The organism is Mesorhizobium sp. M0771 (assembly GCF_040320155.1).
GTDB lineage: Bacteria > Pseudomonadota > Alphaproteobacteria > Rhizobiales > Rhizobiaceae > Mesorhizobium.
The window spans coordinates 57,318-168,603 of the sequence record NZ_JAMYPC010000010.1 but is presented as its reverse complement, the minus strand read 5'-3'; the positions used below and the strand labels follow the sequence as shown (position 1 = coordinate 168,603).

The window sequence follows — 111,286 nt, the reverse complement described above, 5'->3', positions numbered from 1 at the left end:
CTCTATTCCTTCGACTTCGCCGAAATCGCCGGCCGGCAGCATCATGGCGACTGGGACAGTGCGGGCGTGCTGCTGGCGGATGCGGCGCGCAAGCTGGAGGCGGGCGGCGCAGAGGGGCTTTTGATCTGCACCAACACCATGCACAAGCTCGCCGACCGGGTGCAGGCGGCGGTGTCGATCCCGCTTATCCACATTGCCGACGCCACGGCCGTCGCGGTCAAGGGCGCCGGCGTCAAGCGGCCGGCGCTGCTGGCGACCCGCTTCACCATGGAGCAGGATTTCTACAAGGGCCGACTGACGGAGAAATACGGGCTGCAGCCCGTGGTGCCGGACCAGGCCGGGCGCGACATGGTGCACCAGGTAATCTACGACGAGCTCTGCCGCGGCATCGTCAGCGCGGCATCGAAGGCGGCCTATATCGACGAGGTCGCCCGTCTACGACGCGATGAGAAGATCGATGGCGTCATCATGGGCTGCACCGAGATCACCATGTTGATTGGCGAGCGCGATTTCGACATTCCGGTGTTCGACACCACGCGCATCCATGCCGAGGCGGCGGTCGCATTCATGCTGCCCTGAAGGGCCAAAACAGAGATCAGGGCTGGGCGGCCACGGCGACATTGCCGCTGCCGACCACTTTCAGCTTCCATCGATCTGCTTCCGTGCCGGCCAGATTGAGGTGCCTGGTCAGGAAATAAAGGCGATCGGTGTCGGGGCCTTTGGCTGTGCAAAACCGGTCCTGCAGATAGGAGTGAGGCGTCGCCTGATAATACAGGTTGGCCACGATGCTGGCCGGACGCGCGCGCGGCCTAAACAGCCTTCCGCTCCTTCACGAATTGCGTGCCAAAACTGCCGCGCGCTTGACTTCTTTTTGCAGCGACATTCAATACATCCGGCATTGCTGTGAGGGGATGAAAGCAAGATGGAATTTGCGTTTCCGTGGCCGACCAGCCAGGGCGAATGGCTGGCTTGGTCCAGCGCCGTCGTCACCTTGGCGCTCGGTCTGCTGTTTTTCCTCGCGCCAGGGCTGGCATTTCGGATTCTGCGGCTGCAGGTCCGGCCCGAAAGGGCAGCGGCAATCGCGGAAGGGCGCGGCCGGATGTCGGGCTTCTATCTCGGCGTCAGCCTGTGCTGCATTCTGTTGGCGCAGCCGTGGCTCTATATGGCACTCGGCTTTTCCTGGCTGTTCACCGCTTTTGGCCGTTTGCTGTCGATGATGTCGGACGGCGCCAACACGCCTTTCAACTGGGCGTCGATCGTCGTCGAACTCGTCCTGGCCGCGTTGCCGCTTGCCTTCGTCTTCGGCTTTCTGCCCTGAATCGGCAGCCAATCCAAAGGCTTCAGTTGAACTCTGCGGCCGGATGCGACAATAGTGCCCGAAAAGCATGCGGGACGACGCATTGCGGTCTTAAAATGCCTGTGCTAGACGGCAATCGACTTTCGGCCGGGGATAGCGGAAGCCGCGCCTCCGTGCTTGGAAAAACTTAGTAAGGTCAAAGATTTAGCCAGAGTTTTTGCTCGCGCCAACAATCTGCGGCCCCTCAGACAAGAGAAAAGACGGTCCGTGGCTCAATCGTCATCGCCAATCTCAGGTGTCGCAGAACGCTACGCGGGTTCGCTGTTCGAACTTGCGCTGCAGTCGAATTCGGTGGCCAAGGTCGAGGCCGACCTCAACAGTTTCGCCAAGATGCTGGATGACAGCGCCGACCTGACGCGCCTCATCAACAGCCCGGTGTTCTCCAGCGAGGACCAGGCCAAGGCAATCGCGTCGATCGCCGACAAAGCCGGCATCACCGGCCTGACCGGCAATTTTCTGCGCGTCGTCGCCCGCAACCGCCGGCTCTTCGCGGTGCCCGGCATGATCAAGGCTTTTCGCAAGATCGCCGCCGAACAGCGCGGTGAGACATCAGCCGAGGTCACTTCGGCGCATGAACTGACGGCTGCCCAGCAGACCGAACTCAAGGCCGCGCTGAAAGGCGTCGCCGGCAAGGACGTGGTCATCACTGTTACCGTCGATCCGTCGCTGCTCGGCGGGCTGGTGGTCAAGATGGGCTCGCGCCAGATCGATACGTCGCTCAAAACCAAACTCAATTCGCTCAAGCTTGCACTGAAAGAGGTCGGCTGATGGACATCCGCGCCGCGGAAATTTCCGCAATTCTCAAAGACCAGATCAAGAATTTCGGCAAGGAGGCCGAGGTCTCCGAAGTCGGCCAGGTGCTGTCCGTCGGTGACGGTATCGCTCGCGTCTACGGCCTCGACAATGTCCAGGCCGGCGAAATGGTCGAGTTCCCCGGCGGCATCCGCGGCATGGCGCTCAACCTCGAAGCCGACAATGTCGGCGTCGTCATCTTCGGCGCCGACCGCGACATCAAGGAAGGCGACATCGTCAAGCGCACCGGCGCCATCGTCGATACGCCTGTCGGCATGGGCCTGCTCGGCCGCGTCGTCGACGCGCTCGGCAATCCGATCGACGGCAAGGGCCCGATCAAGGCGACCGAACGCAAGCGCGTCGACGTCAAGGCGCCAGGCATCATCCCGCGCAAGTCGGTCAACGAGCCGATGTCGACCGGCCTCAAGGCCATCGATGCGCTGATCCCCGTTGGCCGCGGCCAGCGCGAGCTGGTCATCGGCGATCGCCAGACCGGCAAGACCGCGATCATCCTCGACACGATGCTCAACCAGAAGGCCGTGCACGACAACGGGCCGGAAAAGGAAAAGCTCTACTGCGTCTACGTCGCCATCGGGCAGAAGCGCTCGACGGTCGCGCAGTTCGTGAAGGTTCTTGAAGAGCGCGGCGCCCTTGAATATTCGATCATCGTCGCCGCCACAGCTTCCGATCCGGCGCCGATGCAGTTCCTGGCGCCGTTCACCGGCGCCACCATGGGCGAATATTTCCGCGACAACGGCATGCATGCGCTGATCAGCTATGACGATCTGTCGAAGCAGGCCGTCGCCTATCGCCAGATGTCGCTCTTGCTGCGCCGCCCGCCGGGCCGCGAAGCCTATCCGGGCGACGTGTTCTACCTGCATTCGCGCCTGCTCGAGCGCGCCGCCAAGCTCAACGACGATCTGGGCGGCGGTTCGCTGACCGCGCTGCCGATCATCGAGACGCAGGCCAACGACGTGTCGGCCTACATCCCGACCAACGTGATCTCGATCACCGACGGCCAGATCTTCCTCGAAACCAACCTGTTCTTCCAGGGCATCCGTCCGGCGGTCAACGTCGGCCTGTCGGTGTCGCGCGTCGGTTCGTCGGCGCAAATCAAGGCGATGAAGCAGGTCGCCGGCTCGATCAAGGGCGAGCTCGCGCAGTACCGCGAAATGGCTGCGTTCGCGCAGTTCGGCTCCGATCTCGACGCCGCCACGCAGCGCCTGCTCAACCGCGGCTCGCGCCTGACCGAACTGTTGAAGCAGCCGCAGTTCTCGCCGCTCAAGGTCGAGGAGCAGGTCACGGTGATCTTCGCCGGCGTCAACGGCTATCTCGACAAGCTGGCGCTGAACCAGGTCGGCAAGTTCGAGCACGGCCTGCTCAGCCATATGCGCTCGGCCGGCAAGGACGTGCTGGACGGCATCCGCAAGGAAAAGGCGCTGTCGGACGATCTGCGCGCCAAGCTGAAGGCCGAGATCGACGCCTTCGCCAAGACCTTCGCTTGAGAAGAAGCCGGACGCTCGGGATCAGGTTTGAAGCATGCCTTCATTAAAAGACCTTCGTAACCGTATCGCCTCGGTCAAGGCGACGCAGAAGATCACCAAGGCGATGCAGATGGTCGCCGCGGCGAAGCTGCGTCGCGCGCAGGAAGCAGCGGAGGCGGCGCGTCCCTATTCCGAGCGGATGGGTGCGGTGCTGGCCAATATCACGCAGGCGATCGGCGGCGGCGGCGATGCCCCGGCGCTGATGACCGGCACCGGCAAGGACGATGTGCATCTGCTCGTCGTCTGCACGGCCGAGCGCGGCCTGTGCGGCGGCTTCAACTCGCAGATCGCACGTCTGGCCCGCGACCATATCCGCCGGCTTCTGGCCGACGGCAAGCAGGTCAAGATCATCTGCGTCGGCAAGAAGGGTTTCGACATTCTGCGCCGAGACTATGCCTCGCTGATTATCGACCGCGTCGACCTACGCGATGTCAAGAAGCTCGGCTTCGTCAATGCCGATGCGATCGCCCGTAAGATCATCCATCTGTTCGGCGAAGGCGGCTTCGATATCTGCACGCTGTTTTATTCGCAGTTCAAGTCGGTGATCAGCCAGATTCCGACCGCGCAGCAGATCATTCCTGCCGGCGTGGCTTCGGCTCCCGCCGAAGCGACCGCCGGTGGCAATGCCGTCTACGAATACGAGCCGGAGCCGGGCGAGATCCTCACCGACCTCATTCCGCGCAACATCTCGGTCCAGGTCTTCCGCGCGCTGCTCGAAAACGCAGCCGGCGAGATGGGCGCCAAAATGAGCGCCATGGACAATGCAACGCGCAATGCCGGCGACATGATCAACAAACTGTCGATCACCTATAACCGCCAGCGGCAGGCGCAGATCACCAAGGAACTGATCGAAATCATTTCGGGCGCCGAAGCGCTCTAGGCGCGACCGCCAGGAGGTCATCGACCTTCTGATGGAGCGTGAGAAACAAAGGACGAGAAGGGTAAAGACGATGGCGAAAGCAGCGACCCCCGCGAAGACGGCCCCCAAAGCGGCCGCAAAGGCTCCGGCAGCAGCGGCGAAGGCCGCTCCGGCCAAGAAGGCGGCCGCGCCCGCCAAGGCCGCGGCCCCGGCAGCGAAGACGACGAGCGTTGCCGTCAAGAGGACCGGCGCCATCGGCAAGGTTCGCCAGGTCATCGGCGCCGTCGTCGACGTGCAGTTCGGCGATCATCTGCCGGCCATTTTGAACGCCATCGAAACCTCCAATGTCGGCAACCGCCTGGTGCTCGAAGTTGCCCAGCATCTGGGCGAAAACACCGTGCGCTGCATCGCCATGGATTCCACCGAAGGCCTGGTTCGCGGCCAGGACGTCTATGACACCGGCGCGCCGATCACCGTTCCGGTCGGCCCGGGCATGCTCGGCCGCATCATCAACGTCATCGGCGAGCCGGTCGACGAAGAAGGCCCGGTCGACGGCATCGAGATGCGCGCCATCCACCAGCCGGCGCCTACCTATGTCGAACAGTCGACGGAAGCGCAGATCCTGATCACCGGCATCAAGGTGCTCGACCTTCTGGCGCCCTACGCCCGCGGAGGCAAGATCGGCCTGTTCGGCGGCGCCGGCGTCGGCAAGACGGTTCTGATCCAGGAGCTGATCAACAACGTCGCCAAGGCGCATGGCGGCTTCTCGGTCTTCGCCGGCGTCGGCGAGCGCACCCGCGAGGGCAACGATCTTTATCACGAGTTCATCGAGTCCGGCGTCAACAAGAAGGGCGGCGGCGAAGGCTCCAAGGCGGCACTGGTCTATGGCCAGATGAACGAGCCGCCGGGCGCGCGTGCCCGCGTCGGCCTGACCGGCCTGACGGTCGCCGAATATTTCCGCGACCAGGGCCAGGACGTGCTGTTCTTCGTCGACAACATCTTCCGCTTCACGCAGGCCGGTTCTGAAGTGTCGGCGCTGCTCGGCCGTATTCCTTCGGCCGTGGGTTACCAGCCAACGCTGGCCACCGACATGGGTGCGCTGCAGGAACGCATCACCACAACGACCAAGGGTTCGATCACTTCGGTGCAGGCGATCTACGTGCCGGCCGACGATTTGACCGACCCGGCGCCTGCGACCTCGTTCGCCCACCTGGACGCGACGACCGTGCTCAACCGCGCGATCTCGGAAAAGGGCATCTACCCCGCCGTCGATCCGCTCGACTCGACCTCGCGCATGCTCGATCCGCTGGTCGTCGGCGAGGAGCACTATGCCGTCGCCCGCCAGGTGCAGTCGATCCTCCAGCGCTACAAGTCGCTGCAGGACATTATCGCCATCCTTGGCATGGATGAGCTGTCGGAAGAGGACAAGCAGACGGTGGCCCGCGCCCGCAAGATCGAGCGCTTCCTGTCGCAGCCGTTCTTCGTCGCCGAAGTGTTTACGGGTGCGCCGGGCAAGCTGGTCGACCTCGCCGACACAATCAAGGGCTTCAAGGGCCTCTGCAACGGCGACTACGATCACCTGCCGGAAGCCGCCTTCTACATGGTCGGCGGCATCGACGAAGCGGTCGAGAAGGCTCAGCGCCTGGCGGCTGAAGCAGCGTAATCAAGGCAATAGGGAGTAGTCAGTAGTCAGTAGTGAATAGCGGCCGGGTGATCAGGACAGCTGTCCTCTCCCTACTCCCTACTCACTATTCCCTACTCACTAAATTGACATGGCTGAAGCTTTCAAGTTCGAACTGGTCTCGCCGGAGCGCCTCCTGGTTTCCGAGCAGGTCGAGTCCGTCGTCATTCCAGGCGCCGAAGGTGAAATGACAGTCATGGCGCACCATGCGCCAGTCATGACCACGATCAAGCCGGGCGTCGTCACGCTGAAGACCGCCGGCGGCAAGGAAGAACGCTATGTGGTGTTCGGCGGCTTTGCCGACATCGTCCCTGCCGGCTGCACGCTGCTCGCCGAATCGGCGGTCGCCGTCGGCGATATCGACCGCGCCGATCTCGCCCGCCGCATCCAGGAAGCCAAGGAAGACGCCGCCGACGCCAAGGACGACCAGAGCCGCAGCAAGGCGGAGCAGTTCCTTAGCCAGCTTACCACGCTCGAAGGCGCGCTGCTGCCGGCGTAAGCCGCAGAATGACTTGAAGAAAAGGCCGGGCTCAGCCCGGCTTTTTTGTTGCGGCCGCCATCCTGGATCGTCTCGCATAGGCGCAGGGCCTTGGCGGGATTTCAGGGCGGGCAGCCAGCATGATCAGATCGGGTGGCGGCATGCCGGCTGCCAGTCAGGGCGAGATGAGCTTGTATTAGGCGATGGCGCCGGCGGAACCGCGATTTGGCTGCGGCGGTACAGTCGGATCGGGGCTTGCCCCTGCTTTCTGGTTGTTCGACAGTCCGGCTGTCTATCGATTTGGGGTGGCCGATGACGGAACAGACAACGCAACCGGAAGCGGCCTCGCGATCCCGGTGGACGACGGCGCTGATCGCGGCCTTTGGCGGTCCGTTCGGCGGGTTCCTTTGGATCGGCGCCGGCCGGCCGGCGGTTGCCAGCCTGGTGGTGATCAGCGCCATAAGCATTGCGCTGACATATGTGGGATTCCCGGTTCTGCCGGGGGTCGATCTCGCCTGGCTGGTGGATCTCTCCAGTTTAGGTCTCATGGTCCTGTGGGTAGCGCTCGTCGTGCCTTTCGCGTCACGATACAGACCGAACCGGTGGTATTCACACGGCCTTTCGGTGCTGCTGTTGGCCGTGCTGACCTCCTACGGAGCCGCGTTAGCGATCCGCACATTCCTCTTCCAGCCGTTTTCGACCCCGGCAGGCAGCATGACACCAACGCTGGAACTCGGCGACTATTTCTTCGTCTCGAAGTTTGCCTATGGTTACAGCCGCTACAGTGTTCCTCTTGGGCTGCTGCCCTTCGAAGGCCGGATCTTTGCCGCCGAGCCGAAGCGCGGAGATATTGTGGTGTTCAAATTTCCAGCGGATCCGAGCATCGACTACGTCAAGCGGGTCGTTGGACTGCCGGGCGACAAAATCCAGATGGTCGACGGAATCCTTCGCATCAATGGTGTGGCGGTCAAACTCGAGGATGTTGGTCCGTACAGCTCCGAGGACTCTCCCCAAAGCGCCAGACTGCAACGTGAAACCCTCCCCAACGGCGTTTCCTATTCCGTCATCAGTCTTACGGACAATTCAATAACCGACAACACGCGGGTGTTCGACGTGCCCGAAGGCCACTATTTCGTGCTTGGCGACAACAGGGATAATTCCTCCGATAGCCGGCTCAGTGTCGGCTTCGTTCCTGCCGAAAACCTGGTCGGTAAGGCAGTGCGACTGTTCTGGAATTCGCAAGGCACGGAGTATTCGTCGCGGCAGAGGCTGGACGCTCCGGCGGGACAATAGGCTTGAAATGGGCGGTTCCGGACCAGCTTCAGCCTACGTTTGTCGGCTCCGGTATGCCGAGCGCTGAGAGCGCAAGCACGATCCCGCCTTGCAGGATATGCTCGCGATGAGCGGCGACCAGTTCGATCAGCGTCTGCCGCTCGGGCTTGCCGCTGGCGAAGCCGGCCCAGTCGAACACCGCCGCTACTCGTTCCAGCATCCGTCGTTCGTCGAGCGCCGCCAGCGGCGCGTCGAGCGGATCGGTAAAGTGGGCTTCCGGCAGGTCCTTGCCGCGCGCCTCGCAGGCGGCGATCCAGGCGGCGATCACCAGCGTCAGATGCTCCGGGACCAGGCCGGCCTGGATGCACTCGATGGCGGTAGCGACAATGCGCTGCGGCAATTTCTGGCTGCCGTCATTGGCGATCTGCGCGGTGCGGTGGGCCAGCGCGGTGTTGGAGAAACGTTCGGCAAGTTCGGCCGTATAGGCTGACGTGTCGAGCCCGGCATCCCCAGGCAATGTCGGGATGGCCTCGGCCCAGAGCCGGTCGACGAACGCGCGGATCGCGGGATCCGCGAAGGCGCGGTCGACGGTGACGTGGCCGCTGAGCAGGCCGATATAGGCGATGCCCGAATGGGCGCCGTTGAGCAGCCGAAGCTTCATGTCCTCGAATGGCCGGACATCCTCGACCATGGTGACGCCGAATTTCTCCCAGGCCGGGCGGCCGGCTGGAAACCTGTTTTCGATCACCCATTGCCGGAACGGTTCGGTCATCACCGGCCAGGCGTCCTCGAGGCCGAGTTCGACCGCGATGCGCGCCCGGTCGGCATCGGTGGTTGCCGGCACGATGCGGTCGACCATGCTCGATGGGAATGCAACGTCATCGGCTATATGACCGGCGAGGGCAGCGTCGCCTGAAGCAGCAGCGCCGGCATCGCGCAGTTTTGCAAACCCGACCAGCAGCCGGTGCAGCGTGGCGCCATTGGCCGGCAGGTTGTCGCAGCAAAGCACGGTGAAGGGCGGCGTGCCGGCGGCCCGGCGTCGCACCAGCGCTTCCGCCAGGAATCCATGCGCTGTCCTGGGAGATCCGGGATTGCCCAGATCGTGGACGATATCGGGATGGTTTTCGTCGAGGCTGCCGTCGGCGGCCCTGAGATAGGCCTTTTCGGTGATGGTCAGGGTGACGATGCGGGTGCGCGGGTCGGTCAGCGCGGCCAGCACCGCGCCGGGGTCTTCCGGCGCGACCAGCATCGACTGGATCGAGCCGATAATGTGCAGCGCTTCGCCATCGCTGCCGCGCACCGCCAGCGTGTAGAGCCCGTCCTGTGGCGTCAGCGCATCGCGCGTGTCGGGGCTGCGCAGCGAGACGCCGACAATGCCCCAGCCGGTCTCGCCGGCCGCTAGGCAGTCATCGACATAGGCGGCCTGATGGGCACGGTGGAAGGCTCCAACGCCGAGATGGACGATGCCTGGGGCGACACTGGCGCGATCATAGGGGGGGACCGCGACCGAGGCCGGCAAGGATTGCACTGTTGCGTTGGAAAGGCGTCTGCTGGTCATGGCGCGGCTTGTCGCTGGATGGTGTGCGGGGCGGGATCTGCTAGCGGCGTAACATCCGCTCTTCCGCCGCACAATGACCTGACGCCGGTTAAAAGTCATCATACAACAATCCAGTTTTTGTATGTTGACATTATTTCTTTCCAATCCTACCGATATCGCCCCTGGGAGGAACGACGTGGCGGGAATGACCGATCCGGATCTGCTTTTTGCCGCCGAAGGGCGCGCGCTGTCGATCGCGCGCGATCTCCATGCCGGCATCAAGGACCTGCCGATCATCAGCCCGCACGGCCACACCGATCCGCGTTGGTATGCGCTCAACGAGCCATTCCCCGATCCCGCGCAATTGCTGGTGGTGCCCGACCACTACATTTTCCGTATGCTGTTCAGCCAGGGCGTGCGGCTGGAAGATCTCGGCGTCCCGACCCTCGACGGCTCGCCGGTCGAGACCGATCCCAGGGCGATCTGGCGGCGCTTCGCCGAGCACTATTACCTCTTCCGCGGCACGCCGACGCGGTTGTGGCTCGACCATGTGCTCGAGCATCTGTTCGGCATCGAAGAGCCGCTCAACGCCAGCACCGCTAGCCGCCATTACGACACCATCGCGGCGCTTTTGCAGCGCGACGATTATCGCCCACGCGCGCTGTTCGAGCGCTTCAACATCGAGGTCATCGCGACGACCGAGGGCGCACTCGACGATCTCCAATGGCACAAGACGATCCGCGACAGCGGCTGGCAGGGCCGCGTCGTCACTGCCTACAGGCCGGATGCCGTCGTCGATCCCGACTTCGAAGGATTTTCTGCCAATCTCGATCGCCTGGGCGAGATCGCCGGCTGCGACACCGGCACATGGGCCGGCTATCTCGACGCGCATCGCCAGCGCCGCGCCTTCTTCAAAAGCTTCGGCGCAACCTCGTCGGACCACGGCCATCCGACGGCCGAGACCGCCAATCTTTCCGATGCGGCGGCGGAAGAGCTGTTCAACCGCATCCGCCGCGGCTCGGACGACGAGCGCGAGCGCAAGCTGTTTCGCGCCCAGATGCTGACCGAAATGGCCAAGATGAGCCGCGACGACGGGCTGGTCATGCAGATCCATCCCGGCTCCTGGCGCAACCACTCGCCTGGTGTTTTCCAAAAATTCGGCCGCGACAAAGGCTTCGATATTCCGACCCGCACCGACTATGCCGCGGCGCTCAAACCCTTGCTCGACTGCGTCGGGCTGGAGCGCGACCTCTCCATCATCCTGTTCACGCTCGACGAGACCAGCTACGCGCGCGAACTGGCGCCGCTGGCCGGCGTCTATCCGGCGTTGAAGCTCGGGCCGGCCTGGTGGTTCCACGACAGTCCGGAAGGCATGCGCCGGTTCCGCGAGATGACCACCGAGACCGCCGGCTTCTACAACACCGTCGGCTTCAACGACGACACCCGTGCCTTTCCGTCGATTCCCGCCCGTCACGATGTGGCGCGCCGGGTTGACTGCGCCTTTCTCGCCCGTCTCGTCGCCGAGCACCGGCTGCGTGAGGACGAGGCGCATGAGCTGGCGCGGGAGCTTGCCTACACGCTTGCCAAGAAGGCGTACCGGCTGTGAGCCGGGCGCGTGGAATTTTAAAAGGGAGGAAGACAGTCATGTTGCATTTTTCAAAACTGATGGCAGCCACATTCGCCTTCGGCTCGCTGATGATCGGCGTTGCCGGCGCCCAGACCGTACTGCGCTCGGCCGACACCCATCCGGACGGGTATCCGACCGTCGAGGCGGTCAAATATCTCGGCGAGCTCATCAAGGAGCGCACCGCCGGCCGCTATTCGGTCGAGGTCTATCATTCGGCGCAGCTCGGCGAGGAAAAAGACACGATCGAGCAGACGCAGACCGGTGTCATCGATCTGAACCGCGTCTCGATGGGTCCGTTCAACGGCATCGTGCCGGAAACCGCGGTGCCGTCGCTGCCCTACATGTTCCGTTCGGTCGAGCACATGCGCCATGTCATGGACGGGCCGATCGGCGACGAGATCCTCAAGGCCTTCGAGACGCATGATCTGGTCGGCCTTGCCTTCTACGATTCCGGCGCCCGTTCCTTCTACAACACCAAGAAGGACATCACCTCGATCGCCGATCTGAAAGGCATGAAGTTCCGCGTCATCCAGTCCGACGTGTTCGTCGACATGGTCAACGCGCTTGGCGCAAACGCCACGCCGATGGCCTATGGCGAGGTCTATTCGGCGCTCGAAACCGGCGTCATCGACGGCGCCGAGAACAACTGGCCCAGCTTCGAATCCGCCAAGCACTACGAAGTCGCCAAGCACTATACCGTCGACCAGCACCAGATCGTGCCGGAAGTGCTGGTGATGTCGAAATCGAGCTGGGACAGACTGACGCCGGAAGACCAGGCGATCGTCAAGCAGGCGGCCAAGGATAGCGTCGTCAAGATGCGCGAATTGTGGGACGCGCAGGAGAAGAAGTCGCGAGAGATCGTCGAGAAGGCCGGCGTCAAGGTCAGCGAGATCGACAAGCAGCCGCTGATCGATGCGATGAAGCCGGTCTACGACAAGTATCTGAAGACGCCGGAGCTCAAGGACCTCGCGACGCGCATCCAGGCGACCAAGTGATTTTCTGGCGGGGCGGCATGGCGCCGCCCCGCCAATCGCTTTTAGGGGACGGAAAGACCGGGAGGATCGGATGACTGCGGGAACGGCCAGGAGCGGAGCGCCACCGCGCTTCAGCGCGGTGCTTTCGAAGATTTGCGACGGTGCGCTCTATCTCGCGGGCATCGGGATGGTCGCCATGACCGCGCTTGTTGCCTACCAGGTGTTTTCCCGCTTCGTGCTCAACGCGTCACCGAGCTGGACCGAAGTCACCGCCATCATGCTGATGAACTGGTTCATCTTCCTGGGCGCTGCCGTCGGCGTGCGCGAGAATTACCATATGGGCTTCGACGTGCTGCTCTATATCCTGCCCAAGGGCAGCAAATGGGCGCTGCGCACCCTGTCCGACCTGATCGCGTTCGGCTTCGGCTTCGGCATGGTCTGGTACGGCTGCAAGCTGGTCGGGCTGACCTGGCACACTGTCATCCCGGCGCTCGAACTTCCCGGCGGTTTCGACTATCTGCCGCTGGTTGCCGGCGGCTTTCTGATCTGCCTGTTCTCGGCCGAACGCATCGCGCTGCGCTGGTCCGGCGCCGACATCGACAAGGATATCAATCTCGAAGAAGTGCCGGAAATGCCGGCCGTGCAGGAGGCCTAGATGGAACTCTGGATCCTGTTTGGCGTCTTCACGCTTTTGATGTTTGCCGGCACGCCGATCGCCTTTTGCCTGGGTGCGGCGTCCTTCGCCACCGTGCTTTATCTCGGCCTGCCGCCCCTGGTGGTGTTCCAGCAATTGAAGTCGGGCATGTCGGCGTTCTCGCTGATGGCGATCCCGTTCTTCATCTTTGCCGGCGACCTGATGGTGCGCGGCGGCATCGCGCAGCGCATCGTTTCCTTTGCCGGCTCGCTGGTCGGTCATGTCCGCGGTGGGCTCGGTCAGGTCAACATCATCGCCGCGACGTTGTTCGGCGGCATTTCCGGCTCGGCGGTGGCGGAAGCCGCTGCCGTCGGCGGGCTGATGATCCCGCAGATGAAAGCGCGCGGCTACGGAGCCGACTATGCCGTCAACGTCACCTCGATGGCGGCGCTGATCGCGCTGCTTCTGCCGCCGTCGCAGAACATGATCATCTATTCGATCGCCGGCGGCGGCAAGATTTCGATCGCCGACCTGTTCACCGCCGGTATCCTGCCGGGTCTGCTGTTCGCCGCTTCGCTGATGGTCACCGCCTATTTCGTCGCCCGCAGCCGCGGCTACCCGGTCGAGGCTTTTCCCGGCTTCTCGCGTGTCGGCCAGCTGGCGGTCATCGCCATCCCCGGACTTCTGCTCATCGGGATCATCTTCGGCGGCGTTCGCTCGGGCATTTTCACGGCGACGGAAAGCTCCTGCATCGCCATCATCTACGCTTTGCTGGTCACCGTCTTCGTCTACCGGTCGATGGCCTGGGGCGATTTCGTCCATGCCACAAAGGGCGCGGTGCGCACGACCTCAATGGTGCTGCTGATCATCGGCACGGCGGCCTCGTTCAGCTGGCTGATGGCCTATCTCAAAGTGCCGGTGTTGCTGATCGCAGGCATGAACGCCATCTCCACCGATCCGCTGGTGGTGCTGCTTCTGCTCAACGTCTTGATGCTGCTGCTCGGCACCTTCATGGACATGGGGCCGATGATCATCATCTGCACGCCGATCTTCCTGCCGCTGGTCACCCATTACGGCGTCGACCCCGTGCATTTCGGCGTCATCACCATCCTCAATCTCGGCATTGGCCTCAACACGCCACCGGTCGGCACGGTGCAGTTCGTCGCCTGTGCCGTCGGCAAGATTACGGTCTGGGAAGCGATGCGCTCGATCTGGCCGTTCTATGGCGCGGGCATCGTGGTTCTGGGGCTGGTGACCTATATTCCGGCGATTTCGCTCCGGTTGCCGAGCGTGTTCAAATAGGCGTCTTCAAACAGGGGTGCGATATGGCATCGGATAGCGCTGTTGATCTCAGGGTCGAGAGAAAACCCAAACTGTCGGAGACCGTCGTTGCGGCGATCCGCAAGCAGTTGCAGGCGGGCGAGATCCTGCCCGGCCACAAATTGCCGACCGAGGGCCAGCTGACCGAGACCTTCGGCGTCAGCCGCACCGTCATCCGCGAAGCGCTGGCCAAGCTCGCCGCCGACGGGCTGGTCGAGGCGCGCCAGGGCGCAGGCGTGTTCGTCACCGAGCACATCTCAACGATGTTCGGCGCGCTCGCCGCCGACATGGGCAGCAAGGATTCCATCGCGCTCAATGTGCTCGAAGTGCGCCTGGCCGTCGAAATCGAATCGGCCGGGCTCGCCGCCATTCGCCGCAACGCCGCGCAGGAAGCAGCGATCCAGGAAGCGTTCTTCGAATTCGAACGGCTGCTTCTCAACAGCGAGCCGACCGGTCCGGCCGATCTCGCCTTCCACCGGGCAATCGCCAGCGCCACCAACAACCCGTTCTATGTCGAGATGCTCGATGTGCTCGGACGCCGCGCCATTCCCTGCGACGTGACCTCGCCCTGGTCGACGGAACTTGTGCAATCCGACAGCTATCAGCGCGGGCTGCAGCGCGAGCATCTGGTGATCCTGAATGCGATCACGTCAGGCGACGCCGAAGCCGCGCGCGAGGCGATGCGCACCCATCTCACCGCCAGCCAGCAGCGCTACCGCGAGCGCCTGCACGCCCGCCAGGTCTTTTATGCCGACTCGGTCAGGGCGACGGCATCCGAATAACCATTTCAGCCGGAGCAGTAATGTCTCAAAGTCACCCGCATACCGATTTCACCTCGCGTTTCGCCATCGACCCGGTTGCCGCGGCTTCTATGGGCACCGACGAACTGCGGCACAACTTCCATATTGACGACCTGTTCCAGCCGGGACGCGTCAGCCTGACCTATGCCCATTATGACCGCATGATCGTCGGCGGCGCCGTGCCGGAAGGGACAGCGCTGCCGCTGGAAGCGATCAAGCCAACGGGGACCAGGAATTTTCTCGACCGCCGCGAGCTGATCATCGTCAACATCGGCAGCGCCGGCTCGGTGACGGCAGATGGCGACACCCACCAGTTGCAGGCGCGCGACATGCTCTATCTAGGCATGGGCAGCACCGACGTGGCGTTCGCGTCGGCCGACAAGGCAGCGCCGGCCAAATTCTATCTGCTCAGCGCCCCGGCGCATCACGCCTATCCGAACCGGCTGATCCGCATCGGCGACGCCAAGCGGCTCGACCTCGGCAGCAAGGAAACCTGCAATGAGCGCTCGATCTTCCAGTTCATCCATGCCGATGGCGTCAAGACCTGCCAGCTGGTCGTCGGCATGACGCAGCTGGCGCCGGGCTCGGTGTGGAACACCATGCCTTGCCATGTGCATGACCGGCGCATGGAGGCCTATCTCTATTTCGACCTGCCGGAGACGGCGCGCGTCTTCCATTTCATGGGCGAGCCGGACGAAACCCGCCACATCGTCATGGCCAATGAGGAGGCAGTGCTGTCGCCCGGCTGGTCGATCCATTCAGGGGCAGGCACCTCGAATTATTCCTTCATCTGGGCGATGGCCGGCGACAATGTCGACTACACCGATGTCGACCCGGTGCCGCTGGGCGAACTGCGTTGAGCGGCCCTTCCTCCTTCAGCCTGGCCGGCAAGCGCGTCCTGGTCACCGGCGCAAACACCGGCATCGGCCAGGGCATCGCGGTCTCGATCGCGCGCGCCGGCGGCACCGTCATCGGTGTCGGCCGCTCGGCGATGGACGACACGGAAAGACAAGTCGCGGAAGCCGGCGGCCAGTTCGAGACTGTGCGGTGCGATCTCGCCGATCATGTTGCCGCCAAGGCCATGCTCGACCAGGTGTGGGAGAAGACCGGCCCGATCGACGGGCTGGTCAACAATGCCGGCATCATCCGCCGCGCCGATGCGGTCGATTTCTCGGAAACCGACTGGGACGACGTCGTCGACGTCAATCTGAAGACGCTGTTCTTTCTCAGCCAGGGTTTTGCCAGGCGCGTGCTGACCGACCCGAGGCGGCGCGGCAAGATCGTCAACATCGCCTCGGTGCTGAGTTTCCAGGGCGGCATCCGCGTCGCGTCCTATACCGCGTCGAAACATGGCGCGCTCGGCATAACCCGGCTGCTTGCCTGCGAATGGGCGGCAAAAGGCATCAACGTCAACGCCATTGCGCCCGGCTATATCGAAACCAACAACACCGAGGCGTTGCGCGCCGATCCCGACCGCAGTGCTGCCATCCTGGCGCGCATTCCGGCGGGACGTTGGGGCGGGCCGGAAGACATAGGCGATGCCGCCGTGTTCCTGCTGGCGCCAGCGTCCGACTATATGCATGGCGCGGTGGTTCCCGTGGACGGCGGCTGGCTGGCGCGATGAGGAGATGGTCATGATTGAAGCCAAGATTTTCGCACAGCCCGGCGAGAGCGCCTGGACGCCGACGCCGGACGGCAACAGACGCCGCGTTCTCGTCTCCACCGATGAGCTGATGATGGTCGAGTTCGGCTTCGACAAGGGCGGCGTCGGCGCACTGCATTCGCACCCGCATGTCCAGGCCAGCTATGTCGCCGAAGGTCGCTTCGAGGTGACCATCGACGGCCGCACCGCGACCATCGAGACCGGCGGCAGCTTCATCGTGCCGTCCAATCTGGTGCACGGCGTCAAGGCGCTGGAGGCCGGGCGCCTGGTCGACAGCTTTACCCCGCACCGCGCCGATTTCCTGGCCTGAACCTTTTTCGGCAATTCAAGAAACAGGAAACCCGCGCCTCCTGGGGAGGCGCGGGCTGTTGCCTGTGCGCTCGTGGCGCAGCGGTACTCGAAACATCGCCGCAGGGTTGGACGGTGCCGCAACATGGTGAAGATAGGTTTAACGATGCCAATCAGGTCGATCGCCGGTGGGGTGTTGCTGCTGCTTGTTGTGGTCACGCAGGGGCTGCGCTAATCGTTCTGGCCACGCCGCTGCTTCGGGCGGCCGATCGCAAAAACATCAGTGATGCAGATATCGACGACAAGCGTGCCGACGCACGATCCCAAACGGCGCGTCCTCAAGGACGTGTTCGGCTTCGACGATTTCCGTCCCGGACAGGCCGCGGTGATGGAGGCGCTGCTTGGCGGCCGCCATGTGCTGGCCGTCATGCCAACGGGTGCCGGCAAATCGCTGTGCTACCAGGTTCCGGCGCTGGTCAAGGGTGGGCTGACCATTGTCGTTTCGCCGCTGGTGGCGCTGATGCAGGATCAGGTCGCGGCACTGCGCCTCGCCGGCGTCGCCGCCGATACGATCAATTCCTCGATCGACCGTGATGCCAATGTCGCGGCATGGCGCCGCGTCGCGTCGGGCCAGACGCGGCTGCTCTACCTCGCGCCGGAACGGCTGATGACCGAGCGGATGCTGGATGCGCTTGCCAGGCTCGATGTCAGCCTGATCGCCATCGACGAGGCGCATTGCATTTCGCAGTGGGGGCCGGCGTTCCGGCGCGAATATGAAGACCTGTCGCAGCTGCGTGGCATCTTTCCCGACGTACCGATCATTGCGGTGACGGCGACGGCGGACGAGACGACGCGGGCAGACATCGAGAGACGGCTGTTTGGCGGGCGTGTCGAAACGCAGGTGCTTGGCTTCGACCGGCCCAACATCAAGCTTGCCATCGAGCCCAAGCAGGACAGCAAGCGGCAGTTGCTCAACTTCATCGAGCGCCATCAGGGGCGCAGCGGCATCGTCTACTGCCTGTCGCGCAAGAAGACCGAAGAGATGGCGGCATTCCTCGAAAAGAACGGCGTGACCGCGCTCGCCTATCACGCCGGGATGAGCAAGGAGGCGCGTGATGCCAACCAGAACGCCTTCATGACCCTGTCGGGCGTCGTCATGGTGGCGACCATCGCCTTCGGCATGGGGATCGACAAGCCTGATGTCGCCTATGTCTTCCACACCGACCTGCCGGGCAGCCTCGAAGCCTATTACCAGGAAATCGGCCGCGCCGGTCGCGACGGCCGGGCGGCGGAGGCGCATATGCTTTACGGCCTTGGCGACATCCGCATGCGCCGCATGTTCATCGACGACGAGGACGCCGCTGTCGAACACAAGCGCCGCTCGCATGGCCGGCTCGATACGCTGATCGGCTATTGCGAGACGGCCGAGTGCCGCCGCCAGGTGCTGCTCGGTTATTTCGGTGAAGAGGCGGTCCCTTGCGGCAATTGCGACAATTGCCTGGAACAGGCGCCGCGCGCCGACGGCACCGCCGAGGCGCGCCTCATCCTGGCGGCGGTGGCGCAGAGCGGCGAGCGCTTCGGCGCCGGCCATGTCATCGACATCCTGATCGGCCACGAGACTGAAAAGATCGCGGCAAGGGGGCATCACAGGCTGGCAGCCTTCGGCAATGGCGCCGCGCACAAGAAGGATTTTTGGCAATCTATGATTCGCCAGCTGGTCGCGAACGGTTTCCTGATGCCGGACCCGGCCGGCCATGGCGGGTTGGCCATCGCGGACAAGGGCCACGCACTCGGCCGGGGCGAGGTGCCGTTCCAGTATCGGGTCGAGATGCGCACGCGCGCCGCGCGCCGCGCGGCTCGTGCCGGGCAGAGCCCCCAGAGCGAAAATGTAGATGCGTCGCTGCTCGCGACGCTGAAGACGCTGCGGCTGCGTCTGGCCAAGGAACGCCAGGTGCCGGCCTATGTGGTGTTTTCGGATCGTACACTGATCGACATGGCCGAGCGTCGTCCGCAAGACCTCGACGATTTTGCCGGGGTCAACGGCGTAGGTGCGGCCAAGCTCAAGGAGTTCGGCGCGATTTTTGTCAGCGCCATTGCCGCGCACCTTTCCGAGACGCCAGGCTGAAAGGGGTTTTGCTGGACCAAAGCCCGATCCGGCATCAGTACGCCTTCAACTTGCCCGCCCGCTTATCCTTTCATTTTGGCGCTACCCTGCCGTAGGGGAATGGCCTTCCAAATTGTATGGAACCGTGACGACAACACACATTCCTGAATCTATGCGGTCGATTCTTCGGATGTAGCCGTGACTATGGAAACCCGCTGTTGCGCGCGGATGGCGGTTTTCTCGGCCTTGGAGACGCTACGTTGGCAGCCGCTATCCCTGACCCGAATGGTATGATTCAGACCATCTTTGTTGTTGAAAACCCGCTTTCGACGGGAGTATAAAACTCGAGGTTACCATTGCTTTTCGTATAGAGGCTGTGGTGGAAACGTGGGTCCAATCCGCAAAGCATTGCCTTGCGTGGAAGTGGTCGAAGCCGGCGGCGAATGGTCCGTTCCTGTGGCCAAGGAAGACCAGGAAATTACCCGATCATTCGTGATTGAACCGTTTGCGCTGTCCTATGCTGAGGGCCAGCGGATACGCCTGCTTCTCGACAAAGTTCGTTCGTCTGTAGAGAGGCTAAGCCCGATGAAAGACCGGTGGGAACCTGACCACCAGTTCATTGAAAGCGCCCGCCGTAGCCAGCTCCGAGCGGAGAGCCAACTGGACTCCCTGCAATCGACCATCGCCGAAACGCGACGCGTCCTAGAGGCTTCACGGAAGCTCTTGGAAAAGATTGCCGAGCGGGAACACCATACCCAGCCATAGGGAATGGCCGGTGCAGGTTGGGCATGCTTGTGGGGCTTCACCGCACCGGCCACTGCGGGAAGATATGAGGCCCCCCGCGCCGCCTAAGATATAGGCATATTAGCAATCGCGCAATTAACCCTATTGCGCTACCCAGCCGTAGAGGCAAGGAAATCGGAGAAGTTGGTGCCGGTTAACCGCCAGCACGCGAGCAAGTCATTCTGAAAGCATGAAAAACGCGATTTTGCTCGTGCCAATTGAGCGTCTGAAATCTAGTTCCTGCTGCCGATTATCCCTAAGTTAACTGAAATACTTATATTCCCGAAGGGTTGCGAATCAGTCGATTGTCAAGCGCATGCCATGGAGCAAGCAAGGGATCGATCTGAGCAGAAGGGCCGCAGCGGTCGAAGCGCGCTGGGAAATCCGAGCGGCTTCGGCAATTGTCCGCTCTGGCTCGCCCGCTACAACTCGACTCGCGCAGTGTGGACGGGCGCTTCAGCCTTTAAGGGCAAGGTGATCAAGGCGATCGGATCGCCGCCTCAGGCGGCTTCGCGTTCGGCCTGCGCAGTCAGGTCCGGCTCCCGGCGGCTGTACTGCCGCGGCGAACAGCCCATGACGCGCTTGAATGCCGTGCTGAAGGCGCTTTCGGATTCGTAGCCGAGCGCCAGCGCGATGACGGAAACCGGATCGCCGGAATGCATCAGCCTGTCGCCGGCCAGCATCATGCGCCAGCGCGTCAGATAATCCAGGGGTGAGGCCCCGACCGTCTGCTTGAATCTGAGCGCAAAAGTCGATCGCGACATGCCCGCGCGCTCCGCCAGTTGCTGCAATGTCCAGCCATGCGCCGGGTCCTCGTGCATGGCGCCGATCGCCGCGCCGATCTGCCTGTCGGTAAGTGCGAACAGCCAGCCGACATTGCCTTGCGCGGTCATATGCAGGCGCAAGGCCTCGATCAGGATCATGTGGGCGAGGTGCTCGACGATGAGAAAGCCGCCGGGACGCCGCTGGCGCAATTCCTGCATCATCCGCTCCACCGGCCAGCGAAGCGCCGAATGGTCGCTCTCGCCGCGGATGTGGACGATGGGCGGCAGCATCCGCAAGAGGATGCCGGCATGGTCGCCGGACAGCGTGAAGCGACTGCTGACCAGGAGGAAATCGCCGCCGCCATTATGGACGGTGATGCCGCCGGTCCGCGCCGGTGAAAAGATCGTTCGCGCATCGACCGTCGGCAGGCCGAGATCGCTGGCAAGGCGGAAAGGCCGGCCGCGCGGCAACAGGAAGCAGTCGCCCACGTCCAGCCGCACCGCGTCAGGGACGCCCTCGACCGACAGCCAGCACCGGCCGGACACCACGGCGCCGCATTTGATGGCGGCCTGCTGGTCAGGAAACTGGATCGCCCAGTCGCCACCGGTTTCCAGCCCAGCCGACAGGTAATTGCGCGGCTTCAGTAGCGACAGCACGTCTGACAGCGGATCCATGAGCGTTCTCGGACGATTGCGAAGATATCTCGGATTTTACAGTATAGATCGTATGATCTCAAACTTCTATCTCCTTCGCAACGGGCTGCCTTTACGGCGTTCGACAAAAACCAAGGAGAAATGATCATGCGTGTGTTCGTTACGGGCGCCACCGGTTTTGTCGGTTCGGCGGTTGTGCGGGAATTGCTCGGGGCGGGCCATCAGGTGCTTGGCCTCGCACGGTCGGGAGCAGGTGCGAAGTCGATCGTGGCAGCGGGTGCCGAGGTGCATCGCGGCGATATCGAGGATTTCGACAGCCTGCGCAGCGGCGCTGCCCAATCGGATGGCGTCATCCACACGGCCTTCAACCACGACTTTTCGAGATTCGCCGCCAGTTGCGCAGTTGACCAGCGCGCCATCGAAACGCTCGGCGCGGCGCTCGAGGGTTCCGAGCGGCCGCTGCTTGTCACCTCCGGCCTCGCCGGTTTTGCGCAGGGAAGGCCGGCAACCGAAGACGACAAACCCGCGCCGCCGTCGGCCTCCATGCCGCGCGCTTCGGAGGCAACGGCCGTGGCGTTCGCAGCGCGCGGGGTGCGCGCATCGACGGTGCGGCTGGCGCCGACGGTCCATGGCGAGGGCGATCACGGTTTCGTGCCGATGCTGATTGCCATTGCGCGTGAAAAGGGCGTCTCGGCCTATGTTGGCGACGGCGCAAATCGCTGGGCGGCGGTGCACCGGTTCGACGCCGCCACCCTGTACAGGCTGGCGCTGGAGAAGGGGGCGGGCGGCGTCAGCTATCATGCGGTTGCCGAACAGGGCGTGGCGAGCAAAGAGATCGCCGAGATCATCGGCCGCCGGCTCGGCCTGCCGGTCGTTTCCATAGGCCCCGAGGACGCGGCTGCGCATTTCGGCTTTCTCGGGCATTTCATCGGCAGGGACTTGTCGGCGTCAAGTGAGCAGACCCGCACTGCGCTGGGATGGCAGCCGACCGGGCCGGGGCTCATCGCCGATCTCGATCGTGCCCGCTATTTCGAGGCCTGATCAGGCCGGCCAGTCGCGTTGCATTGCACGACCGACAGCCTGGCGATCAGCGGCAGTGCCAGCAAAACGGCCAGACGCAGCCCGCCGAGCGGGCAGCACCGTCGTGCTGCTGGAACCGCCGCCACATCTGTATGGCGGCAAGCAGAACGAACACGGCGTAGGCCGCCCGCAGCCCGGACGACCTGCTCGCCCGTCGCCGGAAAGCCGGCGAAGGCATGGCCTCGTCATGGCAGACCTACCTTGTTACGGGGATGCGCGCGCGATTCCCGCGCCTAGTTAGAGATCGCCCTTCCTCACCTTGCCGTAAACGATATTCCGGTTCGAGCCATAGTAGACTTTCGCGTCGAAAGGACTCCCGCCGAGGGCGGCATTGATGATGTCCCACATATCGTCGGCCGAACGTAGGATGAGCGGCCAATCCATGAAAGTCTCCATGTAACCATCCGTCGTTATCTCGTCGCTGAAATTGGCAAACAGGAATTCGCCACCGGGCTTGACGAGTTCCATGGCTCTTTGAAGCAGGCGGACGCCGATGGCACGCGGCAGGTAATCGTAAAGCCCCGATGCGTAGACGAGATCGAATGTGCCAAGGGCGTAGGCGCGGCGCAGGATGCCGCGTACGGAACCCTGGACTGCCTCGACTGCCGTGCCGGCAAAGTCGTGGTTCACCGTGGCTACGCTGACGGGGTCCTGATCCAGGCCGATCCAACGTTGCAGTTTATGCCTGGCCAACGCATCGGAGCGTTCGGCTTCCCTGAGGTGGCCGCAGGCAATCGCCAGCACCTCAGCCTTTTCCACACTGCTGGCCGTCTCGTCCACGGTCCTGGCCAGAATATCCCGCCGCTCGCGCCCCGCCACCGAACTGGCAGCTTCACTGGTGTACGCATAAATTTGCCGACCAAGTAAGGTCGACGAGGCCACGATCTCGTCGGCGATCGGATGCTTGTAGTAAATATCCAGCAGGCCTGCATCGCCTGAATACCCGCGCGGTTTTTCGACCGACCACCGCGTGAACGGGTCTTGGAGCAAATATTCCGCGACCCGATGCTGCTGAGCCAAAGGAACGAGTTTCTGCCAGACCGCGGGAGCAACCTGCCGGCGGAGCTTGTGGAGTCGCCCCGCCAAACGATGGACGACGGGGGCGGCCGGTTTGTTTCGCGCAAAGGCTTGATGAGCAAGGTCCAGTATCAGGGCGAGCTGGGCCGTGCTGTCCCTCAACTCGTCGGAGTCAGCCGCCTCTTCGGAGGTCGCAACATGTTTCTTCATCAGCCTGGTGGTGACCAGGCTGTATTGGTCGAGCTGCAGTTTTGGCTTGATAGGCATGCCGTTTACTCTCCGGTTTACCGCCCCGGTCCCCGGCCAGCAGCATAGGTGCGCAGCCAACCAATGCTAACAATTTTAATAAAATTTTAGTAAAATTTTAATCGACGGAACGGCCATCAATCCTGCAAACTGGCTAAATCCGAACGGCCCGTTTACCCTCGGTTAGCGACATCTGACTTTTCCTGCGGACAGGGGCGTCTTCATTCCCCGACCGCAGGCGACGTCGGCTGTTGCATTCGCTACTGCAGATCGCGGAGGAGCGTTGCGATGCAACTGAGCGAGGACGTTGCCCAGAAGGTGGCGGCAGCGATTGGACGTCCGCGGTGGCATTCCGCCGATCCGGAACTGCTGGCACTGTTCCTGCAGAAGGATGCCGATGAGAATCGCAGTCTTGTGCGATGGGGTATTGCGGCTGCTGTATTCAGCTATGTGGCCTATGGCCTTTTCGATTGGTTTCTCTTTCCGGATGTCGCCGGCCGGCTTGTTTTGACGCGCGTTACGCTAGGGATCACTTCCCTGGCGCTTGTCGAATTTGTCGCCCGACGGGGCTTTGCCCTTGCCACCTTGCACCTTGTAGCAGCGCTGGCGATTGTCTCCGGTGCCCTTGGGTGGCTCGTCTCCGCTGTTGGAACAGAGCATCAGGATGCCCTCTCCCATTTCATGGTTTTTGGCACAGTGTTCATCCTGGGTGCGAATCTGTTCTTCAACTTCCGTTTTTGGCTTTCAGCCCTTGCCTCCGCGACGGTCGCCGCAAGCTTTGTGTACGCCGCGATGTTCTCCCTTCAGGCCGACATCGCCGGCCGCATCGTGCTGTCGGCCTATTTCGTGAACTGCCTCGTCTTGTCGCTTTATCTTTCGTGGCGGCTGAGCCTGGAGCGTTACCAGACCTTCCTGCACGCGCTTCGGGCACAATTCCAGGAGCAGGCTGCTATCAAGAAGGGGCAAAAGCTAACCGAAATCGCCGACACCGATCCGCTCACGGGAATGAAGAACCGCAGGGCGATCATTCGAGAATTCTCGGAGCTGCGCGAAGACTGGGCCGCGGACGACGACGAGATAGGGCTCATTCTGATCGACGTCGACTACTTCAAAAGGTTCAATGACGGACTTGGTCATCAGGCCGGCGACGATTGCCTGATCAAACTCGCCCATGTCCTCTCCGAGATGGCGGCTGCCAACAACGCCATCGCGGCCCGCTATGGCGGAGAAGAATTCGTCATTCTCTGTAAGGTCACCGGGCGGGCTCACCTTCATGAGATAACGAAGAAATTCTGTCGCGCTGTAGAGGATTTGGATATCTACCACCCTGATCGGGGCGACAAGCTCAACATCGTAACGATCAGTGCCGGGGCGTCGTTGACGCGCGCCGATCAGAGCATAGAGCTTAGAATCCTGCTGCAGGAAGCTGACCGCGCGCTCTACGCGTCCAAGTTTGCCGGTCGGGCTACGTTCACGATTTACGACCCGCATGCCACCAGCCAGGATCGCTCCGGCGAAAATCTTTCAGAACTGCTGAAGGTGGCAGTTTCCAACCAGCTCGTTTCTGTCGCCTACCAGCCAATTCGCGAGCTGGCGTCGGGACGCGTGCTGGGCCACGAGAGTCTGATGCGGGTATGCGACTTCGACGGCACCATGATCAGTCCGTCCGTATTCATACCCGTTGCCGAGCAGACCGGAGCGATCGTGGAACTGGGTACGTGGCTGATCGATCGAGCCTGCGGTGACATGGCGGAATACGGATTGGGCTCGGTCGTGACGGTGAACGTCTCCGTTCTTCAGCTCAAGGCTCCCAACTTTTCACTCCGGATCACCGAGATTCTTGGCAGGCACGGCCTTGCGCCCCAGAAACTGGCCATCGAAATCACCGAAGGCAGTGACATCTTTCTGGAGGCGCAAGCGGTAAGAAACGTGGAGCGGTTGCGAAAACTCGGCGTTCAGATCTGGCTGGACGACTTCGGAACGGGATTTGCCGGCTTGACATGGCTCCGCCGCTTCAAATTCGACGTGGTCAAGATCGATCGCAGCTTCCTCCACGATTGCCAGACGTCTCGCGGCTTGAGCCTGTTGCGGGACATGGTCGGGCTGCTTCGCAACCTCGGCCATGTCGTGCTCGCCGAGGGCGTCGAAACGGAGGAGCAGTACATATTGCTGCAGCGCCTGGGGGTAAATTTGATGCAGGGCTTCCTCACCGGGCATCCAGTCCCGATCGAAGAGGTTAACCAAATAAGGCAAGGCCTTGTTGCCTAGCGGCAGCCTCTACGCTGGAGCTTCGGAGGGCATCCTGCTTCGTTCCGGTCCCCCCTACGCTACTTCGTAGCTTCGGGCGACACTCCTACGCCCAGATGCGGTTCCGGGTGGCCTGCCACCCGAAGCCCGCAGGGCGTAGGGTGGCGGAGAGGGAGGGATTCGAACCCCCGATGGGCTTGCACCCATGCCGCATTTCGAGTGCGGTGCATTCGACCACTCTGCCACCTCTCCGCGGTCATGGTCGGCCGTTGCCGGCGCGGCGCACTAGATAACGGCTGGGCGGGCAGGTTACAAGGCCAAATCCGCGGGGGAATTCAGCTTCCTGTGCGGGCTCTGTCTGGAGGGCTGCGCCGCGGCCACGTCGGCAGATAGGCCAACCGGTCTCGACCGGAGAGATCGGGGGCGGCAAGGAGGCGGCGTGGCCAAGGATTCCGCCCGTTTGCCTTGACTCGTACCGAACCTTCGGTTAGGGGAAGCGCGCAATCGGCGTGGAGGGTTCTTCCACGCCGCTTGTTTTTCGAACCCGCAGACTGACAAAAAGACGGCCGAACCGCGTGACGCGGCTCATCGAGGCCGACCGAACAGCGAAAGGCAAAAAATGTTCGCAGTCATTAAAACGGGCGGTAAGCAGTATCGCGTTGCCGCCAACGATCTCCTGAAGATCGAGAAGCTCGAAGCCAATGTCGGCGATATCGTCGAAATCGGCAGCGTCCTCGCCCATGGCGAAGGCGAAAATGTCACCTTCGGCGCCCCGTTCGTCGATGGCGCTCTGGTCACGGCGGAAGTCGTCGAGCAGGGCAAGAACCGCACCGTCATCGCTTTCAAGAAGCGCCGCCGGCAGAATTCGCGCCGCAAGATCGGCCACCGCCAGCTTCTGACCACCGTGCGGATCGCCGAGATCCTGCTGGGTGGCGCCAAGCCTTCCAAGAAGGCCGCAGCCAAGGTGGAAGCCAAGGAAGTCAAGGCTGACGTAGCGCCCGAGGCGAAGGCCGAGGCCGCGCCGAAGGAAGCCAAGGCGAAGAAGGAAGCCAAAGCCGAGGCTGCTCCGAAGGATGAAGCCAAGACGGAGACCGCCGTCGCCGCGCCGCTGTTCAAGGCGCCGAAGGGCGAGCCGGACGATTTGGCCGTGATCAAGGGCATCGGCCCGGTTGCCGCCGGCCAGCTGCACGAGCAGGGCATCACCACCTTCGCCCAGCTTGCCAAGCTGTCGGACAAGGACGTGGCCAAGATCGACGCGCACATGCCCTTCAGCACCGACCAGATCAACGACTGGCGCGAGCAGGCCAAGGAACTGGCGAAGAAGTAAAACGAACCGGCGACAAGGTCGCCGGATCGGACTTGAAACGGAACGCGAACGCGTTCATAAGACCATTCAAGCGCCCCAGGGCGCATCGGAGTTAGTTAGATGGCACACAAGAAAGCTGGCGGCTCGTCGCGCAACGGTCGCGACTCGCATTCCAAGCGTCTGGGCGTGAAGAAGTTCGGCGGCGAAGCCGTCATCCCGGGCAACATCATCATCCGTCAACGCGGCACCACCTGGCATCCCGGCGTCAATGTCGGCATGGGCACGGACCACACCCTTTTTGCGCTCGAGACCGGCGCAGTCACCTTCAACAAAAAAGCCAACGGCCGAACCTACGTATCGGTCAACCCGATTACCAAAGCCGCGGAGTAGCCGGTTCCGCACTATAAAACCGGCGCCCATCTCGGGAACCGGTGTCTGGCCAAACCAGTGAATGGAGCCAGGAAAAGGATCAGGGGAGATGGGTTTTCCATCTCCCCTTTTTCTTGCCTGGAGGACGTCGAATGGTTGCCGAAGCGGAAGACACCGAAGACGAAAGTTACGCGATAGATTGCCCGGTGCTGGCCACGGAGCGGCTGGTGATGCGCGCCCCGTGTGAAGCCGACATCGCGCAACTGGTCGAGCTTGCCGACAACCGTCATGTCGCCGAGATGCTGGCCCGCATGCCGCACCCCTATGGCGAGGCCGAGGCACGCGCCTTCCTGGCCATGACCCGGTCGCGCCGGGCCGGCATCGCCTACGCCCTGACGCTCGCCGGCACCGACATTTTCGTCGGCTGCGCCGGCCTCAACATGACCGATCGCGGGCTGGAACTCGGCTACTGGATCGGCGAGCCCTATTGGAAGCGCGGCTATGCGACGGAGGCCGCGCACGCGTTGGTCGACCTCGCCTTCCAACGGACGTCGATCCAGGTGCTGCAGGCTTCGACGCGGGTGATCAATCCGGCCTCGCGCCGGGTCATCCACAAATGCGGCTTCCAGTATGCCGGCCAGGGCATGCTGAACTCGATCGTCGCCGGCCAGGTGCCGGTCGAGCGGTACCGGCTGGACAGAAAGACCTGGATCAGCCTGCGCAACTGGGTCCACTTCTGATGGTTTGTTCCGATCAAGCCGATGGCCGATTATAGCAACCATATCGAAGCAGTCACGATTGCGCCGATGACGCCGCGCGATGTCGAGAGTTTTCACCAGGCGCTCGACATCGTTGCGCGTGAGCGGAAGTACCTGTCTTTCCTGGAAGCGCCGCCGCTCGATCAAACCCGAACATTCATAGTGGACCGCATCGGGAGAGGCGACCCAGGGTTCGTGGCGGTTGTTCGTGGCGAGGTTGTCGGTTGGTGCGATATCTCACGGCATGACCGGCAGATACATGCTCATCGCGGCACCCTTGGAATGGGAATTGTGCCGGACTATCGAGGACGTGGTCTGGGACTGCGGCTTATCAATGCCGCCTTGACGGAAGCACGCAACATCGGCTTCGTCCGCATCGAGCTTTCCGTGCATTCCGACAATGCCCGCGCCATCTCCCTCTACTACAAGGTCGGGTTTGTCACCGAGGGTGTGCAGCGTGACGCGGTCGCAAAAACGCCGGCAGATGAACAATCGCCGGTCAGCCCATCTCGACCCAAATCGGGAGATGGTCCGAGCCGACCGCTTCACGGTCGACCCACAGGCGCTTCAGCGATCCGGCGAGCGAGGCCGAGGTGAAGATGTAGTCGATGCGTTTGTGGCGGCTTGTGTCTTCGGGTCGCGTGGGATCGACCCAGGTGACGACGTCTGGTGTGTTCAGGCGCTGGGCGACGTCGACGGCGAGATCGGCGGTCAGCGGCATGCCGAATTCATGGTCCGGGCGGCCGACGAGTTCGACATATTCGGGCGAGCCGGGCAGCATGTTGAAGTCGCCCATGACTATGAAGGCTTCGGGATAGGGCAGGTCCGGCAGGCCGATCTCGGGAATGCCGGAGAGACCGCCGCCCTCGAAGGCATAGTTCAACAGGCGCTGGCGCAGGAACCGGATCTGGCTGGCGCGCTCAACCGGACTGCGATGGTCAAGATGCGTGGAATAGAAGCGGATGAAGCCGAGCGGGGTCTCGACCAGCGCCTCGAGTGCGCCGCGCTGGAAGTTCATCGCCTCAAGGCTGCGGCTGCGCGGCAAAAGCAGATTGCGCGACAGATGGATCGGCGTCTTCGACAGCACCATGTTGCCGAGCTGGAAAGTGGTGGTGATGGCGCGGCCGGCCTCTAGGCGCGAGCCGACATTGACCTCGAAATTGCTGCCGTAGGCGGCAAAATATTCGGGCAGCGCCTCGCCGATCTCGGCGACCATGTCGCGGTTGCCGTTCCTCGGATTGTTGCGGGTCACTTCCTGCAGCGCGATCACGTCGGCGCCGCGAACCGCCGCGGTGATGCGGCCGAGATCGTAGCGGCCATCCAGACCGATACCGTACTGGATGTTGTAGCTTACAACCTTCATTCCCGCGCCCCTCAAGCTCCGTCCGCGAACACTGCTACCGCGTCCCCGGCAAAAGGGCATCCGGCGCTTTAGTCGCAAAACGGCCTCGCCCTTGGCCGCGCCTTGGTTTAGAGCAAGGCGCAAGATCTAAAGCAAAGCCGCAAGGCCAACAGAAACTGCGTAGTCCAATGAAATTTCTCGATCAAGCCAAGGTTTATATCCGCTCCGGCGACGGTGGCGCCGGCTCTGTGTCGTTCCGGCGCGAAAAATTCATCGAGTTCGGCGGCCCGGATGGCGGCGACGGTGGCCGCGGCGGCGATGTCTGGCTGGAAGCGGTCAATGGGCTGAACACGCTGATCGACTATCGCTACCAGCAGCACTTCAAGGCCAAGACCGGTGTCCACGGTATGGGCCGCAACATGACCGGCGCCAAGGGCGCTGATGTGACGCTCAAGGTGCCGGCCGGAACCCAGGTGTTTGCCGAGGACAATGAGACGCTGATCTGCGACCTGACCGTGGTCGGCCAGCGCTTCTTGCTGGCCAAGGGCGGCAATGGCGGTTTCGGCAACCAGCATTTCAAGACCTCGACCAACCAGGCGCCTCGCCGCGCCAATCCCGGCCAGCCCGGCGAAGAGATGAATGTCTGGCTGCGGCTGAAGCTGATTGCCGACGCCGGCCTGGTCGGGCTGCCCAATGCAGGCAAGTCGACTTTTCTGGCAACCGTCACCGCGGCCAAGCCGAAGATCGCAGACTACCCCTTCACCACGCTGCATCCCGGCCTCGGCGTTGCCCGCATCGATGCGCGCGAATTCGTCATCGCCGACATTCCGGGCCTCATCGAGGGCGCGCATGAGGGTGTCGGCATCGGCGACCGCTTCCTCGGCCATGTCGAGCGCACGCGTGTACTTCTACACCTGGTCTCGGCGCAGGAGGAAAACCCGGGCAAAGCCTACAAGACCGTGCGCGCCGAGCTCGACGCCTATGGCAATGGGCTGATCGAGAAGGTCGAAATCGTCGCGCTCAGCCAGGTGGATATCCTTGACGCCGATGAGCGCAAGAAGAAGGTTGCGTCCCTCAAACGCGCTGCCGGCCGCGCGCCGATGCTGCTGTCGGCGGCCACCGGCGAGGGCGTCGAAGCGGTGCTGCGCGCGCTGATGGCGGTTGTCGGCGAAGCGCGCGACAGGGCTGCCGCTCCCGTCGAGACCCGCTGGGACCGATAGCGATGACGGCGCAGTCGCTGACAAAATACCGGCGCATCACGGTCAAGATCGGTTCGGCCTTGCTGGTCGACCGCACCAGCGGCCTGAAGCGCGACTGGCTGGCTTCGCTTGCCGAGGATATTGCGGTGCTGGCCAATGGCGGCGCCGAGATCCTGGTCGTGTCGTCCGGCGCCATTGCGCTCGGCCGCACCATTCTCGGTCTCGGAAAACGGGCGCTGAAGCTCGAGGAGAGCCAGGCGGCGGCCGCCGTCGGGCAAATTGCGCTCGCCGGCGCATGGTCGGATGCGCTGGGCAAGGGTGCGCTGAAATCGGGCCAGATCCTGCTGACGCTCGGCGACACCGAGGAGCGCCGACGCTATCTGAATGCCCGCGCAACGATCTCGACGCTGCTCAAGATGAAGGCGGTGCCGGTCATCAATGAGAACGACACGGTGGCGACCTCCGAAATCCGCTATGGCGACAATGACCGGCTGGCGGCACGCGTGGCGACCATGATGGGCGCCGACCTGCTGGTGCTGCTCTCCGACATTGACGGGCTCTATACGGCGCCGCCGGCGCGCGATCCCGATGCAAAATTCATTCCGGTGGTCGACCGCATCACGCCCGATATCGAGGCGATGGCGGGGGCGGCCGCATCCGAACTGTCGCGCGGCGGCATGCGCACCAAGCTCGATGCCGGCAAGATCGCCACCGCCGCCGGCACCGCCATGATCATCACCTCGGGCACCAGGCTGTCGCCACTGATGGCGATCGAGCGTGGCGAGCGCGCCACCTTCTTCAGGCCGAGCGCCAATCCGGTGAAAGGCTACAAGACCTGGATCGCCGGCCAGCTCGAACCGGCCGGGCGGCTCACCGTCGACGCCGGCGCCATCGGTGCGCTGCTGTCCGGCAAATCGCTGCTGCCGGCCGGCGTCAGGCTGGTCAGCGGCAATTTCTCGCGCGGCGACACGGTGGCCATCCTGTCGCCGGAAGGGCGCGAGATCGCGCGCGGGCTGGTTGCCTATGATGCCGCCGATGCCGTAAGGATCGCAGGCCTGAAGACCGCCGAGATCGAAACCGTGCTCGGCTACGAGGCGCGCTCGGCGATGATCCACCGCGACGATCTGGTGGTGAGCGATCCGGGTGACCAGATACGGGCTGCCGGCCAGGTATGGGCCGGGGGCGAGGTAAGCGGAGGATGAGACATGCTGAAACTGCATGAACAATCCGGGGATGACACCGTCGCGCTGATGGCTGATATCGGCCGCCGCGCCCGCGCGGCCGCCCGACCGTTGGCGATTGCGACCGCCGCCGCCAAGAATGCCGCACTCGTCGCCATGGCCGACGCGATCATTTCGCGTGAGCAGGACATTCTCGACGCCAACGCCATCGATGTCTCGAATGGCCACGAATCGGGATTGTCCGGCTCGTTCATGGACCGGCTGAAGCTCGATCCGGCGCGCACCCGTGCCATGGCGGATGGCATCCGTGAAATCGCCGAGCTCAGGGACCCGGTCGGCGATGTGATCGCGGCCTGGGATCGCCCCAACGGCCTGCAGATCGAGCGCGTGCGCACGCCGCTCGGCGTTGTCGGCGTCATTTATGAAAGCCGGCCGAATGTGACGGCGGATGCCGGCGCACTCTGCCTCAAGGCCGGCAATCCGGTGATCCTGCGCGGCGGCTCGGACTCGCTCAATTCATCCGCCGCCATCCATGCCTGCCTGGTCGAGGGGTTGAAGGCCGCCGGCCTGCCCGAAGACGCCATCCAGTTGGTGCCGACCGCTGACCGCGCCGCCGTCGGTGAGATGCTGAAAGGGCTTTCCGGCAATCTCGACGTCATCATTCCGCGGGGCGGCAAGAGCCTGGTCGGGCGCGTCCAGAGCGAGGCGCGGGTGCCGGTCTTTGCCCATCTTGAAGGCATCTGCCATCTCTACATCGACCGCTCGGCCGATCTCGACATGGCGGTCAGGATCGCCGTCAACGCCAAGATGCGGCGCACCGGTGTCTGTGGCGCTGCAGAGACTTTGCTGGTCGACCGCGCGGTGGCCTCCACGCATCTGGTGCCGATCCTCGACGCGCTACGCGCCGCCGGCTGCGAGATCCATGCCGATCAGGAAGTGATGAAGCTGTTCTTCGACGCCAAGCCGGCGACCGATGCCGACTGGGTGACCGAATATCTCGACGCCGTCATCGCGGTAAAACTGGTCGACGGGATTGCCGGCGCCATCGACCATATCGAGACGTTCTCCTCACACCACACAGAGGCGATCATCGCCGAGGATACCAAAGCGGTCGAGCGGTTCTTCAACGAGATCGACTCGGCGATCCTTTTGCACAATGCCTCGACGCAGTTCGCAGATGGCGGCGAATTCGGCATGGGAGCCGAGATCGGCATCGCCACCGGCAAGATGCATGCGCGCGGTCCGGTCGGCGTCGAACAGCTGACCTCGTTCAAATACCGCGTGCGCGGGTCGGGACAGGTGAGGCCTTGAGCGCTGGCCTTACCCTCCCCCTTGTGGGGAGGGTGGCGAGCGCAGCGAGCCGGGTGGGGGTACGACGCTGAATTCTGCAATCCCCCCACCCCGCTCCGCTTCGCGGATCGACCCTCCCTACAAGGGGGAGGGTGGCGCGCCTCTTTCCTCGCACTACCTCCGTATGCCGCATGCCGAGAAAGGCCTCGCCGTCGGCCTGTTCGGCGGATCGTTCAACCCGCCGCATGCCGGCCATGCGCTGGTGGCGGAAATTGCCTTGCGGCGCCTCGCGCTCGACCAGCTCTGGTGGATGGTCACTCCAGGCAATCCGCTGAAGAGCACGAGGGAATTGGCGCCGCTGAGCGACCGGCTGCTGCAGTCGGAGCAGATCGCCAAGAACCCGAAGATCAAGGTCACCGCCTTCGAGGCGGCGCATCATATTCGCTTCACCGCCGACACGCTGGCGCTGGTCAAGGCACGCAATCCCGGCGTCGACTTCGTCTGGATCATGGGCGCCGACTCACTCCGCGATTTCCACCGTTGGCAGCGCTGGCGCCAGATCGTCATGACCTTCCCGATCGCCGTCATCGACCGCCCGGGCGCGACGCTGTCCTTCCTGTCCTCGGTCGTGGCCAAGACCTTCGACTATGCCCGCGTCGACGAGGGTGACGCGCCCCGGCTCGCGCGCATGAAGGCGCCGGCCTGGACCTTCATCCACGGCCCACGCTCATCGCTGTCATCGAGTGCTATTCGCCAGCAAGCCAAGGGGTAACTCCGTAAGACCAGATCGCCGATGTCGCTTTTACGGCGGCCTTTCGCGATTGGCTGGGCGATGCTGCGCTGGATATGGCCACTTCAGTGAACCAGACCGACATCGACCCCAATCATGGCGCCCCGCCGGCGCCCGTGATCGCCATTGCCAGCGTAATCGTGTCGATGGCGCTGATCGCGGTCGGCAACGGGTTGATGTTCGCCTATATCCCGGTCCGGCTTGGCGTCGAGCGCTTCGATCCGACCTGGGCCGGGCTGATCATCACCGGCCTGTCTGCCGGCGGACTTGCCGGCTGTATCCTGACCGGGCCGCTGGTGCGCCGCGTCGGGCACGCCCGCGCCTTCATGGTGCTGTCGGCGCTGATAGCGCTGTCGAATGCTGCCATTGGCGCCGGCACCTACCCGCTGCTGTGGATCGCGGCGCGCGCGCTTTACGGTTTTGCAATATGCGGCCTGTTCATCGTCGCCCAGAGCTGGCTCAACGATGCCGTCGCAAACGCCATTCGCGGCCGGGTGATGGCGGTGTTTTACGTCGCCTATGTCGCCGGACTTGGCGTCGGCTATGCCCTGCTGGCGGCGGTCGACATCGCGACGGCGCAGGCGCCGCTGATCGGCATTGCCTTCACCGCGGTGTCGATCCTGCCGGTCGGCATGACGCGGTTGGCTCAACCGCCGCCACCTCGCGCAGCCTCCGTGGCGCTTGGCCGCGCCTGGCGGATCTCGCCGGTCGGCGTGGCCGGCATGCTGGCCGTCGGCGGCCTGTCGATGGCGATCGCCGGGTTCGCACCGATCCATGCCACGGCCAAGGGCTACAGCCAGGCCGATGTGGCGCTGCTTTTGTCGGCCATGCCCGTCGGCACGCTGATCCTGCAGATCCCGCTCGGCTGGATTTCGGATCGTACCGATCGCCGTTACGTGCTGGCCGGCGCTGCGGCACTGGCCATCGTTGCCGGTATTCTGGCTATCGGCTTTGACGGTGGCGCTCTGGCGGTGCTGGTGGTGATCTATGTGATCTGGGACGGCGCTTCGGAATCGATCTATTCGCTGGCCAGCGCACACGCCGCCGATCGCGCCGGCAAGGACGACATGGTGGCGCTGTCGAGTTCGTTGCTGTTTGCCTGGTCGCTGTCGGGGTTCATCGTGCCGGGTATCGTGACGGCCCTGTCGGCTGTCTATGGCACGCAGGCCTTCATTTATGTGGCCATCGTCATCGCCACCGTCTTCTGCCTGTTCGTGCTGTGGCGAGTGGCCACCACGCGCGCCGTCCCCGCTACGGAGACCAGCAGTTTCGCGCCGATGTCGGCGCAGGCGCCGCTGCCGGTGGAGCTCGCCTACGCCCCGGAAGATCAGCGCTGAACGGTTTCACAGCTCCTACTGCCTGGTGGCGGCAGTTTCCTGTCGAGCCTCCGGCGGAGGTGCGGGAACCGAAATGGCTTCGGCGTCGAACGCCTGCTTGACGCGTTTGGTGAGATCGATCTGGGTGGCGAAGAAATCCGCCGCCGTGGTCCAATAGCGCAAGGTGATGGCGACGCTGGCATCGCCCACGGTGGCAACGAAGGCGATCGGCGCCGGCTCTCGCTTGACGCGGCGCTCGCTGCCGGCAACGCCCAGCATGGTTTTCTGCGCCAAGTCGATGTCGTTCCAGGAGCCGATGCTCAGCGTGATATCGCCGCGGCGCACACCATTACGGGTAAAATTGCGCACCGGCTGGTTCCATAGCGTCGAATTGGGCGCCAGCACATAGACGCCGTCTGTCGTGCGGAGCTTGGTGGCGAACAGGCCGATTTCCTCGACGGTGCCGGAAATGGCGCCGACCTCGACATATTCGCCGATGCGGAATGGCCTGAGCGCCAGAAGCATGATGCCTGCGGCGATGTTCTGCAGCGTGCCTTGCAGCGCCAGGCCGATTGCCAGCCCGATGGCGCCGATGGCGGCGATGATCGAGGCCGTCTGAACGCCGAACTGGCCGAGCACCATGATGGCGACCAGGATCAGGATGGCGTAGCGCACGATCTTCGAGAAGAAATGTCGCAGCGTCGCGTCGAAACCATGGATATGGCCGAGGCCGGCTGAGATCGATCGTTCTGCGAGCCCGGCGACGAGATAGCCGACGACCAGCAGGATGATGGCGCCGATGGCGGAGAAGGAATAGGAAACGATCAGTGTGCTGAGTTGCGCAAGGCCAGCCTGCACGGTGAGCAGCGTGTTCTGGGGGTCGATTGGCATCAGGAAAATCCGTTTGGGGGGTGTGTCGATAACCCCTGCCGCGGCCATGGGTTCCGATTTTTCTCAAGGCTCCGGAACCGGAAGTCGTGCACTGCGTTCGCGCTGGCAGGGCCTCCCGTCTTGAAACTGCAAGGGAACTCTGCCTATCTATGGGGTGTCACCTGATTTCGTGGGTGATTTGGTTGTTCTTGCTTCGAAAGGAAATACACTGAGAACAGCATTGCGGAAGAAGGCTGACGTCATGCCTTCGCCGGCCAGGATCAGCGTAGATGACGCCGTGTCCCGTGCCATCAAGACAGTCCTTGCCAGTCTGGAAGACTCCAAGGCCGAAAATATTGTCTCAATCGACATTCAGCGGAAATCGAGCCTCGGCGACTATATGGTCATCGCGTCGGGCCGGTCACACCGTCATGTCTCGGCTGTCGCCGACCACCTCCTCAAGGCGCTCAAGGATGCCGGTCTCGGCACGGCGCGCGTCGAGGGGCTGTCCGGCGCCGACTGGGTCCTGATCGATTCAGGCGACATCATCGTCCATGTCTTCCGCCCAGAAGTCCGCGAATTCTACAATCTTGAAAAGATGTGGCAGGCGCCGGACCTCGAGGAAGAGACCTTGCACTGAGCTCCGTCTCATGTCGTAACCATCCTGGGTGCGACATGGATTGAAAGCTCGCCGAGGCAGGGATGAAGATAGCAGTTCATGCCGTGGGCCGGATGAAGGCCGGCCCCGAGAGAGAACTCGCCGACCGCTATTTCGAGCGTTTCGCCAAGAGCGGCCCGGCGATCGGGTTCGAATTCTCTGGTGTCGCCGAGATCGCCGAGGGACGAGCCCAGAACGCCAATGAGCGCCGCCGCGAGGAAGGCCAGAAGCTGCAGGCACAGCTGCAGCCGGGCACGGCGCTGTTCCTGCTCGACGAACGCGGCAAAAACCTGTCCTCAGACGATTTCGCCAGCCGTATCGGCCAGCTGCGCGATGGCGGACGCAAGGCGTTGGTCATCGCCATTGGCGGCGCCGACGGGCACGACCAGTCGGTTCGCGATCAGGCTGAGCTGATGGTCTCGTTCGGCGCGGCGACCTGGCCGCACCAACTGGTGCGTGTCATGCTGGGCGAGCAGCTCTATCGGGCGGCAACGATTCTTTCGGGACATCCCTACCACCGTTCGTAAATCAGTGGGTCGAGGGTCAATCGTCCGGATTTCCGCCCCAATGCGCGGCTGTTTTGTGCTAGGCTTCGGTTCGATCATGGTTGATGGTTCGTTAACGAAGCCACGCATAGAGTCGGGCTTCAATGGCTGACAACGGGAAATCACGAACGGGCTTCCGGCACGCGCGCTGCGGCATCGCTGCGGCGGTGGTTTTGCTGTCGCTCGGGCTTGCACGGGCCGAAAATACGCTGGACGTGGCGCCCGACCCCGATCTGAGCCGTGCCGAATATGAGAAGGTGTCGGCCGAGATCACGCTGTCGTCCGAACGGCTGGCCAAGCTCGCCGCCGACATTGCTTCGGTCAAGAAGGACCATGCCTCGATCACCGCGGCGCTTATCCAGTCGGCTATGACCGAGCAGAAGCTCGGCCAGGACATCGAGGATATCGGCGCCAGGCTCGAAGGACTGAAGGGCGAGGAACAGAAGATCCGTGTCTCGCTGGCGGCGCGGCGCGACGTGCTGGCCGAGGTGCTGGGCGCGCTGCAGCGCATGGGGCTCAATCCGCCGCCGGCGATCCTGGTCAAGCCGGAAGACGCGCTGTCGTCGGTGCGCAGCGCCATCCTGCTCGGCGCAGTGGTGCCGGAACTGCGCCAGCAGACCGACAAATTGCTGGCCGACCTCAGGGAACAGACCCGGGTGACGGCCTCGATCGAGGCCGAGCGGACGCGGCTGACGGCGGCGGTCGGCGAGCAGACGGCGGAAAAGAAACGCCTCTCCATGCTGCTCGAAGCCAAGCAGAAGCTCGAGGCGGACACCTGGACGGCGATGGCCGCTGAAAAGCAGCGGTCCCAGGCGCTTGCGGCCAAGGCCGGCAGCCTGAAAGAGCTGATCGCTTCGCTTGAAGCCGACAAGAGCCGCAAGGCGGCGGATGCCGTCAAGGCAGGCGAACAGAAAGCGGCCGACAGCGATAAGCCGGACGCCGATAACGCCGATGCAGGCACAACCGCGTCGACGGAGCTGGCTTCGCTGCCCGTGCCGGAAGGCAACCGCCTCACCGCCGCTGCGCCGTTTTCGGCACTTCAGGGACAAGTCTCGCTGCCGGTCACCGGCAAGATCAAGCTGCGTTTCGGGGCCGATGACGGTAACGGCGCGGTGATGCTTGGCGACATGGTTGCGACACAATCGGGAGCCATCGTCACGGCACCGGCGGACGGAAATGTGCTTTATGCGGGGCCTTTTCGCTCCTATGGTCAACTCTTGATCCTCAATGCGGGAGACGGCTATCATGTCGTCCTGGCGGGGATGAGCAGAATCAGCGTCGCGTCTGGCCAGTCGGTGCTCGCAGGAGAGCCGGTCGGCGCGATGGGAGAGGCCCGGGTGGCAAGCACCTCGGCCTCGAAGAATGGAAATGCCACGCCGGAACTCTACGTCGAGTTCCGCAAGGATGGAAAACCCGTCGATCCGACCCCATGGTGGGCGGACCGCTTCTCTGGAAGGACGTGAAATGATGCGGAAACTGTCGCTTCTTATTGCCGGTGCGCTGATGGGCGCGTCAGCGATGAGCCTGGTCTATGGCGCGCCCGGCTCGACGGCGAACGCTGCAGGCTCCGAGACCTACAAGCAACTGGCGATCTTCGGCGACATCTTCGAGCGCGTGCGGGCGCAGTATGTGACGCCGCCGGACGACAAGTCGCTGGTCGAAAACGCCATCAACGGCATGCTCACCTCGCTCGACCCGCACTCCTCCTACATGAACGCCGAGCAGGCGCAGGACATGCGCGTGCAGACCAAGGGTGAGTTCGGCGGCCTCGGCATCGAGGTCACCATGGAGAACGACCTGGTCAAGGTGATCACGCCGATCGACGACACCCCGGCTGCCAAGGCAGGCGTGCTGGCCGGCGACTATATCGCCAAGATCGACGGCCAAGAGGTTCGCGGCCTGACGCTCAACGATGCAGTCGAAAAGATGCGCGGCCTGGTCAACACGCCGATCAAGCTGACCATCCTGCGCCAGGGCGCCGACAAGCCGATCGAGCTGACGGTGGTGCGCGATATCATCAAGGTCAAGGCGGTCAAGTTCCGGGTCGAGAACGACATCGGCTACATGAAGATCACCTCCTTCACCGAAAAGACCTATGACGACCTCGAGAATGCCATCGACACCATCAAGAAGCAGGTGCCGAACGACAAGCTCAAGGGCTATGTGCTCGATCTGCGCCTCAACCCGGGCGGCCTGCTCGACCAGGCGGTGAGCGTGTCCGACGCCTTCCTCGACCGTGGCGAGATCGTCTCGACCCGCGGCCGCGACCCGAAGGACGTCACACGCTTCGACGCCAAGGCAGGCGACGACATCGGCGCCAAGCCGCTGATCGTGCTCGTCAATGGCGGTTCGGCCAGCGCCTCCGAGATCGTCGCCGGCGCGCTGCAGGACCTGCGCCGCGCCACAGTGGTCGGCACGCAGTCGTTCGGCAAGGGCTCGGTGCAGACCATCATCCCGCTTGGCGAGAACGGCGCGCTGCGCCTGACGACGGCGCTCTATTACACGCCGTCCGGCAAGTCGATCCAGGGCAAGGGTATCACACCCGATATCAAGGTCGACCAGCCGCTGCCGCCCGAACTGCAGGGCAGGGACCTGACGCGCGGCGAATCGGACCTCAAGGGCCATATCAAGGGCGCCGACGAGAGCGATACCGGCTCGGGCTCGGCTGCCTATGTGCCGCCGGATCCGAAGGACGATCTGCAGCTGATCTATGCCGAACAGCTGCTGCGCGGCCAGAAGACCGATCCGGCATTCCCGCCGAATCCGGAAAAGGCAGTGCTCAACCAGTAAAATCGACTGGTAGCTCTGGCTGCCCAATCGAAGCGGTGCAATGCTGCCGGGACCGTGAGGTTCCGGCAGTTTGATTCGGGGGCAGCTGGGCGCTGCGCCTCAAAAGGCGCAGGGGACGCGCCTTCAGTTTTGGATCTGCGCATGGCGAAAAGATTTCGCTGATCACGCGCCCGGGGATGCGGCTTGGCTGACGTCGGCAAGGACATCGAACGCCCGCTCGGACAGACCGTCCGACCGCGTGCTGCGTCGCGCGGGATCAGCGCTGGCGCCGTCGCGGCGACGCTGGTCGTGCTGGCCGCGGTCGGCATCTCCGGCGCGATCGCGCTGCGCGAGAAGCCGTTCCGCAAACCGGAAGCAATCGCGGTCTCGACGCCAAAGGTGACGGCGGCGGCCGAGCCCGCGGCCGCAGCGCCCACTGCTCAAGCGACGGCGGCAGCGCCGAAGGCGGAAACGCCCAAGGCCAGCGGTCCGCAGATCATCCATGTGCAAACCCAGGAGGGTGACGGCCCGCCCAATGCAGCCATTGTCATCCACGACCCGTCGACGATCGGCCAGAACCTGAAGATCGCGCATGTCCCCGACAGGGCGCTGATCGAGGCCAGCGACACCGGCCCACTCCCGGTTCGCGCCGCTGACGGCCGGCGGCCGTTCGATGTCTATGCGCGGCCGTGGTCGGGTTCGCGCGGCGCTCGCGTGGCAATCGTCATCGGCGGGCTTGCCGTGTCGCAGACCGGCACGCAGGCGGCGATCGCCAAGCTGCCGGCCGAAGTGACGCTGGCTTTTGCGCCGCAAGGCAACAGCATTGGCCGGTGGATGCAGGCGGCACGGCAGAGCGGGCATGAGGTGGTCATGCAGGTGCCGCTCGAACCGTTCGACTATCCCAATGTCAATCCCGGCCGCAACACGCTGACAGTGGCGGCAAGCCAGGACGACAATCTGAAGAATCTGCGCTGGGCGCTGTCGCGGACCACCAACTATACCGGCGTCATGAACTATATGGGGGCGCGCTTTTCGGCCGACGCGACAGCGATGGGGCCGTTCATGGCCGAGCTTGGCAAGCGCGGCCTTGCCTATATCGATGACGGCTCGTCCGCACGGAGCTTGGCGTCCGATCTCGCCTTGAAGGACGGTGTGCCGTTCGTCGCCGGCGATACGGCAATCGACGCCGTGCAGGACCGCGGCGCCATCCTGAAAAAGCTCGACGCGCTGGAAGCGACCGCGCGTGCGAAAGGCTCCGCCGTCGGCATCGGCTCGGCTTTCGACCTCACCGTCGACACCGTGGCGTTCTGGGCGGTCGAAGCGAAAAAGCGCGGCATCGAGATCGTGCCGATCTCGGCGGTGGCCATCGACCCGGAAAAGGGCTGACCGGCGCTTGTGGCGATTTTCAACGATGCCGAGAAAAGAGCTCTCTCTGGGCCTGATTGATTGAACCATCATCCCAGTCGACCTCGCGCTTTGATTGCGGGATGTGTCTCCGCCGATATTCGTTGTTGTAGAACAGGGTGCCGTGGATTCCGAGCACATCGCGTTTCAGGATGGGACGACCCCAAAGCGGCGCCAGCACGCGACCTGCCTCGTCTTCACCAAGCCGCTCAAATAAATCTTCGGCCAGTTCCATGTCTCTTCCATCCGGGAAGATGGCGGCGTACTCCTCCTCTGTTGCCTCGAACACGCTGAAGGTTGCGTTCAAGGCGCCGTCGATGATTTGAATATTTTTCATGGAATTACTCTGCCATTCGACCGCAACGGCGGCAACGGGGCCGGGTGGCAGTGACTGGAACGAACCCACGTTTTCCGCTTCCGGGGCAAGCCTACTTTGAGTACGCTCCGCTCCGGTTCTCGAAATCATTCGCCACTGCCTCGCCGGAGCGAATCTCAGAACGGCTTTAAACTCCGATGGCTAAAAAGATCGATCCCGAGACGCTGCCATACCGCCCCTGTGTCGGGCTGATGATCCTCAATGGCGACGGGCTGGTCTGGGTCGGGCACCGCATCGCCGAACCGGACAGCGAATTTGCCGGGACCACGCAGCTCTGGCAGATGCCGCAAGGCGGCATCGACGAGGGCGAGGAGCCGCTGCAGGCGGCCGGGCGCGAGCTCTATGAAGAGACCGGCATGCGCTCGGTCACGCTGCTGGCCGAGGCGCCGCATTGGATCAACTACGACCTGCCGCCCGATCTGGTCGGCATCGCCCTCAAGGGCCGCTATCGCGGCCAGACGCAGAAATGGTTCGCCTACCGCTTTCACGGCGAGACCAGAGAGATCCAGATCAATCCGCCGCCGGGCGGCCACACCGCCGAATTCGATGAATGGGCATGGCGGCCGATGCAGGACCTGCCCGATCTGATAGTGCCGTTCAAACGCAAGGTCTATGAGGATGTGGTGGCGGCGTTCCGTCATCTTGCCTAGCTGGATGTGACGGTTCGCACGGCACCTGATTCGTGCTTTATTGATCGGGACACCCGCAGCCACGAGACCCATATGAACGACGCCGGGCAATGGCCTCTTAGCGCAGCGTCTGGGCTGCCCCTCACCCGCCTGCCGGCTTTCGTCACTCGAAAAGCCAAGCAGTTGGCTTTTCGTCCGCTTTACGCCGACCGCTCCTCAACTCCCCGTATAGGGCCGGGGAGAAATATCCGGCAGGACAATGAGGGGCAGCGCCGACTTCAGCGGGTCTGCGATGCATAAAGCCAAAGATACGATCAGCGAAGCGGCGGCCGGCGCCATTCTCACCATCGATCTCGGCGCTATCCGAGAGAATTACCGGCGGCTCAAGGCAAAGCTCGGCGGCGTGCGTTGCGCCGGCGTCGTCAAGGCCGACGGTTACGGGCTCGGCGCGCGGCAAGTGGCGGCGGCACTGGTTGCCGAAGGCTGCGACAGCTTCTTTGTCGCGCATCTCACCGAGGGTGTCGCGCTGCGCGACGCACTCGGACCGAAGCTGGAAATCCATGTGCTGAACGGGCTGCCGCCGGGCTCGGAACCCGAAGCGGTGGCTGCCGACCTTGTTCCCGTCATCAACAGTGGCGGACAATTGAAGGCGTGGAGCAAAGCCGGCCAGAAGGCCGGCCGCAAGCTCAAGGCCGCCATCCAGGTCGACAGCGGCATGTCGCGGCTGGGCATGGCGCCGGCAGAGGTCGAGGCGCTTACGGCCGATGCTTTCGCCGGCGTCGATGTCGTTCTCGTCATGAGCCATCTGGCCCGTGCGGACGAACCGACCAATGCGGCCAATGACGCGCAACTCAGGGAGTTCGAACGGCTGCGCAAAATGCTGCCCAAGGCGCCGGCGTCGCTGGACAATTCCTCCGGCATCTTTCTTGGGCCGCGCTATCAGTACGACCTCGCGCGTCCGGGCGCTGCGCTCTACGGCATCAATCCGACGCCTGATGAGGCGAACCCGATGCTGCCGGTGGTGCGGCTCGAGGCAAAGATCATCCAGACACGCGGCATCGATAAGGGCGCGGGCGTCGGCTACGGACATGCGTTTCTGGCCAGCGGTCCCTTGCGCGCGGCCACGATCTCGCTCGGCTATGCCGATGGCTGGCACCGGCGCGCGGCTTCGGCTGCCTGGCTCGACGGCGTGCGACTGCCCTTTGTCGGGCGGGTGTCGATGGATTCGATCATACTCGACATCTCGGCCCTGCCGGCCGGCCGGCTGCGCGAGGGCGACCTTGTCGAACTCCTAGGCCCCTCGCAGAGCGTCGATGACGCCGCCGGTCATGCCGGCACGATCGGTTATGAAATCCTGACCAGTCTCGGCCCCCGCTTCCACCGCCGCTATATCAACGAATAGAGCCGCGACACGCCGCCCCTTGGCGGACGCCGCAGAATCCGGCAGACAGGAGGCGGCGGCCCTCTGACGGAAGTCGTCGTGGAGAGTGATGCGATGAAGATCTTCGTGTTGGGCGGCGGCGTTATCGGGGTCACCACTGCCTATTATCTCGCTGAGGCCGGCCACGAGGTGACGGTGTTCGACCGCCAGAAAGGGCCGGCGCTGGAAACCAGCTTCGCCAATGCCGGCGAGATCTCGCCGGGCTATGCTTCGCCCTGGGCCGGCCCCGGCATTCCGCTGAAGGCAATCAAGTGGCTGTTGATGAAGCACGGCCCGCTGGTGGTGCGGCCGGCCTTCGATCCGTATATGTGGACATGGCTCATCAAGATGCTGCGCAATTGCACCGCGGATCGCTATGCCATCAACAAGGCGCGCATGGTGCCGCTCGCCGAATACAGCCGCGACACGCTGAAGGCGCTGCGCGAGGCGACCGGCATCGCTTATGATGAGCGGACCAAGGGCACGCTGCAGCTGTTTCGCACGCAAAAGCAGCTCGACGGCACCGGCGGCGATGTAGAGGTGCTGAAGAAATATGGCGTTCCCTACGAGTTGCTCGATCCCGAAGGCTGCATTGGCGCCGAACCTGCGCTGGCCGGCGTGCGGGAAAAGTTTGTCGGCGGGCTGAGATTGCCCGGCGACGAAACTGGCGACTGCAAGATGTTCACCGATCGGCTGGCCGAGCTCTGCGTGGCGCGCGGCGTCACGTTCGAGTACGGTACGCAGATCCGGCGCTTCTCCAAGAACCGCAATCGCATCGTCAGCGTCGGCACCGACCAGCGCTCCCGCGCGGCCGACGCTTATGTGCTGGCGCTGGGCAGCTATTCGGCGCGCTTCATGCGCCTGCTCAGGCGCCCGATCCCGGTCTATCCGGTCAAGGGCTATTCGATCACCGTTCCGATCAAGGACGCGGTCGCCGCCCCGGTGTCGACGGTAATGGACGAAACCTACAAGGTGGCGATCACCAGGCTCGGCGACCGCATCCGCGTCGGCGGCACGGCGGAGATTTCCGGCTTCGATCTCAGGCTGCATGAATCGCGCCGGCGCACCCTCGAACATTCGGTCGGCGATCTGTTCCCGGATGGCGGCGACCTCAAGGCGGCGTCCTTCTGGTGCGGGCTGCGGCCGATGACGCCGGACGGGCCGCCGCTGGTCGGCCGCACCGAGTTCTCCAACCTCTATCTCAACACCGGGCACGGCACGCTTGGCTGGACCATGGCCTGCGGCTCGGCCAAGGTGCTGTCCGACATCATCTCCAGCAAGGTGCCTGATATCGATGTGCGGGAGCTGGGGCCGGAGCGGTATTTGAGGTAGGGGTGCTTTTTAAAGCTGGCGGGCCAGCACCCCCTCTGTCCTACCGGACAGAGGGGGTGTAAAGGATCGCTACAGAACGGCATTCCTTCAGCGTCGCCAGCCCCTCAAAACGCCTCTTTCACCCAACCCTTCGAGAACAGCCATCGGTAGGCCCACGGTATCGTCACCTTGGTCGATACCGGGTTCGAATGGGCGACATAGTCGTCATAGACCGGCTGCATCCTGGCGTAGAAGGCAGGGTCGAGCACCGTCATGCCGTTCTCCAGATCGTGGAAGAAACTGCGGTTGTTGAGATTGACCGACGAGATCGTCACCAGCCTTTCGTCGATCATCATGATCTTGGAGTGCAGCACGACATCGGGCGCCTTGAATTCGCGGATGTTGATGCGGTCGCAATATTTCTCCACGAACAGCTTGTTGAGCGCGGTCAGCAGCTTGCCGCCAATATCGCCCTTGAGGTCGATGCGGCCGACAATGTCGATCCTGACGCCGCGCGCCAGCGCCCGCTCGATGGCCAGGCTGAGCTTCGGCGTCAGATTAAGGTAGGGATTGACGATCTCGATATGGTGCCGGGCAGTGTCGATCAGCTCGACGAAATAGGTCTCGAGCGCATGGTTGTCCTCGTAGGGCACGGAAATGAAATGGCGCACCGTGCCCGGCGGGCGCCGGCTGTCGGAGCGCACCGGAATGGAGAAGGGTCTTGCGATTTTGGTGTCGGCGTCGCGCAGCCACAATGTCGAGAGATGCGCGGCCAGCGTCTCGACCGTGGCCGGGTCGGCAAACTCGATGTCGAAATCGCTCCAGTTCGAATAGTAGTTGAGCGAGAGGCCGTCGGTCTTGCCGTATTGCTCGAGGTTCGGATAGCGCGACAGGTCGATCGGCTTGTGGAACAGGAAGCCGTCATGAATGTTGCGGCCGCCGATGATGACGCGCGAGCGGGCGGGATCCTCGGCAAGCGTCGCCAGCATCTTGACGTGATGGGTCTTGTGCAGCTGTGACAGTTGCTCGTCGACCGGCGCGCCGTGGTCGGCCCGCCAACGATATTCCTGCAACTCGACATTGGGATAATCGGCCGCCAGCCGGTGCAGCAGGGCATCGTCCTTGTCGCGCTCCAGCACGTCTGTGACCATGATGCGCACTTTGGTGCCGAGGGCTGCGTGATGGCGGATCAGCCGCTCGATGACGCGGCCGGAAAAATCGGCCTTGAACTCCAGCGACGACAGATAGACCAGCTTGAGTTTCGGCGCGCGCGAGAAATCGAGCGGCAGTTCGGGGTCGGCCTTGTCGAAGGCGCTGTCGGGTAAAGGCGCGCCGAGCAGCGCTTCGACCTTGGCGTTGAAGCCGTCGCGCGACTTGCGTAACAGGCGCGGTGACCCGAGCGGCAGCGAACAGCTCTGCGACAGCCAGCGGCCGGCATAGAAGACGCGGGCGAGTTCATCCAGGCCGGATGGACCGGGCACTGGACAACGCTCGTAGCGGCTGTCGAGCGCGGCTATCGCCGGATAGGCAACCTCTTCGCGCAGGATGGTGAGCGGGGCGCCTGCCGGCGCCAGACTGGAGCTGAGCTTGAGACTGCAGCGGTTCAAACCATCGCTGGGGAACAGGCTGGCGGTTTGCCCGGCCGACAGGCGGAGGCGGAAGGCGGCACCGCTCGCCACGCTGCGCGAGCCACCGCCGGCGCGAATCGCCAGCGCCCCGTCGCAGGCGCCCGATATCTCAACCGGCTGCTTTCCCGCCTGGCGCATCACGATCTCGACCGAGCGCGCCTGCAGGCCGGAAAAGCTGAACGTCTTTGGCGCGGAGGGCCGCGCGGCGGCGTTGACATAGAGCGTCTGCCGCGACACGCGCCAACGGCCGTTGAAATGGCCTTCGCCGGCTGTGCCGCTCACTGCCGGCATCTGTTCGGCGGTAACCGGCTTCGCCAGCCGTTCCAGCGTCCGGTAGGTGGCCTGGAAATCGCGGTTGGCGATGGCGTGGCGGTCATGTCCGAACGGACCGGTGCCGTTCGCCCTGTCGATGGCGCCGATCTGGTTGTGGGCGAGCAGCGCCAGAAACTGCCTTTCATAGTCGCGGGCGCCGGCATCGCCGAAAAACGCTGCTGCTGCAGTCTGCGGTCCCGGCGTGTCGGCCGATAGCGACGGCCGGCCGCAATCCTTCGCATCGGGAAAGAAATCGCAGCTGTGCCGGATCGGGGCGGCGCAACCGGCAAGGGCCGCCAGCCCCAGCCCGGCCAAGGCCAGGCAGATGGCGCGGTTCATCCGGTCGCACCGTTCATCGTCTTCAGTTCAGCCGGATCGCGCGGCGGCAGGAAGCCTTGCGGAAACACCTTGCAGACGGGAAGCGCGAAAGTGGCGATCAAAAGCTCGGCCTCGCCGCGCATCTTTTTCGGCGCTGTCTTGTCATCACGGATCGCCTTTGCCGAGGCGACGAGCGCGCCGTCGCAGTCGCAATGATTATGGCGCGCGATGTAGCAGGCGTCATGGATTTGGCAGGCGCTGTCGAGGCGATTGACAGGGCGAGCCGAGAGGTCGCCGGTGCGGGTGCCGGGACCGCAATAATTGCCGAAGACGAAAGGCGACGGGCGGGCCATTGCGATACGGACCGGCTTGGGCAGTTCGGCTTCCGGAACTTCGGTCCATGGATTGGCGCAGGCGGAAAGCGCGACAAGCGGCAAGATGGCGAGCACCGCTCGCATTTTGATCCGCACCAGCTTTGCAAAAAAGTGTCCCACCCGGCGCAGCCAATCCTTAATGATAGGCGACATCGCGCTTGTTGCCACACTGGCCGATTTTGTGGCGAAGGCAAGGCGGCGCGGCCATCAGACAAACAGCCCGCGCTCTCTCTCGACCGCCTTGGTGATGAAGTTGGCGACGATCTGCACGCGGCGCAGCGGCCGGACCGATTCATGATAGACCAGCCAGTAGGCGCGGCGGATCGGCGTCACGATGTTGACGGGGATCAGCTCCGGCATCGAGCGGGCGACAAAGGTGTGCAAGATGCCGATGCCGGCGCCCGACCGCACCGCTTCGGCCTGGCCCAGCGCTGAGGAGATGGCGAAGCTGGTGCGCCAGTCCGGGCTGAACTCCGCCGCATAGTCGAGCGACGGGCTGACGATCAGGTCTGGGACATAGCCGATCAGCGTATGCTGGCCGAGTTCGGCAGCGGTCTCGGGTAAGCCGTGCGCCTGCGCATAGTCCCGCGAGGCAAACAGGCCGAGGGTGTAGTCGACCAGCTTTCCCGCCACCAGCCTGCCTTCGCTCGGCCGCTCGACGGTGATGGCGATGTCGGCCTCGCGCCGCGACAGCGAGAAGGAACGCGGCACCGGCACCAGCTGGATGGTGAGTTCGCGGTGCAGCGCGGTCAGCGCGCCAAGACGCGTGGCGAGGAATGCAACGCCAAACCCGTCGGGCGCGCCGATGCGCACCGTGCCTGAGATATCGTCGCCTTCGCCCGACACGGCGGAGCGCGCGGCGATCATGTCGGCTTCCATGCGCTCGGCAATGTCGAGAAAGCGCTGGCCGGCCGGCGTCAGCTCGCTGCCGGTGGTAAGCCGGCGAAACAGTTTTGTCCGTAACGCATCCTCAAGCGCTGCGATGCGGCGCGAGACGGTGGCGTGATTGAGTTCCAGCCGCTTGGCGGCGCCAAGGATCTGCCCGGCGCGGGCCACGGCGAGGAAGATGCGGACGTCATCCCAGTTCATGGGGGTGGTCCGGGCTAGCGGCGAACGCGGCGTTCCCGCCCACCCCCCTCTGGCCTGCCGGCCATCTCCCCCGCAAGGAGGGAGATTGGCAGCTCCGCCACCTGCGTCTCTTTTGGTGCGTTGAAGATTTGCGAAGGCGGCGGCCACATCTGATCTCCCCCCTTGCGGGGGAGATGTCCGGCAGGACAGAGGGGGGTGTGACGGAGCGCAACCTTCGGGCCTTTCAGCAATCTGTAATTTGCGGCAATTAATGCACACTCGTCCTTCGTTGTCTATTTCTTGCACAACGGTTGCGTTTCCCCTCGCGTTGCCTTCGCGCCTGCAAAGGCGTTGAATGCTTCATCACAAACTCAGGGAGAGAAACCATGATCGAATACGGTCATTTCATCGGAGGCAAGCATGTCGCCGGGACCAGCGGGCGCAAGCAGGACGTCATGCAGCCCATGGACGGCTCGGTGCGCGGCACGGTGGCGCTGGCGTCGCCGGCGGAACTGCGTGCGGCTGTGCTGAACGCCAAGGAAGCACAGATCAAATGGGCTGCGACCAACCCGCAGCGGCGTGTGCGCGTGCTGATGAAGTTTCTTGAACTGGTTGCCCGCGACTATGACGAACTGGCCGATCTCCTAGCGCGCGAGCACGGCAAGACCATCGCCGACGCCAAGGGCGACATCCAGCGCGGCCTCGAAGTCGTCGAAGTCTGCATCGGTGCGCCGCACATGATGAAGGGCGAGTTCACCGACGGCGCCGGCCCCGGCATCGATGTCTATTCGATGCGCCAGCCGCTTGGCGTCGTTGCCGGCATCACCCCGTTCAATTTCCCGGCCATGATCCCGCTGTGGAAGATTGCCCCGGCGCTGGCCTGCGGCAACGCCTTTATCCTGAAGCCTTCCGAGCGTGACCCTGGCGTGCCGATGCGCATCGCCGAACTGTTCCTCGAGGCTGGCCTGCCGGCTGGCGTCCTCAACGTCGTCAATGGCGACAAGGACGTCGTCGACGCCATCCTCGACGATCCTGATATCAAGGCTATCGGCTTTGTCGGCTCGACGCCGATCGCGCATTACATCTATTCGCGCGGCACGGCGGCGGGAAAACGCGTGCAGTGCTTCGGCGGCGCCAAGAACCACATGGTCATCATGCCCGATGCCGACATGGACCAGACGGTCGATGCGCTGATCGGCGCCGGCTACGGCTCGGCCGGCGAGCGCTGCATGGCGATCTCGGTTGCCGTTCCCGTCGGCAACGACACCGCCAACCGGCTGATGGAAAAGCTGATCCCGCGTGTCGAAAGCCTCAAGGTCGGCCCGTCGACGGATTCGTCCGCCGATTTCGGCCCGCTGGTGACGGCGCAGGCATTGGAACGCGTCAAGGGTTATGTCGACACCGGCGTCAAGGAAGGCGCCAAGCTGGTCGTCGATGGCCGCGGCTTCTCCATGCAGGGCTACGAGGATGGCTACTATATGGGCGGCTGCCTGTTCGACAATGTGACGGCCGACATGCGCATCTACAAGGAAGAGATCTTTGGTCCGGTGCTGTCGGTGGTGCGTGCGCCGACCTATGAGAGCGCCATCAAGCTCGCCAACGATCATGAGATGGGCAATGGCGTGGCCATCTTCACCCGTGACGGTGATGCTGCTCGTGATTTTGCTTCGCGCGTCCAGGTCGGCATGGTCGGCATCAACGTGCCGATCCCGGTTCCGATCGCTTACTACACGTTCGGCGGCTGGAAGGCGTCGTCCTTCGGCGACCTCAACCAGCACGGCCCGGACGCGTTCCGCTTCTACACCAAGACCAAGACGGTGACCTCGCGCTGGCCCTCAGGCATCAAGGACGGTGCCGAGTTCGTCATCCCGACGATGAACTGACCGGACGATTTCGAAGATCGGCAAGAAGGCCTGGGTTCAACGTCCCGGGCCTTTCTTTGTACGAAACCGACATTGGCCATCACGTTTAAGCGATGGAACCAAGAGCCTGTCATCTGCCTTAAATTGCATTCCTGCCGTGGTGCAGGCCATCAAAATAGCGCCGGTAGCAGCCGGGGTTCTCGTCTGGCGCAAGGAGGTGTCAGATGACACGACGTCTTGTGGCGGCGATGTTCTTTGCGGTGTTCGCGATGTCCGGCATCGCCGAGGCCAAAGCCGATCAATGCGCGGCGCGGACCGACCTGGTCAAGGCGCTCGGCGAGAAGTTCCACGAAAGCCAAGCCGCACGTGGCCTGGTGAACCCGAATGTGGTGCTGGAGATATTCGTCTCCGACCAGGGCACTTGGACCATCCTGGCCACCGACACACACGGCCAAAGCTGCATCATCACGGCTGGCGAAGGCTGGGACGGGGCGGCTATGGCAGCAGTCTTGCCGGGCACCTGATAAAAGACCGGTCGGAAGTCTGGAGCAAAGACGGAGTTCAGCGTGTGGCGGCCACTTCGGCATGGCCGCGCAGCAGTGCCATAAGGCGTTTGGCGTCCTTGGCGGCAGCCTCTTCGTCACCAGCCAGGATCGAGCGGATTAGCGCGACGTGGTGCTCAGCCGATTCGGCCAGTCCTGTGTCGGCCTTGTAGCGGAACCAGAAGCGGCGGCTGTGGGTCTGCAGGGGCGCGGCCAGACGGGCCGCAAACGGGTTGTCGGCGGCCATCGCCAAGGCCTCGTCGAGCGCCTTGTCGGCCTGGATGAAGGCCAGCACATTGCCCGAGATGACGGCCTTCTGCATGGCAAGGGCTGCCTCATGAAACAGGTCGGCGGCCTCGCGGGTGACGAAGCGGGCGGCCGAGCGCGCCAGCACCACCTCGACGCCGCGCCTGGCATCCAGCACGCGCAGCCAGTCGCCGGGATGAAGCGGGGCAATGGCGATGCCGGCGCGTGGCCTGACATCGAGCAGTCCTTCCCAGGCGAGGCGCTGGATCGCTTCGCGCACCGGCGTGCGTCCTAGCGCCAGCTTCTCGATGAGGGCGCCTTCGGTGACAAAGCTCGCCGGCGCCAGTTCCAACGTCACGATCATATGCTCGAGTACATGGTAGGCCTTGGCGGCGGCCGGCTCGGGGTATGCTGTCTCACTGGATATCAAAGGTGGGCTCCTGATATATCTCACATATATCATAACGAATTCCGCGTTGACAGCCGGTTTTCAAATAGATATACGGCTGATATATCAGATGGAGAGACGATCATGTGGACCGGAGTTTTCCCCGCCGTCACGACCAAGTTTACTGATGACGACCGCCTCGATCATGCCGAGATGGAGCGCTGCTTTGCGTTGCAGATGGATGCCGGTTGCGACGGCATCATCGTCTGTGGCTCGCTCGGCGAAGGCCCGATGCTGTCGCATGACGAAAAAATCGAGGTGCTGAAGACTGCCCAGAAAGTTGCCGGCAGCAAGCCGGTTCTGCTGACCGTCAACGAGGCAGGCACCCGCGAGGCGGCGAACATCGCAAAGCGCGCGAGCCGGGAAGGCGCCAACGGGCTGATGGTGGTACCGAGCCCGATCTATCACACCAACCCGGAAGAGACGGTCGCCGCCTTGCGCGCCGTCGCTCAGGCCGGCGACCTGCCGGTGATGATCTACTCCAACCGGCTGGCCTACCGTGTCGATGTCACTGTCGACCAGATGGAGGATCTGGCTGCGGACAAGCGCTTCGTCGCCATCAAGGAGTCCTCCGACGACATCCGCCGCTCGACAGAGATCATCAACCGCTTCGGCGACCGCTACGATTTGTTCACCGGCGTCGACAATCTCGCCTTCGAGGCGCTGTCGGTGGGCGCCATCGGCTGGGTGGCGGGTCTGGTCGTCGCCTTCCCGCGCGAGACCGTCGCCATCTACCAGCTGATGAAGCAGGGCCGCCGCGAGGAGGCGCTTTCGATCTACCGCTGGTTCCGGCCGCTGCTCGATCTCGATGTCTCGACCTATCTGGTCCAAAACATCAAGCTTGCCGAAGTGCTCGCGATCGACACAAATGACCGCGTGCGCATGCCGCGCCAGCCGCTGTCGGGCGAGCGCCGCAAAGCGGTCGAGAAGATCGTCAAGGACGCGCTGGCGGTACGGCCGAAGCTGCCGCAGTTCTGAAGGCTTTCTTCTCCCCGTGCACGTGCACGGGGAGAAGATGGCGGCAGCCAGATGAGGGGCAGCGCCGACGTGCAAGGAAATTCCAGGGACACAGAGGAGGGCCGCCGCCCCTCATCCGCCCTTCGGGCCCCGCAGCCCTTCGCTGGCGCTCCGGGCGTTCGTCGTTCGGAAAGCCAAGCAGTCGGCTTTTCCACCGCTTCGCGGACCACTCCTCACCCCCGTGAACGGGGAGAAGGGGTAGATATCGCCATTGTCGGTGGCGGCATTGTCGGCATCTGCGCGGCGGCCATGCTGGCCGAGGCCGGGCGCAGCGTCACGGTCTTCGACCGCACCGGCATCTGCGAGGAGACGAGCTCCGGCAATGCCGCCGCCTTCGCCTTCTCCGACGTGCTGCCGCTGGCGCATAAGGGCATGATGCGGCACTTGCCGAAATGGCTTGCCGATCCGCTCGGGCCACTCAGCATCCCGCCAGCCTATCTGCCGAAACTGTTGCCTTGGCTGTTCCGCTTCTGGCGCGCCGGCGCACCGGCAAAATATGAGGCGAGCCTTGCTGCTCAGGCAGACATGATGAAGCTCGCCGAGGCCGAATGGATGGGACTGCTCGACCGTTCCGGCACGCGGCCGATGCTGCGCGAGGACGGTTCGCTGGAACTTTATGAAAGCGAGGCCGAGTTTCAGGCCGGGCTGCCGGGCTGGGCGGCGCGCCAGCGCTTCGGCATCGACTTTCGCCATGTCGAAGGCGACGAACTGGCGCGGCTGCAGCCGGGACTGTCGCCGCGCTTCATCAAGGGCACCTTCGTGCCGGGCTGGAAGACCGTCGCCGATCCGAAACTGCTCGGCAAGGCGGTGTGGGCCTATGCCGAAGGGTTGGGCGCGCGTTTCGAAAAGGCGCGCATAGAGCGCGTCGCCGCCAAACCTGATGGCGCGACGCTGACGCTGACCGACGGCACGACCAGGCAGGCAAGACATCTTGTCGTGGCCGCCGGGGCATGGTCGCATCTGCTGGCGAAGGCGCTTGGCGACACCATCCCGCTCGAAACCGAGCGCGGCTACAACACCACACTGCCGAAGACCGCTTTCGACGTGCAGCGAATGCTGATCTTTTCCGGCCATGGCTTCGTCATCACGCCACTCGACACGGGCTTGCGCGTCGGCGGCGCCGTCGAGTTGGGCGGTCTCGACCGGCCGCCGAATTTTGCGCGCTCGAAGGCCATGCTGGAAAAAGCCAGACAGTTCCTTCCGGGGTTGGACGCGTCAGGCGGCCGCGAGTGGATGGGCTATCGCCCGTCGCTGCCGGATTCGCTGCCGGTGATCGGCACGGCGCGAACCGCGCCCAACATTGTCTACGCCTTCGGCCATGGCCATCTCGGCCTGACCCAGGCGGCGGCCACCGGCCGCTTGATCCGCGATCTTGTTCTCGGGCAGACTTCGCCGATCGATCTTGCCCCCTTCAGCCCGCAACGGTTTTGAGTCCGAGGAAATCATGGCCAAAAAATCCTTCTTTTGCATCGACGGCCATACCTGCGGCAATCCGGTGCGGCTGGTCGCCGGCGGCGGTCCCTTGCTCGAGGGTTCGACGATGATGGAGCGGCGGGCGCATTTCCTGGCGGAGTATGACTGGATCCGCACCGGGCTGATGTTCGAGCCACGCGGCCACGACGTCATGTCGGGCTCGATCCTCTATCCGCCGACGCGCGAGGATTGCGACATAGCCATCCTGTTCATCGAGACGTCGGGCTGCCTGCCGATGTGCGGCCACGGCACGATCGGCACGGTGACGATGGCCATCGAACATGGGCTGATCAAGCCGAAGACACCCGGCGTGCTCCGGCTCGACACACCGGCCGGGCTGGTTATCGCCGAATACAAACAGGTCGGCGACTATGTCGAGGAGGTGCGCATCACCAATGTACCGTCCTTCCTTTATGCCGAGGGACTGACGGTCGACTGCCCGCAGCTTGGCGAGATCACTGTCGATGTCGCCTATGGCGGCAATTTCTACGCCATCGTCGAGCCGCAGGCGAATTTTCGCGACATGGCTGATTATTCCGCCGGCGATTTCATCGCCTGGAGCCCTGTGGTGCGGCAGCGGCTTAACGAGAAGTACTCGTTCGTGCATCCGGAAAACCCCGGCATCAACCGGCTGTCCCACATGCTGTGGACGGGCAAGCCGACGGTGGAGGGGGCCGACGCACGCAACGCCGTCTTCTATGGCGACAAGGCGATCGACCGTTCACCTTGCGGCACCGGCACCTCGGCGCGCATGGCGCAGCTCCATGCCAAGGGCAAGCTCAAGGCCGGCGACAGTTTTGTCCACGAATCGATCATCGGCTCGCTGTTCAAGGGCAAGGTCGAGAAGGACGTCACTGTTGCCGGCAAGCCGGCCATCATTCCCTCGATCGGCGGCTGGGCGCGGATGACCGGCCTGAACACCATATTCATCGACGACCGCGATCCGTTCGCGCACGGTTTTGTGGTTAAGTGATACGGTAGGCTGCCGATCATCCACCGAGACGAAGACTTGGACCCAGAGCGGGACCTCTTGGCGAAACCAGTCAGCGAAAGGTTAGCGCGTTGGGCGAGGCATCCACCGCCATAGTCGGAAGTAACCCATGTTGCAGCTGGTCAGTACGGAATGTGGCTAAAAAAGAAACCCGCCAACAACGCAAAGATTCGTCTCATCACCTAATTTTGACCGGGATTTCTTCGAAATGAGGTCGCTGGTCCGGCTGAATCGTCAAAGACATTGCGTTATGCCAATGATAGGGTCCGCGATAGTCCAGGGGTCGGGAGCAAAAAAACGGGCAATCGGAAGGCGTGCCGGCAAAACACGCTCGACGTTTGAAAAATCACGTTGCAATCCAGGCTCGAAACTTTACGACTAGGGGAAATACGAAAAGGAATGCGTCTGCATGGGCGACATTCCAGGGGAGCCATGTACACATGCAGTACTTTGTCCAGCAGCTTATCAATGGGCTGACGCTGGGATCGATCTATGGGCTGATCGCAATCGGCTACACGATGGTCTACGGCATCATCGGCATGATCAACTTCGCCCACGGCGACATTTTCATGGTCGGGGCATTCGCCGCCCTCGTTGTCTTCCTCATCCTCGGCTCCTTGTTCTATTCGGTCCCGGTCGTCCTGGCGCTGCTGATCATGATGATCGTGGCGATGCTGCTCACCAGCCTCTACAACTGGACGATCGAGAAGGTGGCCTACCGGCCGCTGCGCGGTTCGTTCCGGCTGGCGCCGCTGATCACCGCCATCGGCATGTCGATCGCGCTGTCGAACTTCATCCAGGTGACGCAAGGTCCGCGCAACAAGCCGATCCCGCCGATGGTCAGCCAAGTCTACAACATCAACGGCATCAGCGTGTCGCTGAAGCAGATCATCATCGTCGTCGTCACCGCCCTGCTGCTGGCGCTGTTCTGGTACCTGGTCAACAGGACTTCCCTCGGCCGGGCGCAAAGGGCGTGCGAGCAGGACCGCAAGATGGCGGCGCTGCTCGGTGTCGATGTCGACCGTACGATCTCGATCACCTTTATCATGGGTGCAGCGCTTGCGGCCGTCGCGGGCACGTTGTTCCTGATGTATTACGGCGTCATCGCCTTTTCCGACGGCTTTGTGCCGGGGGTCAAGGCCTTCACCGCGGCCGTTCTCGGCGGCATCGGGTCTCTGCCGGGCGCGGTGCTTGGCGGGCTTTTGATCGGCTTCATCGAGAGCATGTGGTCGGCGTATTTCTCGATCGACTACAAGGACGTCGCGGCGTTCTCGATCCTGGCGATCGTGCTGATCTTCCTGCCTTCCGGCATTTTGGGCCGGCCAGAAGTCGAAAAGGTCTGAGACAATGGCGGTTTCCGTATCCTCGGAGCGCGACACCGTCGCCTCCCCCGTGCAGCGTGCATTGCGCGAAGCGTTCTATGCCGGCGCCATCTCGCTGGGGTTGTTCATTCTCTTCATCGGCCTGAAGACCGACCAGAACATAAGCAACCAGCTGATCCTGGTGCAGCGCTGGTTGCTGCTCATCACCGTGGTCGTGCTGACCATGCTTGGCCGCTTCTTCTACATTGCATATGGCCAGCCGTTCATGGCCAATCAGAAGATCACCAATGTCGCCACCGGCCTGTTGCCGGCGAGCGTCGCGTCGCGCTTCTTCCTGCTTCCGGCCTTCATCGTCGCCGTTGTGCTGGCGGTTGTCCTCGTTGCGTTCGGCAGCGCCCTGCCGGTGTTGGTGGGACCCGATCTGGCCGGCTACCTTCAGTTCCTGCGCGCATTGGCCGTCATTTACGCGCTCGCTTGCGTGATCTTCTATTTCCGCTCCTTCATCCACGCCAATTTCACCAAGCTCGGGATTGCGGCGCTGGTGCTATACCCGATCCTCGTCGTCGTGGTGCTGTCGATCTACGCGTGGTCGATAACCGGCGGCCTGCAGGGCTCGTTGAAGTGGGTCGACAATTTCGGCATCCAGATCCTGATCTATGTGATGCTGGCCTGGGGGCTGAACATCGTCGTCGGCCTCGCCGGCCTGCTCGATCTCGGCTACGTCGCCTTTTACGCGGTCGGTGCCTATGCCTATGCGTTGCTCGGTTCGCAATACGGCCTGTCGTTCTGGATCCTGCTGCCCGCCGCCGGCGCCATGGCCGCCTTCTGGGGCGTTATGCTCGGCTTTCCGGTGCTCAGGCTTCGTGGCGATTACCTGGCGATCGTGACGCTGGCCTTCGGCGAGATCATCCGCCTGGTGCTGATCAACTGGCGTGAAGTCACCAACGGCTCGGCCGGCATCTCCGGCATCCCGAAGGTCACCTTCTTCGGCCTGATGACGTTTAATTCGACCGACCCGAACTATATCGGCAAGGTGCTGCACATCGCCCAGTCAAGCGCCTACTACAAGATCTTCCTCTACTATCTCATTCTCGGGCTGGCGCTGCTGACCGCCTTCGTCACCATCAGGCTCAGGCGCATGCCTGTCGGCCGCGCCTGGGAGGCGCTGCGCGAGGACGAGATTGCCTGCCGCTCGCTTGGCATCAACACCACCACCACCAAGCTCACCGCCTTTGCCACCGGCGCCATGTTCGGCGGTTTTGCCGGCGCCTTCTTCGCCGCACGGCAAGGCTTCGTCAGCCCTGAATCCTTCGTCTTCCTGGAATCGGCGATCATCCTGGCCATCGTGGTGCTCGGCGGCATGGGCTCGCTGGTCGGCATCGCGGTCGCCGCGCTGGTGATGATCGGCGGCACCGAGGCACTGCGCGAACTCGATTTCCTGAAAAGTGTCTTCGGAAAAGATTTCACGCCGGAGCTTTACCGCATGCTTTTGTTCGGCATGGCGATGGTCATCGTCATGCTGTGGAAGCCGCGCGGCTTTGTCGGCAGCCGTGAACCGACGGCCTTCCTCAGTGAACGAAAAGCGGTCTCCTCCTCCTTCACCAAGGAAGGGCACGGCTGATGAGCGCGACCTCCATTCAGAAGACCAATCCGGGTATGAAAGACGCCATCCTCCAGGTCGAGCATCTTTCGATGAAGTTCGGCGGCCTGATCGCCATCGGCGATCTGTCGTTCCAGGCCAAGCGCGGCGAGATCACCGCTCTGATCGGACCCAATGGCGCCGGCAAGACCACCGTCTTCAATTGCATCACCGGCTTCTACAAGCCGTCGGAAGGCATGATTACGCTCAACCGGGCCGACGGCTCGAGCTTCCTGCTCGAACGGCTGCCCAATCATGAGATCCCGGCGCGCGCCAAGGTGGCGCGCACCTTCCAGAACATCCGCCTGTTCTCGGGCATGACGCTGCTGGAGAATCTGCTGGTTGCCCAGCACAACAAGCTGATGAAGGCATCCGGCTATACGATCCTGGGCCTGTTCGGGATCGGCGGCTACCGCAGAGCCTCGGCTGAATCGGTGGAGCTTGCCAAGCACTGGCTGGAGAAGGCCGATCTTGTCGATCGCGCCGACGATCCGGCCGGCGACCTGCCCTATGGCGCGCAGCGGCGCCTCGAGATTGCGCGCGCCATGTGCACAGGGCCCGAACTTCTGTGCCTCGACGAGCCTGCGGCCGGTCTCAATCCGAAGGAGTCGGCTGCGCTGAATTCGCTGCTGATGGACATCAAGAGCAGTACCTCGATCCTGCTGATCGAACATGACATGTCGGTGGTCATGCAGATTTCCGACCATGTCGTGGTGCTTGAATATGGCCGCAAGATTTCCGACGGCAGCCCGCAATCGGTGCGTACCGACCCGCGCGTCATCGCCGCCTATCTCGGCGTCGACGACGAGGAGGTCGAGACGGTGCTGACCGAGGTTGGCGATGAAGACGTCATCGAGCAGCTGGACATCGGGCCGGATTCGGCTCACGGACCAGGCACATCGTCTTCCTATCTCGCCGGCCCGGTAAGCGACACGATCGGCCACAGCCAGGGCGAGCGGGTCACAGTGTCGAAGGGAGCTTCAAAAGCCACCCAATACGATACAAGAGCCAACTCCGCGCCAAGAGCACCGTCCGAGCGTCTGACGGCCAAGTCCAAGCCGGCGGCCACCAAATCCCCGACAGGCAAGCCGCGCGGAGGGCGTAAGTGATGGCCGAGACAACGCTCCTCGACATCAAGGGCGTCGAGACCTACTACGGCAACATCAAGGCGCTGAACGGCGTCGATGTCCACGTCAACCAGGGCGAGATCGTCGCGCTGATCGGTGCCAACGGTGCCGGCAAGTCGACGCTGATGATGACCATCTTCGGTGCGCCGCGCGCTCGTGCCGGCTCAATCACTTTCGCCGGCACCGACATCACCCAGATGCCGACGCACGAGATCGCCCGCATGCGTATCGCGCAGTCGCCGGAAGGCAGGCGCATTTTCCCGCGCATGACGGTGATGGAAAACCTGCAGATGGGCGCCGGTCTCGACAATCTCAAGCACTATGACGAGGATGCCGAGAAGGTGTTCGCGCTGTTCCCGCGCCTCAAGGAGCGCATTGCCCAGCGCGGCGGCACGCTGTCGGGCGGCGAGCAGCAGATGCTGTCGATCGGACGTGCGCTGATGGCGCGGCCGAAGCTGCTGCTGCTCGACGAGCCGTCGCTGGGTCTGGCGCCGCTGATCGTCAAGCAGATCTTCGATGCCATCCGCGAGCTGAACCGCACGCAAGGGCTGACTGTGTTCCTGGTCGAGCAGAACGCCTTCGGCGCGCTCAAGCTCGCCACGCGCGGCTATGTCATGGTCAACGGCAACGTGACCATGAGCGGCACAGGCAAGGAATTGCTCGCCAATCCGGAAGTGCGGGCGGCCTATCTCGAAGGCGGCCATCACTGATTTTGGAGCGGAATGTATGCATACGGTATTCCGCTCCAACTTGTTTGTTTGTCGCATGACCTTTGTCCGAAAAGTCTGCAACTTTTCGGGATCATGCTAGGGAGTCTTCATCATGCAAGGCATTCTTCACGAGGAACCTTCCATCTGGCAGTTCTTCTTCGTCACCTGTCTGCTCGGCGGCTGGGCGGCATGGATGACCGGCAAGGCCAGCGCCCAGACATGGCGCAGCCTGCCGGCGCTGTTCGCCTATCTGCTGGGCCTCGGCATCGGCATCAGGTTCATCCATCATGCCTTGTTCGGCGGCACGATGTTTTCGCTGCAATACTATGTCGTGGACACAATCGTGCTCATGATATTGGGGTTTGTCGGCTATCAATACACGCGTACGAACCAGATGGTGACGCAGTATAATTGGCTTTACGAACGGGCTTCGATCTTAAGCTGGAAACCGAAAGGTTGACGTTCATCATTAACGCCGTTCCGGGGATGAATCGGCGTGACAAGGGCCTGAAAATCGGCAAAGTACGCTTTCTGCGATAAGGGTGGGCATCGCATGAAAGTTTCATCCACGCCCACCTCGTAAATGGGAGCGTTTAAATGAAGAAATCACTTTTGTCCGCCGTTGCCCTGACCGCGCTTGTCGCGTTCGGTGGCAATGCATGGGCTGACGTTATCGTCGGCGTCGCAGGTCCGATCACCGGTCCGAATGCGGCCTTCGGTGCGCAGCTGCAGAAGGGTGCGGAAGCGGCCGTTGCCGACATCAACGCCGCAGGCGGCATGAACGGCGAGCAGATCAAGCTCGAAGTCGGCGACGACGTCTCCGATCCGAAGCAGGGCATTTCGGTCGGCAACAAGTTCGTCGGCGACGGCGTGAAGTTCGTGATCGGCCACTTCAACTCGGGCGTCTCGATCCCGGTTTCGCAGGAAGTCTACGTCGACAACAACATCGTCGAAGTAACCCCGGCGGCGACCAACCCGAAATTCACCGAGCGCGGCCTGTGGAACGTGTTCCGCACCTGCGGACGCGATGACCAGCAGGGCGGCATCGCCGGCGGCTATATCGCGACCAACTTCAAGGACGCCAAGGTTGCCGTCATCCACGACAAGACCCCCTATGGTCAGGGCCTTGCCGACGAGACCAAGAAGGCGATGAACGCAGCCGGCCTGACCGAAGTCATGTACGAAGGCGTCAATGTCGGCGACAAGGACTTCTCGGCGCTGATTGCCAAGATGAAGGACGCCGGCGTTACCCTGATCTATTGGGGCGGCCTGCATACCGAAGCCGGCCTGATCATCCGCCAGTCGGCGGACCAGGGCCTCAAGGCTACCCTGATGTCGGGCGACGGCATCGTCACCGACGAGCTGGCTGCGATCGCCGGCGATGCGGTTATCGGCACGCTCAACACCTTCGGTCCCGATCCGCGCCTGATCCCCGAGAACAAGGCACTTGTCGAGAAGTTCCGCGCCCAGGGCTTCGAGCCGGAAGCCTACACTCTCTACTCCTACGCCGCCATGCAGGTGATCGCCGAGGCCGCTGCCGTGGCCAAGTCGAACGACCCCGTGGAAGTGGCCAAGGCGCTGCACGAGAAGGGCCCGTTCAAGACCGTTCTGGGCGATCTCGCCTATGACGCGAAGGGCGATCCGAAGCTCCCGGGCTACATCATGTACGAATGGAAGAAGGGTCCGGACGGCAAGATCTCCTGGTTCCCGAAGTCGTAATTCGGAACACAGCTCTATGGAATGCCCGGCGCTCGCGCCGGGCATTTTTCTTTGGTGACAGGGCAAAGCGAGGGTGGCTGGATAAGCCGCTAGCCGGGGTCGAATTTGTGCGGGCACGACAATTAGCGTCACCTCGCGACGCCAATCGCACGCAGCTTTTCGAGCAGAGGTGCTAGAATCCCTTTTAAATCGGTTTAATCTCTCCCCGATTTTGGTTGCACTGCAGCATTTTCGCGTTAATCATGCCTCTGCCCCATCCCTCCCTGTCCGGAGCCTCCTTCCTTGGCCATCACGAAGATCCTCGTCGCCAACAGGTCCGAAATTGCCATCCGCGTCTTTCGCGCGGCAAACGAGCTCGGCCTCAAAACCGTGGCGATCTGGGCCGAGGAGGACAAATATTCGCTTCATCGGTTCAAGGCCGATGAAAGCTACCAGGTCGGGCGCGGGCCGCATCTGGCCAGGGACATGGGGCCGATCGAAAGCTATCTGTCGATCGAGGAAGTGATCCGCGTCGCCAGGCTGTCCGGCGCCGACGCCATCCATCCGGGCTATGGCCTGCTGTCGGAAAGCCCTGAATTCGCAGATGCCTGCGCCGAGGCCGGCATCACTTTCATAGGGCCGAAGCCCGACACGATGCGCCGGCTCGGCAACAAGGTCGCCGCGCGCAATCTGGCCATCGAGGTCGGCGTGCCGGTGGTGCCGGCAACCGAACCGCTGCCGGACGACATGGAAGCAGTCAAGCAGCTCGCCAAGACAGTCGGCTATCCGGTGATGCTCAAGGCATCGTGGGGCGGGGGCGGGCGCGGCATGCGCGCCATCCGCACGGAAGCCGACCTCGCCCGCGAGGTGATGGAAGGCAAGCGCGAGGCCAAGGCCGCCTTCGGCAAGGACGAGGTCTATCTCGAAAAGCTGATCGAGCGCGCCCGCCATGTCGAGGTCCAGGTGCTTGGCGACACGCATGGCAACGCTGTACATCTGTTCGAGCGCGACTGCTCGATCCAGCGCCGCAACCAGAAGGTCGTCGAACGGGCGCCGGCGCCCTACCTCAGCGAGGCATTGCGCCAGGAGCTTTGCGGCTATGCGCTCAAGATCGCGCGGGAGACCAGCTATATCGGCGCCGGCACGGTGGAATTCCTGCAGGACGCCGACACCGGGAAATTCTACTTCATCGAGGTCAATCCGCGCATCCAGGTCGAGCATACCGTCACCGAGCAGGTGACCGGCATCGACATCGTCAAGGCGCAGATCCACATACTGGACGGCTTTGCCATCGGCACGAAAGAGTCGGGCGTGCCGGCGCAGGCCGACATCAGGCTGAACGGTCACGCGCTGCAGTGCCGCATCACGACCGAGGATCCGGAGCATAGTTTCATTCCGGACTACGGCCGCATCACCGCTTATCGCGAAGCCGCCGGTTTCGGCATCCGCCTCGACGGCGGCACCGCCTATTCGGGCGCGGTCATCACCCGCTTCTACGATCCGCTGCTGGAGAAGGTGACTGCCTGGGCGCCGACACCGGCCGAGGCGATCGCCCGCATGAATCGGGCCCTGCGCGAGTTCCGCATCCGCGGCGTGGCCACCAACCTCACCTTCCTCGAGGCAATCATCAACCACCCGCGCTTCGCCGACAATTCCTACACGACCAGGTTCATCGACACGACGCCGGAGCTGTTCGCGCAGGTGAAGCGGCAGGACCGCGCCACCAAGCTTCTCAACTATCTGGCCGACGTCAGCGTCAACGGCCATCCCGAAACCCGCGGCCGACCGATGCCCAAGACCGATGCGGCAGCGCCTGTCGTGCCCTATCTCAACGGCAATGTGCCTGATGGCAGCAAGCAGAAGCTAGACGCGTTGGGGCCGGAGAAATTCGCTGCCTGGATGCGTGAGCAAAAAGAGGTGCTTGTCACCGACACGACGATGCGCGACGGTCACCAGTCGCTGCTCGCCACCCGCATGCGCACGCATGACATTGCCGGCATCGCCGGCACCTATGCGCGGGCGCTGCCGCGGCTGCTGTCGCTGGAATGCTGGGGCGGCGCCACTTTCGACGTCGCCATGCGCTTCCTCACCGAGGATCCGTGGGAGCGGTTGAGCAAAGTGCGCGAAGCGGCCCCCAACCTTTTGCTGCAGATGCTTCTGCGCGGCGCCAATGGCGTCGGCTACACCAACTATCCCGACAATGTCGTGCAACATTTCGTCAGCCAGGCAGCGGCCGGTGGGGTCGACCTGTTCCGCGTCTTCGACTGCCTGAACTGGGTCGAGAATATGCGCGTCGCCATGGACGCGGTGGGCGCGGAGGGCAAGCTGGTCGAAGCGGCGATCTGCTACACCGGCGACATCCTCGATCCGGCGCGCGCCAAATACGACCTTAAATACTATGTCGGGTTGGCGAAAGAATTGCAGGCAGCCGGCGCCCATATCATCGCCGTCAAGGACATGGCCGGGCTTTTGAAGCCTGCCGCCGCCCGCGTGCTGTTCAAGGCGCTGCGCGAAGCCACCGACCTGCCGATCCATTTCCACACCCACGACACGTCAGGCCTGTCGGCGGCGACGGTGCTGGCGAGCGTGGAAAGTGGCGTCGACGCCATCGACGCGGCGATGGATTCCTTCTCCGGCAACACCTCGCAGCCTTGCCTGGGCTCGATCGTCGAGGCGCTGAAGGGAACCGAGCGCGATCCCGGCCTCGATCCGCAATGGATCCGCAACATCTCCTTCTACTGGGAAGCGGTGCGCAACCAGTATGCGGCCTTCGAAAGCGATCTCAAGGGGCCAGCCTCGGAAGTCTATCTGCACGAAATGCCGGGCGGCCAGTTCACCAACCTCAAGGAGCAGGCGCGTTCGCTCGGGCTGGAAACGCGTTGGCACGAGGTGGCACAAGCCTATCACGACGTCAATTTGATGTTCGGTGACATCGTCAAGGTGACGCCGTCGTCCAAGGTGGTCGGCGACATGGCGCTGATGATGGTGAGCCAGGATCTGACCGTTGCCGACGTCGAAAACCCGGCCAAGGACATCGCCTTCCCGGACTCGGTCGTCTCGATGCTGCGCGGCGATCTCGGCCAGTCGCCCGGCGGCTGGCCTGCGAAGCTGCAGAAGAAGGCACTGAAGGAAAGCAAGCCGATCACCGTGCGGCCGGGCTCGCTGCTCAAGCCAGCCGACCTCAAGGCCAGCCGCAAGGAGATCGAGCAGAAGCTGGAGCGCAAGCTCTCGGAGTACGAATTCGCCTCCTGGCTGATGTATCCGAAAGTGTTTACCGACTTCGCTGCCGCGCAGGAAACCTACGGGCCGGTCAGTGTGCTGCCGACGCCGACCTATTTCTACGGCATGAAGTCCGAAGACGAGATCTTCCTGGACATCGAAAAAGGCAAGACGCTTGTGGTGCGCTGCCTTGCGATCGGCGACGTCGATGAGAAGGGCATGGTCACCGTGTTCTTCGAGCTCAACGGCCAGCCGCGCCGTGTCCGGGTGCCAGACAGGGCGCATGGCGCCTCGGCGGCCAAGGCTCGGCGCAAGGCCGAGCCCGGCAACGAGGCGCATATCGGCGCGCCGATGCCGGGCGTGGTCTCCGCCCTTGCGGTTGCCGCCGGCCAAGCGGTCAAGGCCGGCGACGTGCTGTTGTCGATCGAAGCCATGAAGATGGAGACGGCCCTGCATGCCGAGCGCGACGGCACAGTGGCCGAAGTGCTGGTCAAGGCCGGCGATCAGATCGATGCGAAGGATCTGTTGATCGCGTTTGGCTGACGCGCGGATCCATCACACTGGGGACGGCTGGCAGCAGCCGTTGATGGAGCATCGATAATGGCTTGACCCGCCGCGCCTGCTCGGGCATCGAACCCGCTCCCAATTTACCGCGCCAGAATCGCGGTGCTTAAAAAGTAGCGGAGAAAAAACATGGCCGACGACATCACAGATACCAGCCAGACTGTTGCCGCCGGCCAGTTGCGCGCCTTCATCGAGCGCATCGAGCGGCTCGAGGAAGAAAAGAAGACCATCGCCGACGACATCAAGGAAGTGTTCGCCGAGGCCAAGGGCACCGGCTTCGACACCAAGGCGATGCGGTCGATCATCCGGCTGCGCAAGAAGGACCAGGCCGAGCGCCAGGAAGAGGAAACCATCCTCGATCTCTACAAGGCCGCGCTCGGCATGGTGTAAGGCTGTCTGGAAATTCTACTCCGGTTGATATCGCCGGAGCGAATTTCGAAACAGTCTCGGGCCAAGGAATGATGCTGGAACGGGCATCGAACAATGAGCGAATTCGACTTCGGCGCCCGCCGCGCCTCTGAATTCCGCCAACGCAGCTTCTGGGCGCTGTTCGCCGAACGGCATCCGGAGGAACGCGCTTCCATGGCGCGGCGCGGACCCTGGTTCTGGCAGCGCGGGCTGCCTGACTTCGCTCTGGTCCTGTCGATGTATGTCGCGCCGGCGCAAAGCCAAGTTGGCGTCTTTTTCGGCCGTAACGGGAAGTTCGGCGCGACCGGGGTCTGGTCGCGGCTGAAGCCGTTCCAACCGGCAATCGAAGACAGGCTGAAGCTCAGGCCGGAGCAGAGCTGCGAGGGCCTCGGCATCAATTCGATGTGGCGGGTGAACTGCTATGCCGAGGACAACTGGCCGGCCATGGCCGACTGGCTGGTGACGGAATGCTCGCGCTTCGAGCGCGCCGTCACCGACGTGCTGGGAGAGGGATAGCTATCAGGTGTTGGTGCAAAGCATCGGATCCTTCTTCGGCTCGCGCTGGCAAGGCGCGGTGCCGGTCGAGCGGTTGTTCTGGCGCGATCTAGTCCTTGTCGGCACGGCGATCAACATCGCCTCGTCGGTGGCCGCGCTCATTCTGCTCGGCTTGAAGCTGCCGCTCGCCGTCGTCCTGGCGGTGCATTTCGCGCCCGTGCCCTACAACATCTTTCTGACCTTTGCCGTCTGGCGAACCACGGAAAAATCCAGTGGCGCCAAGGCTTCGTTGATGACGCTCGGGGCTACGCTTTGGCTGATCCTGGTGGTGGTTGTCTGAGAAGATTGACACGAAAAAGGGCGGCCGAAGCCGCCTTTGAAGATGGTGGTCAAGCTGCGGTTTAAGCCGTCGGCTCGAATTTCAGCGCCACGCCGTTGATGCAATAGCGCAGGCCGGTCGGCGGCGGGCCGTCCTCGAAGACATGGCCGAGATGGCTGCCGCAGCGGGCGCAGTGGCATTCGGTGCGGACCATGCCGTAGCTGCGGTCGACGGTGTTTTCGACCGAACCGGGCACCGGATCATTGAAGCTCGGCCAGCCGGTGCCGCTCTCGAACTTGAGCTTGGATTCGAACAGCGGCTGGTCGCAGCCGACGCAGGAAAAGGTGCCGGCGCGCTTTTCGTAGAGCAGCGCGCAGCTTCCGGGCCGTTCGGTGCCATGGCCGCGCATGACCGCATATTGCTCGGGCGTCAGGCGGGCGCGCCATTCGGCGTCGGTGCGGGTGACAGGGTAGGTGTGGGTGTCCATTTGATCTCCTCAGCCTTGGCGGCTTGTTGTTGGTTGCAAGCTATATTCGCTTAGAGATAGGCGTTTGTTACGTGTTTTGCTCGCATTTTCAGCCGAGCTCCTACCCAATCGCCTGAAGATAGCGGGCGATCGACGCATGAAATGCCGTTCTTGCGTCGCCGATGATGTTCTGCTGCCACCACGCGCCGTAGATGTCGTCGAATTCGAAAGGCTCAAGTGCCGCCGCGATGCGTCGCACGGCCGGCGCATTGAGCGGAATGTAGTTCGGATAGCTGTACATGAAGCTGACATGGCGACGCGTCGGCGTCACCTGCAATATGTCGCCGGACAGCAGGGCGTTACCGTCATCGCGTTTCCAATGCAGCACCTGGCCGCCGGCAAAATGGCCACCGCAACGCACGAGTGTCAGCGACGGGTTTATGGCCAGCGTCTCGCCCGCCCAGCTGACGATGGCGTTGTGCGGCCGCATAATCCACTGGCGGTCGTCGGCATGGAGATAGATCGGCACGCCGCCAAACGCCTCGCTCCACTCGACCATCACCGAATAATAGTGGCAGTGCGAAATGGCGATCGCGGCCAGGCCGCCGCGACGGTTGATTTCGGCTACCGCCTCGTCGCTCACCATCGAGATGCAATCCCACAGCACATTGCCGTGCGGCGTCTGCGCCAGCAGCGCCCGCTGGCCGATAGCAAAGCGCGGCTCGATGCCGAAAGCGAGAACGCCGGCATCGTCCTTCATCACAAGCCTATGCCCGGCAGAGAGTTCTTCCCCAGTGATCCAGGCCTGGCCTTCCCAGCGCACATATTGCCGCTCGTCCTCGCAGATCGGGCAATTTTCTGGAGGGGTCTGCGTTGCCGCGAACTGGACGCCGCATTGCGGGCAAAGAAAGCAGGTCATCGGTTTTCCTCTCATATCAATGCTTGCGTGAGAGCTGCTTCGTCGCGGCTTCCAACCCGGCCAGCGTCAGTGGGAACATGCGGCCGCCGAAGAGATCGCGGATCATCGCGATCGAATGGGTGAAGCCCCAGTTTTTCTGGTTTTCGGGGTTCAGCCAGACCGCATTCGGCCATTGCTGGATGAGGCGGCCAAGCCAGACACTGCCGGCTTCCGGGTTCCAATGCTCGACCGAACCGCCGGGATGCGCGATCTCGTAAGGGCTCATCGAGGCATCGCCGACGACGATCACCTTGTAGTCGGGGCCGTATTTGTGAAGCAGATCGAAGGTCGGGATGGTCTCGGCATGCCTGCGCCGATTGTCCTTCCAGACGCCCTCGTAAAGGCAGTTGTGGAAGTAAAAATATTCGAGCTGGCGGAATTCGGCGCGGGCGGCCGAAAACAGCTCCTCGACGCTTTTGATGTGGTCGTCCATCGAGCCGCCGACATCGAAGAACATCAAGAGCTTCACGGCGTTGCGCCGTTCGGGGCGCGTCTGCACATCGAGATAGCCGTGCTCGGCGGTGGCATGGATGGTGCCGGGCAGGTCGAACTCTTCCTCCGCACCCTCGCGCACCCAGCGACGCAGGCGCTTCAGCGCCACCTTGATGTTGCGGGTGCCGAGCTCGACGGCGTCGTCGAAATTTTTGAACTCGCGCTTGTCCCAGACTTTCACCGCACGGCGATTGCGGCTTTCATGCTGGCCGATGCGCACGCCTTCGGGATTGTAGCCATAGGCGCCGAAAGGCGAAGTGCCGCCGGTGCCGATCCATTTCGAGCCGCCCTGGTGGCGGCCTTTCTGCTCCTCCAGCCGCTGCTTCAGTGTCTCCATCAGCTTGTCGAAACCGCCGAGCGCCTCGATCAGTTTCTTCTCTTCCTCGGTCAGGTGCTTTTCGGCGAGCCGGCGCAGCCATTCCTCAGGGATGTTGGCGACACCGACGGCATCGGGGCCGGTGAGCGCCTCGATCCCCTTGAAGACATGCGCAAACACCTGGTCGAAGCGGTCGATATGGCGTTCGTCCTTCACAAGCGCGGCGCGGGCGAGGTAGTAAAAACCCTCGACGTCATAGTCGACCAGCCCGGCCTCCAGCCCTTCCAGCAGCGACAGATATTCCCTGAGCGAAACGGGAACGCGCGCGGCCTTTAGTTCGAGAAAGAAGGGGAGGAACATGGTTTGCCGTTATCTATGCCGAACGGTCACGGCGGAGTCGCCACGGGCACTGTCGATTTCGCCGGATTGCAGAAGATTTGCCACAGTCGTGGGTTGGGCATGGGCAAGTGCTTTGCGATGCGGGCTTCCGCCCATTCGCGCATAGCCGAGGCGGCATCGGCTATCGCTTCCGCCGGGTTTGCGCCGGCCCCGTGGCAGCCGGCGAGATCGGGCATCCGCACTCCCCAAACGCCGTCACTGCCATCCAGGATTCCGACATAGCGGATCATTCGGCTCCTTCCGCGTTATTTCGACCGCGCTCGCATCATAGCAGATCATACTCGATAAAACCTGTCCGCCGCGCGACATGGTCGTAGAGCTTGCGCGCTGTGGCGTTGGTTTCGTGGGTCATCCAATAGACGTTCTTGACGCCGATCTTGCCGGCTTCCTGCTTGACCGCTTCAATGAGGGCCGCACCGATGCCCTTGCCGCGCACATCAGGGTCGGCGAACAGGTCCTGCAGGTAGCAGTTGTTTTTCTCCGACCAGCCGGAGCGGTGATAGAGATAATGGGTCAGGCCGACCGCCTTGCCGTCGAGCGTGGCGATAAACCCCTTCGGTTCGAATTCACCTTCCGTGAACAGTCGTTTCCAGGTGATGTCGTAGACCTCGTCCGGCAGCTTGGTCTCGTAGAAGGTGAGGTAGGCAGTCCACAGCCGCCGCCAGTCGGCATGGTCGGCCAGCGCCAGCGGGCGGACGGTGATCTCGGTCATTTCGGTTCCTCGAAGGCCTTATCGGATTCCGGCGGAATCAGATCGGAAACACCATCGCCTAATCCACCGGCGAATTGTACTCGCGAAATGCGGTCGCCAGCATTTGCAGCGCGTCACGCGCCCGCGGCGCCAGATTGTGCGAATGCAGGACCACTTCGGAGGGGTCAAGCGACGGCAGGCCGAGCTTGCGGCCAACCTCGATCAGGCCGGGCGGAGCGACGCAGTGAGCCAGCGCCGAAACGGCAAAGCCCGCCGATATCGCAATGTTGACGGCCGCGCCGCCGCCGCCGACGAAGGCCTCCTCCCAGGCGATGCCTGCTTTGTCCAGCGCCTCGACCGCCCGCACACGACCCGGACAGTTGCACACGGTGCTTAAGAGCGCGAGGCGCAACGGCGTTCCGCGCTGCCACTCGAAGGAAGGTGCGGCGAACCAGCCATAGTGGTTGCGCGACAAGGTCCGGCCAGGACGGCTGTCGCCTTCGCGGTGCACGATAACCGCGTCGAGCTCGCCGTGATCGAAAGCTTCCTTGAGCACCGTGCTGGTATCGATCCTCAAACTGAGCGTCAGCGATGGATCGTGCGCATGGAGCTGGGCAATCAGAATGGACAGCGCCGGACCGGCGGCATGATCGACAAAGCCGAGCGCAAGCCGGCACGGTGCTGACGCAAACTCCGCCATGGCGCGCTCGTGCGCGGCAAGGAAGTCGCGCGCGGCGGGGAGGAAGACGGCGCCTCGTGCCGACAGGCTGACGCGGCGCGGCGTTCTTTCGATCAATCGCGCGCCGAGCTTCTCCTCAAGGCGGCGCAGCTTGACGCTGATCGTCGCCTGCGTGCTGCCCAGCGCCGATGCCGCCTGGGTGAAGCTCTGCAGATCGGCCACCATCACAAAGGTTCGTACGGCGTCCACATCAAGACTGGTCATCGCAGCACTCCATTGGGCCAATCATTCCGTTTTGTCATTTCTGATATAGCCGAGCATAGCCTTTTTTCATGGTCGAGTCTCCTCTATCTCAAACCGGTCGCGGTTTGAAGAGCGCCTCATGCTCGGATGGAAAGAGATCGATATGCCAATTCAACGAAACACCATAGCGCTCACCGGCGTGTGCCTGGCGTCGCTGCTGTTCGGGCTCGAAATCTCCAGCGTGCCGGTGATCCTGCCGAAACTGGAAAGCGTGCTCGCCGCCGATTTCAAAGACCTGCAATGGATCATGAACGCCTACACCATTGCCTGCACCACGGTGCTGATGGCGACAGGGACATTGGCCGACCGTTTCGGCCGCAAGAGCGTGATGGTGATCACCACCGTCGCCTTCGGCCTCGCCTCGCTGCTGTGCGGCCTGGCGCCGAGTGCGGCGCTGCTGATCGCCGCCCGCTTCCTGCAAGGTCTCGCCGGCGGCGCGATGCTGACCTGCAGCGTCGCCGTGCTGTCGCATCAGTTCCAGGACGGCCGCGAACGCGGCAAGGCTTCCGTCGCCTGGAGCGTCGTCTCAGGCATCGGGCTCGGTTTCGGGCCCGCCATCGGTGGCTTGATCGTGGCGCTGTCGAACTGGCAATGGGTGTTCCTCATCCACGTGCCGCTGGCGATCCTGGCGCTCGCCTTTATCGGCGCCGGTGTCACGCAATCGCGCGATCACAACGCCCAGAAGCTTGACTGGGCCGGCATGCTGACGCTGTCGGCTTCTGTGTTCGGCTTCTCCTATCTGATTACGCAGGGTGCGGATCTCGGGAACAGCGCCCGCATCGGCGTGATATCAGCCTCCGTGGCTGCGTTCATCGCTTTCCTTGTCGCCGAGAGGGTCAATCCCTATCCGATGTTCGATTTCTCCGTGTTCCGCATCCGCCAGTTTTCCGGCGCGATCATGGGCGCCATCGGCATGAATTTCAGCTACTGGCCGTTCATCATCTATCTGCCGATCTATTATTCCGGCGTTCTCGGCTACGACAGCACGACGACCGGCCTGCTATTGCTCGTCTACACGCTGCCCTTCATGGTGATGCCGCCGATCGCCGAGCGCATTCGCGCGCGCTATCAGGCACGAATTGCCATCCCGCTCGGTCTGCTGACGCTAGGGATCGGTTTCATCGCCATGTGGATCGGCTCCAGGCTCGAGGGCGCCACCTGGCTGACCATGCTGCCCGGCACGCTGATTGCCGGCATCGGCATCGGTCTCACCAATTCGCCGACCACCAATACCACGACCGGCGCGGTATCGCCGGATCGTGCCGGCATGGCGTCCGGCATCGACATCAGCGCACGCCTGATCACGCTCGCTATCAACATCGCGGTGCTCGGCCTGCTGCTGACGCAAGGTATCGTTTCCCACCTGCGGGCCACACTCGGCGCGGCTTTGGAGCCGGATGAGTTGCGGGCACTGGCGGAAAGGGTCGCCACCGGCAATCTGGAGGGCCTTGCGCAGGGGACGCCGAAGCTCGCAGCCCTCGACCCGTCCGGCGCCATCGTGCATGCCGCGCTGGTCAACGGTTTCGGCTGGGTCATGCTCTATTGCGGGATCGGCGTTCTCGCCCTGTCGGTCATCGGCTTCGTCATCTTCGGGCCGAAGCGCGTCGCGCCGCAGGAGACAGGGCTTGCGGCGGCCGAGTGATCGGCCGAAGCCCGCTCATAGCGCTCAGCCCGCCCGCCGATCCTTATCCCTGCCGCCTGGCCATGAAAGCAAGGCGCTCAAACAGATGCACGTCCTGCTCGTTCTTCAGCAGCGCGCCGTGCAGTTTCGGCAGCGCGTTCCTGGGGTCGGCGCGCAGATCCTCGTGTGCGATGTCGTCGGCGACCAGCAGGCGGATCCAGTCGAGCACCTCGGAGGTCGACGGCTTCTTCTTCAACCCCTGCATATCGCGGATCTCGTAGAACTGGGTCAGGGCAGCACGCACCAAATTCTGCTTTATGCCGGGATAGTGCACGTCGACGATTTTGTGCAGCGTGTCGACATCGGGAAAGCGGATGTAGTGGAAGAAGCACCGGCGCAGGAAGGCGTCGGGCAGTTCCTTCTCATTGTTGGAAGTGATGATGACGATGGGGCGCACAGCGGCGCGGATCGTTTCGCCGGTTTCGTAGACGAAGAACTCCATCCGATCGAGTTCCTGCAAAAGGTCGTTGGGGAATTCGATATCGGCCTTGTCGATCTCGTCGATCAACAGCACGACCTTCTTACCGGCCGCGAAGGCGTGCCAGAGCTTGCCGCGCTTGATGTAGTTTTTGATGTCGTTGAACCTGGCATCGCCGAGCTGGCTGTCGCGCAGCCGCGAGACAGCATCATATTCATACAGTCCCTGCTGCGCACGGGTGGTCGACTTGACGTGCCATTCGATCAGGTCGAGGCCGAGCGCCGATGCCACCTGGCGGGCAAGCTCGGTCTTGCCGGTGCCCGGCTCGCCCTTGACCAGCAATGGCCGCTCCAGCGCGATCGCGGCGTTCACCGCCACCATCAGATCCTTGTCGGCGACATAGGCCGCCGTGCCTTCGAAACGCATACTTGCTCCTCGGTTGGTGAGCGCGATCGTAAGGACGCTGCTTGACCTGTGCAAGGGCGAGCCGGCTGCGACGCAAGCGTGTGAGATCGAAATGGAAACATCGGCTCATGTCACTAGCGCTTGACCGACCAGCCGCCTATATTGGGCTTGGCGGTCTGCGCTTCCCGGCAGGAGAACATTTTCCCCGGGGCCTTAACGATCCTTAGGGAGCTGTCCCTGGGAAGACCCGTGGGTTTTCTCATACGGCGCCCACCTACTTTGTAGGTTCCCGGGATCGCTCTCTCCACCGGTTGTGTGGATCGTCACTTACCTGTATCCGCCCAGTTTGGCGGATGATGTGGTAGAAAACGTCGCTCATGAAACGTCACCCAGATCCGACCTTTTCTATCGTCCGCGCATGACATCTCCCAAAGACCTGAAAAAGCAGTTGCGCCTCGAGGCACTCGGCCGTCGCGATGCGCTCGATCCGCTGTGGCGGGTGGAGATCGCGCTTGAGATGGCCGAGACGGCGCGCGACCACCTCGCCATCGAGCCGGGTCAGATCGTTTCAGCTTTCTGGCCGATGCGATCGGAAGTCGACGTCAGGCCGCTGATGTTTGCCTTGCGCGAGAAGGGGGCCAGGCTTTGCCTGCCGGCCATCCTCGACAAGACCACCATCGTCTTTCGCGAACTGGTGCGCGGCGCGCCGATGGTCGAGATGGGTTTTGGCACGGTCGGTCCGCATGCGGAGGCCGAGGTTCTCGATCCCGCGGTGATGCTGGTGCCGCTCGCGGCCTTCGACAGCCGCGGTCATCGCATCGGGTATGGCGCCGGCTATTACGACCGCGCCATCGCCAGGCTGATCGACAAGGGCCAGCCGCCACGACTGATCGGCATCGCCTTCGATTGCCAGGAGGTGGGTCTGGTGCCGGATGAGGCGCACGACGTCATCATCCCGGAAATACTCACCGAGAGCGGTTTGCGCCGCTTCGACATCGCTTAAAAGACCGCGATCCCGCTTAACGCGTTTCCAAGACGTGCCGGATAGAATTCCGGCAACACAGTCCGAGCCGATGGCGGCCATCATGTTTGTCTTCGCACGCTTCCTGCTGATGCCGTTCGTCCTCATCGCGGTAACGCTGTTCGCGATGGCATTGCACATTTCCGGAACGGCCCTGCACCACCAGTTCGCCTGGCATCAGACGGTTGCCACAGTGACGGATATCAGTTCCTACAGCGAAGCCCAGGGTAATGGCCTCACCGCGAAAGGCATCAACGTCGCTGTCACCTATGTCGCGAACGATGCACCGATGACGTGGTCCGGCAAGGGAAAGGACATCGGCCTCTACACGGCGTCCAAAGGCGACGCGGTGGAGTTGTATTACAACCCTGCCAATCCATCGATCCTCGATACCGCGGCGATGAAGGGCTGGCGCGGCGGGCTGTTGCTCCTGGCCGCTACTGGTGGGTTCACTGTTTTCTACGTCTGGTTCTTCTGGCTGCGCGGACGCGCCGCACCGCCGGCGTCACCGATGATGCCTTCGGCAGTTCGCGTCGCGGGCGCGAGCGCAAAGCCGTCTCAACAGCAGCGTGGTACTTTCGGCCGGCGTTAGCGCCAATCGCCCGGGTAGCGCTTGCCTAGCGTCCGTGCCTCTGGATAGAAGTGGGCATGAGACTTCTCTTCCTCGGCGACATGGTGGGCAAATCGGGACGTACGGCGGTGTGGGAACAACTGCCCGGCCTGATCTCGGATTTCAAACTCGACTTCGTCATCGTCAATGGCGAGAACGCCGCCGGCGGCTTCGGCATCACCGAAGACATTTTTCGCGACACCATCGCCGCCGGTGCGGATGTCGTCACCACCGGCAACCATGTCTGGGACCAGCGCGACGCACTGGTCTTCGCGCCGCGCGAGGAGCGCTTCCTGCGTCCGTCCAACTTCCCCAAGGGCACGCCGGGGCGCGGCTCCGGCGTCTACATCGCCAAAAACGGCGCGCGCGTGCTGGTCGCCAACATTATGGGCCGGGTGTTCATGCATCCCGAGCTCGACGATCCGTTCCAGGCCGGCGAGCGGGAGCTGGCCGCCTGTCCGCTGGGCGAGCAGGCCGATGCCGTGGTCATCGACTTCCATGCCGAAGCGACCTCGGAGAAAATGTGCTTCGCGCATTTCGTCGACGGCCGCGCCAGCCTCGTCATCGGGACCCATACGCACCAGCCGACGGCCGACCACCAGATCCTCAATGGCGGCACGGGCTATATGTCCGATGCCGGCATGTGCGGCGACTATGATTCCTCGCTCGGCATGGACAAGGAAGAACCGCTCAACCGCTTCCTGTCGAAAGTGCCGAAGGGCCGCTTCGAAGCAGCGACCGGACCGGCGACATTGTGCGGCGTCGGCGTCACTATTTCCGACCGCACCGGCCTGACCGAGAAGATCGCGCCTTTTCGTCGCGGGCCGCGGCTCGAAGAAACCGCGCCATCCTTCTGGTCATGACATTGATATAGTCGAGTAAAGTACCTAACTGGCGACGAAACTGCTCTAGATCGTTAAAGAGGGGACGACCTCCATGCAGCTGATCGAGTTCTTTGCGCCGCATTTTCAATTTGTTTCCGATCCAACCGCGTGGGTCGCGTTGCTGACGCTGATCGTGCTCGAGGTCGTGCTCGGCATCGATAATCTGATCTTCATCTCGATCCTGACCAACAAATTGCCGGAAGCGCAGCGCGCCCGCGCCCGGCGTCTCGGCATCTCGGCGGCGCTGATCATGCGGCTGGTGCTGCTCGCAACCATCTCCATCATCGTGCAGCTGACGACGCCGGTGTTCACAGCGTTCGGCCATGGCTTTTCCTGGCGCGACCTGATCCTGATTGCCGGCGGCCTGTTCCTGGTCTGGAAGGCGACCAAGGAAATCCACCACACCGTCGATCCCGACGACCACAAGGATACGATGATGGGCGAGACGCTGCAGATCTCGCTTGCCGGCGCCATCTTCCAGATCCTGCTGCTCGATCTCGTCTTTTCGATCGATTCGATCATCACCGCCGTCGGCATGACCGACGAGATTGCCATCATGTACATCGCCGTGATCGTGGCGGTGAGCGTGATGATGCTGGCGGCCGGGCCGCTGGCCAACTTCATCGCCAAGAACCCGAGCATCGTCATGCTGGCGCTGGGCTTCCTGCTGATGATCGGAATGACGCTGATCGCCGACGGCATGGGCTATCATGTGCCGAAGGGCTACATCTACGCGGCGATGGGCTTTTCCGCCCTGGTCGAGGGCCTGAACATGCTGGCGCGGCGGCGCAAGAAATCCGGCGGCGGGCATTGAGGCTGGCGTCGCAGGGGCGGCCCTAGCGCCCGATCAGGCCAAGCGACAGGCCCTGTTCCAGCCATGCCTTTGCGCCGGCAAGAACCAGTGCGAAGCCGTCGGTCGAGCCGACCGCCTGCTTGACCTGCTCGTCGGCGGTGCCGGCGAAGCCGAAATTGCTGACCTCAAGAAAGGTCGCACCGTCAGGCGTTTCGGCGCCGGGCATCTCCGTGAATGTCCAGACCACAGTGGTCGGCGGATCGCTCCATTGCATGACGATCTTCTTGTTCTCGACGATCTCGCTGACATTGACATCGCCGAGGCGCCGTACATGCGCCACTCCCAGCGAACCTCTTTGCCGCTATCCAGCCGGCCGCTACTGTGGGTAAACCAGAATTTCGTGGTGATGGCCGGGTTGACGATCGCCTCGAAGACCTCGGCGACCGGCCGCTTAATCAGCATGCCGGCTCGGCAGTCGGCGTTTTGTGAATTTCCATCGATGCTCCTTCCTTGTCCGGCTTTGCGCTACCAGGCGTCGGGCTCGCGCACCATGTGAACGATGCTGGCCGGGTTGGCGATCCAGAAGCCGCGAAAGCCTTCGCCCAGGGGCTCGACCGCGTCGCAACGGACGACGCCGGCCTTGGCGAGATGATCCGCAATGGCTGCAGAATCGTCGGTGAAAAGCTCAAGCCAGACTTCGGCCTGGCTCAGCATCGGCGCCTCGTCGATCCACAGACGGTTGGGGCCGAGCTCGAAGCCGATGGCCGGCGCCTTGGCGGTGAATGGATTCAAGCCTACGACGTCGCGATAGAAGGCGATCGTCGCCTCGTACTGATGTGACGGGACTTTCATGGCGATGTTGATTCCACCTGTCATTTTCGCGGTCATTGCGGGCTCCGTTGCGCGGTTCATCTGTTTGTCTCGTTGGCCGGCTCGCCCCTCATCTCGCCGCGGTAGTAGCCGTCGCGCAGGTTGATGCCGTATTCGACATAGGCCTTCATGCAAGCCAGCATCTGCGACCAGCCCTCGCAATTGAGGTAGGATTTCTGCAGGCCGACCACGCCTTCCGGCCAGCCGGATTCAGCAATGGTCACAAGGGTGCCGCCATCGTCCAGCGGCTCGAAGTTCATCTCGATGCGTGTCTTGTAGGCCGGCCTGTCGTCGGCATCTGTGGCATCCCAGCGCAACACGATGCGGCTGTCCTTGACCACTTCATCGACCTCGACCGGCACTTTTCCCCACCAGACGACACCGATGCCGGCTTCCAGCGGGGCGCTGGCGCCGCCGATGGTGGTGAAATAGCCGCTGAGCTTCTCCGGATTGACGACTGCGTCGAAGACTTCTGCGACCGGTTTGCCGATGCGCCCGGAAACTCTGAATCCAAGAGACATATCCACAGCTCCTTCCTTGATTGGCTCGACGATATGTTATAGAAACATAACATGTCAAGCCAAACCGCAGACGATCACGTTTTCAAGGCGTTGGCGCATCCGCGCCGTCGCGAATTGCTGGATCGGCTGAAGGATGCGCCGCAGACGACCGGCATGTTGTGCGAGGCGTTTCCCGACATCGATCGCTGCACCGTCATGCTGCATCTCAAGGTGCTGGAAGAAGCTGAACTGGTGGTGGCAAAGCGCGAAGGGCGCGAGCGCTGGAACCATCTCAACGCGCTGCCGATCAAGCACATCCACGACCGCTGGATCAGCCAGTATGCCGGCCATGCGCTCAGCATTATCGACCGGCTGAAGTCCGATCTGGAGGGGTGAACCGGCGCGGCTGGACGAATTGAGCCGATTTATCTATAAGCCGGCCATTCCGACAGAGAACGCCGTGCATCCATCGCGTTGCACCTTGGACGGCTCTGAAAATTTGAGTTCGAGTATCGCGGAAGACGAGGTGAGATCACCTCGTTTCGGGATGCTCTTAGCCTAAGACGACAGGGGTGCCATGGCTGGCCATTCACAGTTCAAGAACATCATGCACCGCAAGGGCCGGCAGGACGCGGTGCGGTCGAAAATGTTTTCCAAGCTGGCGCGCGAAATCACCGTCGCCGCCAAGAGCGGAACACCGGATCCGTCGATGAACCCGCGTTTGCGCCTGGCCATTCAGAACGCCAAGGCGGTGTCGATGCCGAAGGACAACATCCAGCGCGCCATCAACAAGGCATCGATGGGCGATGCCGAGAATTACGAAGCGGTGCGCTATGAAGGCTATGGGCCAGGCGGCGTGGCGCTGATCGTCGAGGCGCTGACCGACAACCGCAACCGCTCGGCCTCGAACGTGCGCGCCGCCTTCACCAAAGCCGGGGGTGCGCTTGGTGAAACCGGCTCGGTGTCGTTCATGTGGAACCGCGCCGGCGAGATTTACTATCCGGCCTCCGCCGGCAGCGCCGACAAGGTGATGGACGCGGCGATCGAGGCCGGCGCCGATGACGTCGAGTCCGACGAGGAAGGCCACACCATCTACTGTGCGTTCGAGAGTATGGGCGAAGTGTCTAAGGCGCTGGAAGCCTCGCTTGGCGAGGCCGAATCGGTGAAGCCGATCTGGCAGCCGCAGAACAATGTCCCGGTCGACGAAGAGCGGGCGCAATCGCTGATGAAACTGGTGGCAACGCTCGAGGACGATGACGACGTGCAGAGCGTCTACGCCAATTTCGAGGTCGACGACGAGACCATGGCCAAGCTCAGCGCGGCGTAGGTCCGTGCAATACAGTCGGATGCGAATATTGCTGTATGACGGCGGCCTGCCTATAGATTAGTCAGTTATCAGGGGGGGCCGATGACCGACTATAAAGAGGCAAGTTTTGCCGATGCGGTGGCCTGGCCTCGCCGGCCCGGCATATGGCGACGGTTTCTCGCTGCACTCATCGACTACCTTGTAATCCTGATCGCCCTCTATTTGCTCGTAGGGGCTCTATTTCTGCTGACCAACGGTGGCGTAAAAGGCAGCTTTTGGCTGAACTGGAAACTATGCCAGGAGGGTACGGTTCACGGTGCCCCGACACTTGCCCGTTATGATTGGCAGGTGTGTAGAACATCAGTACTCGGTTTGCCGGTCGCCATATGGAGCGTGGGTACGGCGCCGGGCTCAAAGCCTGGAGAAACCTCCTCCATCTCGATCGATCTGGATTCGCAAGGGAATTTCAGGCCTGCAGCATTGGACCTGGGTTTCCTCGAGCTGATCGCTCTGGCGTCTTATCTCCTCATTATGGAGTTGAAGTCCGGCCAATCAATCGGCAAGCGGCTCACGGAGCTCACTGTACATGATGAGGACGACAGACATAGGGTCGGCCTGCCGGCGAGAAAGGCTGTTCGGCGGCAACTTATCAAGTTTCTCGGCGCATTACCGATCGTCCTGACGGGAAGCTGGTATGCTTTTCAGGCTTGGGGCACCGCTCCCGGTGGCGTGCAGGATTACTCCAGCCTGGAAATAGTGGTTGCATCCGCTGCCCTCGTTTTGGTGCTGATCTGGCCGGTCTGGATTGCGATATCCATAGCTCTGGGCGACGACCCGATACACGATCGATTCGCAAATACCACGGTGCGCATACAGGAGGCCCAGACATGAGTGTGCCGGAGAGGCCCCGCGTGGTCATCACCTATTGCACGCAGTGCCAGTGGCTGTTGCGGGCCGGCTGGATGGCGCAGGAACTGCTCTCCACCTTCGGCACGGATCTTGGTGAAGTGACGCTGGTGCCGGGCACAGGCGGCATCTTCACCGTTTCCTGCAACGATGTGCTGGTCTGGGACCGCAAGCGCGACGGCGGCTTTCCCGATGCCGCCAAGCTCAAGCAGCTGGTGCGCGACGTCATCGATCCGGGCCGCGATCTCGGTCATTCCGACCGCAAGGGTCACTCGCAAAAGGACCCCGCTTGAGGCGAGGTCCTTGCGTTTGCGAAGTGTCATTTTTCAGAGCAATGCGAACATGAAGCAGGCCATCGACACGATGGCGGTGATGGTGCGGACGTGGTTCCACATCACCCATTGATTCAGATGGTTCGCCCACACGGCTGCGCCATTGGCGCTGGCCGGGTCGACGGCGGCGAGCGCATCGTTGAGCGGCACATTGAAGACCATGGTCACGATCGGGTTGCCGATCAAATAGATCACGGCGCCGGCAAGCAGCCAGTATGAGCCGGACTGGCTCCACCCCATGAGAACGGCGGCGATAAGCACCAGACAGAGCAGGCCGGTGCCGAACAGCGCCGTCATGAAGGTGGGCGTGATCACCGTGATGTTGATCGAATTCATCGCTGCGATGCCTTGGGGGACCGGCAGCCGGGCAAGCGCCGCCATGATAAAGTTGGAAAAGGCGAAGAACACGCCGCCGACGACGCCCGAGCCGATGGCGGCGATGATGGTGAGGGTGGGAAGAAGCTTGATCATCTCAGTTGCTCCAGATGCCGGTTGCAGCGGTTTCATTTGCGTAGGCGGAAAAGTCTTTCGGCGCGCGGCCGAGCACACGCTGGACGCCGTCGGTCAGCGTCTCGTTGCGGCCGTCAAGCACTTCGGTGAACAGCTCGTTGAGCAGCCAGGCGATTTCGGGCGGCAGTTCGTATGCCGCCGTCGCGGCGGTGAATTCGTCATGCGAGATCTTGATATAGCGGATGTCGCGGCCGGTCGCCTTGGCGATCTCGGCAACCGCGTCGGCGAAGCTTAGCAGCCGCGGCCCGGTCAACTCATAGAGCTGGCCGACATGACCCGGTTCGGTCAGCGCAACGAAGGAAGCATCGGCGATGTCGTCGACATCGACGAAGGGCTCGCCAACAGGGCCGACAGGCAAAGCCACTTCGCCTTGCCGCAAGGACTCGACGAGAAAACCTTCGCTGAAATTCTGCGAAAACCAAGCGCAACGCAGGATCGTCCAGTCAGCGCCCGAGGCTTTGACCATCTCTTCGGCGCGCTGGGCTTCGGTCTCGCCGCGGCCGGAGAGCAGCACCATGCGGGTGACGCCATTTGCTACCGCAAGCCTGGCGAAGGCGCCGACGGTCTCGGCGGCGCCCGGCACGGCGATGTCGGGATAGTAACTGATGTAGACGGCGCCCACGCCCTGCATCGCAGGCTCCCTGGTCGCCGGAACCTCCCAGTCGAAGCGGGGGCTGCCGGAACGCGAGCCGATGCGCACGGGAATGCCCTGTGAGGTCAGCCGCTCGGCGAGGCGACGGCCGGTCTTGCCAGTGCCACCGAGGATCAGGACTGGTTTGGTGTTAGTCATTGGGGTTTTCCTTTGTTTGCAAATGTGAGTAATCCTCACATTTGCAAAACGTGATAAACCCTCGTATTTTGCGAGTCAAGCCGTTTGTTGGCAGATTTTGTCGAGACCGGAGGCCGTCATGGAAGACACAGCAACGCCCGCATCTGCCCAGGAGCAGGTCGCATCGCCGCGACGGGCGCCCACCCAGCAGCGCAGCCGCGAGCGGGTCGAGCGCATGCTGGCCGCAGCCTCGGCGCTGATTGCCGAGCAAGGCAGCGACGCCATGCGCATGGGCGAGGTGGCGGAGCGGGCCGCGGTGTCGATCGGCTCGCTCTACCAGTTCTTTCCCGACAAGCGGGCGATCGTCTGGGCGCTGGCCGAGCGCTACACCGCCGAAAGCCAGGCCTGCATCTCCTCGGCGCTCAAGGATGTCGTCGACGCCGAGGGCCTGCGGCAGGCGTTTTCGGAGCTGGTGGATATCTACTATCAGCTGTTCCTGGCCGAGCCGGTGATGCGCGACATCTGGTCGGGCACGCAGGCCGACAAGGCGCTGCGCCAGCTCGAACTCGCCGACAGCCGGGCGAATGCCGAATTCCTGACCATGGTGCTGAAGCGGCTGCATCCCGGCGCCGATCCGGTGGCGCTGGAGACCACAGCGTTTCTGGTCTGGCAGATGGGCGAGGCTGCCGTGCGGCTGGCGATCTCGGTCGACCGGCAGGAGGGCGACAGGCTGGTCGCCGCCTACAAGCGCATGGCGTTGCGGGAATTAGTCGGCGCCTGACCGGTGTCGCCCGCCTTCATTTTGTCTCGCCTGGCAACGGCATGGCCGCGAGATTTCGCTTCGACGGCCGATGCTCCAGCCGCCAAGCCTTCGGGCTCAAGCCTGTCACGCGCAGGAACTCGCGGTTGAAGTTCGATTTGCTGAGAAACCCGGCGTCGAACATGATGCGGGTGATGGGTTCGTCGCTGGCCGCCAGCAGGCGGCAGGCTTCGCCGATGCGCTGGTTGTTGACATATTGCGACACGCTCGATCCGTGGATGCGGTTGACCGCCGACGACACTTGCCGCGCCGACAGGCCGAGGCGCCTGGCGATACGGCCGAGGTTGAGGTCAACGTCCCTGTAGAGTTCTTTTGACTGCATCAGCGCGTCGACGGCCGCTGCGACCGCGGAATCCTCGCTCGTCGCCCGTGGCGTGGCTTGCGGCCCATCGTCTTCATCGTCATCCAGAGGCGCGGTTTCGCTGGCCACCGCGGCTGCACCGCCAAGCAGCAGCAGCGCCAGCACATTGCCGGCGGCAATCACCGCGCCGGAATGGGCACCGCCGGTCCATTCGAGGTCGAGGCTGATGATGATGTCGGTGACCGGCGAGGCCAGGATCGCCAGCGTCGTCACCAGCAGCGCCCGGTAGGAGCGCAAGACACCGTCCAGACGCGACTCGGCAAGGCCGTCCGGCCCGACCCGCGCAAGCCAAAGAAGGGTGACGCCATAACACAGGAAGACCAGCATGATCACGGGGCCTACCGGCTCGCGCCAGAAGATCAGCAGCAGGGCCACAAGACAGGCCGGCAACAGATGCGGCCACAGCGAAGCCAGGCGATGCCGCGAGCGTTCCCTCGCCAGACCGCTAAAAGCTATCCAGGCAAGCGGCGCGATCAATGTCGCCAACACCGCCTGGAAAGGCATGATTGCCCTGACTTCGTAGCCCCAGCGGATACCGATCAGCACCGACTGCAAGGCGTAGGCAGCCATCAGCAGCATGAAAAATATGTTTTCGCGCAGATCGGCCTCGTTTCGGCGGATCATCTGCACGAGCAGGATGACGAGCAGCAGGGCAACGACGAATGGCAAGGGAATGAAGATCATGATCGCAAGCGTGGTTCCAAAGCGGCCGACGATGGACCGGGCGGCCGACAATGACCTGGATTGCGTTCACGGTCGTCCCGGATCGTGATCGAGGTCGCGAAAATCGACGTCTCGGATCATCTGGGCAACGCCGCGGTCCTTTCGCGACCGCCCACCCATGATCGGAGACAATGATGAATCCGCAATTCTCGTCTTGCTGCCCTTTGCCGCAGTTGCCCTGGCACCGCCGGTGGCCGGTGATGCCGCAAAGACGCTCGATCTCGTCGGTGTTACCGCCATCATCATCACCGGCGAGGCAAGCTCGGTCAAGCTGACCACTTCAGGTGCAGAACCCTACCAGGCGACGATCGGCAGCCGCCGCGAGGGCTGGTTTGCCAGCTGGTATTCGTCCTGGTTCGCTAATGACTGCCGCACCGCCAGCGACATGAAGCGAGAGGCCTCGACGTTGCGCATCAATGTCGCTCCGTCGTCCTGGCTGGACCCTTCGGATTGCAGGGTCGAGATCAACGCCAACATTGCGCCCGAGAGTTCGGTGTCGATCGACCAGGCGGCCTTGCTGGCCAGTATGACGGGGAATTTCTCCAGCATCGCCATTACCGGCAAGGCGGCCGATGTTTCGCTCGAAGGGCATGCTTCACGCATCGATCTCAAGGGCGAGGCGCTGAGGGCCAATCTCGCCTATGGCAGCATCCGGAAGGACGAGACTTTCGCCATTGCCGGCAAGGCGCTGGATGCCACGCTGACCTTCGGCAGGCAGGTTCAAATCAGCTACTCGGTGACCGCGTCGGCGTCCTTCGTCGACAGTTCGCTTGCCAACACTTCCGGTGCCAAACCCTCGATCGTCATCAAAGGCGATTTCGTCCGCGCCACGATCCGCTGAACAAAAAACCCGCCACAAGGGCGGGTTCCTGATCTGCGAAAGCCGATAGGCTTAAAGGCCGAACCCTTCGAAGCGCTTCTTGAACTTCGACAGGCGGCCGCCGCGGTCGAGCAGGGTCTGCTGGCCGCCGGTCCAGGCCGGGTGCGTGGTCGGGTCGATATCGAGGTTCATCGTATCGCCTTCCTTGCCCCAGGTCGAACGGGTCGAGTATTCGGTGCCATCGGTCATGACGACCTTGATGGTGTGGTAGTCGGGATGGATATCGGCCTTCATTGTCGTGCTTCCTGGCTTGCGGCGCTACAGACGGGCCCGCGGCCTGCGTCGATGCGCCCCTTTTTTAAAACTCGAAGCCGCAGCTATTGAAAAGCCACGGCTTCTAAAACGGTCGGCGAGCCTATACATCAGCCGGAATTGAATCACAAGGCCACGGCAGGCGCATATTGAACGCGCCCACCTGGAGCGGCCAGAGGAAACGGTCATGGCGGACATCAGCGGCGAGCAAGACGGGCGCAGGCGCTCGCTCGGGCCGCTCAGGCGCCTATATCCCTACATATTCCGCTACCGCAAACTGGTCATAGGCGCCCTCATTTCGCTCGCAATCGCCGCAGCGACGACGCTGGCGCTGCCGCTGGCCGTGCGGCGCATGATCGACCACGGTTTCAGCGCTTCCGGCACCGTCTTCATCGCCGAATATTTCGCTGCTTTGGTGGCGATGGCAGCCATTCTGGCGGCGGCATCGGCCGGACGCTACTACTTCGTCATCACGCTCGGCGAGCGGGTCGTTGCCGACATCCGCAGCGACGTGTTTTCGCATGTCACGACGCTTTCGCCGTCCTTCTTCGACACCGCCCAGTCGGGCGAGATCGTCTCGCGGCTTGCCGCCGACACCACGCAGGTGAAATCCGCCGTCGGCGCCACCGCCTCCGTGGCGTTGCGCAACGTCATCCTCGGCCTTGGCGCGGTGGCGATGATGGTCGTCACCAGCCCGAAACTGTCGGGCCTGGTGATCGCGGCCATTCCGCTCATCGTGCTGCCGCTGGTCGCGTTCGGCCGTTCGGTGAGGCGCCGGTCACGGCAGGCGCAGGACACGCTGGCGCAAGCGACCGCCTATGCCAGCGAGCAGATCGGCGCGGTGCGCACGCTGCAGGCGTTCACCAACGAGACGCTGGTCACCGGGCGGTTCTCGGCCGCGGTGGAAGCCGCCTTCCAGGCGGCGCGCTCGTCGATCTTCTCCCGCTCGCTGCTCACCTTCTTTGCCATCTTCATGATCTTTTCCTCGGTCGTGGCGATGTTGTGGTTCGGCTCGCGTGACGTGCTTGCCGGCACGATGTCGCCCGGCACGCTCGGCCAGTTCCTGCTTTACTCCGTGTTTGCCGCAGGCGCGCTGGGCGCACTGTCGGAAGTCTGGGGCGAGCTTGCCCAGGCGGCGGGTGCGGCCGAAAGGCTGACCGAGATACTCGACGAGACGCCGGCGATTCAACCGCCGGCCAATCCGCTGCCGCTGCCCGCCAAGGCGACAGGCGCGATCAGTTTCGACGACGTCTCCTTCTCCTACCCGGCAAGGCCGGACCGTGCCGCCGTCCACGGCTTGAGTTTTCAGGTCAAGCCCGGCGAGACGGTGGCGATCGTCGGCCCGTCGGGCGCCGGAAAGAGCACCGTCTTTTCGCTGATCCTGCGCTTCTACGATCCAGAAACTGGCCGCATCGCCATTGACGGCGTCGACGTGCGCGAAGCCGATCCGGCTGAAGTGCGGGAGCGCATTGCGATCGTGCCGCAGGATGTCACCATCTTTGCGGCAAGCGCGCGCGACAATATCGGCTTTGGCCGGCCGGGCGCGACGAATGCCGAGATCGAGGCCGCCGCCAGGGACGCGCTGGCCGACGAGTTCATCCTCAGGCTCGACAAGGGCTACGACAGCCAGGTCGGCGAGCGCGGTGTGACCTTGTCCGGCGGCCAGCGCCAGCGCGTGGCGATCGCCCGCGCCATCCTGCGCGACGCGCCGATCCTGCTGCTCGACGAGGCCACGTCGGCGCTCGACGCCGAAAGCGAAACGCTGGTGCAGACGGCGCTGGAACGGCTGATGCAGGGCCGCACCACCATCGTCATCGCCCACCGGCTGGCGACCGTGCTGAAGGCCGACCGCATCCTGGTCATGGATGGCGGCCGCATCGTCGAGGAAGGCACGCACCAGAGCCTGGTCGCCAAGGGCGGAATCTATGCAAGGCTGGCCAAGCTGCAGTTCGAAACCGGAGCAAGCGCCTTCAGGGGTGCCGCGGAGTAGCAACCCGCAATCTGGCGGGACCATACCGCTTGCGGAGATGCTCGGTGAAATGCGCGGCATTCAGTTTCTCGCCGGTGGCGCGCTCAAGCAGTTCGGGCGTCGACCAGCGCGATCCCTGCGACCAGATCTTGTCGCGGCGCCAGTCATTGATGGCGGCGAAATTGCCCCTGGCGAGATCGCTGTCGGCTGAAGGATGGTCGCGCGTCAGCGCAGCCCATTGCTGCGCCGCCATCATGGCGCCCAGCGTATAGGACGGGAAATAGCCGAAGGCGGCGCCTGGCCAATGCACGTCCTGCATCGGTCCGTCGGCTGGGTTGTCGATGGTCGAAAGGCCAAGATACTCCCGCATCTTGGCGTCCCAGGCTTCGGGCAGGTCGGCCGCCTGCAGCCGCCCCGAGACCAGCTCCTGCTCCAACTCGTAGCGCAGGATGACATGCAGCGGGTAGGTTACCTCGTCCGCGTCGACGCGGATCAGGCCGCGCTCGACCCGGTGCACATGCGGCAGGATGTCGTCGAGCGACCAGGCTTCGCCGAGATGCTTTTCGACCACGGGCAGCGCCCAGCGCCAGAATTCGGGGTTGCGGCCGACCTGTTTCTCGACGAACAGGCTCTGGCTTTCATGCACCGCCATGCCGCGCGCCTTGCCGAGCGGCCAGTGCGCCCAGGCCTTCGGCAGGTTCTGCTCGTAGAGCGCATGGCCGGTCTCGTGCAGCACGCCCATCAAGGCCGACAGGAAGTCGGACGTTTTGTAGCGGGTGGTGATGCGCACGTCGCTCGGCACGCCGCCGCAGAAGGGATGGTGCGATACGGACAGAGAACCGTGGGTGAGGTCGAAGCCGACCGAAGCCATCATGGCGAGACCAAGCTCGCGCTGCCGGTCGATCGCATAGCTGCCGGAGAGCGGCTTCACGGGATGCTTGGCCAGGCGCGCTTCCTGCGCGGCCAGGGCTTCCGGCACGAAGCCCTTCAGGAAAGTCTTCAGCTCGGTGAAGACCGGCGTGATGTCGGCGGCGCGGTTGCCAGGATCGTATTGCTCCATCAGCGCGTCGTAGGGATCGAGGCCGAGCGCGTCGGCGCGCAGGGCGGCTTCCTCGCGCACCAGCGCGATGACACCTTCGAGCGCCGGCAGGAATCCGGCCCAGTCGTTCTTGCCGCGCAGGTCGCGCCAGAGTTGCTCCGAGCGCATGCGCGCGACCGTCTGGCGCTCGACGAATTCGACCGGCAGGCAGGTCAGGTTGGTGTATTGGCGACGCAGTTCGCGGACCGCCGCCTGCTGCTCCTCGTTCAGCGCCTCCTGTTCGGCGGCGGCGAGCCAGTCGGCGATCTCCGGCGCGGTAGCCCTGATATGCAGCATCCCGGCCAGGGACGACATGGCTTCGGCGCGCTTCTCGCCGCCGCCGACGGCCATGTGGGTCGCCTCGTCGGCGCCGAGGATAGCGAGCGCATGTTCCAGCGCTTCGAGCTTGTGGCCGAGATCATCGAGCTTCTGAAAAGACATGGCAGGTTCCGCGTTTTGGACCGCGGGAAAAGATACCAACGCGCCAGGATTGGCAACCCTCAAAGGTGGCTTTCGCCGATGCAGCTTGCGCCGATGAGTTTGTGCGTGGGATGCTGGCTGGCGGTGGAACACCGCCATGCAGGGGAGACTAAGATGATCGGCAATATCCTGGTCGGGCTGGTGGCCCTGATCCACCTCTACATCGTCTATCTGGAGATGGTGGCGTGGGACACACCGCGCGGGCACAGGGCGTTCAACCTCAAGCCGGACTTCGCCAGCGCATCGAAGGTGCTCGCCGCCAATCAGGGGCTCTACAACGGCTTCCTTGCCGCCGGGCTGATCTGGGGCCTCTATCTCGGCGCAGCCGGATTCCAGATCAAGGTGTTCTTCCTGCTTTGCATCGCCGTCGCCGGCCTCTATGGCGCGGCGACTGCCAGCCGGAAGATCCTCTATATTCAGACCGTGCCGGCGGTGCTGGCCCTCGCTGCGCTGTGGCTGGGCTGGTGACAAAAAAGACGCCCTCGGAGCCAGATCCGGGGGCGTCAGACAGTCCCTTCCTCATTCCTGGAGATATCAGAGCGGATCTCAGCCGTTCGGATAATTTCCGCTGTCGGAGCCATCACCGATCATGAAGCCGCTGCCGGTGTCGGACATCAGCCTCTGATCGACATTGTCGAGGCGGCGCAGCAGATCGTGATATTGCGCGGCCGGGATCCGGCCATGGTCCGAAGCGGCGACCCGTTCGGCGGCCTGGCCGATATGCGCAGCACGCAGATGCAGCCACTGCGCTTCCGAGGTCGAGATGCCCTTCGTCTCGCGCGCATCCGTGATGCCCTGTTCGACGCCCCGCACCTGCTCGATCAGGCCGGTCACGCGCGGACCGGTCATGTCGGTCGGGTCGCTGGCGTCGAGGGCGCCCTTGTGATGTCCGGCGGCATAGGCGCCGGCGAGTGGAACAGTGATCAGAAGTGTCGTGAGGGTTGCGGTCCTGAGAGTCTTCAAAGAGCGCATGATGTGCGTCTCCTCCTGCTATGGAAGGGGCAAGCGCTTTCGCTCCGCCTTCCGGAAGCGGGCCGTCCGGTTCCGTCGCGTCGCGATGGGAGGCATCGCCGGCGGTTCTCGGCCCTGCGCGTCAAAGTAGGAGCCCGGAAACGCGAAGTGTAATTAAAGAAAGATAATGTTTTCAGGCCTTGCCGACCTGGCGTTGCGCCCTAGAGTTGAGCCGGCAAACAATTTCGCGTGACTGAAAATCACCGTTCGGTGAGCTTCAGTTCAATGCGTCGGTTCTTGTTGCGGGCGTCTTCGGTGTCGGCGGGGTCGAGCGGCTGGAATTCGCCGAAGCCGGCCGCAACCAGCCGGTTGGCGGGCACGCCGTTCTCGATCAGGTATTTGACCACCGAGGTCGAACGCGCCGTCGACAATTCCCAATTGTCGCGATAGCGGCCGGCGCCGGACAGCGGCTTGTTGTCGGTGTGGCCGTCGACGCGCAGCACCCAGTTGATCTCGGGCGGGATTTCCTTTTGCAACTCGATGATGGCATCGGCGAGCTTCTTCATCTCGACCTTGCCGGCATCGTTGATCACTTCCGACCCGGTCGGGAACAGAACTTCCGACTGGAAGACGAAGCGGTCGCCGACGATGCGGATGTTCTCGCGGTCGGCGAGGATTTCGCGCAGGCGGCCGAAGAAGTCGGAGCGGTAGCGGTTCAGTTCCTGCACGCGCTGCGCCAGCGCGACATTGAGCCGACGGCCGAGATCGGCGATCTTGGTGTTGGAATCGCGGTCGCGCGTTTCGGACACATTGAGGGCGTCCTCGAGCGCGCCGATCTGCTTGCGCAGTGCCGCGATCTGCTGGTTCAGGATCTCGACCTGGCTCAGCGCCTGCTGGCTGATCTGGCGCTGGCTGTCGAGTTCGCCGCCGACCTCCGCGGCGCGCTGGTTGGCGGCGTCGCCGGCGCCGGCGCCTTGCGCCAGCAACTGCTCGAGCCGGCTCTTCTCAGCTTCCGCCGCCGACAGCGACGCCTGCAGATTGGCCAGCGAATCGTCCTTGTCCTGCGCGCTCGAGCGCTCCAGCGCCAGCAACTGCGTCAGTTCGTTGATCTGCGAGTTGAGGCGCGTGAGCGCCGTATCCTTGCCGGAGAGTTCGCGTCCGAGCAGGAACTGCGCCAGCACGAAAACGGTGAGCAGGAACATGATGGCCAGCAGCAGCGTCGACAGCGCGTCGACGAAGCCCGGCCAATAGTCGATCCGGCGATCGGTGCGCCGGCCCCTGGCGAGAGCCATGCTAGTGGACCCCGGGTTTCTTCAGCGCGTCGGCGATCTTTTCCAGCGTGTTGCGCATCGCCTTCTGCTCGTCCGACTGGGCCTCGACCCAGTCGCGCATGATCTGCTGCTCGGAGCGCATGTTCTTGACCAGTCCGGAAATGCCGTCGGCGAGATTGGCCATGGCGGTGGCGACGCGCGGATTGGAGCCGCCGCCGCTTTCCTGCATGCTGCGCAGCCGTTCCGACAGGACCCGGATCTCGTCGGAGGATTCAGTCTTGGCCGGGTCGGCGACGGCGATGTCGGAGGAGAGATCGGTGACCGAGGACAGCCAGTTTTCAAGCTCGGTATAGAAGCGGGTCTGCGCGCGGCCGGCCTGCAGGTCGAGGAAGCCTAGCACCAGCGACCCGGAAAGGCCGAACAGCGAGGACGAAAAGGCCGTACCCATGCCGGCCAGCGGCGCCGACAGCCCCTGCTTCAGCGAATCGAGCACGGCGGCGGCGTCGCCGGTGCCGGGATCGAGCGATTCGATGGTTTCGCGGATCGAGCCGATGGTGTTGAGCAGGCCCCAGAAGGTGCCGAGCAGACCGAGGAACACCAGCAACCCGACGAGATAGCGCGAGGTGTCGCGGCTTTCGTCGAGGCGGGTGGCGATCGAATCCAGCATGGTGCGCATCGAAGACGTCGAGAAGGCGACCGTCGAGGAGCGGCCGATCATCGCCTTCATCGGCGCCAGCAGCACCGGCTCGGTGGTTTCGGAACCGGCGCGGAAGGAATTGACCCAGCGCACTTCGCGAAACAGTCGTCCGACCTGGGCGAAGGCGAGCAGGATGCCGACCACAAGGACGCCGACGATGAGGCCATTGAGGCCGGGATTGCTCCCGAAAGCGGTCGAGATCTGGCGGGTGAGGATGGCGGCGATGAAGGCGACGATGACCAGGAAGATGACCATGGTCAGGAGGAAGACCTGCGGGCTCGACAGTTTGTGCGGATCGTACATCAGGACATCAGAACGCCTGCCCACGCCGAAGGATCTGAGAAAAGCCATCCGTGCCCCGTTTCCGATGCTCTATTTGCCTTGACGCAATTCCGAACGGGAAGCCGCTCATACTTCCCTGGAACTGCTCCAGTGCCGCCGATCACGTAATTCGCGACTCTAAACGGAATTGTGACCAAATTGAATGGCGCTTGGCAATATTGCCCGACTGTCGGGCCGCACCACGCCGTTCAGAGGCGGTTGACGACCAGGCAGTCGACCATGGCGGCAAGATGCAGCCCGGCGCCGGTGACGACAAAGCCGTGCCAGAGGGCATTGTGAAAGCGCAGGCGTTTCCAGGCGAAGAAGATGACGCCGCAGGAGTACACGATGCCGCCGGCGACAATCAGCGCGATCGAAGTCGTCGGCAACGTCGCCACCAGCGGCTTGACCAGGACGACGCCGCTCCAGCCGATGGCGAGATAGAAGACAATGGCCAGACGGTCGAAGCGGCCGGGCAGGAACACTTTCATGGCAATGCCGGTCAAAGCAGCGGTCCAGACAAGGACAATCATCGGCAGCGCCAGCGGCGAGCCGTCGAGCTGGGCCAGAAAGGGCGTGTAGGTCGCGGCGATCAGGAGGTAGATCGCCGCATGATCGAAGCGCCGCAAGATCCACTTCGCCGGCGACGTCACCGGCCACAGATTGTAGGTCAGCGAAATCGACAGCACAGTCAGCAGCGACACCACAAAGAAGGCGGCGGCGATGTATTCGCCGGGACCGGCATGGAAGGCGGCCAGTGCCAGCAAGGCCGAGCCGGCTGCTATCGCCAGCACGATGCCGACCGCATGGACGATGCCATCGGCGATCATCTCCGCACGCGAGTAGTGCCAACGCCCGACATAAGGGATTTCAACTGGCTGGTCTGGCTGCGCTTCTCGCGAGGATAGTGAAGGTATGCTCGTCATAAAAAATCCTGCGTCACCCTTATCTGGGCGGCCGCCGGGCAGTATTTCAAGCTTTGATTGCGGTTTTGCGACCGCGGCGCTTCAGCACGCCGCGCCGGCATGCCAAGTGATCAGCGCGCCGAAAGCGGCTTCTTCACCGCCTTGAGCAGCGCGCGCTGGATGACCTCGTTGCCGGCGACGAGCGAACCCGCCTCGAGCATATCCTGGCCTCCATCCATGTCGGAGACGAAGCCACCGGCCTCGCGGATCAGCAGCAGGCCGGCGGCAATGTCCCAGGCCGACAGGCCGGTTTCCCAAAAGCCGTCCATGCGGCCGGCCGCGACATAAGCGAGATCGAGCGCCGCGGAACCCAGGCGGCGCACGCCCGAGACCTCGGCCATCACATTGCGCAACTCGACGAGGAAATTGCCGTGCTGGCCGCGGCCGAGATGCGGCACGCCGCAGCCGATGACGCAGTCGGTGAGCTTGCTGCGGCCGGCAACGCGCAGCCGGCGATCGTTCATGAAGGCGCCGCCGCCGCGCTCGGCGGTGTAGAGCTCATCCATTGCCGGATTGTAGATGACGGCGGCGACCAACTGGCCCTGTCGCTCCAGCGCGATCGAGATGGAAAAGATCGGAATGCCGTGCAGGAAATTGGTGGTGCCGTCGAGCGGGTCGACGATCCAACGGTGCTGGTCGTCGTCCCCTGCGATCATGCCGCGCTCTTCCATCAGGAAGGCATAGCCCGGCCGCGCCTTCGACAGTTCGGCAAACAGGATGTCCTCGGCCTTGCGGTCGGCTTGGCTGACATAGTCGCCCGGTCCCTTCATCGACACCTGCAGGTTCTGCACCTCGCCGAAGTCGCGCGACAGCGAGCGGCCGGCCTTCATGGCGGCCTGGACCATGACATTGAGAAGTGCGGAGCGTGCCATCGTATCTGTTCCTGCCTACGCGTCAGTCTGCGCGGCGCACGTAGGTGAGTTCGTTGGTGTCGACGACGATGCGTTCGCCGGCGCCGATGAATGGCGGCACCAGCACGCGGATGCCGTTTTCCAGCACCGCCGGCTTGTACGAGGACGCGGCCGTCTGGCCCTTCACCACCGGGTCGGCCTCGGTGATGGTCAGCGTCACCTGGTCGGGCAGCGAAATGCCGATCGGCCTGTCCTCATAGAGCTGGACCGTCACCATCATGCCGTCCTGCAGGAAGGCGGCGCGGTCGCCGACGAAATCCTTCGCCAGCTCGAGCTGCTCGTAGCTCTGCGTGTCCATGAACACCAGCGCGTCGTCCTGGGCGTAGAGGAAGGAAAAATCCTTCAGATCGAGCCGGATCTGCTCGACGGTCTCCGCTGAGCGGAAGCGCTCGTTGAGCTTGGTGCCGTTGATCAGGTTCTTAAGTTCGACCTGGTTGTAGGCGCCGCCTTTGCCGGGCTTGACGGTGTTGGTCCTGACCGCCACCCAAAGGCCGCCATCGTGCTCGATGACATAGCCGGGACGGATTTCGTTGCCATTGATCTTGGCCATGATGAGATTGATCCGGGATGCTAGCAACGGCTTGGCCGTTGATATGAGGATGGTCGCTGGATAAGCGATTTCGGGCTCCCAAGACCACAAATCGGCAGGAGAGGCAAGGGATGCCAGATCGCCCGACAAGGGCTGGTAGCCTCAAACCTGGGCCGCAATGACTTTGCCGACGGCCTCGACGATGGCGTCCGCAGCCTCAGTCTGCCGGTTGAGATGAGGCGAACGAAGTGCGGCGACCTGCAAGGAAAGGTCGACATCTTCCGTGTTGACCAGCATGAGGCCGTCGGGAAGTCCGCGCCTTGCAAGACGCAACGGCACTAGCCCAAGGCCGTGCCCCCGACGGACCCATTCCATCTGCAAGGCCGGATCCTGTATCTCCGCCGCGATCTCGAAATAACGCCTTCCGCCGACCAGAACGGACGTGAGCTTCTGGCGCGCGTCGCAAGGTGCCGGACTAAGCACCCACGGCATGGGTGTCCGGCCACCGTCTTCCGGATCGGCGACGGTGGACGCAGCTATGACGCCAAGACGTTCAGTGCCAAGCGCTTCCGGACCTGGCTTGTCCGACGATCGCAGAACAATCGTCACATCGAGCTCGCCGCGTTCGAATTGATCGATCAGTTCGGCGCTCCAGCCGGTCTTGAGCCGTAGCGACACTTTCGGGAACGCCGCCGCGGCGTTGGCGATGGCCCCGGCGATGTCGCGGTCCGAGAGGCCATGGGCGAGACCCAGGCGGAACAGTCCTTCCGGCTCGGTCTTTCCGGCGAAGGATTTCAGCGCTTCTACGGAAGCGATGATATCGCGTCCGCGCGCCAGCACTTCCAGCCCCGTCGGCGTCAGTCGCGGCGGCTTTTGCCGGCGGTCGAGCAGCGTCGTGCCAAGCATGTCCTCCAGCCGCTGGATTTGCCGGGTCACAGCCGGCTGCGTCAGCGGCAGGCGCCGGGCGACCTTCTGGATCGAGCCCTCCTCGGCAAACAGGGCGAGCGTGCGCAATTCCTCAAGCATAGCTAGAACCATGTCTCGTAAGCATAATCATTGTAAACATTATGAATTTGAAATCCATCGCCTGGCAAGCAATTTTCCTTTCAAACGAAAGGACGACGACAATGAAGGCAATCGAACTGCAGCAGCCGGGCGGCATCGACAATCTCAAGATGGTCGAACGACCAATGCCGGAGCCCGGCCGTCAGGAGATGATCGTCCGCGTCAAGGCGACGGCGCTCAACTATCGCGATGTCGAGATCGCGCGCGGCAGCTATCACACGACATTCCCCTTGCCGCTGGTGCCGCTTTCCGACGGCGTCGGCGAGGTCGTCGGGCTTGGCCCCGAGGTCAGCCGCTTCAAGGTTGGCGACCGGGTCTGCGGCACGTTCTGGCAGCGATGGGTCGGCGGCAGCTTCGCCATGGCCGAACCTTCTACCAGCGCGGCGGCCCGATCGACGGTTTGCTGAGCGAATTCGCCCGGCTGGACGAACAGGCGGCTGTCATCGCGCCGGCGCATCTCAGCGACGTAGAGGCGGCGACATTGCCTTGCGCCGCCGTCACCGCTTGGCATGCCTTGTTTACGGAAGGCAACCTCAAGCCGGGCGAGACCGTGCTCAGCCTCGGCACGGGCGGCGTATCGCTGTTTGCCATGCAGTTCGCGAAGGCGGCCGGCGCGCGGGTCGTCGTTACGTCGAGTAGCGATGAGAAACTTGTCCGGGCCAAAGAGCTCGGCGCGCATCACGGCATCAACTACCGCGACAATCCGGACTGGTCGTCGGCCGTGCTGGCGCTGACCGATGGCCGTGGCGCGGACCACATCATCGAAGTCGGTGGTCCCCAAAGTTTCGCGCAGTCGCTCAAGGCGTCGGCGCGCGGCGCCCAGATCAACGTCATCGGCTATCTCGGCGGCAGCGAAGGGGTGATCAATCCGCTCGACATCTTCCGACGCCAGGTGAAAGCACGCGGCATACCGGTCGGCTCGCGCGAGTCCTTCGAAGCGATGAACCGGGCGCTCGCCGTCAATCGGCTGCGGCCGGTGATCGACCGGGTCTTCCCATGGGCAGAGGCAGCGCAGGCCTTTCGCCATCTCGAACACGGCTCTCCCTTCGGCAAGGTTGTGCTGGATCATACACAGTGACGTTGCGTGTCAGGGCAGGCGGTTGGCCTTCTGCAAGGCTTGCTTTGTCTGATCGTCGGTCAGCCCTTGCAGGAAATCGTCCATCTCCGGATCGATAAGGCCGGCGCGGCGGGCGACCACATACCAGGCCCCGGCCAGGATCAGGTCGGGGTCGGTTCCGATGCCGCCCATATAGAGCTTTGCCAACCGGTTCTGGGCAGCGACATTGCCGCCTTCAGCTGCCTGCTTCATCCAGTTGAAGCCGGATTTCAGGTCGCGAACACCGCCCCGGCCCTCGATCATCCAGGCGGCAAGATCGATCTGCGCGGTGTCGTAGTTCTGCCTGGCAGCCTGTGCCAGCAAGCTGCGGGCCTTTGCATCGTCGCGGGTTTTGCCGCCGACGCCATTGGCATAAACCTGCGCCATCGCATACTGGGCGTCGGCAAGCCCTGTCGCCGCGGCACGCTCATAATAAGGCACAGCCCTGGCGAAGCCGGCGGCGCCCGGATCCGGCTGCACGAGCAATTGCGCGAAGTTGAACTGCGCCAGCCGGTTGCCGGCCTCGGCGGCGGCCTGCATCAACGCATAAGCTCCCTTCTCGTCCTTCTTGACGTAGCGGCCGTCGAGCAGCATCAGCGCATACTGGAACTGCGATTCAGGAATCCCCTGCTCGGCGGCCTGCGCATACCATTTGGCGGCTTCCGCTGGGTTGAGCGGCACGCCCAACCCGCGCGACAGGATCTCGGCCACCAGCGTTTGCGCCGCCGGGTCGCCATTCTTGGCCCGCACCAGCGCCAGATTGTAGGCGGTCTTGTAAAGACCGCGCTGGAAAGCGCCATAGGCGGGGTCCGCCGGCTTGGCGCCGAAACGCTCTGGGTTGATCGCGTCGGCCGACGGCAGCGGCGCGGTTGTCGCGGGCTGCGGCAGCGGGGTGTCGATCGGCTTTTCGATATGGACGCCGGAATCCGTGGCACCGGCTTTCGGGGCACCCGTATCGGGGGCGACCGCATCCGGCACGCTGAGGGCGGGCGCGCTGGTGTCCGGCCTCGGCTGCGGCAGCGGAACGGTTTCCGCCGCGATCGCTGCCCCGCTCATCAAGGCCGCAACGAGAACCGCCAGAGGAAGTCCAGGTCGGCGCACGTCAGCCCTCGAAGCGCGGCGCGGTTTGGTCGAGCAGCGCATTGGCGGCGGCAATCGCCGCCTTCGGATCGGCGCCTTCGGCCAAGACGGCGCTGGACAGCGCCACGAACTCGGCGCCAGTGGCGGCCACCGCTTCTACCGAAGCGATGGCGGAACCGGCCATGACGACGCAAGGGATCTCAATCACGTCCGCCCACCATTGCCCGAGCGACAGGTTGCGCGGATGCGGTTCCGGCTTGTTGTCGTAGCCGAAGCGGCCGAAGAAGATGTAGTCGGGCCTGGTTTCGCCGAGTTCCAGCGCGTCGTCGCGCGTCTTGGCGCCGCCGGCGCCGACCATCATCTTGCCCTGGAAGTGTTCGATGGTCTCGGCGAGCGCGTCCTTGGAAACCTCGACATGAATGCCGTCGGCCTGGACACGGCCGGCAATGCGGGTATCGCCGGCGATGATGACGGCGATGCCGGCCGCTTGCGCGGCCGGTACGATCTGTTCTGCGAAGGCCTGGAAGGCAGCCTCGTCCATGCCGTTCTCAGGCAGGATCAGGGAAGCGATATCACCGCCGTCGAAGGCAGCCGCAATGCGCTGCGCCGGAGCGTCCTTGGGTGCGATCAGCACGATGCGGCAGCGGTTGGGGGGTGTTGCGTCGTTCATGGCTTTCGATCCCGGGTTTCGCCTATGCCGGGCGAAGATGGTTGCATTGCGGCATAGAACAAAGCGCCCGCCTTGAACAGGCGGGCGGGGATCGATGAGATGGCTTTGGTTTACGATAGCCCGCAAGAAGACGCTCTGCCGCTCATTTGACGGCTTGCGGGCTTTCGACCGTTGGTTTGGCTTTCCACAAAGTCCAGCCGAGGTTCATGCCGGCGGCGGCGACCAGGATCGCGGCGGCGCCGACGAGCTGGGCCGGATGCAGCCGGTGGCCGAAAGCCATGACATCGACCAGGATCGCCACGACAGGATAGATGAAGGACAGCGACCCCTGCAGATGCGTCGGCAGTTTCTGGATGGCGGCGTACATCAATATGTACACCAGGCCCGTGTGAACGACGCCAAGCGTGGCCAGCATGGCCCAGCTCCAGGCATCTGCGGGCAAATGCGAGAGGTTGGCGAAGGGCGCCAGCATGACGACGCCGACGCAGACCTGGATCAGCGCGATCAGATGCGGCGGGGTGCCCTTGAGCTTCTTGGCGACGATTGCCGCGACAGCCCAGAAGAAGGCCGCTCCGAGCGCCATGACGATGCCGATGACATAATCTGTGCCGGTTATGCCGGAACCGACACCCGCATCGGGCCCTGTCTGCACGATCAGCAGCATGCCGGCGAAGGCGATGCCGAGCCAGGTCAGCTTGGCCAGGGTCAGCCGCTCGCCGAAGAACAGCGCGCCGAAGCCGACCAGCATGAAGGGCTGCGTGTTGTAGACCGCCGTGGCAATCGAGATCGAGGCGCGGGAGAAGGCGCTGAACAGCAACAGCCAGTTGATGACAATGGCCGCGCCGCCAAGAGCGGCGATGGCAACAATGCGCAGCGTCAGCCTGCCGCGCAGCAGCCCGAGTGCCGCGCAGGTGATCAGCAGCGCCACCGCTCCGAAAGCGCAGCGCCAGAACACCACGTCCATGACGGGCTGGCCCGACATGACGACAAACCAGCCGATCGTGCCGACGATCGTCATCGCCGCCGTCATCTCGATCGTGCCGCGTACCGTGTTGTCCATGACAATACCTCTATCTGTTGAGGCCATAATCTCATGCCGCCTTGAGGGTTTATATGCCTTATGAAAGGTGATAAGCGCACAACACCTTATTTAATAAGGCGCGCGCTGCCCTTTTGCTAGGAGATGAAAATGCTGGACGAGTTGGACAGAAAGCTTCTCGACATCCTGATCCTGGATTCGCGGACTTCGTTGAAGGATCTGGCGCAGCAGGTCGGGCTGTCGTCGCCGAGCGTCTCGGAACGGCTCCGGCGGCTCGAGGAACGCGGCGTCATCCGCGCCTTCACCATCGAGATCGAGCCGGAGGCGCTGGGGTTTCCGCTGCAGGCGATCGTGCGGGTGCGGCCACTGCCGGGCAAGCTGCACATCGTGCAGAAGCTGATCGAGGAGATCCCGGAATTCGGCGAATGCGACAAGGTCACCGGCGACGACTGTTTCGTGGCCCGGCTCTACGTGCGCTCCATCGGCGAGCTCGACAAGCTTCTCGACCGCATCGCCGACAAGGCGGAGACCAGCACCGCCATCATCAAGGCGCAGCCGATCCGGCGCCGTCCGCCGCCACTGAATTAAGCTCCAGCTTGTAGCCGATGTGGCTGGCCTTGAAGCCGAGCCGGTCATAGAAGCGATGCGCGTCCTGGCGGCTCTTGTTGGTGGTCAGCTGGACAATCTTGCAGCCGCGTTCACGGCACTGTTCGACCGCCCATTCCAGCAGACGCTGTCCCAGCCGTTCGCCGCGGCGGTCCGCGGCGACGCGCACAGCCTCGATCTGGCCGCGCAAGGCGCCCTGCAGCGACAGCCCGGCGAGATAGCTGATCTGCAACGTGCCGATGACTCGGCCGCTATCCGTCATCACGGCAAGAAACTGGTTGGGGTCGGCGTCGATGGCGGCAAAGGCGTCGCGATAGGCCTTGGCGAGTGGCTCGGTCGCATCCTCGCGGCTGCGGCCAAGCGGATCGTCGGCGAGCATGGCTACGATGGCAGGCAGGTCGGCCGCTTCGGCGCGGCGGATGTGGGGTTCGCTCATTGTCAAAAACCTGGGGTCAAAAACCTGGGGCCAAAACCTGGGGTCAAAACCTGATGCATCGGACGGCGCCCTTATGCATCGGCGGCGATCTTGCCGTAAATCCGGAACCGTCGCTTTACGCACAGTTGATCGACACGGCCGGCATTTTCCCGGTCGCGGCGCAAGGGTTTCTGGGCTATTGCAGGGCAACCGTCTTCCCTCCAGCATTTCCAGTTCATGTCAGGTCTGCTCGCCGATCCGTGGTTTTATGCCGCCGCCATTCCGGCGGTGATACTTGTCGGGCTGTCGAAAGGCGGCTTCGGCGGCGCTGTCGGCTTCGTTGGCGTGCCTTTGATGGCGCTGGCCATGCCGCCGGTGCAGGCGGCGGCCATCCTGCTGCCGATCCTGTGCCTGATGGACATCGTTTCGGTGTGGACGTGGTGGGGCGTCTACGACAGAAAGATGCTGGTCGACATGATGCCGGGCGCGGTGATCGGCATTGGGCTCGGCTGGCTGACGGCAGCGCTCGTAACCGAAGAGATGGTGCGGCTGATCGTCGGCGCTGTCGCGCTGATCTTCGTGCTGCGCTGGCTCTATCTCCAGTTCCGCCACGGTTCCGACCATGCGGCGGCGCCCAACCGCATCGCCGCCGCCTTCTGGGGCACCGTCGCCGGCTTCACCAGCTTCGTCGCCCATGTCGGCGGGCCCCCCTTCCAGGTCTATGCGCTGCCGATCCGGCTCGATCCGAAGGTGCTGTCGGGGACATCGGCGATCTTCTTTGCCGCCACCAACGCGCTGAAGCTGATCCCCTACTTCGCGCTTGGCCAGTTCGACACCGCCAACCTGACGGCGTCGGCCGTGCTGATGCCGCTGGCGCCGCTGGCCACCATCGCCGGCGCCTGGCTGGTGCGGCGCATGCGGCCGGAGATTTTTTATCCCTTCACCTACGCGACCGTGGCCGTGGTCGCGGTCAAGCTGCTTTGGGACGGGATCGCCGGCCTGCTCTAAATCCCGCTCAGGCGGCTGCCGGTTTGGTTCGCGGGGCGCTCGCAAAGGTCAGCGATGCACCACCAACGACCACGACCGCCATGGCGCCGAGAGTGGCGATGTCGTGCGCGGTCGGCTTCAGCACCATGTCGGCGACGACGACGATCATGATGACGAAATCGAACTTGACGATCCGTATCATGCGGCGCCCAAACGCTATGGCAGCCGGGGTCATGCCGTCCGCGGCAAGCATTGTGGCAAGCTTTTCGAACGAAGGCTTCAGCACGAGGATACCGGTCAGAAACGCGGCGGCGTAGCCGCAAAGGCCGATGACGACCCAAAGGTCGGAGAAGCCGGTCCATAGCGAAGTCAGCACCAGACCAGAAGCCAGGGTCGCGATAGACGCCGGCACGAACAGACGCAAGCCGAGTTTGTCCGTCGTTCTCAGCATGACCATCAGCGTCTCGTCGTCGCCGTCGCGATCGGCGAGTATCGAAACCAGCAGCATGGCGAAACCGCCGCCGAGCCAGAGGATCGCTGCCATGACATGCAGGAATTTGAAGAGAGAATACCAGTCCATTGCCGCTCCTTGTGCATCGTTCCGGGGGTAAACGCTGCTATCGCGCGTCTGCTTCCGAAGGAGGGCGGATTATCTCCGTACATGTATCCAGAAGATGCCGCGTGGGTGCCGGCTTGTTGCGGTGGCGCCGTCGCCGGATTTTACCGCCAGCCCGCACAATACCCGGCATTTGCCGGATAGACGCCGTGTCGGCATTGGCTGGTTTCGCGGCATGATCCTGAAACCTGCGGGGACTAAGCCGCTCGCGACCGACGCTCCATTTTGGCCGCGCGCGGTCGGACCAAGTCTGCAACAACCAACGAGGGTATCCCATGCAAGGCGTAGCACGAAATTTCTTCACCCTGGCCGTCATCTATTCCCTGTGCGGCATGGCGCTCGGCCTGCATATGGCGATCTCCAATGACCATGGGCAGATGCCGACCCACGCGCACACCATGGTGGCGGGCTGGCTGATGTCGGCGGTGTTTGCCTTCTTCTACCACCTGTTTCCAGCGGTCGGGCAAAAGACGATTGCCGTCGTGCATTTCTGGCTGACGGCAATCTGCGGCATCGCACTGATGATTGGGCTTTACTTTGAACTTGCCGGCCATCCGGAGATCGAGCCGGTGCTGGCTTCCTCCTCGATGGGGTTTTATGCGGCAATGCTGCTGTTCGCCTTCATTTCCTTGCCGGCTGTGTGGAAGAAGGCATGAACAAGCCGACGATCAGGCTTAGGGCACCGTTGTGCTGATACGGCACAGAAGGGCAGCGGTCGATCAAGAAATATCCGCGCCGTTAAGGGTTCATTAAGCTTTACAGGTGTTTACTATGTCCATCCAGTGATCTGGATTCTTACCGAGTGGTTGGAGCCACTTCGTTTGACGCCTCCCTGTTAAACTCCTGAGAGCCGCCTTATCCGCGGCTCTTTTTTTGTCTGCTTTTGGTCCGCTTGGCGCCCCTGCGCAGGCGTTAACCGTTTGTTAAACATGTGCTTGCCTTCGCCGGCGGCGAAGCGCATTTTCAAGCTTCAGTCATCTAGGGTGCCGGCGTGACGGCGAGAAGCCGAATCAGCCGACGGGGCAGTGCAGGGGCGTATCGATGAACGAGCCTTCGAAGGGCATCGCGAAAACCATCAAGCTGGCGGAACGCCGGGTTTTCTCCCAATCCTTCAAACCGCTCTACCAGGAAGGCATGGGCCTGGTCGAACAGGCAGCCGAGTATCTTGACGGCAAGGGCCGGGCCGAGGCCAAGAAGCTGTCCAGGCTGGCGGCGACGCTCTATGCGGCCGAATCGATGCGGCTGACCACAAGGTTGATGCAAGTCGCCTCCTGGCTGCTTTTGCAGCGGGCGGCAAATTCCGGCGAGATGACCCGCGACCAGGTCGCTTCGGAAAAATCCAAGGTGCGTCTCGACACCGCCTCGGCGCATGACGAAGCGGTCGGCTGGGGCGAACTGCCGAAGGATTTCCTCGACCTCGTCACCCGCTCGCTGCGCCTGCAGGCGCTGGTGCGCCGCATGGACGAAGAGATCTATGGCGGCGCGTTTGCCGAGACGCCTGCCGCCGCCCGCCGCGCCAATCCGGTTTCCGACCAGATCACGCTGCTGAACACGGCTTTTGCTCGAGGTTAAACGCCTCCGTTTCCGGTTTGTTCACATTTCGCTGACATCGCTGTGCGCCGGAGGTAGACTTCGCGCATGAGGGAAGCGATTCGCATTATCGGTATCGATCCGGGGCTGAGGCGCACCGGCTGGGGCATCGTCGAGAGCCTCGGCAACTCGCTGCGCTTTATCAGCTCCGGCACTGTACGCTCCGACGACAAGGCGGCGCTGGCGACACGGCTCTGCCAATTGCATGACGGGCTGGCCGAGATCCTGCATGCGGCCATGCCCCAGGAAGCGGCCGTCGAGCAAACCTTCGTCAACAAGGATGCGGTGGCGACACTGAAGCTCGGCCAGGCGCGCGGCATAGCCATGCTGGTGCCGGCGCGCGCCGGCCTTGTTGTGGCCGAATATGCCCCCAATGCCGTCAAAAAGGCGGTGATCGGCGTTGGCCATGGCGACAAGAAGCAGATCCACATGATGGTAAAGGTGCTGTTGCCGAAAGCCGTTTTCGACACCGAACATGCCGCAGACGCGTTGGCTATCGCCATCTGCCACGCGCATCACCGGCAAAGCGTCGCCTACAGGATGGCGCTGGCATGAGGGATCACGCATGATCGGCAAATTGAAAGGCACGCTGGACGAGATCGAGGAGGATTTCTGCCTCGTCGATGTGCACGGCGTCGGCTATGTCGCCTATTGCTCGGCGCGCACGCTGGCCGCGCTGCCTTCGCCCGGCGAGGCGGTGGTGCTGTTCATCGAGACCTATGTGCGCGAGGACATGATCCGGCTCTACGGTTTCCAGTCGGTGCTTGAGCGCGAATGGTTCCGGCTGTTGATGAGCAATGTGCAAGGCGTCGGCGCCAAGGTGGCGCTGGCCATCCTGTCGACGCTGGCGCCGGCAGACCTCGCCAATGCGATCGCGCTGCGCGACATCGCCATGGTCAGCCGCGCGCCCGGCGTCGGCAAGAAGGTGGCCGAGCGCATCGTCACCGAGTTGAAGAACAAGGCGCCGGCCTATGCCGGAACCGCCTCCGGCACCATCGGCCTTAAGCAGGAGCTCGGCGAAGGCGTGGCGCCGGCGCCGATTACCGACGCCGTCTCGGCGCTGGTCAATCTCGGCTATTCGCGCGACACAGCAGCCAATGCTGTCGCGGCGGCGCTGAAGACGGCCGGCGAGGACGCCGATGCCTCGAAGCTCATTCGTTTCGGGCTGAAGGAACTGGCGCGGTGAGTGATTGCTTGTCCGGTCCTTTGCCCTGTGCGAGGAAGGCCGCATGAGCCTTTCACCCCGCCTCATTGCCCCGGAAAAGCGCGGCGAGGATGCTGAGCAGACCTTGCGGCCGCAGACGCTCGCCGATTTCGTCGGCCAGGCCGCAGTGCGGGCCAATCTCAAAGTCTTCATCGAGGCCGCCAAGGGCCGCAGCGAGGCGCTTGACCATGTGCTGTTCGTCGGGCCGCCGGGGCTTGGCAAGACAACGCTGGCGCAGATCATGGCGCGCGAGCTCGGCGTCAATTTCCGCTCGACCTCCGGTCCGGTGATCGCCAAGGCCGGCGATCTCGCCGCACTTCTCACCAATCTCGAAGACCGCGATGTGCTGTTCATCGATGAGATCCACCGGCTCAATCCGGCAGTCGAGGAGATCCTTTACCCGGCGATGGAGGATTTCCAGCTCGACCTGATCATCGGCGAAGGTCCGGCGGCACGCTCGGTCAAGATCGATCTTGCCCGCTTCACGCTCGTTGCCGCCACCACCAGGCTCGGCCTTTTGACCAACCCGCTGCGCGATCGCTTCGGCATTCCGGTGCGGCTTAATTTCTATTCGGTCGAGGAACTGGAGCAGATCGTGCGCCGCGGCGCCCGTATCCTACAAATGCCGCTCGGCGACGACGGCGCGCTTGAGATTGCGCGCCGCGCCCGCGGCACGCCGCGCATCGCCGGCCGGCTGTTGCGCCGCGTGCGCGATTTCGCCTCCGTCGCCGGCGACGGCCACGTCGACAAGCAGATTGCCGACGAAGCTCTCACCCGGCTCGAGGTCGACGCGCTCGGCCTCGACGCACTCGACCGCCGCTATCTCTCGATGATCGCGCGCAATTTCGGTGGTGGGCCGGTCGGCATCGAAACCATCGCCGCCGGCCTCTCCGAGCCGCGCGACGCCATCGAGGACATTATCGAGCCCTATCTGATCCAGCAGGGTTTCATCCAACGCACGCCACGCGGCCGCGTGCTGACCGCCAACGCCTGGCGCCATCTCGGCCTCGACGCGCCAAAGGATCTGGCACAGCAGCAGATCAACCTGTTCCAGGAAGAGTAACGGACATTTGTTCTTCGGAACGGATTTCTGTGCAGAATCTCCTCAAACCTGCCAGCGTGAAGGCGCATTCCTCGATTGTATCGGGCGTCGCAATGTCGGCGCGAACTGCTCCGATCAAGGTCGGAGCCAGAAAAGTGATCACCAGACGCGGGTTCCTGAAATTCGCCGGAGGTTCGTTCCTCTCGCTGGCTTCGCTCAGTGCCTATGCGGTCGGCATCGAGCCGATGCTGTTGACGCATGTGAAGCGCTACCAGCTGACGCCGCCGCATTGGCCTGCAGATCTCAAGCTGCGCGTCGTAGCACTTGCCGATATTCACGCCTGCCGTCCCTGGATGACGCCTGAGCGGATCGCTTCGCTCGTCGAAGATGCGAACGTGCTGAAGCCCGATCTGATCGTACTGCTCGGCGACTATTTCTCAGGCATGTCCCTGGTGACGAACCGGGTGGAGGCCCATGAATGGGCGCCGGCCTTGTCAGGACTGAAGGCGCCGCTTGGTGTGCTGTCGATCCTCGGCAATCACGACTGGTGGCACGATCCTTTCGCGCAGCAGGCCGGAGCGGGGACTGTGGCGCGCAAGGCATTGGAGGAATCCGGCATCTCGGTTCTGGAGAACGACGCCGTGCGCCTGCAAAAGGATGGATACGGCTTCTGGATCGCCGGGCTCGCCGACCAGCTGGCACTGTTACCGAACAAGGCCGCAGGCCGCGACAGATTTGAAGGCCTGGACGATCTCGACGGCACGCTGGCCAAGATCACCGACCAGGCACCGATCATCCTGCTTGCGCATGAGCCTGACATTTTCCCGAAAGTGCCGTGGCGGGTTTCGCTGACGCTGTCGGGCCACACACATGGCGGGCAGGTCAGGCTGTTCGGCTATTCACCGGTGGTGCCGTCCCGCTTCGGCAACCGCTTTGCCTATGGCCATGTCGTCGAGAATGACCGCAATTTGATCGTGTCAGGCGGACTCGGCTTCAGCATCGCGCCGGTGCGCTTTGGCATGCGGCCGGAGATCCTGCAGATCGACCTCGGTTAGGGCATGCCGGTATTCAGGTGATGCCGGCCTGCAAATGAGGTGTTCCTGCGCTTCCGGTAGTCACGGACCAAAGTCCGCTCCGTTCCGGTTTTCGGACCCCTCATTTTCGACTCGGCCTGACCTGAATCTCGACATGCCCTAGGGCTAATGGAGCGAGCGGATCGCATCCATCACGGCGGGTTCGGCCTTTTCGCCGTTGAAAGCGTCGACGATGCCGAAGGCGCCGCCAAAACTCCACACCGACCATGAGAAGCCATGCGCCTCGGCGCGCGCGATCATGTCCTTGACATAGGCCGCGCGGTATTTGGGCGGCATCACATAGGGATTGCCATATTCCTGGCGGATCATGCCGAACTCGCCCAGCGTGATGTTTTCCGGCTTGATGGCGTTGGCCTTCGCCCAGGCCTCGACCTTTTCGAACGGCGCATCCATGACGCCGAGCAGCTTTTCGTCCGTGTCCATGCTGGCGACTTGTTCATCGAGATAGGCGAGCAGGCCGTTCCGTCTGGTCCGTGGCGCCTCGGCTTTTATCTTGGCGCGGATCGCATCCAGCGTCGCATCGAGCTCGGCGCGCGGCACCGCGGTCAGCGGATAGGGCAGGCCGGTAACATAGAGAATGAAATCGCCGGCCCAGGTCGCGCCCTGATGCGTCAGCAGGAACGGGTCGTAGGAGTGGAAGGTCCAGATGATGTTGTCGTCGGGGATCGACTTTGGGTCGATCCTGACCAGCGAAGCCGCACTGGAATAACAGGCGCCGGTCAGGATCAGCGTCAGCCTGGTGGCCGAGGCGCGCGCGGCCGCGAACAGCTTTTGCTGACGCTCCGGCCACAGGCTGGTGCCCTCGCTGTCGCAGTCGACGATAGGCTCGTTCATCGGCTCGAAAGCGACCTGCGCCGGGTCCTCAGTGGCAAGCGTGCGCGCCATTTTGCGGACGACCTCGACATAGGCGTCGAAGGTTGCGGGATCGTCCATCACCTGGCCCATGCCGATCTCGCGGCCGCCGCCGGCCGGGATCAGGTGCATGTCGACGATCACTTTCAGACCGGCCCGGTTGATCATGCGCGCCGAGTCCCGCACGCTGGCATAAAGGTCGTCACGCAGCGCCAGTGTCTGATCCGACATAAACGGCGAGGGATCGACCGGCATGCGCAGAAAGTCGAAACCGGCGGCCTTCAGCGCCTTGAGGTCATCCTCGTTCAGGAACTTGCGCCATTCCGGATAGGGCAGGATGGCTTGTCGGTCGTTCCATTTGTCTTCCCCGACCCAGGTCGTCCACTGGTCGAGGTTGAGGCCGCGCTTCATCGAAAAGCTAGCGGCCTGACCGGGAAGCGCAGACGCCGCCAGCACCAGCAGCGCTGCCATCACGGTCTTGATCATCGCCGTCAACAGTGCCATCCGGTTTGCTGCGCTGGTGATTTTGGCAAGACAGGTGCCCCGCCGGGGGCAAAAAGGAAAGCGCGATGGACGATCATGGTGAATCGGCGGCGCTTGCCGGCGGGCTTTCCGGAGCCTTGACGGAATTCGGCCATCGGCTGATGGCGCGAGTCTATTATGCCGACACCGATTTTTCCGGCGTCGTCTACCACGCGCGCTATCTCGAATTCTTCGAGCGCGGCCGCTCGGACTATCTCAGGCTGGCGGGCGTCCACCACACAGAACTTCACGAAGGCAAGCACGGCGAACGGATCGTCTGGGTGGTGCGGCGGATGGAGATAGATTTCCGCTCGCCTGCCCGCATGGACGACATCCTGACCATCGACACATCAACGCAGGATATTTCCGGCGCCCGCATCGTCATGGCGCAGCAATTGAAACGCGGGACAGAGGTTCTGGTCGAAGCAAAGGTCGAGGCGGCGATCATCGGCGAGAACGGCCGGCCGAAGCGCTTTCCGAAAGAATGGATCGCGGCCTTTCTACCAGGAGCAAGCTGATATCCAGGCCTGCCGGCCGGCAACGAGCGGCCAATCGGCAGCGCATTCGATTGTGGATGGATGGCCCGCGTCGTGCCTTGGCGCGGCAATGCGCCGCGCCATATTTCCTAACCCATCCTTAACCATAACGGTTCATGAAGAGATCGGTGAAGATTGGAAGAATCCGCGCGCCTTCCTTTCACCAATATTTGCCCTGAAAAGGCCGCCAACGGTGCATTTTGGGGTTAATCCGGAAGCCAAGCGCGAAGGGACCACAAGGGATGCCCATGGGCCAGCCGCCAGCGATGCCCGGAAAATCTTAAGGACTGAAGCATGGAAACTACCGCACTCGCCGATCCGGCAGCGCAATTGTCGATTTGGGCGCTGTTCACACAGGCCAGCTGGGTGGTCAAGCTGGTCATGATCGGTCTGCTCTGCGCCTCGGTCTGGACCTGGGCGATCATCGTCGACAAGCTGGTCAGCTATGCCCGCATGCGTCTGTCGCTCAATCGCTTCGAACAGGTGTTCTGGTCGGGGCAGTCGCTGGAAGAGCTCTATCGCACGCTTGCCGACCGCAAGACCACGGGCATGGGTGCGATCTTCGTTGCGGCCATGCGCGAATGGAAGAAGAGCTTCGAGAAGGGGGCCAAATCGCCGCTCGGCCTGCAGACCCGCATCGACAAGGCGATGGACCTGGCGTTGACGCGCGAGATGGAGAAGCTGGAGGGCCGTCTCGGCTTTCTCGCCACCACTGGTTCGGCCGCACCCTTCATCGGCCTGTTCGGCACCGTCATCGGCATCATGACCTCGTTCCAGGCGATTGCCGGTTCGAAGAACACCAGTCTCGCGGTTGTTGCACCCGGCATTGCCGAAGCGCTGCTGGCGACGGCCATCGGTCTTCTCGCCGCCATACCGGCGGTTATCGCCTACAACAAGCTGTCATCCGACGCGAACAAGATCGCGGTGCGGATGGAAGGGTTCTCGGATGAGTTCTCCGCCATACTCTCGCGCCAAATCGATGAAAAAGTAGCGCCTAAGGGCTGAGGTAAGAAGATGGGTATGTCGGTTGGCATGGCAGGACGCGGCGGGCGCGGACACAGGCGGCGCGGCCGCCACCATGCATTGATGTCGGAAATCAACGTCACGCCGATGGTCGACGTGATGCTGGTGCTCTTGATTATCTTCATGGTCGCCGCACCTATGTTGACGGTCGGAGTGCCGGTCGACCTGCCGGAGACGAAGGCCAAGGCTATGAACGCCGACACCCAGCCGATCACCGTTTCGATCGACGCGGCCGGCAAGATTTTCCTGCAGGAGACCGAAATCCCAAGGGAAGAGCTGGTCGCCAAACTGCAGGCGATTTCCAAGACCGGCTACGAAGAGCGCATCTTCATCCGCGGCGACAAGGCGACCAACTATGGCGCCGCGATGGAGGTCATGGCCCTCATCCAGGCCGCCGGCTACAAGAATATCGGCCTAATTTCACTGCAGCAACAGGATCAGTAGACGCACGATGAAGACCGGCCTCACCACATCGGTGATACTGCATACGGTGGCACTGGCTTTCGGCCTGTTCACCCTGTCGGCGCCGGCCGCGCTGCCGTCCACGGATGTGGAGTCGATAGCGGTCGACATCGTTCCCATGGAAGCCATTGCGCAGACGCTGCAGGGCGACAAGAAGGCGGTGATGCACGAAAAGCCGGCGCCGATGCCGACCAAGCGTCCCGACATCGTGCCAGATGCACAGAAAATCGGCGAGAACAGCGTTGATACCGACAAGCCGGTGACGGACGAGCCCAAGCCGAAGCCGGTGGAGAAAACAGCGACGGCTGCTCCGGCGCCGACCCCGACCGAAAAGCCGAAGACCGAGGACACGCCGAAGCCAAAGGAAGCGCCGAAGCCGACACCTGCGACGGAGGTGGCGCCGGAGCCGCAGCCGAAGGAAGAGGTCAAGCCCGAGCCGGTGAAGCAGGTTGAACCGAAGCCGACCCCGGTGAAGGAGCCTGCACCAACACCGCAGCCGGACACGACCGCCGCCATAGAGCCGAAGCCACGCGTGAAGCCCGATGCGGTCGCCGAAGCCATATCGGATCAGCAGCCTCTGGAAGAAGCGCAGCTTCCGACTTCCGCTCCTGCTCCCGAAGCACGGCCGAAGCCGCAGCCGGCGCAGGCCGAAAGCGCGAAGGCTCCGGACCGCAAGGACACCGACAAGCCGGTCAAGGAAGCCTCGTCGAAGCCGAAGTCGGATGACAAGCAGTTCAATGAGGCTGACATCAAGGCTTTGCTCGACAAGCAGAAGCCATCCGGCGGCGGCGCCAAGCGCTCGACCCAGCAGGCATCGCTAGGCGGCGACAAGGATC

General features: G+C 63.1%; 116 protein-coding genes, 1 tRNA gene, 1 other RNA gene and 2 pseudogenes (2 of these 120 only partly in view). 80 read left to right on the top strand and 40 right to left on the bottom strand.

Annotated elements, in window-relative coordinates:
* Nucleotides 1-579, top strand: partial view of an aspartate/glutamate racemase family protein gene (locus tag NKI05_RS17475; protein ID WP_023815267.1) — the 3' portion only. Its footprint begins 117 nt before the window's first position; 579 of the gene's 696 nt are visible here — the last part of the coding sequence; its start codon lies off the left edge, out of view; it ends in the stop codon at nt 577-579.
* A 16-nt stretch (nt 580-595) separates the two neighbouring features.
* Here NKI05_RS17475 and NKI05_RS17470 read toward each other — a convergent pair whose 3' ends face one another.
* Nucleotides 596-784, bottom strand: a complete 189-nt coding sequence (locus NKI05_RS17470) for a hypothetical protein (protein ID WP_023815266.1) — start codon at nt 782-784, stop codon at nt 596-598.
* 138 nt (nt 785-922) lie between these two features.
* On the opposite strand from NKI05_RS17470, the gene NKI05_RS17465 reads away from it, so the two are divergent.
* The 7 genes from NKI05_RS17465 to lepB all read left to right on the top strand — a co-directional run bounded on the left by NKI05_RS17465 (nt 923) and on the right by lepB (nt 8,004).
* Entirely contained in the window at nt 923-1,318 is a 396-nt protein-coding gene (locus NKI05_RS17465; RefSeq protein WP_023684099.1) for an AGROH133_08824 family phage infection protein, read from the top strand.
* Nucleotides 1,319-1,564: 246 nt separating this feature from the next.
* Entirely contained in the window at nt 1,565-2,125 is a 561-nt protein-coding gene (locus NKI05_RS17460) for a F0F1 ATP synthase subunit delta (RefSeq protein ID WP_023815265.1), read from the top strand.
* Nucleotides 2,125-3,654: a F0F1 ATP synthase subunit alpha gene (gene atpA / locus NKI05_RS17455; RefSeq protein ID WP_023684101.1), complete on the top strand. Its 1,530-nt coding sequence runs from the start codon at nt 2,125-2,127 to the stop codon at nt 3,652-3,654. The genes NKI05_RS17460 and atpA overlap by 1 nt, the downstream gene beginning before the upstream one ends.
* A gap of 34 nt (nt 3,655-3,688) precedes the next feature.
* Complete coding sequence (locus NKI05_RS17450; protein ID WP_023668672.1) at nt 3,689-4,573, top strand: F0F1 ATP synthase subunit gamma; 885 nt, start codon at nt 3,689-3,691, stop codon at nt 4,571-4,573.
* A 70-nt stretch (nt 4,574-4,643) separates the two neighbouring features.
* Nucleotides 4,644-6,215, top strand: coding sequence for a F0F1 ATP synthase subunit beta (atpD, locus tag NKI05_RS17445; RefSeq protein ID WP_023704940.1), 1,572 nt, complete (start codon nt 4,644-4,646; stop codon nt 6,213-6,215).
* Between the two features lie 109 nt (nt 6,216-6,324).
* Nucleotides 6,325-6,732 carry a F0F1 ATP synthase subunit epsilon gene (locus NKI05_RS17440; protein ID WP_023668674.1) on the top strand — a complete coding sequence of 136 codons (408 nt, stop codon included), beginning with the start codon at nt 6,325-6,327 and terminating at the stop codon, nt 6,730-6,732.
* Between the two features lie 525 nt (nt 6,733-7,257).
* Nucleotides 7,258-8,004, top strand: a complete 747-nt coding sequence (gene lepB, locus NKI05_RS17435; RefSeq protein ID WP_032892998.1) for a signal peptidase I — start codon at nt 7,258-7,260, stop codon at nt 8,002-8,004.
* 28 nt (nt 8,005-8,032) lie between these two features.
* Here lepB and NKI05_RS17430 read toward each other — a convergent pair whose 3' ends face one another.
* Nucleotides 8,033-9,541, bottom strand: coding sequence for a mannitol dehydrogenase family protein (locus NKI05_RS17430; protein WP_023815264.1), 1,509 nt, complete (start codon nt 9,539-9,541; stop codon nt 8,033-8,035).
* 175 nt (nt 9,542-9,716) lie between these two features.
* On the opposite strand from NKI05_RS17430, the gene uxaC reads away from it, so the two are divergent.
* The 10 genes from uxaC (at nt 9,717) to NKI05_RS17380 (ending at nt 19,695) form a co-directional block, all read left to right on the top strand.
* Nucleotides 9,717-11,126, top strand: a complete 1,410-nt coding sequence (gene uxaC / locus NKI05_RS17425) for a glucuronate isomerase (protein ID WP_031205309.1) — start codon at nt 9,717-9,719, stop codon at nt 11,124-11,126.
* A 38-nt stretch (nt 11,127-11,164) separates the two neighbouring features.
* Nucleotides 11,165-12,142, top strand: coding sequence for a TRAP transporter substrate-binding protein (locus tag NKI05_RS17420; RefSeq protein ID WP_023684104.1), 978 nt, complete (start codon nt 11,165-11,167; stop codon nt 12,140-12,142).
* 70 nt (nt 12,143-12,212) lie between these two features.
* Nucleotides 12,213-12,776, top strand: a complete 564-nt coding sequence (locus NKI05_RS17415; RefSeq protein WP_023668678.1) for a TRAP transporter small permease — start codon at nt 12,213-12,215, stop codon at nt 12,774-12,776.
* A complete protein-coding gene (locus NKI05_RS17410; RefSeq protein ID WP_352792738.1) occupies nt 12,777-14,057 on the top strand; it encodes a TRAP transporter large permease in 1,281 nt (426 codons plus the stop codon).
* Nucleotides 14,058-14,080: 23 nt separating this feature from the next.
* On the top strand, nt 14,081-14,857 hold the full coding sequence (locus tag NKI05_RS17405) for a FadR/GntR family transcriptional regulator (RefSeq protein ID WP_023684107.1): 777 nt from the start codon (nt 14,081-14,083) through the stop codon (nt 14,855-14,857).
* 20 nt (nt 14,858-14,877) lie between these two features.
* Nucleotides 14,878-15,735: a 5-dehydro-4-deoxy-D-glucuronate isomerase gene (gene kduI / locus NKI05_RS17400; RefSeq protein ID WP_023815262.1), complete on the top strand. Its 858-nt coding sequence runs from the start codon at nt 14,878-14,880 to the stop codon at nt 15,733-15,735.
* On the top strand, nt 15,732-16,499 hold the full coding sequence (gene kduD / locus NKI05_RS17395; protein WP_023704936.1) for a 2-dehydro-3-deoxy-D-gluconate 5-dehydrogenase KduD: 768 nt from the start codon (nt 15,732-15,734) through the stop codon (nt 16,497-16,499). Before kduI ends, kduD begins: the two co-directional genes overlap by 4 nt.
* Nucleotides 16,500-16,509: 10 nt before the next feature.
* On the top strand, nt 16,510-16,848 hold the full coding sequence (locus tag NKI05_RS17390; RefSeq protein ID WP_023684110.1) for a cupin domain-containing protein: 339 nt from the start codon (nt 16,510-16,512) through the stop codon (nt 16,846-16,848).
* 264 nt (nt 16,849-17,112) lie between these two features.
* Nucleotides 17,113-18,951: a DNA helicase RecQ gene (recQ, locus tag NKI05_RS17385; RefSeq protein ID WP_023815261.1), complete on the top strand. Its 1,839-nt coding sequence runs from the start codon at nt 17,113-17,115 to the stop codon at nt 18,949-18,951.
* A 396-nt stretch (nt 18,952-19,347) separates the two neighbouring features.
* Nucleotides 19,348-19,695, top strand: coding sequence for a hypothetical protein (locus NKI05_RS17380; protein WP_023815260.1), 348 nt, complete (start codon nt 19,348-19,350; stop codon nt 19,693-19,695).
* 518 nt (nt 19,696-20,213) lie between these two features.
* Here NKI05_RS17380 and NKI05_RS17375 read toward each other — a convergent pair.
* Nucleotides 20,214-21,152, bottom strand: a complete 939-nt coding sequence (locus NKI05_RS17375) for an AraC family transcriptional regulator (protein WP_023693170.1) — start codon at nt 21,150-21,152, stop codon at nt 20,214-20,216.
* A 126-nt stretch (nt 21,153-21,278) separates the two neighbouring features.
* On the opposite strand from NKI05_RS17375, the gene NKI05_RS17370 reads away from it, so the two are divergent.
* Nucleotides 21,279-22,172, top strand: a complete 894-nt coding sequence (locus NKI05_RS17370) for an SDR family oxidoreductase (protein ID WP_023815259.1) — start codon at nt 21,279-21,281, stop codon at nt 22,170-22,172.
* 276 nt (nt 22,173-22,448) lie between these two features.
* Here NKI05_RS17370 and NKI05_RS17365 read toward each other — a convergent pair whose 3' ends face one another.
* Nucleotides 22,449-23,495, bottom strand: a complete 1,047-nt coding sequence (locus tag NKI05_RS17365; protein WP_023668687.1) for a class I SAM-dependent methyltransferase — start codon at nt 23,493-23,495, stop codon at nt 22,449-22,451.
* Nucleotides 23,496-23,762: 267 nt separating this feature from the next.
* On the opposite strand from NKI05_RS17365, the gene NKI05_RS17360 reads away from it, so the two are divergent.
* On the top strand, nt 23,763-25,742 hold the full coding sequence (locus NKI05_RS17360; RefSeq protein ID WP_023815258.1) for a putative bifunctional diguanylate cyclase/phosphodiesterase: 1,980 nt from the start codon (nt 23,763-23,765) through the stop codon (nt 25,740-25,742).
* Nucleotides 25,743-25,883: 141 nt separating this feature from the next.
* Here NKI05_RS17360 and NKI05_RS17355 read toward each other — a convergent pair.
* Nucleotides 25,884-25,973, bottom strand: a tRNA-Ser gene (locus NKI05_RS17355).
* Nucleotides 25,974-26,340: 367 nt separating this feature from the next.
* On the opposite strand from NKI05_RS17355, the gene NKI05_RS17350 reads away from it, so the two are divergent.
* From NKI05_RS17350 to NKI05_RS17335, 4 genes are all read left to right on the top strand, one after another.
* A complete protein-coding gene (locus tag NKI05_RS17350) occupies nt 26,341-27,048 on the top strand; it encodes a 50S ribosomal protein L21 (RefSeq protein WP_023700236.1) in 708 nt (235 codons plus the stop codon).
* Nucleotides 27,049-27,147: 99 nt separating this feature from the next.
* Nucleotides 27,148-27,417 carry a 50S ribosomal protein L27 gene (gene rpmA, locus NKI05_RS17345; protein ID WP_015315190.1) on the top strand — a complete coding sequence of 90 codons (270 nt, stop codon included), beginning with the start codon at nt 27,148-27,150 and terminating at the stop codon, nt 27,415-27,417.
* Nucleotides 27,418-27,548: 131 nt separating this feature from the next.
* Complete coding sequence (locus tag NKI05_RS17340; RefSeq protein ID WP_023688901.1) at nt 27,549-28,136, top strand: GNAT family N-acetyltransferase; 588 nt, start codon at nt 27,549-27,551, stop codon at nt 28,134-28,136.
* Nucleotides 28,137-28,157: 21 nt separating this feature from the next.
* Nucleotides 28,158-28,751, top strand: coding sequence for a GNAT family N-acetyltransferase (locus tag NKI05_RS17335; RefSeq protein ID WP_081727334.1), 594 nt, complete (start codon nt 28,158-28,160; stop codon nt 28,749-28,751).
* Here the strand turns inward: NKI05_RS17335 and NKI05_RS17330 are convergent.
* Nucleotides 28,654-29,517, bottom strand: coding sequence for an endonuclease/exonuclease/phosphatase family protein (locus NKI05_RS17330; RefSeq protein WP_023728671.1), 864 nt, complete (start codon nt 29,515-29,517; stop codon nt 28,654-28,656). The genes NKI05_RS17335 and NKI05_RS17330 overlap by 98 nt on opposite strands.
* A gap of 167 nt (nt 29,518-29,684) precedes the next feature.
* Here NKI05_RS17330 and obgE point away from each other — a divergent pair, with 167 nt between their 5' ends.
* The 5 genes from obgE to NKI05_RS17305 all read left to right on the top strand — a co-directional run bounded on the left by obgE (nt 29,685) and on the right by NKI05_RS17305 (nt 35,293).
* Complete coding sequence (gene obgE, locus NKI05_RS17325; protein WP_023668691.1) at nt 29,685-30,716, top strand: GTPase ObgE; 1,032 nt, start codon at nt 29,685-29,687, stop codon at nt 30,714-30,716.
* A 2-nt stretch (nt 30,717-30,718) separates the two neighbouring features.
* Nucleotides 30,719-31,897 (top strand): glutamate 5-kinase, encoded by a 1,179-nt coding sequence (gene proB / locus NKI05_RS17320; RefSeq protein WP_023684120.1) that lies wholly within the window; start codon nt 30,719-30,721, stop codon nt 31,895-31,897.
* Nucleotides 31,898-31,900: 3 nt separating this feature from the next.
* Nucleotides 31,901-33,187 (top strand): glutamate-5-semialdehyde dehydrogenase, encoded by a 1,287-nt coding sequence (locus tag NKI05_RS17315; protein ID WP_023815255.1) that lies wholly within the window; start codon nt 31,901-31,903, stop codon nt 33,185-33,187.
* 163 nt (nt 33,188-33,350) lie between these two features.
* On the top strand, nt 33,351-33,938 hold the full coding sequence (locus NKI05_RS17310) for a nicotinate-nucleotide adenylyltransferase (RefSeq protein WP_023815254.1): 588 nt from the start codon (nt 33,351-33,353) through the stop codon (nt 33,936-33,938).
* 74 nt (nt 33,939-34,012) lie between these two features.
* Nucleotides 34,013-35,293, top strand: a complete 1,281-nt coding sequence (locus NKI05_RS17305; RefSeq protein ID WP_023712011.1) for an MFS transporter — start codon at nt 34,013-34,015, stop codon at nt 35,291-35,293.
* A gap of 15 nt (nt 35,294-35,308) precedes the next feature.
* Here NKI05_RS17305 and NKI05_RS17300 read toward each other — a convergent pair whose 3' ends face one another.
* Entirely contained in the window at nt 35,309-36,163 is an 855-nt protein-coding gene (locus NKI05_RS17300; RefSeq protein WP_352792733.1) for a mechanosensitive ion channel family protein, read from the bottom strand.
* A 241-nt stretch (nt 36,164-36,404) separates the two neighbouring features.
* Between NKI05_RS17300 and rsfS the strand changes: the two genes are divergently transcribed.
* The 5 genes from rsfS to NKI05_RS17275 all read left to right on the top strand — a co-directional run bounded on the left by rsfS (nt 36,405) and on the right by NKI05_RS17275 (nt 41,500).
* Nucleotides 36,405-36,782, top strand: a complete 378-nt coding sequence (gene rsfS, locus NKI05_RS17295) for a ribosome silencing factor (protein WP_023668698.1) — start codon at nt 36,405-36,407, stop codon at nt 36,780-36,782.
* A gap of 62 nt (nt 36,783-36,844) precedes the next feature.
* Nucleotides 36,845-37,327: a 23S rRNA (pseudouridine(1915)-N(3))-methyltransferase RlmH gene (gene rlmH / locus NKI05_RS17290; RefSeq protein ID WP_023815253.1), complete on the top strand. Its 483-nt coding sequence runs from the start codon at nt 36,845-36,847 to the stop codon at nt 37,325-37,327.
* A gap of 122 nt (nt 37,328-37,449) precedes the next feature.
* Entirely contained in the window at nt 37,450-38,808 is a 1,359-nt protein-coding gene (locus NKI05_RS17285; RefSeq protein ID WP_023668700.1) for a murein hydrolase activator EnvC family protein, read from the top strand.
* Nucleotide 38,809: 1 nt separating this feature from the next.
* A complete protein-coding gene (locus NKI05_RS17280; RefSeq protein WP_023668701.1) occupies nt 38,810-40,135 on the top strand; it encodes a S41 family peptidase in 1,326 nt (441 codons plus the stop codon).
* A 183-nt stretch (nt 40,136-40,318) separates the two neighbouring features.
* Nucleotides 40,319-41,500 (top strand): divergent polysaccharide deacetylase family protein, encoded by a 1,182-nt coding sequence (locus NKI05_RS17275; protein WP_023815252.1) that lies wholly within the window; start codon nt 40,319-40,321, stop codon nt 41,498-41,500.
* A gap of 19 nt (nt 41,501-41,519) precedes the next feature.
* Here the strand turns inward: NKI05_RS17275 and NKI05_RS17270 are convergent, their stop codons facing one another.
* Nucleotides 41,520-41,984, bottom strand: coding sequence for a DUF8220 family protein (locus NKI05_RS17270; protein ID WP_245261401.1), 465 nt, complete (start codon nt 41,982-41,984; stop codon nt 41,520-41,522).
* Between the two features lie 47 nt (nt 41,985-42,031).
* On the opposite strand from NKI05_RS17270, the gene NKI05_RS17265 reads away from it, so the two are divergent.
* The 3 genes from NKI05_RS17265 to NKI05_RS17255 all read left to right on the top strand — a co-directional run bounded on the left by NKI05_RS17265 (nt 42,032) and on the right by NKI05_RS17255 (nt 45,275).
* Entirely contained in the window at nt 42,032-42,544 is a 513-nt protein-coding gene (locus NKI05_RS17265) for an RNA pyrophosphohydrolase (protein ID WP_023693158.1), read from the top strand.
* 271 nt (nt 42,545-42,815) lie between these two features.
* On the top strand, nt 42,816-43,925 hold the full coding sequence (alr, locus tag NKI05_RS17260; RefSeq protein WP_031197166.1) for an alanine racemase: 1,110 nt from the start codon (nt 42,816-42,818) through the stop codon (nt 43,923-43,925).
* Nucleotides 43,926-44,018: 93 nt separating this feature from the next.
* Nucleotides 44,019-45,275: a D-amino acid dehydrogenase gene (locus tag NKI05_RS17255; protein WP_023668705.1), complete on the top strand. Its 1,257-nt coding sequence runs from the start codon at nt 44,019-44,021 to the stop codon at nt 45,273-45,275.
* A 104-nt stretch (nt 45,276-45,379) separates the two neighbouring features.
* Here the strand turns inward: NKI05_RS17255 and NKI05_RS17250 are convergent, their stop codons facing one another.
* From NKI05_RS17250 to NKI05_RS17240, 3 genes are all read right to left on the bottom strand, one after another.
* Nucleotides 45,380-47,533 (bottom strand): phospholipase D-like domain-containing protein, encoded by a 2,154-nt coding sequence (locus tag NKI05_RS17250; protein WP_352792730.1) that lies wholly within the window; start codon nt 47,531-47,533, stop codon nt 45,380-45,382.
* Nucleotides 47,530-47,970 carry a phospholipase A2 family protein gene (locus NKI05_RS17245; protein WP_023684130.1) on the bottom strand — a complete coding sequence of 147 codons (441 nt, stop codon included), beginning with the start codon at nt 47,968-47,970 and terminating at the stop codon, nt 47,530-47,532. The genes NKI05_RS17250 and NKI05_RS17245 overlap by 4 nt, the downstream gene beginning before the upstream one ends.
* Nucleotides 47,971-48,093: 123 nt before the next feature.
* Nucleotides 48,094-48,975 (bottom strand): LysR family transcriptional regulator, encoded by an 882-nt coding sequence (locus NKI05_RS17240; protein ID WP_023668708.1) that lies wholly within the window; start codon nt 48,973-48,975, stop codon nt 48,094-48,096.
* 365 nt (nt 48,976-49,340) lie between these two features.
* Between NKI05_RS17240 and NKI05_RS17235 the strand changes: the two genes are divergently transcribed.
* Nucleotides 49,341-50,837, top strand: a complete 1,497-nt coding sequence (locus tag NKI05_RS17235) for a CoA-acylating methylmalonate-semialdehyde dehydrogenase (protein ID WP_023688916.1) — start codon at nt 49,341-49,343, stop codon at nt 50,835-50,837.
* Nucleotides 50,838-51,040: 203 nt separating this feature from the next.
* Nucleotides 51,041-51,340, top strand: coding sequence for a hypothetical protein (locus tag NKI05_RS17230; RefSeq protein ID WP_023815250.1), 300 nt, complete (start codon nt 51,041-51,043; stop codon nt 51,338-51,340).
* A 37-nt stretch (nt 51,341-51,377) separates the two neighbouring features.
* Here the strand turns inward: NKI05_RS17230 and NKI05_RS17225 are convergent, their stop codons facing one another.
* On the bottom strand, nt 51,378-52,067 hold the full coding sequence (locus NKI05_RS17225; RefSeq protein WP_050588433.1) for a GntR family transcriptional regulator: 690 nt from the start codon (nt 52,065-52,067) through the stop codon (nt 51,378-51,380).
* A 69-nt stretch (nt 52,068-52,136) separates the two neighbouring features.
* Between NKI05_RS17225 and NKI05_RS17220 the strand changes: the two genes are divergently transcribed.
* The 13 genes and pseudogenes from NKI05_RS17220 to NKI05_RS17160 all read left to right on the top strand — a co-directional run bounded on the left by NKI05_RS17220 (nt 52,137) and on the right by NKI05_RS17160 (nt 67,055).
* Nucleotides 52,137-53,030: a dihydrodipicolinate synthase family protein gene (locus tag NKI05_RS17220; RefSeq protein WP_023815249.1), complete on the top strand. Its 894-nt coding sequence runs from the start codon at nt 52,137-52,139 to the stop codon at nt 53,028-53,030.
* Nucleotides 53,031-53,081: 51 nt separating this feature from the next.
* Nucleotides 53,082-54,500: an NAD(P)/FAD-dependent oxidoreductase gene (locus tag NKI05_RS17215; protein WP_280940085.1), complete on the top strand. Its 1,419-nt coding sequence runs from the start codon at nt 53,082-53,084 to the stop codon at nt 54,498-54,500.
* A 13-nt stretch (nt 54,501-54,513) separates the two neighbouring features.
* Nucleotides 54,514-55,515, top strand: coding sequence for a 4-hydroxyproline epimerase (locus NKI05_RS17210; RefSeq protein WP_023755542.1), 1,002 nt, complete (start codon nt 54,514-54,516; stop codon nt 55,513-55,515).
* 458 nt (nt 55,516-55,973) lie between these two features.
* Entirely contained in the window at nt 55,974-56,876 is a 903-nt protein-coding gene (locus NKI05_RS17205) for a branched-chain amino acid ABC transporter permease (protein ID WP_023668715.1), read from the top strand.
* Nucleotides 56,877-56,880: 4 nt separating this feature from the next.
* Nucleotides 56,881-58,476, top strand: a complete 1,596-nt coding sequence (gene livM, locus NKI05_RS17200; protein ID WP_023668716.1) for a high-affinity branched-chain amino acid ABC transporter permease LivM — start codon at nt 56,881-56,883, stop codon at nt 58,474-58,476.
* Nucleotides 58,476-59,582: pseudogene (locus NKI05_RS17195) on the top strand (ABC transporter ATP-binding protein); the annotation flags it as partial. The gene livM and the pseudogene NKI05_RS17195, both read left to right, overlap by 1 nt.
* Before the next feature lie 20 nt (nt 59,583-59,602).
* A complete protein-coding gene (locus tag NKI05_RS17190) occupies nt 59,603-60,331 on the top strand; it encodes an ABC transporter ATP-binding protein (protein ID WP_023668718.1) in 729 nt (242 codons plus the stop codon).
* A 112-nt stretch (nt 60,332-60,443) separates the two neighbouring features.
* On the top strand, nt 60,444-60,791 hold the full coding sequence (locus tag NKI05_RS17185; protein WP_023668719.1) for a DUF6867 family protein: 348 nt from the start codon (nt 60,444-60,446) through the stop codon (nt 60,789-60,791).
* 137 nt (nt 60,792-60,928) lie between these two features.
* On the top strand, nt 60,929-62,050 hold the full coding sequence (locus tag NKI05_RS17180) for a branched-chain amino acid ABC transporter substrate-binding protein (RefSeq protein WP_023668720.1): 1,122 nt from the start codon (nt 60,929-60,931) through the stop codon (nt 62,048-62,050).
* 282 nt (nt 62,051-62,332) lie between these two features.
* On the top strand, nt 62,333-65,791 hold the full coding sequence (gene pyc / locus NKI05_RS17175; RefSeq protein WP_352792727.1) for a pyruvate carboxylase: 3,459 nt from the start codon (nt 62,333-62,335) through the stop codon (nt 65,789-65,791).
* Nucleotides 65,792-65,941: 150 nt separating this feature from the next.
* A complete protein-coding gene (locus NKI05_RS17170) occupies nt 65,942-66,202 on the top strand; it encodes a DUF2312 domain-containing protein (protein ID WP_023668722.1) in 261 nt (86 codons plus the stop codon).
* A 93-nt stretch (nt 66,203-66,295) separates the two neighbouring features.
* Nucleotides 66,296-66,736 carry a hypothetical protein gene (locus NKI05_RS17165; RefSeq protein WP_023688925.1) on the top strand — a complete coding sequence of 147 codons (441 nt, stop codon included), beginning with the start codon at nt 66,296-66,298 and terminating at the stop codon, nt 66,734-66,736.
* A gap of 7 nt (nt 66,737-66,743) precedes the next feature.
* Nucleotides 66,744-67,055, top strand: a complete 312-nt coding sequence (locus NKI05_RS17160) for a hypothetical protein (RefSeq protein ID WP_023688926.1) — start codon at nt 66,744-66,746, stop codon at nt 67,053-67,055.
* Between the two features lie 61 nt (nt 67,056-67,116).
* Here NKI05_RS17160 and msrB read toward each other — a convergent pair whose 3' ends face one another.
* From msrB to NKI05_RS17130, 6 genes are all read right to left on the bottom strand, one after another.
* Entirely contained in the window at nt 67,117-67,521 is a 405-nt protein-coding gene (msrB, locus tag NKI05_RS17155) for a peptide-methionine (R)-S-oxide reductase MsrB (RefSeq protein WP_023688927.1), read from the bottom strand.
* A 100-nt stretch (nt 67,522-67,621) separates the two neighbouring features.
* Nucleotides 67,622-68,419, bottom strand: a complete 798-nt coding sequence (locus NKI05_RS17150; RefSeq protein WP_023704917.1) for an MBL fold metallo-hydrolase — start codon at nt 68,417-68,419, stop codon at nt 67,622-67,624.
* A 16-nt stretch (nt 68,420-68,435) separates the two neighbouring features.
* Entirely contained in the window at nt 68,436-69,626 is a 1,191-nt protein-coding gene (locus NKI05_RS17145) for a vWA domain-containing protein (protein ID WP_023815246.1), read from the bottom strand.
* A 26-nt stretch (nt 69,627-69,652) separates the two neighbouring features.
* Nucleotides 69,653-69,895: a type II toxin-antitoxin system HicB family antitoxin gene (locus NKI05_RS17140; protein WP_031204429.1), complete on the bottom strand. Its 243-nt coding sequence runs from the start codon at nt 69,893-69,895 to the stop codon at nt 69,653-69,655.
* Between the two features lie 35 nt (nt 69,896-69,930).
* Nucleotides 69,931-70,377, bottom strand: coding sequence for a GNAT family N-acetyltransferase (locus tag NKI05_RS17135; protein WP_023668728.1), 447 nt, complete (start codon nt 70,375-70,377; stop codon nt 69,931-69,933).
* Nucleotides 70,378-70,435: 58 nt separating this feature from the next.
* On the bottom strand, nt 70,436-71,299 hold the full coding sequence (locus tag NKI05_RS17130; protein WP_352792724.1) for a LysR family transcriptional regulator: 864 nt from the start codon (nt 71,297-71,299) through the stop codon (nt 70,436-70,438).
* 142 nt (nt 71,300-71,441) lie between these two features.
* On the opposite strand from NKI05_RS17130, the gene NKI05_RS17125 reads away from it, so the two are divergent.
* The gene (locus NKI05_RS17125; RefSeq protein ID WP_352792722.1) at nt 71,442-72,980 is read left to right on the top strand and encodes an MFS transporter; all 1,539 of its coding nucleotides are present in this window, start codon (nt 71,442-71,444) and stop codon (nt 72,978-72,980) included.
* 43 nt (nt 72,981-73,023) lie between these two features.
* On the opposite strand, the gene NKI05_RS17120 is transcribed toward NKI05_RS17125, so the two are convergent.
* Nucleotides 73,024-73,863, bottom strand: a complete 840-nt coding sequence (locus tag NKI05_RS17120) for an AAA family ATPase (protein ID WP_023668731.1) — start codon at nt 73,861-73,863, stop codon at nt 73,024-73,026.
* Between the two features lie 149 nt (nt 73,864-74,012).
* On the opposite strand from NKI05_RS17120, the gene ssrS reads away from it, so the two are divergent.
* The 5 genes from ssrS to NKI05_RS17095 all read left to right on the top strand — a co-directional run bounded on the left by ssrS (nt 74,013) and on the right by NKI05_RS17095 (nt 77,171).
* Nucleotides 74,013-74,168: non-coding RNA, 6S RNA (gene ssrS, locus NKI05_RS17115), on the top strand.
* A 92-nt stretch (nt 74,169-74,260) separates the two neighbouring features.
* On the top strand, nt 74,261-74,845 hold the full coding sequence (locus tag NKI05_RS17110; RefSeq protein WP_023668732.1) for a 5-formyltetrahydrofolate cyclo-ligase: 585 nt from the start codon (nt 74,261-74,263) through the stop codon (nt 74,843-74,845).
* An 82-nt stretch (nt 74,846-74,927) separates the two neighbouring features.
* Nucleotides 74,928-75,455 (top strand): DUF3592 domain-containing protein, encoded by a 528-nt coding sequence (locus tag NKI05_RS17105; protein WP_196814896.1) that lies wholly within the window; start codon nt 74,928-74,930, stop codon nt 75,453-75,455.
* Between the two features lie 56 nt (nt 75,456-75,511).
* Nucleotides 75,512-76,336 (top strand): TIGR00282 family metallophosphoesterase, encoded by an 825-nt coding sequence (locus NKI05_RS17100; RefSeq protein WP_023668734.1) that lies wholly within the window; start codon nt 75,512-75,514, stop codon nt 76,334-76,336.
* 73 nt (nt 76,337-76,409) lie between these two features.
* Complete coding sequence (locus tag NKI05_RS17095; protein WP_031205303.1) at nt 76,410-77,171, top strand: TerC family protein; 762 nt, start codon at nt 76,410-76,412, stop codon at nt 77,169-77,171.
* A 22-nt stretch (nt 77,172-77,193) separates the two neighbouring features.
* Here the strand turns inward: NKI05_RS17095 and NKI05_RS17090 are convergent.
* The 3 genes and pseudogenes from NKI05_RS17090 to NKI05_RS17080 form a co-directional block, all read right to left on the bottom strand.
* Nucleotides 77,194-77,647 (bottom strand): annotated as a pseudogene (locus tag NKI05_RS17090) (SRPBCC family protein).
* Between the two features lie 28 nt (nt 77,648-77,675).
* Nucleotides 77,676-78,038 carry a VOC family protein gene (locus tag NKI05_RS17085; protein ID WP_023728642.1) on the bottom strand — a complete coding sequence of 121 codons (363 nt, stop codon included), beginning with the start codon at nt 78,036-78,038 and terminating at the stop codon, nt 77,676-77,678.
* A 20-nt stretch (nt 78,039-78,058) separates the two neighbouring features.
* Nucleotides 78,059-78,541 (bottom strand): SRPBCC domain-containing protein, encoded by a 483-nt coding sequence (locus tag NKI05_RS17080; RefSeq protein ID WP_023684154.1) that lies wholly within the window; start codon nt 78,539-78,541, stop codon nt 78,059-78,061.
* Nucleotides 78,542-78,592: 51 nt separating this feature from the next.
* On the opposite strand from NKI05_RS17080, the gene NKI05_RS17075 reads away from it, so the two are divergent.
* The 4 genes from NKI05_RS17075 to NKI05_RS17060 all read left to right on the top strand — a co-directional run bounded on the left by NKI05_RS17075 (nt 78,593) and on the right by NKI05_RS17060 (nt 81,025).
* Nucleotides 78,593-78,916, top strand: coding sequence for an ArsR/SmtB family transcription factor (locus tag NKI05_RS17075; protein WP_023744976.1), 324 nt, complete (start codon nt 78,593-78,595; stop codon nt 78,914-78,916).
* Between the two features lie 181 nt (nt 78,917-79,097).
* Complete coding sequence (locus NKI05_RS17070) at nt 79,098-79,847, top strand: YebC/PmpR family DNA-binding transcriptional regulator (RefSeq protein ID WP_023668740.1); 750 nt, start codon at nt 79,098-79,100, stop codon at nt 79,845-79,847.
* Between the two features lie 81 nt (nt 79,848-79,928).
* Nucleotides 79,929-80,717 (top strand): RDD family protein, encoded by a 789-nt coding sequence (locus NKI05_RS17065; protein WP_023700267.1) that lies wholly within the window; start codon nt 79,929-79,931, stop codon nt 80,715-80,717.
* Entirely contained in the window at nt 80,714-81,025 is a 312-nt protein-coding gene (locus NKI05_RS17060; RefSeq protein WP_023700268.1) for an Rdx family protein, read from the top strand. The genes NKI05_RS17065 and NKI05_RS17060 overlap by 4 nt, the downstream gene beginning before the upstream one ends.
* A 33-nt stretch (nt 81,026-81,058) precedes the next feature.
* Here the strand turns inward: NKI05_RS17060 and NKI05_RS17055 are convergent, their stop codons facing one another.
* On the bottom strand, nt 81,059-81,535 hold the full coding sequence (locus tag NKI05_RS17055; protein WP_023668743.1) for an anthrone oxygenase family protein: 477 nt from the start codon (nt 81,533-81,535) through the stop codon (nt 81,059-81,061).
* A 1-nt stretch (nt 81,536) separates the two neighbouring features.
* A complete protein-coding gene (locus NKI05_RS17050; protein WP_352792718.1) occupies nt 81,537-82,364 on the bottom strand; it encodes an NAD(P)H-binding protein in 828 nt (275 codons plus the stop codon).
* A gap of 118 nt (nt 82,365-82,482) precedes the next feature.
* On the opposite strand from NKI05_RS17050, the gene NKI05_RS17045 reads away from it, so the two are divergent.
* A complete protein-coding gene (locus NKI05_RS17045) occupies nt 82,483-83,124 on the top strand; it encodes a TetR/AcrR family transcriptional regulator (RefSeq protein ID WP_023668745.1) in 642 nt (213 codons plus the stop codon).
* Nucleotides 83,125-83,140: 16 nt separating this feature from the next.
* Here the strand turns inward: NKI05_RS17045 and NKI05_RS17040 are convergent, their stop codons facing one another.
* Nucleotides 83,141-84,259, bottom strand: a complete 1,119-nt coding sequence (locus NKI05_RS17040) for a helix-turn-helix domain-containing protein (protein ID WP_245261828.1) — start codon at nt 84,257-84,259, stop codon at nt 83,141-83,143.
* Between the two features lie 106 nt (nt 84,260-84,365).
* Here NKI05_RS17040 and NKI05_RS17035 point away from each other — a divergent pair, with 106 nt between their 5' ends.
* Nucleotides 84,366-85,088 (top strand): hypothetical protein, encoded by a 723-nt coding sequence (locus NKI05_RS17035; RefSeq protein WP_023668747.1) that lies wholly within the window; start codon nt 84,366-84,368, stop codon nt 85,086-85,088.
* 51 nt (nt 85,089-85,139) lie between these two features.
* On the opposite strand, the gene rpmE is transcribed toward NKI05_RS17035, so the two are convergent.
* The gene (gene rpmE / locus NKI05_RS17030) at nt 85,140-85,361 is read right to left on the bottom strand and encodes a 50S ribosomal protein L31 (protein ID WP_023668748.1); all 222 of its coding nucleotides are present in this window, start codon (nt 85,359-85,361) and stop codon (nt 85,140-85,142) included.
* A 205-nt stretch (nt 85,362-85,566) separates the two neighbouring features.
* Between rpmE and NKI05_RS17025 the strand changes: the two genes are divergently transcribed.
* Nucleotides 85,567-87,369 (top strand): ABC transporter transmembrane domain-containing protein, encoded by a 1,803-nt coding sequence (locus NKI05_RS17025; RefSeq protein ID WP_023815244.1) that lies wholly within the window; start codon nt 85,567-85,569, stop codon nt 87,367-87,369.
* Here the strand turns inward: NKI05_RS17025 and NKI05_RS17020 are convergent.
* Complete coding sequence (locus NKI05_RS17020; protein ID WP_023815243.1) at nt 87,350-88,867, bottom strand: carboxypeptidase M32; 1,518 nt, start codon at nt 88,865-88,867, stop codon at nt 87,350-87,352. The genes NKI05_RS17025 and NKI05_RS17020 overlap by 20 nt on opposite strands.
* Before the next feature lie 153 nt (nt 88,868-89,020).
* Between NKI05_RS17020 and NKI05_RS17015 the strand changes: the two genes are divergently transcribed.
* Complete coding sequence (locus tag NKI05_RS17015; protein ID WP_023806573.1) at nt 89,021-89,374, top strand: DUF1304 domain-containing protein; 354 nt, start codon at nt 89,021-89,023, stop codon at nt 89,372-89,374.
* 78 nt (nt 89,375-89,452) lie between these two features.
* On the opposite strand, the gene NKI05_RS17010 is transcribed toward NKI05_RS17015, so the two are convergent.
* The 7 genes from NKI05_RS17010 to NKI05_RS16980 all read right to left on the bottom strand — a co-directional run bounded on the left by NKI05_RS17010 (nt 89,453) and on the right by NKI05_RS16980 (nt 95,577).
* The gene (locus NKI05_RS17010; protein WP_023815242.1) at nt 89,453-89,878 is read right to left on the bottom strand and encodes a hypothetical protein; all 426 of its coding nucleotides are present in this window, start codon (nt 89,876-89,878) and stop codon (nt 89,453-89,455) included.
* Between the two features lie 239 nt (nt 89,879-90,117).
* A complete protein-coding gene (locus tag NKI05_RS17005) occupies nt 90,118-91,149 on the bottom strand; it encodes a peptidoglycan -binding protein (RefSeq protein ID WP_023815241.1) in 1,032 nt (343 codons plus the stop codon).
* A 1-nt stretch (nt 91,150) separates the two neighbouring features.
* Nucleotides 91,151-92,176: a MotA/TolQ/ExbB proton channel family protein gene (locus NKI05_RS17000; RefSeq protein WP_023668754.1), complete on the bottom strand. Its 1,026-nt coding sequence runs from the start codon at nt 92,174-92,176 to the stop codon at nt 91,151-91,153.
* 179 nt (nt 92,177-92,355) lie between these two features.
* Nucleotides 92,356-93,072 (bottom strand): PAQR family membrane homeostasis protein TrhA, encoded by a 717-nt coding sequence (trhA, locus tag NKI05_RS16995; protein WP_023688947.1) that lies wholly within the window; start codon nt 93,070-93,072, stop codon nt 92,356-92,358.
* Nucleotides 93,073-93,182: 110 nt separating this feature from the next.
* Entirely contained in the window at nt 93,183-93,983 is an 801-nt protein-coding gene (locus NKI05_RS16990; RefSeq protein WP_023684166.1) for an inositol monophosphatase family protein, read from the bottom strand.
* Nucleotides 93,984-94,005: 22 nt separating this feature from the next.
* Nucleotides 94,006-94,572, bottom strand: a complete 567-nt coding sequence (gene efp / locus NKI05_RS16985; RefSeq protein ID WP_352792713.1) for an elongation factor P — start codon at nt 94,570-94,572, stop codon at nt 94,006-94,008.
* A 141-nt stretch (nt 94,573-94,713) separates the two neighbouring features.
* Entirely contained in the window at nt 94,714-95,577 is an 864-nt protein-coding gene (locus tag NKI05_RS16980; protein ID WP_023815240.1) for a LysR family transcriptional regulator, read from the bottom strand.
* Between the two features lie 101 nt (nt 95,578-95,678).
* Between NKI05_RS16980 and NKI05_RS16975 the strand changes: the two genes are divergently transcribed.
* The gene (locus NKI05_RS16975; protein ID WP_050594079.1) at nt 95,679-96,023 is read left to right on the top strand and encodes an alcohol dehydrogenase catalytic domain-containing protein; all 345 of its coding nucleotides are present in this window, start codon (nt 95,679-95,681) and stop codon (nt 96,021-96,023) included.
* The gene (locus NKI05_RS16970) at nt 96,017-96,694 is read left to right on the top strand and encodes a zinc-dependent alcohol dehydrogenase family protein (RefSeq protein ID WP_031205297.1); all 678 of its coding nucleotides are present in this window, start codon (nt 96,017-96,019) and stop codon (nt 96,692-96,694) included. Before NKI05_RS16975 ends, NKI05_RS16970 begins: the two co-directional genes overlap by 7 nt.
* Before the next feature lie 9 nt (nt 96,695-96,703).
* On the opposite strand, the gene NKI05_RS16965 is transcribed toward NKI05_RS16970, so the two are convergent.
* The 3 genes from NKI05_RS16965 to NKI05_RS16955 all read right to left on the bottom strand — a co-directional run bounded on the left by NKI05_RS16965 (nt 96,704) and on the right by NKI05_RS16955 (nt 99,522).
* Nucleotides 96,704-97,768, bottom strand: coding sequence for a tetratricopeptide repeat protein (locus NKI05_RS16965; RefSeq protein ID WP_352792709.1), 1,065 nt, complete (start codon nt 97,766-97,768; stop codon nt 96,704-96,706).
* A 46-nt stretch (nt 97,769-97,814) separates the two neighbouring features.
* A complete protein-coding gene (locus NKI05_RS16960; RefSeq protein ID WP_023684171.1) occupies nt 97,815-98,462 on the bottom strand; it encodes a thiamine phosphate synthase in 648 nt (215 codons plus the stop codon).
* 142 nt (nt 98,463-98,604) lie between these two features.
* Nucleotides 98,605-99,522: a DMT family transporter gene (locus tag NKI05_RS16955; RefSeq protein WP_023684172.1), complete on the bottom strand. Its 918-nt coding sequence runs from the start codon at nt 99,520-99,522 to the stop codon at nt 98,605-98,607.
* Between the two features lie 129 nt (nt 99,523-99,651).
* On the opposite strand from NKI05_RS16955, the gene NKI05_RS16950 reads away from it, so the two are divergent.
* Nucleotides 99,652-100,089 (top strand): Lrp/AsnC family transcriptional regulator, encoded by a 438-nt coding sequence (locus NKI05_RS16950; RefSeq protein ID WP_023747291.1) that lies wholly within the window; start codon nt 99,652-99,654, stop codon nt 100,087-100,089.
* On the opposite strand, the gene NKI05_RS16945 is transcribed toward NKI05_RS16950, so the two are convergent.
* The gene (locus NKI05_RS16945; RefSeq protein ID WP_023728625.1) at nt 100,046-100,543 is read right to left on the bottom strand and encodes a GNAT family N-acetyltransferase; all 498 of its coding nucleotides are present in this window, start codon (nt 100,541-100,543) and stop codon (nt 100,046-100,048) included. The genes NKI05_RS16950 and NKI05_RS16945 overlap by 44 nt on opposite strands.
* A 216-nt stretch (nt 100,544-100,759) precedes the next feature.
* Between NKI05_RS16945 and NKI05_RS16940 the strand changes: the two genes are divergently transcribed.
* Entirely contained in the window at nt 100,760-101,530 is a 771-nt protein-coding gene (locus tag NKI05_RS16940; protein WP_023668765.1) for a sulfite exporter TauE/SafE family protein, read from the top strand.
* A 7-nt stretch (nt 101,531-101,537) separates the two neighbouring features.
* Here NKI05_RS16940 and NKI05_RS16935 read toward each other — a convergent pair whose 3' ends face one another.
* Complete coding sequence (locus NKI05_RS16935) at nt 101,538-102,089, bottom strand: DUF2269 family protein (RefSeq protein WP_023694595.1); 552 nt, start codon at nt 102,087-102,089, stop codon at nt 101,538-101,540.
* A gap of 311 nt (nt 102,090-102,400) precedes the next feature.
* On the opposite strand from NKI05_RS16935, the gene NKI05_RS16930 reads away from it, so the two are divergent.
* The 6 genes from NKI05_RS16930 to NKI05_RS16905 all read left to right on the top strand — a co-directional run bounded on the left by NKI05_RS16930 (nt 102,401) and on the right by NKI05_RS16905 (nt 107,016).
* Entirely contained in the window at nt 102,401-102,781 is a 381-nt protein-coding gene (locus NKI05_RS16930) for a hypothetical protein (RefSeq protein ID WP_023668767.1), read from the top strand.
* A gap of 385 nt (nt 102,782-103,166) precedes the next feature.
* Entirely contained in the window at nt 103,167-103,697 is a 531-nt protein-coding gene (rcdA, locus tag NKI05_RS16925) for a protease adaptor protein RcdA (protein ID WP_023668768.1), read from the top strand.
* A 66-nt stretch (nt 103,698-103,763) separates the two neighbouring features.
* Entirely contained in the window at nt 103,764-104,270 is a 507-nt protein-coding gene (ruvC, locus tag NKI05_RS16920) for a crossover junction endodeoxyribonuclease RuvC (RefSeq protein ID WP_023668769.1), read from the top strand.
* A 10-nt stretch (nt 104,271-104,280) separates the two neighbouring features.
* Nucleotides 104,281-104,901, top strand: a complete 621-nt coding sequence (ruvA, locus tag NKI05_RS16915) for a Holliday junction branch migration protein RuvA (protein ID WP_023668770.1) — start codon at nt 104,281-104,283, stop codon at nt 104,899-104,901.
* 43 nt (nt 104,902-104,944) lie between these two features.
* Nucleotides 104,945-105,982, top strand: a complete 1,038-nt coding sequence (ruvB, locus tag NKI05_RS16910) for a Holliday junction branch migration DNA helicase RuvB (RefSeq protein ID WP_023700287.1) — start codon at nt 104,945-104,947, stop codon at nt 105,980-105,982.
* Nucleotides 105,983-106,116: 134 nt separating this feature from the next.
* On the top strand, nt 106,117-107,016 hold the full coding sequence (locus tag NKI05_RS16905) for a metallophosphoesterase (RefSeq protein ID WP_023726179.1): 900 nt from the start codon (nt 106,117-106,119) through the stop codon (nt 107,014-107,016).
* Between the two features lie 144 nt (nt 107,017-107,160).
* Here the strand turns inward: NKI05_RS16905 and NKI05_RS16900 are convergent, their stop codons facing one another.
* Complete coding sequence (locus NKI05_RS16900; RefSeq protein WP_023742242.1) at nt 107,161-108,411, bottom strand: glycoside hydrolase family 5 protein; 1,251 nt, start codon at nt 108,409-108,411, stop codon at nt 107,161-107,163.
* A gap of 65 nt (nt 108,412-108,476) precedes the next feature.
* On the opposite strand from NKI05_RS16900, the gene ybgC reads away from it, so the two are divergent.
* The 4 genes from ybgC to tolA all read left to right on the top strand — a co-directional run.
* Nucleotides 108,477-108,947 (top strand): tol-pal system-associated acyl-CoA thioesterase, encoded by a 471-nt coding sequence (ybgC, locus tag NKI05_RS16895; RefSeq protein WP_023673845.1) that lies wholly within the window; start codon nt 108,477-108,479, stop codon nt 108,945-108,947.
* Nucleotides 108,948-109,259: 312 nt separating this feature from the next.
* Nucleotides 109,260-109,970: a protein TolQ gene (tolQ, locus tag NKI05_RS16890; RefSeq protein WP_023673844.1), complete on the top strand. Its 711-nt coding sequence runs from the start codon at nt 109,260-109,262 to the stop codon at nt 109,968-109,970.
* Between the two features lie 9 nt (nt 109,971-109,979).
* Nucleotides 109,980-110,432: a protein TolR gene (tolR, locus tag NKI05_RS16885; protein ID WP_023673843.1), complete on the top strand. Its 453-nt coding sequence runs from the start codon at nt 109,980-109,982 to the stop codon at nt 110,430-110,432.
* Nucleotides 110,433-110,439: 7 nt separating this feature from the next.
* Nucleotides 110,440-111,286: the 5' portion of a cell envelope integrity protein TolA gene (gene tolA, locus NKI05_RS16880; RefSeq protein WP_023673842.1), read on the top strand. It continues 311 nt past the right edge of the window; only the first 847 of its 1,158 coding nucleotides appear in the window; its start codon is at nt 110,440-110,442; its stop codon lies beyond the right edge, outside the window.

Coding starts and splice junctions, on each gene's coding strand:
- NKI05_RS17310 (WP_023815254.1), top strand. CDS start 33,351: ATGCCGCATGCCGAGAAAGGCCTCGCCGTCGGCCTGTTCGGCGGATCG.
- NKI05_RS17265 (WP_023693158.1), top strand. CDS start 42,032: ATGGCTAAAAAGATCGATCCCGAGACGCTGCCATACCGCCCCTGTGTC.
- NKI05_RS17165 (WP_023688925.1), top strand. CDS start 66,296: ATGAGCGAATTCGACTTCGGCGCCCGCCGCGCCTCTGAATTCCGCCAA.
- NKI05_RS17070 (WP_023668740.1), top strand. CDS start 79,098: ATGGCTGGCCATTCACAGTTCAAGAACATCATGCACCGCAAGGGCCGG.
- NKI05_RS16960 (WP_023684171.1), bottom strand. CDS start 98,462: ATGAACGACGCAACACCCCCCAACCGCTGCCGCATCGTGCTGATCGCA.
- NKI05_RS17095 (WP_031205303.1), top strand. CDS start 76,410: ATGCAGCTGATCGAGTTCTTTGCGCCGCATTTTCAATTTGTTTCCGAT.
- NKI05_RS17135 (WP_023668728.1), bottom strand. CDS start 70,377: ATGACCGAGATCACCGTCCGCCCGCTGGCGCTGGCCGACCATGCCGAC.
- NKI05_RS17010 (WP_023815242.1), bottom strand. CDS start 89,878: ATGCGCTCTTTGAAGACTCTCAGGACCGCAACCCTCACGACACTTCTG.
- NKI05_RS16930 (WP_023668767.1), top strand. CDS start 102,401: ATGCAAGGCGTAGCACGAAATTTCTTCACCCTGGCCGTCATCTATTCC.
- NKI05_RS17315 (WP_023815255.1), top strand. CDS start 31,901: ATGCTGAAACTGCATGAACAATCCGGGGATGACACCGTCGCGCTGATG.
- NKI05_RS17075 (WP_023744976.1), top strand. CDS start 78,593: ATGTCAAGCCAAACCGCAGACGATCACGTTTTCAAGGCGTTGGCGCAT.
- NKI05_RS17340 (WP_023688901.1), top strand. CDS start 27,549: ATGGTTGCCGAAGCGGAAGACACCGAAGACGAAAGTTACGCGATAGAT.
- rcdA (WP_023668768.1), top strand. CDS start 103,167: ATGAACGAGCCTTCGAAGGGCATCGCGAAAACCATCAAGCTGGCGGAA.
- NKI05_RS17285 (WP_023668700.1), top strand. CDS start 37,450: ATGGCTGACAACGGGAAATCACGAACGGGCTTCCGGCACGCGCGCTGC.
- NKI05_RS17370 (WP_023815259.1), top strand. CDS start 21,279: ATGCGTGTGTTCGTTACGGGCGCCACCGGTTTTGTCGGTTCGGCGGTT.
- NKI05_RS16975 (WP_050594079.1), top strand. CDS start 95,679: ATGAAGGCAATCGAACTGCAGCAGCCGGGCGGCATCGACAATCTCAAG.
- NKI05_RS17225 (WP_050588433.1), bottom strand. CDS start 52,067: ATGATATATGTGAGATATATCAGGAGCCCACCTTTGATATCCAGTGAG.
- NKI05_RS17150 (WP_023704917.1), bottom strand. CDS start 68,419: ATGACCTGCTTTCTTTGCCCGCAATGCGGCGTCCAGTTCGCGGCAACG.
- NKI05_RS17280 (WP_023668701.1), top strand. CDS start 38,810: ATGATGCGGAAACTGTCGCTTCTTATTGCCGGTGCGCTGATGGGCGCG.
- NKI05_RS17015 (WP_023806573.1), top strand. CDS start 89,021: ATGATCGGCAATATCCTGGTCGGGCTGGTGGCCCTGATCCACCTCTAC.
- trhA (WP_023688947.1), bottom strand. CDS start 93,072: ATGACGAGCATACCTTCACTATCCTCGCGAGAAGCGCAGCCAGACCAG.
- NKI05_RS17055 (WP_023668743.1), bottom strand. CDS start 81,535: ATGATCAAGCTTCTTCCCACCCTCACCATCATCGCCGCCATCGGCTCG.
- ruvA (WP_023668770.1), top strand. CDS start 104,281: ATGATCGGCAAATTGAAAGGCACGCTGGACGAGATCGAGGAGGATTTC.
- NKI05_RS17140 (WP_031204429.1), bottom strand. CDS start 69,895: ATGATCCGCTATGTCGGAATCCTGGATGGCAGTGACGGCGTTTGGGGA.
- NKI05_RS17415 (WP_023668678.1), top strand. CDS start 12,213: ATGACTGCGGGAACGGCCAGGAGCGGAGCGCCACCGCGCTTCAGCGCG.
- NKI05_RS17235 (WP_023688916.1), top strand. CDS start 49,341: ATGATCGAATACGGTCATTTCATCGGAGGCAAGCATGTCGCCGGGACC.
- NKI05_RS17250 (WP_352792730.1), bottom strand. CDS start 47,533: ATGAACCGCGCCATCTGCCTGGCCTTGGCCGGGCTGGGGCTGGCGGCC.
- NKI05_RS17105 (WP_196814896.1), top strand. CDS start 74,928: ATGTTTGTCTTCGCACGCTTCCTGCTGATGCCGTTCGTCCTCATCGCG.
- proB (WP_023684120.1), top strand. CDS start 30,719: ATGACGGCGCAGTCGCTGACAAAATACCGGCGCATCACGGTCAAGATC.
- NKI05_RS17120 (WP_023668731.1), bottom strand. CDS start 73,863: ATGCGTTTCGAAGGCACGGCGGCCTATGTCGCCGACAAGGATCTGATG.
- NKI05_RS17350 (WP_023700236.1), top strand. CDS start 26,341: ATGTTCGCAGTCATTAAAACGGGCGGTAAGCAGTATCGCGTTGCCGCC.
- NKI05_RS17430 (WP_023815264.1), bottom strand. CDS start 9,541: ATGACCAGCAGACGCCTTTCCAACGCAACAGTGCAATCCTTGCCGGCC.
- obgE (WP_023668691.1), top strand. CDS start 29,685: ATGAAATTTCTCGATCAAGCCAAGGTTTATATCCGCTCCGGCGACGGT.
- NKI05_RS16945 (WP_023728625.1), bottom strand. CDS start 100,543: ATGAGCGAACCCCACATCCGCCGCGCCGAAGCGGCCGACCTGCCTGCC.
- NKI05_RS17035 (WP_023668747.1), top strand. CDS start 84,366: ATGATCGGAGACAATGATGAATCCGCAATTCTCGTCTTGCTGCCCTTT.
- NKI05_RS17050 (WP_352792718.1), bottom strand. CDS start 82,364: ATGACTAACACCAAACCAGTCCTGATCCTCGGTGGCACTGGCAAGACC.
- NKI05_RS17255 (WP_023668705.1), top strand. CDS start 44,019: ATGAAGATCTTCGTGTTGGGCGGCGGCGTTATCGGGGTCACCACTGCC.
- tolQ (WP_023673844.1), top strand. CDS start 109,260: ATGGAAACTACCGCACTCGCCGATCCGGCAGCGCAATTGTCGATTTGG.
- rpmE (WP_023668748.1), bottom strand. CDS start 85,361: ATGAAGGCCGATATCCATCCCGACTACCACACCATCAAGGTCGTCATG.
- NKI05_RS17405 (WP_023684107.1), top strand. CDS start 14,081: ATGGCATCGGATAGCGCTGTTGATCTCAGGGTCGAGAGAAAACCCAAA.
- NKI05_RS17240 (WP_023668708.1), bottom strand. CDS start 48,975: ATGAACTGGGATGACGTCCGCATCTTCCTCGCCGTGGCCCGCGCCGGG.
- NKI05_RS17390 (WP_023684110.1), top strand. CDS start 16,510: ATGATTGAAGCCAAGATTTTCGCACAGCCCGGCGAGAGCGCCTGGACG.
- livM (WP_023668716.1), top strand. CDS start 56,881: ATGGCGGTTTCCGTATCCTCGGAGCGCGACACCGTCGCCTCCCCCGTG.
- NKI05_RS17000 (WP_023668754.1), bottom strand. CDS start 92,176: ATGGCTTTTCTCAGATCCTTCGGCGTGGGCAGGCGTTCTGATGTCCTG.
- NKI05_RS17300 (WP_352792733.1), bottom strand. CDS start 36,163: ATGCCAATCGACCCCCAGAACACGCTGCTCACCGTGCAGGCTGGCCTT.
- NKI05_RS17205 (WP_023668715.1), top strand. CDS start 55,974: ATGCAGTACTTTGTCCAGCAGCTTATCAATGGGCTGACGCTGGGATCG.
- NKI05_RS17190 (WP_023668718.1), top strand. CDS start 59,603: ATGGCCGAGACAACGCTCCTCGACATCAAGGGCGTCGAGACCTACTAC.
- NKI05_RS17365 (WP_023668687.1), bottom strand. CDS start 23,495: ATGCCTATCAAGCCAAAACTGCAGCTCGACCAATACAGCCTGGTCACC.
- NKI05_RS17025 (WP_023815244.1), top strand. CDS start 85,567: ATGGCGGACATCAGCGGCGAGCAAGACGGGCGCAGGCGCTCGCTCGGG.
- lepB (WP_032892998.1), top strand. CDS start 7,258: ATGGTCCTGTGGGTAGCGCTCGTCGTGCCTTTCGCGTCACGATACAGA.
- NKI05_RS16940 (WP_023668765.1), top strand. CDS start 100,760: ATGTCAGGTCTGCTCGCCGATCCGTGGTTTTATGCCGCCGCCATTCCG.
- atpD (WP_023704940.1), top strand. CDS start 4,644: ATGGCGAAAGCAGCGACCCCCGCGAAGACGGCCCCCAAAGCGGCCGCA.
- NKI05_RS17170 (WP_023668722.1), top strand. CDS start 65,942: ATGGCCGACGACATCACAGATACCAGCCAGACTGTTGCCGCCGGCCAG.
- NKI05_RS17450 (WP_023668672.1), top strand. CDS start 3,689: ATGCCTTCATTAAAAGACCTTCGTAACCGTATCGCCTCGGTCAAGGCG.
- NKI05_RS17210 (WP_023755542.1), top strand. CDS start 54,514: ATGGCCAAAAAATCCTTCTTTTGCATCGACGGCCATACCTGCGGCAAT.
- NKI05_RS17440 (WP_023668674.1), top strand. CDS start 6,325: ATGGCTGAAGCTTTCAAGTTCGAACTGGTCTCGCCGGAGCGCCTCCTG.
- NKI05_RS17215 (WP_280940085.1), top strand. CDS start 53,082: ATGAGGGGCAGCGCCGACGTGCAAGGAAATTCCAGGGACACAGAGGAG.
- ruvB (WP_023700287.1), top strand. CDS start 104,945: ATGAGCCTTTCACCCCGCCTCATTGCCCCGGAAAAGCGCGGCGAGGAT.
- NKI05_RS17085 (WP_023728642.1), bottom strand. CDS start 78,038: ATGACCGCGAAAATGACAGGTGGAATCAACATCGCCATGAAAGTCCCG.
- NKI05_RS16955 (WP_023684172.1), bottom strand. CDS start 99,522: ATGGACAACACGGTACGCGGCACGATCGAGATGACGGCGGCGATGACG.
- NKI05_RS17065 (WP_023700267.1), top strand. CDS start 79,929: ATGACCGACTATAAAGAGGCAAGTTTTGCCGATGCGGTGGCCTGGCCT.
- NKI05_RS17420 (WP_023684104.1), top strand. CDS start 11,165: ATGTTGCATTTTTCAAAACTGATGGCAGCCACATTCGCCTTCGGCTCG.
- NKI05_RS16990 (WP_023684166.1), bottom strand. CDS start 93,983: ATGGCACGCTCCGCACTTCTCAATGTCATGGTCCAGGCCGCCATGAAG.
- rlmH (WP_023815253.1), top strand. CDS start 36,845: ATGAAGATAGCAGTTCATGCCGTGGGCCGGATGAAGGCCGGCCCCGAG.
- NKI05_RS17375 (WP_023693170.1), bottom strand. CDS start 21,152: ATGGATCCGCTGTCAGACGTGCTGTCGCTACTGAAGCCGCGCAATTAC.
- NKI05_RS17130 (WP_352792724.1), bottom strand. CDS start 71,299: ATGACCAGTCTTGATGTGGACGCCGTACGAACCTTTGTGATGGTGGCC.
- NKI05_RS17270 (WP_245261401.1), bottom strand. CDS start 41,984: ATGATTTCGAGAACCGGAGCGGAGCGTACTCAAAGTAGGCTTGCCCCG.
- NKI05_RS17245 (WP_023684130.1), bottom strand. CDS start 47,970: ATGCGAGCGGTGCTCGCCATCTTGCCGCTTGTCGCGCTTTCCGCCTGC.
- NKI05_RS16935 (WP_023694595.1), bottom strand. CDS start 102,089: ATGGACTGGTATTCTCTCTTCAAATTCCTGCATGTCATGGCAGCGATC.
- NKI05_RS17100 (WP_023668734.1), top strand. CDS start 75,512: ATGAGACTTCTCTTCCTCGGCGACATGGTGGGCAAATCGGGACGTACG.
- tolR (WP_023673843.1), top strand. CDS start 109,980: ATGGGTATGTCGGTTGGCATGGCAGGACGCGGCGGGCGCGGACACAGG.
- ruvC (WP_023668769.1), top strand. CDS start 103,764: ATGAGGGAAGCGATTCGCATTATCGGTATCGATCCGGGGCTGAGGCGC.
- ybgC (WP_023673845.1), top strand. CDS start 108,477: ATGGACGATCATGGTGAATCGGCGGCGCTTGCCGGCGGGCTTTCCGGA.
- NKI05_RS17220 (WP_023815249.1), top strand. CDS start 52,137: ATGTGGACCGGAGTTTTCCCCGCCGTCACGACCAAGTTTACTGATGAC.
- msrB (WP_023688927.1), bottom strand. CDS start 67,521: ATGGACACCCACACCTACCCTGTCACCCGCACCGACGCCGAATGGCGC.
- NKI05_RS16965 (WP_352792709.1), bottom strand. CDS start 97,768: ATGAGCGGGGCAGCGATCGCGGCGGAAACCGTTCCGCTGCCGCAGCCG.
- rpmA (WP_015315190.1), top strand. CDS start 27,148: ATGGCACACAAGAAAGCTGGCGGCTCGTCGCGCAACGGTCGCGACTCG.
- recQ (WP_023815261.1), top strand. CDS start 17,113: ATGCAGATATCGACGACAAGCGTGCCGACGCACGATCCCAAACGGCGC.
- NKI05_RS16980 (WP_023815240.1), bottom strand. CDS start 95,577: ATGCTTGAGGAATTGCGCACGCTCGCCCTGTTTGCCGAGGAGGGCTCG.
- NKI05_RS17410 (WP_352792738.1), top strand. CDS start 12,777: ATGGAACTCTGGATCCTGTTTGGCGTCTTCACGCTTTTGATGTTTGCC.
- atpA (WP_023684101.1), top strand. CDS start 2,125: ATGGACATCCGCGCCGCGGAAATTTCCGCAATTCTCAAAGACCAGATC.
- NKI05_RS17080 (WP_023684154.1), bottom strand. CDS start 78,541: ATGTCTCTTGGATTCAGAGTTTCCGGGCGCATCGGCAAACCGGTCGCA.
- NKI05_RS17180 (WP_023668720.1), top strand. CDS start 60,929: ATGAAGAAATCACTTTTGTCCGCCGTTGCCCTGACCGCGCTTGTCGCG.
- NKI05_RS17045 (WP_023668745.1), top strand. CDS start 82,483: ATGGAAGACACAGCAACGCCCGCATCTGCCCAGGAGCAGGTCGCATCG.
- NKI05_RS16900 (WP_023742242.1), bottom strand. CDS start 108,411: ATGGCACTGTTGACGGCGATGATCAAGACCGTGATGGCAGCGCTGCTG.
- NKI05_RS17060 (WP_023700268.1), top strand. CDS start 80,714: ATGAGTGTGCCGGAGAGGCCCCGCGTGGTCATCACCTATTGCACGCAG.
- alr (WP_031197166.1), top strand. CDS start 42,816: ATGCATAAAGCCAAAGATACGATCAGCGAAGCGGCGGCCGGCGCCATT.
- NKI05_RS17330 (WP_023728671.1), bottom strand. CDS start 29,517: ATGAAGGTTGTAAGCTACAACATCCAGTACGGTATCGGTCTGGATGGC.
- rsfS (WP_023668698.1), top strand. CDS start 36,405: ATGCCTTCGCCGGCCAGGATCAGCGTAGATGACGCCGTGTCCCGTGCC.
- NKI05_RS17230 (WP_023815250.1), top strand. CDS start 51,041: ATGACACGACGTCTTGTGGCGGCGATGTTCTTTGCGGTGTTCGCGATG.
- NKI05_RS17005 (WP_023815241.1), bottom strand. CDS start 91,149: ATGGCTCTCGCCAGGGGCCGGCGCACCGATCGCCGGATCGACTATTGG.
- NKI05_RS17020 (WP_023815243.1), bottom strand. CDS start 88,867: ATGTCTTTTCAGAAGCTCGATGATCTCGGCCACAAGCTCGAAGCGCTG.
- NKI05_RS17305 (WP_023712011.1), top strand. CDS start 34,013: ATGGCCACTTCAGTGAACCAGACCGACATCGACCCCAATCATGGCGCC.
- kduI (WP_023815262.1), top strand. CDS start 14,878: ATGTCTCAAAGTCACCCGCATACCGATTTCACCTCGCGTTTCGCCATC.
- NKI05_RS17110 (WP_023668732.1), top strand. CDS start 74,261: ATGACATCTCCCAAAGACCTGAAAAAGCAGTTGCGCCTCGAGGCACTC.
- NKI05_RS17125 (WP_352792722.1), top strand. CDS start 71,442: ATGCCAATTCAACGAAACACCATAGCGCTCACCGGCGTGTGCCTGGCG.
- NKI05_RS17360 (WP_023815258.1), top strand. CDS start 23,763: ATGCAACTGAGCGAGGACGTTGCCCAGAAGGTGGCGGCAGCGATTGGA.
- NKI05_RS17465 (WP_023684099.1), top strand. CDS start 923: ATGGAATTTGCGTTTCCGTGGCCGACCAGCCAGGGCGAATGGCTGGCT.
- efp (WP_352792713.1), bottom strand. CDS start 94,572: ATGGCCAAGATCAATGGCAACGAAATCCGTCCCGGCTATGTCATCGAG.
- NKI05_RS16950 (WP_023747291.1), top strand. CDS start 99,652: ATGCTGGACGAGTTGGACAGAAAGCTTCTCGACATCCTGATCCTGGAT.
- NKI05_RS17185 (WP_023668719.1), top strand. CDS start 60,444: ATGCAAGGCATTCTTCACGAGGAACCTTCCATCTGGCAGTTCTTCTTC.
- NKI05_RS17145 (WP_023815246.1), bottom strand. CDS start 69,626: ATGTTCCTCCCCTTCTTTCTCGAACTAAAGGCCGCGCGCGTTCCCGTT.
- NKI05_RS17335 (WP_081727334.1), top strand. CDS start 28,158: ATGGCCGATTATAGCAACCATATCGAAGCAGTCACGATTGCGCCGATG.